This is a genomic window from candidate division KSB1 bacterium, from assembly GCA_034521575.1.
Lineage (GTDB): Bacteria > Zhuqueibacterota > Zhuqueibacteria > Residuimicrobiales > Krinioviventaceae > JAXHMJ01.
In genome coordinates this window covers 1,038,084-1,153,426 of the sequence record JAXHMJ010000002.1, presented here as the reverse complement: position 1 = coordinate 1,153,426, position 115,343 = coordinate 1,038,084, and the positions used below count along the sequence as shown (strand labels likewise).

The 115,343-nt window shown below is 43.8% G+C and carries 110 protein-coding genes, 2 tRNA genes and 6 pseudogenes (2 of these 118 cut by a window edge); 64 read left to right on the top strand and 54 right to left on the bottom strand.

Annotated elements, in window-relative coordinates:
• The 3 genes in view from feoB to U5R06_08240 are tightly spaced (at most 25 nt apart) and all read right to left on the bottom strand, a layout consistent with a single transcriptional unit that may run on beyond the window.
• Window positions 1–1,090, bottom strand: partial view of a ferrous iron transport protein B gene (gene feoB, locus U5R06_08250; protein MDZ7722792.1) — the 5' portion only. 506 nt of this gene lie to the left of the window's left edge; the window shows 1,090 of its 1,596 coding nt (coding positions 1–1,090); its start codon is at window positions 1,088–1,090; its stop codon lies off the left edge, out of view.
• Window positions 1,087–1,305: a FeoA family protein gene (locus U5R06_08245; protein ID MDZ7722791.1), complete on the bottom strand. Its 219-nt coding sequence runs from the start codon at window positions 1,303–1,305 to the stop codon at window positions 1,087–1,089. Before U5R06_08245 ends, feoB begins: the two co-directional genes overlap by 4 nt.
• A gap of 25 nt (window positions 1,306–1,330) precedes the next feature.
• On the bottom strand, window positions 1,331–1,852 hold the full coding sequence (locus U5R06_08240) for a metal-dependent transcriptional regulator (protein MDZ7722790.1): 522 nt from the start codon (window positions 1,850–1,852) through the stop codon (window positions 1,331–1,333).
• Between the two features lie 357 nt (window positions 1,853–2,209).
• On the opposite strand from U5R06_08240, the gene U5R06_08235 reads away from it, so the two are divergent.
• Entirely contained in the window at window positions 2,210–2,509 is a 300-nt protein-coding gene (locus U5R06_08235) for a hypothetical protein (protein MDZ7722789.1), read from the top strand.
• Window positions 2,510–3,006: 497 nt separating this feature from the next.
• Here the strand turns inward: U5R06_08235 and U5R06_08230 are convergent.
• From U5R06_08230 to U5R06_08215, 4 genes and pseudogenes are all read right to left on the bottom strand, one after another.
• Window positions 3,007–3,449, bottom strand: a pseudogene (locus U5R06_08230) (GNAT family N-acetyltransferase).
• Window positions 3,450–3,878: 429 nt separating this feature from the next.
• On the bottom strand, window positions 3,879–4,358 hold the full coding sequence (locus U5R06_08225; GenBank protein ID MDZ7722788.1) for a hypothetical protein: 480 nt from the start codon (window positions 4,356–4,358) through the stop codon (window positions 3,879–3,881).
• Between the two features lie 349 nt (window positions 4,359–4,707).
• Window positions 4,708–5,085, bottom strand: a complete 378-nt coding sequence (locus tag U5R06_08220) for a hypothetical protein (GenBank protein ID MDZ7722787.1) — start codon at window positions 5,083–5,085, stop codon at window positions 4,708–4,710.
• A gap of 271 nt (window positions 5,086–5,356) precedes the next feature.
• On the bottom strand, window positions 5,357–6,178 hold the full coding sequence (locus U5R06_08215; GenBank protein ID MDZ7722786.1) for a hypothetical protein: 822 nt from the start codon (window positions 6,176–6,178) through the stop codon (window positions 5,357–5,359).
• A 101-nt stretch (window positions 6,179–6,279) separates the two neighbouring features.
• Between U5R06_08215 and U5R06_08210 the strand changes: the two genes are divergently transcribed.
• Complete coding sequence (locus tag U5R06_08210) at window positions 6,280–6,402, top strand: hypothetical protein (protein MDZ7722785.1); 123 nt, start codon at window positions 6,280–6,282, stop codon at window positions 6,400–6,402.
• A gap of 101 nt (window positions 6,403–6,503) precedes the next feature.
• Here the strand turns inward: U5R06_08210 and U5R06_08205 are convergent, their stop codons facing one another.
• The 4 genes from U5R06_08205 to U5R06_08190 form a co-directional block, all read right to left on the bottom strand.
• Entirely contained in the window at window positions 6,504–8,192 is a 1,689-nt protein-coding gene (locus tag U5R06_08205; GenBank protein MDZ7722784.1) for an AMP-binding protein, read from the bottom strand.
• A gap of 115 nt (window positions 8,193–8,307) precedes the next feature.
• Window positions 8,308–9,555, bottom strand: a complete 1,248-nt coding sequence (locus U5R06_08200) for a hypothetical protein (protein ID MDZ7722783.1) — start codon at window positions 9,553–9,555, stop codon at window positions 8,308–8,310.
• Window positions 9,552–9,674, bottom strand: coding sequence for a hypothetical protein (locus tag U5R06_08195; protein MDZ7722782.1), 123 nt, complete (start codon window positions 9,672–9,674; stop codon window positions 9,552–9,554). The genes U5R06_08200 and U5R06_08195 overlap by 4 nt, the downstream gene beginning before the upstream one ends.
• The gene (locus U5R06_08190) at window positions 9,658–11,100 is read right to left on the bottom strand and encodes a hypothetical protein (GenBank protein ID MDZ7722781.1); all 1,443 of its coding nucleotides are present in this window, start codon (window positions 11,098–11,100) and stop codon (window positions 9,658–9,660) included. Before U5R06_08190 ends, U5R06_08195 begins: the two co-directional genes overlap by 17 nt.
• A 475-nt stretch (window positions 11,101–11,575) precedes the next feature.
• On the opposite strand from U5R06_08190, the gene ffh reads away from it, so the two are divergent.
• The 6 genes and pseudogenes from ffh (at window position 11,576) to U5R06_08160 (ending at window position 16,980) form a co-directional block, all read left to right on the top strand.
• Window positions 11,576–12,898, top strand: a complete 1,323-nt coding sequence (gene ffh / locus U5R06_08185; GenBank protein ID MDZ7722780.1) for a signal recognition particle protein — start codon at window positions 11,576–11,578, stop codon at window positions 12,896–12,898.
• 30 nt (window positions 12,899–12,928) lie between these two features.
• Window positions 12,929–13,378, top strand: coding sequence for a 30S ribosomal protein S16 (gene rpsP, locus U5R06_08180; GenBank protein ID MDZ7722779.1), 450 nt, complete (start codon window positions 12,929–12,931; stop codon window positions 13,376–13,378).
• A 157-nt stretch (window positions 13,379–13,535) separates the two neighbouring features.
• Window positions 13,536–14,066 carry a ribosome maturation factor RimM gene (gene rimM, locus U5R06_08175; protein ID MDZ7722778.1) on the top strand — a complete coding sequence of 177 codons (531 nt, stop codon included), beginning with the start codon at window positions 13,536–13,538 and terminating at the stop codon, window positions 14,064–14,066.
• Between the two features lie 15 nt (window positions 14,067–14,081).
• The gene (trmD, locus tag U5R06_08170; protein ID MDZ7722777.1) at window positions 14,082–14,789 is read left to right on the top strand and encodes a tRNA (guanosine(37)-N1)-methyltransferase TrmD; all 708 of its coding nucleotides are present in this window, start codon (window positions 14,082–14,084) and stop codon (window positions 14,787–14,789) included.
• A gap of 10 nt (window positions 14,790–14,799) precedes the next feature.
• Window positions 14,800–15,145 (top strand): annotated as a pseudogene (gene rplS / locus U5R06_08165) (50S ribosomal protein L19).
• Window positions 15,146–15,309: 164 nt separating this feature from the next.
• Complete coding sequence (locus tag U5R06_08160; protein MDZ7722776.1) at window positions 15,310–16,980, top strand: AMP-binding protein; 1,671 nt, start codon at window positions 15,310–15,312, stop codon at window positions 16,978–16,980.
• Between the two features lie 61 nt (window positions 16,981–17,041).
• Here the strand turns inward: U5R06_08160 and U5R06_08155 are convergent, their stop codons facing one another.
• Complete coding sequence (locus U5R06_08155) at window positions 17,042–17,473, bottom strand: hypothetical protein (GenBank protein MDZ7722775.1); 432 nt, start codon at window positions 17,471–17,473, stop codon at window positions 17,042–17,044.
• Window positions 17,474–17,662: 189 nt separating this feature from the next.
• Between U5R06_08155 and U5R06_08150 the strand changes: the two genes are divergently transcribed.
• From U5R06_08150 to U5R06_08105, 10 genes are all read left to right on the top strand, one after another.
• The gene (locus tag U5R06_08150; GenBank protein MDZ7722774.1) at window positions 17,663–18,073 is read left to right on the top strand and encodes a helix-turn-helix transcriptional regulator; all 411 of its coding nucleotides are present in this window, start codon (window positions 17,663–17,665) and stop codon (window positions 18,071–18,073) included.
• A complete protein-coding gene (locus U5R06_08145; protein ID MDZ7722773.1) occupies window positions 18,066–18,383 on the top strand; it encodes a NifB/NifX family molybdenum-iron cluster-binding protein in 318 nt (105 codons plus the stop codon). The genes U5R06_08150 and U5R06_08145 overlap by 8 nt, the downstream gene beginning before the upstream one ends.
• A gap of 28 nt (window positions 18,384–18,411) precedes the next feature.
• Window positions 18,412–19,257: an ATP-binding protein gene (locus U5R06_08140; GenBank protein ID MDZ7722772.1), complete on the top strand. Its 846-nt coding sequence runs from the start codon at window positions 18,412–18,414 to the stop codon at window positions 19,255–19,257.
• A gap of 2 nt (window positions 19,258–19,259) precedes the next feature.
• A complete protein-coding gene (locus U5R06_08135) occupies window positions 19,260–20,126 on the top strand; it encodes an ATP-binding protein (protein ID MDZ7722771.1) in 867 nt (288 codons plus the stop codon).
• A 20-nt stretch (window positions 20,127–20,146) separates the two neighbouring features.
• Window positions 20,147–20,977 carry an Mrp/NBP35 family ATP-binding protein gene (locus tag U5R06_08130; protein MDZ7722770.1) on the top strand — a complete coding sequence of 277 codons (831 nt, stop codon included), beginning with the start codon at window positions 20,147–20,149 and terminating at the stop codon, window positions 20,975–20,977.
• Complete coding sequence (locus U5R06_08125; protein ID MDZ7722769.1) at window positions 20,974–21,330, top strand: NifB/NifX family molybdenum-iron cluster-binding protein; 357 nt, start codon at window positions 20,974–20,976, stop codon at window positions 21,328–21,330. Before U5R06_08130 ends, U5R06_08125 begins: the two co-directional genes overlap by 4 nt.
• A 76-nt stretch (window positions 21,331–21,406) precedes the next feature.
• Window positions 21,407–22,123 carry a hypothetical protein gene (locus U5R06_08120; GenBank protein ID MDZ7722768.1) on the top strand — a complete coding sequence of 239 codons (717 nt, stop codon included), beginning with the start codon at window positions 21,407–21,409 and terminating at the stop codon, window positions 22,121–22,123.
• Entirely contained in the window at window positions 22,120–22,854 is a 735-nt protein-coding gene (locus U5R06_08115; GenBank protein MDZ7722767.1) for a DUF5050 domain-containing protein, read from the top strand. The genes U5R06_08120 and U5R06_08115 overlap by 4 nt, the downstream gene beginning before the upstream one ends.
• 177 nt (window positions 22,855–23,031) lie before the next feature.
• Window positions 23,032–24,651, top strand: a complete 1,620-nt coding sequence (locus tag U5R06_08110) for a hypothetical protein (protein ID MDZ7722766.1) — start codon at window positions 23,032–23,034, stop codon at window positions 24,649–24,651.
• Between the two features lie 69 nt (window positions 24,652–24,720).
• Entirely contained in the window at window positions 24,721–25,395 is a 675-nt protein-coding gene (locus tag U5R06_08105) for a class I SAM-dependent methyltransferase (GenBank protein ID MDZ7722765.1), read from the top strand.
• Between the two features lie 72 nt (window positions 25,396–25,467).
• Here U5R06_08105 and U5R06_08100 read toward each other — a convergent pair whose 3' ends face one another.
• From U5R06_08100 to U5R06_08090, 3 genes are all read right to left on the bottom strand, one after another.
• Window positions 25,468–26,004, bottom strand: a complete 537-nt coding sequence (locus tag U5R06_08100) for an HD domain-containing protein (protein MDZ7722764.1) — start codon at window positions 26,002–26,004, stop codon at window positions 25,468–25,470.
• Between the two features lie 322 nt (window positions 26,005–26,326).
• Window positions 26,327–27,652, bottom strand: coding sequence for a BamA/TamA family outer membrane protein (locus U5R06_08095; GenBank protein ID MDZ7722763.1), 1,326 nt, complete (start codon window positions 27,650–27,652; stop codon window positions 26,327–26,329).
• Window positions 27,653–27,673: 21 nt separating this feature from the next.
• On the bottom strand, window positions 27,674–28,894 hold the full coding sequence (locus U5R06_08090; protein MDZ7722762.1) for a lysophospholipid acyltransferase family protein: 1,221 nt from the start codon (window positions 28,892–28,894) through the stop codon (window positions 27,674–27,676).
• Window positions 28,895–29,026: 132 nt separating this feature from the next.
• Between U5R06_08090 and U5R06_08085 the strand changes: the two genes are divergently transcribed.
• From U5R06_08085 to radC, 10 genes are all read left to right on the top strand, one after another.
• On the top strand, window positions 29,027–30,448 hold the full coding sequence (locus U5R06_08085; GenBank protein MDZ7722761.1) for a sodium:glutamate symporter: 1,422 nt from the start codon (window positions 29,027–29,029) through the stop codon (window positions 30,446–30,448).
• Between the two features lie 20 nt (window positions 30,449–30,468).
• Complete coding sequence (locus tag U5R06_08080) at window positions 30,469–32,061, top strand: transglutaminase domain-containing protein (GenBank protein MDZ7722760.1); 1,593 nt, start codon at window positions 30,469–30,471, stop codon at window positions 32,059–32,061.
• Between the two features lie 38 nt (window positions 32,062–32,099).
• Window positions 32,100–32,282, top strand: a complete 183-nt coding sequence (locus tag U5R06_08075) for a hypothetical protein (GenBank protein ID MDZ7722759.1) — start codon at window positions 32,100–32,102, stop codon at window positions 32,280–32,282.
• Window positions 32,283–32,448: 166 nt separating this feature from the next.
• The gene (locus tag U5R06_08070; GenBank protein MDZ7722758.1) at window positions 32,449–33,057 is read left to right on the top strand and encodes a YigZ family protein; all 609 of its coding nucleotides are present in this window, start codon (window positions 32,449–32,451) and stop codon (window positions 33,055–33,057) included.
• A gap of 8 nt (window positions 33,058–33,065) precedes the next feature.
• On the top strand, window positions 33,066–34,298 hold the full coding sequence (locus tag U5R06_08065; GenBank protein MDZ7722757.1) for a hemolysin family protein: 1,233 nt from the start codon (window positions 33,066–33,068) through the stop codon (window positions 34,296–34,298).
• A 28-nt stretch (window positions 34,299–34,326) separates the two neighbouring features.
• Window positions 34,327–34,977, top strand: a complete 651-nt coding sequence (locus tag U5R06_08060) for a CAP domain-containing protein (GenBank protein ID MDZ7722756.1) — start codon at window positions 34,327–34,329, stop codon at window positions 34,975–34,977.
• Between the two features lie 38 nt (window positions 34,978–35,015).
• A complete protein-coding gene (locus U5R06_08055) occupies window positions 35,016–36,599 on the top strand; it encodes a M1 family metallopeptidase (GenBank protein ID MDZ7722755.1) in 1,584 nt (527 codons plus the stop codon).
• Between the two features lie 79 nt (window positions 36,600–36,678).
• Window positions 36,679–37,587 (top strand): hypothetical protein, encoded by a 909-nt coding sequence (locus U5R06_08050; GenBank protein ID MDZ7722754.1) that lies wholly within the window; start codon window positions 36,679–36,681, stop codon window positions 37,585–37,587.
• The gene (locus U5R06_08045; protein MDZ7722753.1) at window positions 37,541–37,993 is read left to right on the top strand and encodes a FlgD immunoglobulin-like domain containing protein; all 453 of its coding nucleotides are present in this window, start codon (window positions 37,541–37,543) and stop codon (window positions 37,991–37,993) included. The genes U5R06_08050 and U5R06_08045 overlap by 47 nt, the downstream gene beginning before the upstream one ends.
• Window positions 37,994–38,025: 32 nt before the next feature.
• On the top strand, window positions 38,026–38,727 hold the full coding sequence (gene radC / locus U5R06_08040) for a DNA repair protein RadC (GenBank protein ID MDZ7722752.1): 702 nt from the start codon (window positions 38,026–38,028) through the stop codon (window positions 38,725–38,727).
• 23 nt (window positions 38,728–38,750) lie between these two features.
• Here the strand turns inward: radC and U5R06_08035 are convergent.
• The 5 genes and pseudogenes from U5R06_08035 to U5R06_08015 form a co-directional block, all read right to left on the bottom strand.
• Window positions 38,751–39,986: pseudogene (locus tag U5R06_08035) on the bottom strand (glutamate-5-semialdehyde dehydrogenase).
• A gap of 37 nt (window positions 39,987–40,023) precedes the next feature.
• Window positions 40,024–41,173: pseudogene (proB, locus tag U5R06_08030) on the bottom strand (glutamate 5-kinase).
• Between the two features lie 136 nt (window positions 41,174–41,309).
• A complete protein-coding gene (locus U5R06_08025; protein ID MDZ7722751.1) occupies window positions 41,310–41,699 on the bottom strand; it encodes a response regulator in 390 nt (129 codons plus the stop codon).
• 9 nt (window positions 41,700–41,708) lie between these two features.
• A complete protein-coding gene (locus U5R06_08020; protein MDZ7722750.1) occupies window positions 41,709–42,947 on the bottom strand; it encodes a HAMP domain-containing sensor histidine kinase in 1,239 nt (412 codons plus the stop codon).
• A 102-nt stretch (window positions 42,948–43,049) separates the two neighbouring features.
• A pseudogene (locus U5R06_08015) lies at window positions 43,050–44,454 on the bottom strand (SLC13 family permease).
• A 281-nt stretch (window positions 44,455–44,735) separates the two neighbouring features.
• On the opposite strand from U5R06_08015, the gene U5R06_08010 reads away from it, so the two are divergent.
• The 16 genes from U5R06_08010 to U5R06_07935 all read left to right on the top strand — a co-directional run bounded on the left by U5R06_08010 (window position 44,736) and on the right by U5R06_07935 (window position 57,607).
• Window positions 44,736–45,035: a bifunctional diaminohydroxyphosphoribosylaminopyrimidine deaminase/5-amino-6-(5-phosphoribosylamino)uracil reductase RibD gene (locus U5R06_08010; protein MDZ7722749.1), complete on the top strand. Its 300-nt coding sequence runs from the start codon at window positions 44,736–44,738 to the stop codon at window positions 45,033–45,035.
• A 72-nt stretch (window positions 45,036–45,107) separates the two neighbouring features.
• The gene (gene ribD, locus U5R06_08005; protein ID MDZ7722748.1) at window positions 45,108–45,869 is read left to right on the top strand and encodes a bifunctional diaminohydroxyphosphoribosylaminopyrimidine deaminase/5-amino-6-(5-phosphoribosylamino)uracil reductase RibD; all 762 of its coding nucleotides are present in this window, start codon (window positions 45,108–45,110) and stop codon (window positions 45,867–45,869) included.
• A 2-nt stretch (window positions 45,870–45,871) separates the two neighbouring features.
• Window positions 45,872–46,504 (top strand): riboflavin synthase, encoded by a 633-nt coding sequence (locus U5R06_08000; protein MDZ7722747.1) that lies wholly within the window; start codon window positions 45,872–45,874, stop codon window positions 46,502–46,504.
• Window positions 46,505–46,507: 3 nt separating this feature from the next.
• A complete protein-coding gene (locus U5R06_07995; protein MDZ7722746.1) occupies window positions 46,508–47,764 on the top strand; it encodes a bifunctional 3,4-dihydroxy-2-butanone-4-phosphate synthase/GTP cyclohydrolase II in 1,257 nt (418 codons plus the stop codon).
• On the top strand, window positions 47,757–48,224 hold the full coding sequence (gene ribE / locus U5R06_07990; GenBank protein ID MDZ7722745.1) for a 6,7-dimethyl-8-ribityllumazine synthase: 468 nt from the start codon (window positions 47,757–47,759) through the stop codon (window positions 48,222–48,224). Before U5R06_07995 ends, ribE begins: the two co-directional genes overlap by 8 nt.
• Before the next feature lie 8 nt (window positions 48,225–48,232).
• Window positions 48,233–48,523 carry a hypothetical protein gene (locus U5R06_07985; GenBank protein MDZ7722744.1) on the top strand — a complete coding sequence of 97 codons (291 nt, stop codon included), beginning with the start codon at window positions 48,233–48,235 and terminating at the stop codon, window positions 48,521–48,523.
• A 137-nt stretch (window positions 48,524–48,660) separates the two neighbouring features.
• Entirely contained in the window at window positions 48,661–50,430 is a 1,770-nt protein-coding gene (locus tag U5R06_07980; GenBank protein MDZ7722743.1) for a two-component regulator propeller domain-containing protein, read from the top strand.
• Window positions 50,431–50,518: 88 nt separating this feature from the next.
• Window positions 50,519–50,821, top strand: coding sequence for an AAA family ATPase (locus tag U5R06_07975; protein ID MDZ7722742.1), 303 nt, complete (start codon window positions 50,519–50,521; stop codon window positions 50,819–50,821).
• Window positions 50,811–52,238 carry a DNA repair protein RecN gene (gene recN, locus U5R06_07970; protein ID MDZ7722741.1) on the top strand — a complete coding sequence of 476 codons (1,428 nt, stop codon included), beginning with the start codon at window positions 50,811–50,813 and terminating at the stop codon, window positions 52,236–52,238. Before U5R06_07975 ends, recN begins: the two co-directional genes overlap by 11 nt.
• 31 nt (window positions 52,239–52,269) lie before the next feature.
• A complete protein-coding gene (locus U5R06_07965; protein ID MDZ7722740.1) occupies window positions 52,270–53,220 on the top strand; it encodes a tetratricopeptide repeat protein in 951 nt (316 codons plus the stop codon).
• A gap of 20 nt (window positions 53,221–53,240) precedes the next feature.
• Window positions 53,241–54,224 (top strand): PHP domain-containing protein, encoded by a 984-nt coding sequence (locus U5R06_07960; protein ID MDZ7722739.1) that lies wholly within the window; start codon window positions 53,241–53,243, stop codon window positions 54,222–54,224.
• A 42-nt stretch (window positions 54,225–54,266) separates the two neighbouring features.
• Window positions 54,267–54,407, top strand: a complete 141-nt coding sequence (locus U5R06_07955; protein MDZ7722738.1) for a hypothetical protein — start codon at window positions 54,267–54,269, stop codon at window positions 54,405–54,407.
• On the top strand, window positions 54,391–55,527 hold the full coding sequence (gene dnaE / locus U5R06_07950; GenBank protein ID MDZ7722737.1) for a DNA polymerase III subunit alpha: 1,137 nt from the start codon (window positions 54,391–54,393) through the stop codon (window positions 55,525–55,527). The genes U5R06_07955 and dnaE overlap by 17 nt, the downstream gene beginning before the upstream one ends.
• Window positions 55,528–55,549: 22 nt before the next feature.
• Complete coding sequence (locus tag U5R06_07945; protein ID MDZ7722736.1) at window positions 55,550–56,674, top strand: OB-fold nucleic acid binding domain-containing protein; 1,125 nt, start codon at window positions 55,550–55,552, stop codon at window positions 56,672–56,674.
• 71 nt (window positions 56,675–56,745) lie between these two features.
• Window positions 56,746–57,333 (top strand): Yip1 family protein, encoded by a 588-nt coding sequence (locus U5R06_07940; protein ID MDZ7722735.1) that lies wholly within the window; start codon window positions 56,746–56,748, stop codon window positions 57,331–57,333.
• Between the two features lie 79 nt (window positions 57,334–57,412).
• Window positions 57,413–57,607 (top strand): hypothetical protein, encoded by a 195-nt coding sequence (locus tag U5R06_07935; GenBank protein MDZ7722734.1) that lies wholly within the window; start codon window positions 57,413–57,415, stop codon window positions 57,605–57,607.
• Window positions 57,608–57,643: 36 nt separating this feature from the next.
• Here U5R06_07935 and U5R06_07930 read toward each other — a convergent pair whose 3' ends face one another.
• The 18 genes from U5R06_07930 to U5R06_07845 all read right to left on the bottom strand — a co-directional run bounded on the left by U5R06_07930 (window position 57,644) and on the right by U5R06_07845 (window position 74,176).
• Entirely contained in the window at window positions 57,644–57,973 is a 330-nt protein-coding gene (locus U5R06_07930; protein ID MDZ7722733.1) for a hypothetical protein, read from the bottom strand.
• Window positions 57,942–58,553 carry a S1 RNA-binding domain-containing protein gene (locus U5R06_07925; protein ID MDZ7722732.1) on the bottom strand — a complete coding sequence of 204 codons (612 nt, stop codon included), beginning with the start codon at window positions 58,551–58,553 and terminating at the stop codon, window positions 57,942–57,944. The genes U5R06_07930 and U5R06_07925 overlap by 32 nt, the downstream gene beginning before the upstream one ends.
• 11 nt (window positions 58,554–58,564) lie before the next feature.
• Window positions 58,565–59,626: a S1 RNA-binding domain-containing protein gene (locus U5R06_07920; GenBank protein MDZ7722731.1), complete on the bottom strand. Its 1,062-nt coding sequence runs from the start codon at window positions 59,624–59,626 to the stop codon at window positions 58,565–58,567.
• Window positions 59,627–59,633: 7 nt separating this feature from the next.
• Window positions 59,634–60,494, bottom strand: coding sequence for a 4-hydroxy-3-methylbut-2-enyl diphosphate reductase (locus U5R06_07915; protein ID MDZ7722730.1), 861 nt, complete (start codon window positions 60,492–60,494; stop codon window positions 59,634–59,636).
• Window positions 60,491–61,174: a (d)CMP kinase gene (cmk, locus tag U5R06_07910; GenBank protein ID MDZ7722729.1), complete on the bottom strand. Its 684-nt coding sequence runs from the start codon at window positions 61,172–61,174 to the stop codon at window positions 60,491–60,493. Before cmk ends, U5R06_07915 begins: the two co-directional genes overlap by 4 nt.
• Window positions 61,171–61,908 (bottom strand): pseudouridine synthase, encoded by a 738-nt coding sequence (locus U5R06_07905; GenBank protein ID MDZ7722728.1) that lies wholly within the window; start codon window positions 61,906–61,908, stop codon window positions 61,171–61,173. Before U5R06_07905 ends, cmk begins: the two co-directional genes overlap by 4 nt.
• The gene (gene scpB / locus U5R06_07900; protein ID MDZ7722727.1) at window positions 61,865–62,509 is read right to left on the bottom strand and encodes an SMC-Scp complex subunit ScpB; all 645 of its coding nucleotides are present in this window, start codon (window positions 62,507–62,509) and stop codon (window positions 61,865–61,867) included. The genes U5R06_07905 and scpB overlap by 44 nt, the downstream gene beginning before the upstream one ends.
• Window positions 62,496–63,224: a segregation/condensation protein A gene (locus U5R06_07895; protein ID MDZ7722726.1), complete on the bottom strand. Its 729-nt coding sequence runs from the start codon at window positions 63,222–63,224 to the stop codon at window positions 62,496–62,498. Before U5R06_07895 ends, scpB begins: the two co-directional genes overlap by 14 nt.
• A gap of 169 nt (window positions 63,225–63,393) precedes the next feature.
• On the bottom strand, window positions 63,394–63,660 hold the full coding sequence (locus U5R06_07890; protein ID MDZ7722725.1) for a hypothetical protein: 267 nt from the start codon (window positions 63,658–63,660) through the stop codon (window positions 63,394–63,396).
• Window positions 63,661–63,781: 121 nt separating this feature from the next.
• Complete coding sequence (locus tag U5R06_07885; protein ID MDZ7722724.1) at window positions 63,782–64,648, bottom strand: acetyl-CoA carboxylase carboxyltransferase subunit alpha; 867 nt, start codon at window positions 64,646–64,648, stop codon at window positions 63,782–63,784.
• 11 nt (window positions 64,649–64,659) lie between these two features.
• Window positions 64,660–66,723, bottom strand: a complete 2,064-nt coding sequence (locus U5R06_07880; GenBank protein MDZ7722723.1) for a glycosyltransferase — start codon at window positions 66,721–66,723, stop codon at window positions 64,660–64,662.
• Window positions 66,724–66,917: 194 nt separating this feature from the next.
• Window positions 66,918–66,989: transfer RNA gene (locus tag U5R06_07875), tRNA-Glu, on the bottom strand.
• Window positions 66,990–67,004: 15 nt separating this feature from the next.
• A tRNA-His gene (locus U5R06_07870) sits at window positions 67,005–67,078 on the bottom strand.
• Window positions 67,079–67,196: 118 nt separating this feature from the next.
• A complete protein-coding gene (locus tag U5R06_07865) occupies window positions 67,197–67,829 on the bottom strand; it encodes a TrkA family potassium uptake protein (protein ID MDZ7722722.1) in 633 nt (210 codons plus the stop codon).
• Entirely contained in the window at window positions 67,778–68,242 is a 465-nt protein-coding gene (locus U5R06_07860; protein ID MDZ7722721.1) for a potassium channel family protein, read from the bottom strand. Before U5R06_07860 ends, U5R06_07865 begins: the two co-directional genes overlap by 52 nt.
• A gap of 25 nt (window positions 68,243–68,267) precedes the next feature.
• Entirely contained in the window at window positions 68,268–71,459 is a 3,192-nt protein-coding gene (gene carB / locus U5R06_07855; protein MDZ7722720.1) for a carbamoyl-phosphate synthase (glutamine-hydrolyzing) large subunit, read from the bottom strand.
• Window positions 71,456–72,529: a glutamine-hydrolyzing carbamoyl-phosphate synthase small subunit gene (gene carA, locus U5R06_07850; GenBank protein ID MDZ7722719.1), complete on the bottom strand. Its 1,074-nt coding sequence runs from the start codon at window positions 72,527–72,529 to the stop codon at window positions 71,456–71,458. The genes carB and carA overlap by 4 nt, the downstream gene beginning before the upstream one ends.
• Window positions 72,530–73,111: 582 nt before the next feature.
• Window positions 73,112–74,176, bottom strand: a complete 1,065-nt coding sequence (locus U5R06_07845; GenBank protein ID MDZ7722718.1) for a transposase — start codon at window positions 74,174–74,176, stop codon at window positions 73,112–73,114.
• A 355-nt stretch (window positions 74,177–74,531) separates the two neighbouring features.
• On the opposite strand from U5R06_07845, the gene U5R06_07840 reads away from it, so the two are divergent.
• The 3 genes from U5R06_07840 to U5R06_07830 all read left to right on the top strand — a co-directional run bounded on the left by U5R06_07840 (window position 74,532) and on the right by U5R06_07830 (window position 79,616).
• Window positions 74,532–74,897 (top strand): response regulator, encoded by a 366-nt coding sequence (locus tag U5R06_07840; GenBank protein ID MDZ7722717.1) that lies wholly within the window; start codon window positions 74,532–74,534, stop codon window positions 74,895–74,897.
• 101 nt (window positions 74,898–74,998) lie between these two features.
• Window positions 74,999–78,235 (top strand): response regulator, encoded by a 3,237-nt coding sequence (locus U5R06_07835; GenBank protein ID MDZ7722716.1) that lies wholly within the window; start codon window positions 74,999–75,001, stop codon window positions 78,233–78,235.
• A gap of 25 nt (window positions 78,236–78,260) precedes the next feature.
• On the top strand, window positions 78,261–79,616 hold the full coding sequence (locus U5R06_07830) for a sigma-54 dependent transcriptional regulator (protein ID MDZ7722715.1): 1,356 nt from the start codon (window positions 78,261–78,263) through the stop codon (window positions 79,614–79,616).
• Between the two features lie 189 nt (window positions 79,617–79,805).
• Here U5R06_07830 and U5R06_07825 read toward each other — a convergent pair whose 3' ends face one another.
• Window positions 79,806–80,423, bottom strand: a complete 618-nt coding sequence (locus U5R06_07825; GenBank protein ID MDZ7722714.1) for a GntR family transcriptional regulator — start codon at window positions 80,421–80,423, stop codon at window positions 79,806–79,808.
• A gap of 441 nt (window positions 80,424–80,864) precedes the next feature.
• Here U5R06_07825 and U5R06_07820 point away from each other — a divergent pair, with 441 nt between their 5' ends.
• From U5R06_07820 to U5R06_07800, 5 genes are all read left to right on the top strand, one after another.
• Entirely contained in the window at window positions 80,865–80,942 is a 78-nt protein-coding gene (locus U5R06_07820; protein MDZ7722713.1) for a hypothetical protein, read from the top strand.
• A 282-nt stretch (window positions 80,943–81,224) separates the two neighbouring features.
• Window positions 81,225–82,208, top strand: coding sequence for an MlaD family protein (locus U5R06_07815; protein MDZ7722712.1), 984 nt, complete (start codon window positions 81,225–81,227; stop codon window positions 82,206–82,208).
• 1 nt (window position 82,209) lies between these two features.
• On the top strand, window positions 82,210–82,842 hold the full coding sequence (locus tag U5R06_07810) for an ABC-type transport auxiliary lipoprotein family protein (protein MDZ7722711.1): 633 nt from the start codon (window positions 82,210–82,212) through the stop codon (window positions 82,840–82,842).
• Window positions 82,817–83,923 (top strand): MlaE family lipid ABC transporter permease subunit, encoded by a 1,107-nt coding sequence (locus U5R06_07805; GenBank protein ID MDZ7722710.1) that lies wholly within the window; start codon window positions 82,817–82,819, stop codon window positions 83,921–83,923. The genes U5R06_07810 and U5R06_07805 overlap by 26 nt, the downstream gene beginning before the upstream one ends.
• Before the next feature lie 125 nt (window positions 83,924–84,048).
• A complete protein-coding gene (locus U5R06_07800) occupies window positions 84,049–84,708 on the top strand; it encodes an ATP-binding cassette domain-containing protein (protein ID MDZ7722709.1) in 660 nt (219 codons plus the stop codon).
• 23 nt (window positions 84,709–84,731) lie between these two features.
• On the opposite strand, the gene U5R06_07795 is transcribed toward U5R06_07800, so the two are convergent.
• The gene (locus tag U5R06_07795; GenBank protein MDZ7722708.1) at window positions 84,732–85,805 is read right to left on the bottom strand and encodes an alpha/beta hydrolase; all 1,074 of its coding nucleotides are present in this window, start codon (window positions 85,803–85,805) and stop codon (window positions 84,732–84,734) included.
• Window positions 85,806–85,964: 159 nt separating this feature from the next.
• Between U5R06_07795 and U5R06_07790 the strand changes: the two genes are divergently transcribed.
• From U5R06_07790 to U5R06_07780, 3 genes are all read left to right on the top strand, one after another.
• A complete protein-coding gene (locus U5R06_07790; GenBank protein ID MDZ7722707.1) occupies window positions 85,965–86,270 on the top strand; it encodes a hypothetical protein in 306 nt (101 codons plus the stop codon).
• 262 nt (window positions 86,271–86,532) lie between these two features.
• Complete coding sequence (locus tag U5R06_07785; protein ID MDZ7722706.1) at window positions 86,533–87,846, top strand: alkaline phosphatase; 1,314 nt, start codon at window positions 86,533–86,535, stop codon at window positions 87,844–87,846.
• A 49-nt stretch (window positions 87,847–87,895) separates the two neighbouring features.
• Window positions 87,896–88,528: a thiamine diphosphokinase gene (locus U5R06_07780; protein ID MDZ7722705.1), complete on the top strand. Its 633-nt coding sequence runs from the start codon at window positions 87,896–87,898 to the stop codon at window positions 88,526–88,528.
• A gap of 57 nt (window positions 88,529–88,585) precedes the next feature.
• Here U5R06_07780 and U5R06_07775 read toward each other — a convergent pair whose 3' ends face one another.
• The 14 genes from U5R06_07775 to U5R06_07710 form a co-directional block, all read right to left on the bottom strand.
• Entirely contained in the window at window positions 88,586–89,431 is an 846-nt protein-coding gene (locus tag U5R06_07775; GenBank protein ID MDZ7722704.1) for a T9SS type A sorting domain-containing protein, read from the bottom strand.
• 92 nt (window positions 89,432–89,523) lie between these two features.
• A complete protein-coding gene (locus tag U5R06_07770; protein MDZ7722703.1) occupies window positions 89,524–90,603 on the bottom strand; it encodes a hypothetical protein in 1,080 nt (359 codons plus the stop codon).
• A complete protein-coding gene (locus U5R06_07765; protein ID MDZ7722702.1) occupies window positions 90,600–91,796 on the bottom strand; it encodes a hypothetical protein in 1,197 nt (398 codons plus the stop codon). Before U5R06_07765 ends, U5R06_07770 begins: the two co-directional genes overlap by 4 nt.
• A complete protein-coding gene (locus U5R06_07760) occupies window positions 91,693–92,685 on the bottom strand; it encodes a hypothetical protein (protein MDZ7722701.1) in 993 nt (330 codons plus the stop codon). Before U5R06_07760 ends, U5R06_07765 begins: the two co-directional genes overlap by 104 nt.
• Entirely contained in the window at window positions 92,669–92,815 is a 147-nt protein-coding gene (locus tag U5R06_07755) for a hypothetical protein (protein MDZ7722700.1), read from the bottom strand. Before U5R06_07755 ends, U5R06_07760 begins: the two co-directional genes overlap by 17 nt.
• Window positions 92,816–92,847: 32 nt before the next feature.
• Window positions 92,848–94,272, bottom strand: coding sequence for a hypothetical protein (locus U5R06_07750; protein ID MDZ7722699.1), 1,425 nt, complete (start codon window positions 94,270–94,272; stop codon window positions 92,848–92,850).
• On the bottom strand, window positions 94,269–95,411 hold the full coding sequence (locus U5R06_07745) for a hypothetical protein (GenBank protein ID MDZ7722698.1): 1,143 nt from the start codon (window positions 95,409–95,411) through the stop codon (window positions 94,269–94,271). Before U5R06_07745 ends, U5R06_07750 begins: the two co-directional genes overlap by 4 nt.
• A 25-nt stretch (window positions 95,412–95,436) precedes the next feature.
• Entirely contained in the window at window positions 95,437–96,243 is an 807-nt protein-coding gene (locus tag U5R06_07740) for a hypothetical protein (GenBank protein ID MDZ7722697.1), read from the bottom strand.
• Between the two features lie 43 nt (window positions 96,244–96,286).
• Window positions 96,287–96,634 (bottom strand): SGNH/GDSL hydrolase family protein, encoded by a 348-nt coding sequence (locus U5R06_07735; protein ID MDZ7722696.1) that lies wholly within the window; start codon window positions 96,632–96,634, stop codon window positions 96,287–96,289.
• A 245-nt stretch (window positions 96,635–96,879) separates the two neighbouring features.
• Window positions 96,880–97,410, bottom strand: coding sequence for a hypothetical protein (locus tag U5R06_07730; GenBank protein ID MDZ7722695.1), 531 nt, complete (start codon window positions 97,408–97,410; stop codon window positions 96,880–96,882).
• 44 nt (window positions 97,411–97,454) lie between these two features.
• Window positions 97,455–97,781, bottom strand: coding sequence for a DUF3467 domain-containing protein (locus tag U5R06_07725; GenBank protein MDZ7722694.1), 327 nt, complete (start codon window positions 97,779–97,781; stop codon window positions 97,455–97,457).
• 100 nt (window positions 97,782–97,881) lie between these two features.
• Window positions 97,882–98,772 carry a DMT family transporter gene (locus U5R06_07720; protein ID MDZ7722693.1) on the bottom strand — a complete coding sequence of 297 codons (891 nt, stop codon included), beginning with the start codon at window positions 98,770–98,772 and terminating at the stop codon, window positions 97,882–97,884.
• Window positions 98,773–99,051: 279 nt separating this feature from the next.
• A complete protein-coding gene (locus U5R06_07715; GenBank protein ID MDZ7722692.1) occupies window positions 99,052–100,170 on the bottom strand; it encodes a GEVED domain-containing protein in 1,119 nt (372 codons plus the stop codon).
• 25 nt (window positions 100,171–100,195) lie between these two features.
• Entirely contained in the window at window positions 100,196–101,539 is a 1,344-nt protein-coding gene (locus U5R06_07710) for a GEVED domain-containing protein (GenBank protein MDZ7722691.1), read from the bottom strand.
• A gap of 312 nt (window positions 101,540–101,851) precedes the next feature.
• Here U5R06_07710 and U5R06_07705 point away from each other — a divergent pair.
• The 9 genes and pseudogenes from U5R06_07705 to purE all read left to right on the top strand — a co-directional run.
• Window positions 101,852–104,567: pseudogene (locus U5R06_07705) on the top strand (valine--tRNA ligase).
• Window positions 104,568–104,660: 93 nt separating this feature from the next.
• A complete protein-coding gene (locus U5R06_07700; protein ID MDZ7722690.1) occupies window positions 104,661–106,001 on the top strand; it encodes a DUF4139 domain-containing protein in 1,341 nt (446 codons plus the stop codon).
• 12 nt (window positions 106,002–106,013) lie between these two features.
• A complete protein-coding gene (gene recG, locus U5R06_07695) occupies window positions 106,014–108,110 on the top strand; it encodes an ATP-dependent DNA helicase RecG (protein MDZ7722689.1) in 2,097 nt (698 codons plus the stop codon).
• 150 nt (window positions 108,111–108,260) lie between these two features.
• Complete coding sequence (locus tag U5R06_07690; protein MDZ7722688.1) at window positions 108,261–109,043, top strand: class I SAM-dependent methyltransferase; 783 nt, start codon at window positions 108,261–108,263, stop codon at window positions 109,041–109,043.
• Window positions 109,040–110,161 carry a glycosyltransferase family 4 protein gene (locus tag U5R06_07685; GenBank protein ID MDZ7722687.1) on the top strand — a complete coding sequence of 374 codons (1,122 nt, stop codon included), beginning with the start codon at window positions 109,040–109,042 and terminating at the stop codon, window positions 110,159–110,161. Before U5R06_07690 ends, U5R06_07685 begins: the two co-directional genes overlap by 4 nt.
• Window positions 110,162–110,170: 9 nt before the next feature.
• On the top strand, window positions 110,171–112,816 hold the full coding sequence (locus U5R06_07680) for a DUF2723 domain-containing protein (protein MDZ7722686.1): 2,646 nt from the start codon (window positions 110,171–110,173) through the stop codon (window positions 112,814–112,816).
• Window positions 112,817–112,851: 35 nt separating this feature from the next.
• Window positions 112,852–113,859, top strand: a complete 1,008-nt coding sequence (locus U5R06_07675) for a lysylphosphatidylglycerol synthase transmembrane domain-containing protein (protein ID MDZ7722685.1) — start codon at window positions 112,852–112,854, stop codon at window positions 113,857–113,859.
• A gap of 61 nt (window positions 113,860–113,920) precedes the next feature.
• On the top strand, window positions 113,921–114,952 hold the full coding sequence (locus tag U5R06_07670; GenBank protein MDZ7722684.1) for a DUF4837 family protein: 1,032 nt from the start codon (window positions 113,921–113,923) through the stop codon (window positions 114,950–114,952).
• Window positions 114,953–115,017: 65 nt separating this feature from the next.
• Window positions 115,018–115,343 carry the 5' portion of a 5-(carboxyamino)imidazole ribonucleotide mutase gene (gene purE / locus U5R06_07665; GenBank protein MDZ7722683.1) on the top strand. The gene runs 133 nt beyond the window's last position, so only the first 326 of its 459 coding nucleotides appear in the window; it begins with the start codon at window positions 115,018–115,020; its stop codon lies beyond the right edge, outside the window.

The window sequence follows — 115,343 nt, the reverse complement described above, 5'->3', positions numbered from 1 at the left end:
GGAGTACAATAGCGATGCCCCCGACAATTCCCTGCAGGGCTCCCTGAACAATTTTGGCCCAAAATACATGCTCTGCAAACCGGGACACAATGAGATCAACACCGGCAGTCAATGCCTCCAGCAAGGGTTCTTCGACCAGGCCGCCGAACTTGAATACAAAAATAAAAAACAGCGCCAATATCCCCAACATGATCAATAGCCCCCAAACCGGATGCAAGAGCAGGGAATCGATCCGGTCAAACCAGCGTTTGACCGGAGATTTTACATCTGCCACTTTCTCAAACAGCAGCAAAGCTCCGGAGTGGCGCTCATTGGCAATCACCTGATCCGCCGGCACGCCATGTTCTGATTCCAATTGATCTTGTAAAATCGAAACTTTATGGTTGAGCGGCTGATCAGCGCTGATTTGATCTTTAAAATAGGGATCGTTTTCCAGGAGTTTAATCGAATACAGACGCGGCCGGGATTTTATGGCTGCGCTCATGTGTTCTGTCAGTTGACTTTCCAGAGATTTGATTTTTTCTTCAACATGCCGGGCCATGGGAACCGACTTGCCCCGGCAGGGAGCCTGAAAACAGGAAAACGCTGCATCAAAAAGCTCGTCCAGGCCTGTGCCCTGGGTGCTGATGGCGGGGATCACCGGGATTTGCAGAATGGACTCGAGTTTTTCCGTGTCGATTTCTATGCCTTTGCGGCTGGCTTCGTCCATCATATTCAGACAGAGGATCATGGGGATTCGTAATTCCAAAAGCTGGAGGGTAAGTTCGAGACTGCGTGCCAGCTGCGAGGCATCAATTATATTGATGATCACATCATTGCGTTCATTTAAAAGGAATTTTTTTGCTTCCTCAGCCGCGGCGTCCATGGACGTGATTGAGTATATTCCGGGAATATCCACAAGATTACAAATGCGGTTATTGATAGTAACGTGGCTTTTGGTGTATTCAACCGTTGCGCCGGGGAAATTGGTGGCCACTGAACGATAGCCGGCCACTTTGTTAAAAAGAGTGCTTTTACCGCAATTGGGCTGTCCAACCAGTAAGAATTGAGGGTGCGGGTGCAGGTTTTGCCTGGAATGCTGTTGGGTCATGTTTGATCTACAAGTTCTACAATGATGTGAGACGCCATTCGGCGTCCGAGTGCGATTGTGGAATGGCGCATTGACAAAAGTACAGGACCGCCAAAGGGACCGCCCTGTTTTACAGTGGCTTGTATCCCGATATAAATACCCAGCTGATCAAGTCTCTGTCTTATATGCCAACCTCCGATAATGCTTCTTACTTTGATCGTTTGGTTGGGCTCCACTTTATCAAGAGTAAAGTTGTCAGTCTTATGACAATGAGCGTGTTGGTGTTTTCCGTGCTTTCGATTCATAAATTTCAATTTGTGGACATTGTTCACAGGTGTTTACGCCTTTATTATAAATACTGCAGTCATGATAAACTTTGAGAATTTTATCCCAGGGTTGATTGCACTGGTCAATGAACTGCAGGAACTGATTGATTTTGTTCAGCGTTTTACTGCTGATAACATGCTCAAGTTCACACGCGTCATGATCGGCGGTTTCTTCATCAAGATCGAGAACTTTGACGAGCATGTTCTTGATCGTTTGATGCCGTGTTTCCAAATGCTCCGCCAGTTGGCGTCCCAGGGGCGTCAGGTGAATGTGACCATACTGTTTTCTGTGAACCAGATCTTTTTTCTGCAGCTGATTTAAAACCAGAGAAACGCTTGATTTGGTCACTCCACGGCGACTTGCGATATCGGTCACGCGTACAATGTGCTTATCTTGTTCCAGTGAAAAGATAACTTCTATATATTCCTGAGTGGTTGTATCAAAATCAGAGTTCATAACTGGTAAAAGTTTGGTTCATAAAACAAATAAATATATAAAAATTATAATTGAAAGTCAAGATGCATTTTTAGAGAGCCGGAGATAGTTTTGTCTTGTATTTTTTAACCAGGAGTCTTACGTTTAAGGTTGGCATAAAATGTGGCTTTAAACACGATCCTGCAAAACCGGAGCCTGAGTGCGGACCTTTATTCGGAAGTGGAAAATTTCAATTATATTGTTGCCATTATCGCTTTATTATTGTATCAATCATGGTAAATACACCTTGTTGGATAATGCCGATCTTGTGATTCATGAGGCCGGACATGTGTTTTTTTATTTTTTGGGCAATTTATTTTTATGGCCGGCGGCACGTTGATGCAGATATTGCTGCCCTCTTTAATCGTTTGGTATTTTTTAAAATCGGGTTATCTGACCGGCACACAGGTTTCTCTTTTCTGGCTTGGGCATAATTTCCTCAATATCAGCGTGTACGCCGGAGATGCAGAGACTTGGGCTTTGCGATTACTGGGCAACGGCACGCATGATTGGTATTATATGCTTTCCCGATTGGGCATCCTGGATTACTCGGAAGCTGTTGGCGCTTTTTTCTTTTTAATTGCTTTGATTGTTTTCTTTTTATCTGTTGGTGCGCCCGCATTTTGGCGATCAACTTGAATTGAATCATCCCATTTCTCGTTTTGGTAATCTTGTATGGCAATCCACCTGTCGTTATTCTTTTTTGTCACGTAATTTGGAAATCTCAATGGGCTTTTCTGGTATTGTAAATAAATAATCCGATGAGTATTATTTGAAGCTGAATCTACCATGTGTCCAAGTATTTGTTTGAGAACTACAACCTACAATCTTGTTTTTTATTTCTGCTACAACAAAACATTGTTCTTGCATCTTTTCTTTCCACTTACCAATGTCCACTTTTCATGACGACCAATCGTCAACCTCTACTTGGGAATAATCCCTTATATTGATGTTTTGAATCGTATCAAAAAATAGTTGCGTTATCTGACTAACATCTCCTTCTACTGCCTGTCTTATCTTAATGCTATTCATTTGAATATTCTGTTCGGCTTTTTTTACTTTTTCTTGTTTAAAAAAATCGTTGTACAGTTCCCAGCCATGATACTATTCCCAGTTTAAGAAGCAAGCATTTACAATTATTTTTTCAGATAAACCATGTCAATAAGTTGTATTCCGTCTTCAAACATTGGGTGGTCGTAATTGTCAGTATAAAAATTCTTTAATCGATGTGATATTTCAAATCTGCAATTTTCATGAAACGACAAAATTGCCGGGGTATCGCCTGTTCCGACCAGCATTATTTTATAGTCATTTTTGTAAAAATCAGAAATATATTTTATCAACGCTTTGCCGTATCCTCTGCCCTGATATTTCTCATATGTTGCAATGTTTTTCAATTCGCAGGTTTCTTTGTCTATCGCTGCAACAACAGAAACAGTCTTCAAATCATCATCAAATAGTGCAAACAAAACATATCACCACTTTCCAAATATCTATCAATCATATTCTCTGACTCGTCTGCTAACAGCAATAAATCAAGGTATTGCTTTTTGTTCTTGGTGATTTTCTCTACTCTCATTTTATCATTAATGCTCGTCAGAAATTATTCATCTGTATTTGTAGTCACATATTAAACAATTGTCTCTATGAACACTCAACCCTGAGCCACAATTCGGATAAGTCCACTTTTTCTCTTCTGATTTTAGAAAATTATCCAACCCATTCTCTTTAATGAAAGCAAGATTCTCAAACATGCTCATACCGTATTTCGTACTATAGCGATTATCAAGTGTTTTTAATCTTCGACAGGGATATTTCGAACACTCATAACAGAATCCAGATTCTGTCTTGGCTAAATGCTCACAAGTAACCACAGAGCAGCTCTTGCAACCATCAGACTTGTTTATATCATTATTGCCCAAACAACCACTACAGGGTTTTCTTTTTCGAAGATACCCTATGCAAAGTCCACAATTCATTCCACAAGGAGCAATCATTCTTTGATATTTTATACTTCCTGACATATTTTCATTACCATTTCAAGTGGGACCGATGTCCTTTCAGACACTTTCTCAACTGTCATTCCTTGATTATAAAACCGTTTAACAAAGCACGGAATTGTCTCACCAATCTCTACTAAATTATTTTCAGGGTCATAAAATCTAATCGTTTTTTGCCCCCACCTTTCCTCAATTGTCTCATGTAAATATCTCAAGTCATGTTTTATGAGTTTCGCCACGACTTTTTCGTAATCGTCTGTCTCAAAACAAATTTCAAGATTTTTATTTCCTGACTGGTCGTAGGTTTTCCCGAGCTGTTTGGCTATTGGATAATCTTCTTCAAGTTTCCATAGCGATATTCCATTTTTGAATCCAACACAATTCCCGAAATCAATATCAATTTCTTGCTGTAATATCTCCTGATAAAAAGCTTTCATTTTATCAAAGTTTTGGGTCATTATTACGGTTGAATGAAATTTTATATTCATATTTTTAGTTTTCGTAGGTTGTTAAACATTTCTTACAAGTCACTGAATACTTGACGTTTTCCACATTCTTATCAACAGTTGTAAATAATGGCGAATCATCATTTGGGCAACACAACATGTTTTTTATCGTTTCAAGTTCTCCGTTTGATTTAGTCAATCCGTTTTCTGTTTGATATTTTAGTCTAAACGAACCTTGGTTTCTACATTTGCACACGAAATCAAATTGAAAGTCTTGATAGGTTGTATAGCACAAATAACCTACAGTTTTATTACACTTATCGCAATACATCCAACTTTCATTGTTTTTAAGAATCCGTCCGTTTTGTATTTCTTTAATCAGTTCGCCCATTTATCCGACAAATTTTGCTCCTGCAATTCCAATTCCAGCCCCAAGAATCAATGAAAAAACAATCATTGGAATTATCGCTTTTTTATCTCTGGGGTAAACAATTACCATTATCGGAATAGATGTCAAAAGAGCAATCACAATTCCAGTTATCCACGGAGCAATACTCCAATTCACAAATGGTATAATCAGTCCAAGCGCAAAATAATGTAAAAAAGCTGAAATCGAATCTCGCTTATTCAGTTTTTGAATCATCATCGGGATTATGTCAATCAATCCTGCTAAAAGTCCAATTATTATCGCTATAAAAAAACATTCATTTCGTTTATTGTTTAGTAGTACTGTTTTTTCTAATGCACGGTAACGTCTGTGTATATTCACTGTTGTTATACCGAGCACGCAGCTGGTATATATACTTTGGTTGCAAGTGCAGAACTTTATGACATTGAACCCTTTACGTATCTCAAAGATATTTTGTCGCGCATTTCTGATCATCCCTACAAAAAACTTTACCAATTGTTGCCAAAAAACTGGACGAAAAATAACAATACCTCATTGGTAATGACCTAAATTGCAAGATGTACTTCCCCGAATGGATACGCCAATAGGGAGGGCTAACAATAACTGTTGATATATTTCTTGTCTTCTATTATTAATCCTCATCCAAATATTCACCATACTCTTTTTCAAAAGTGTCTTCCCATCCGAGTTCCCCATCAGACAATGCATCCATAATTCTTCCAGAAGGCATAGATATCTCCATTGCTTCCATGGGAAGAAAACCTTCGACTTTTCCTTTCTTCAATCTGCCAATAGCGATCTGACAGATCAAATATTCAGTATATTCTTTTGGGAAAAAATCTCTTGCTTTCTTTATATGAGGTATTGCACTTTTATCCTGTTGTTTCACCATGCAATCCAAAACATGGAAAAAATCGACATTCCTGTATTTCCAGTCCATTTTTGTTGGATCAAAATCTTCATTGGGCATTTCTGACATATAATCATCTAATAACCTTTTTAGGAAAACGCTCGATTCCTCACACCGTGTCTCACCAATAACACTCAATGCGTTTAGCGACACTAAACCAGTAGACGAGCCTGTATCTATTGGATGGAGTATCCTGTTTTCAATTCTTTTTATCACGTCAAATATACAATCAGTACCAAATTTCAAAAGTGCGTTATATGCACTGTCTCCCAATTGCGAATCCTCTAATAGATCTGCCAAGGGTATAATTGCTCTTTTATCACCTATCTCACCTAAAACATAAGCAGCTATATCTCCACTTACCCACGTATCTTTAGATTTCAACAATTCTATCAATGATGGAACTGCAAATGTACCCATATTAATCAATGTTGTCTTTATTTCATCTTTTGTCTTTTCATCTATTTCTTTTTTCTTGTCAAATACCTTTAGGCGGTTTATTATATTGCAAAGTTTGGCATCAATTTGTCGTTCATCAACCATAATATTCCTCTTCTTTTTATAAAGTCTGCGTGCAATGTCATTTGCTATAGTCTACAACTTTCCTTCTTGTGTTTATATTGTTTCCCGTGAGTGGATAACCCGTGCGTATACAGTTTATTATGAACATCCCCAAAAAACTAATTAAAATTAAAGTCATTAAAATTTCCGGCGGCGGAATTGCCCGGGATATCACCTTCCGCGATGTCACAGCAGCCGGCATTTAGCGTGAGGACGGCCGGCTGGGCAAAGGGCGGGCTTTTTTTCTACGTATAAATGTCGACTGGCTCTACGTATAAATATTGTTTTTATACGTATGAATATCATCTTACTCTACGTATAGATATCGCTTGATCTTTTTGGTCGGTGTCTTTTCAAAGGGTTCCTGCTGCTCAATGATTTTGCTGATTCGTGAAAATGGAGACACATTCGCATTAACTTTCTTTTTTAATTCAGTCAGTTTTTCCTGGATTTGTTCAGATAACCGAGTATCGCTCTGTTTGTTCACAGCAAGTTCTTTGTCCAGTTCCTCATAATCAAGGTGCACCCGGGCGCAAAGATTTCCTTCTTTTTCATAGACCAGAGATTCCATGACATAATCGGCTTTGTTCAAAATGGTTTCTATTTCTTCCGGATAAATATTCTCACCGTTCGATCCCACAATCACGTTTTTCAGGCGGCCTTTGATATACAAATAGCCGTCTTTGTCCAGTATACCCAGATCACCGGTTCTGAACCAGCTATTGACAAACACCTCTTTGGTGCGTTCCGGATCGCGGAAATACCCCTGCATGACATTATCACCCTGAACCCAGATTTCACCCTCTCCGGTTTTGGGGTCGGGTTCATGGATTTTAATTTTCACACCGGGTATCGCCGGACCGGTGGATCTGAATTTTGTCTCGGCCACGCTTGTGCCGGCAATGAGCGGTGAAGTTTCCGTCAATCCATATCCGATGGCATAAGGGAATCCGCCCTCACGCAGGAATAATTCAACATCTGAGGATAATAAAGCCCCGCCAATACCATAGAACTTTAACTCTCCTCCGAATGTTTTCATTATTTTTTTTGCCGCCAGTTTGTGCAATTTTTTACGCAAGACCGGATTGTTATACATTTTGCGCATAAGAGCATTTTTTGTCAACTGCGGGTGCACGCGTGCTTTGTAAATTTTTTCCATAATTAAAGGGACGGTCAGCATCATGGTCGGTTTTACTTTTTGCATGGCCGGTATCAACACACGCGGCACCGGAGGTTTGTCAAGATAGTAAATATGCGCGCCGCCTACCATGGGAATGATAAAGCCGATTGTGTTCTCGTATGAATGGGAAAGCGGCAGGATCGAGAGTAATCTGTCGTTTTCTGTGACAGGTTGAAATTTTAGAGTTGAGATTGCATCAAAAACAATGTTTTTATGCGTCAGTACAACGCCCTTGGAATGACCGGTCGTTCCCGATGTGTAGATAATTGAAGCGGTCTGGTCTTCTTCTACAATCGTTTGGCCTTTTTGTATCCGTTTGAGAGCGGATTCTCGAAGTTTATTGTATTCCCGCCGTCCGTCCTGAATAAATTTACGCAGTTTGTCGGACCGGCTTTCCGGATGAATGATGCTGAAATCATCAATAATAAAAACTGTTTTCAAGCTTTCAATTTTGGCATCTTCCAGTTTGAGTAATTGTTTTTCGGATATAAATATAACTTTGGCTTCCGAGTGTCTCAGAATGTGATGAACTTCATTGGCGTGAAAGTCGGGCAAAATTGGTACCGCGACTGCTCCCATTGTAGTGACTGCAAAGTAAGCCACGCCCCAGTTGGGCATATTCTCGGACAGGATAGCGATTCGATCCTGGGCAAAAACTCCCTGATTGCGGAGAATTTCTGACAAGGTTGTGACTTGTTTTCCGAGTTCCTTGTAGGTTATGGGGTCACCATCTACGAAGGACAGGGCGGGATGGTTTGGATACGTTTCTACGCTGTTTTCAAGAACATGCTTTAGGGTTAATTTGGGTAGGGACATGAGGATACCTTTCAGTTAGTTAACCCCCTAATAAATAAAAAATAATTGAAAAAACAAAGAAAATTTCCAAAAGCGCTGATTTTTATTCAATAAATAAAAGATTGTTATAAACTCCTTAAAAATACAATCCAAATTCTGTCGAGATAATCAAACCCTTGTTGGTTGACGGCAGAAAAAAACCGCGGTTCATGAGCCCGAGGTCCCAGGTAAAAGATCCCAGTTGTATTCCCAGCCCCAAGGAAAGCCCATGTTTCATTTGCCCGCCCAGGAGTAACCCCATCCGAAGCGGGATGTAAGGTACACGCTGCCATTCCGCGCCGAAACTGATGCGGGGAACGGGAGATACGAAAACATCTTTTTTGAATGCCTGGTTATACTCTGCCGCCAATAGAAAATTACCAATCTGTTTGGCGGCGCTGACATTCAGTTCGAGCGGTAACCGGGTTGTAAAGGCGGGGGTGCTGGACTTCCAGGTGGAATCCTGGATGATATCCTGTTGATCCGTATCCTGGAAATCAAGGACAGCCAATGAATCTCCTCTCATATAGCCTTGGATTTCTTTTGTGTGTTTATCCCATTTGAAACGGCTGGATAGATGTTTGATTGTCATGCTCAGTTGGAGATCGTCTTTTAGTACAGCGGCGGCTCCCACTGTAATGTCCCAGCTTCCGGTGCTTTGGGAATGGATGACACTGTATTCGCCGTCAAGATCAAACCCAAAATCCCGTGTGACGAGCTGAAGATCGGCACGGTTCACGCTCGTGTAATACTGGGTTGTGAAAAGATTCAGGCTCGCCCCTAACGAAAACGCTTTGGCAAAGTCCACAGGAACAGAATGCCCGTACGATATTCTGACATGTCCCATACCGAAAAGTTTGCCGTCTGTTTTATCCAGCGAATACCGTCGGTTTCTTTCGTTCCCTGTCAGCGCCAGGTCAAAGAGTTCTTTATCGATATTCACATAGCCGCCAAACTGTCCTCCAAGGGTGATGGCTATGTTGTTATAGGATAAACACAGCGTTCTAACATGGCCGCCAAAGTCGGCTTTGAAACCGTCTTCCGGAATGGAATTTAATATTTGTTCTACATCGCCGACATCCAGCACGCTACCATTGTATTTGTTATACATGGCCTGTGTAAAGGTATTGTTACTGAGATGCATTCCAGCTCCAAGCAGTGTCAGCATGTATCTGGGATTGTCAGGTAATCCCAGATTGGCCGGATTGCTGTCTGCAGCATGCACCCCTCTTGCTATCGCGCTATATGCGTTTCCCATCCCCACGCCGCGCGCCGGATATTGCGCATGGGACAGGCAGGCAGCGCTGATGACGACAAATGTGATGAATATGAACCCCGGTTTCATGTGTTATCCTGATTTTGCGTATTAATAGTGGCTTCCACCCGGGATTGAATATTGATATAATCTCCGGGCTGAACGCGGACCATCCCGTCCGTGTCCGGGAATCTAAAGATGGTTCCCATATAAACCACAGGCGAGGTAAGTAGCAAGAGATCGTCTTTTGAAAGATTCAATTCCATTATACGGGTTTCCGGTGCAATGACAATTGCAGGATCTCGGTCGCTTGAAAGCCGGGGAGCCGGCAGCTTCAGGATCGCTACCACATCGGAAGGATGAGTATCTGTATGACAAGGTGCTGTCAGATCGTCTGTTTGAGAAAATGAGTTCAATTTCTGTTCCAATCGGAAAATGGTTTTCCACCTGTACGATGAATGCCGCATGTTTGAGATTATTATCTATAGCGTCTGAGAGATCGTTTTCGATTTCAAGTGTGTCCACATCTGTCCTGTTTTCGAGGTCAGAGGGGATTTCAAATGCAATATCCGTATCTATTAATAATTTTCCGTAATAGAGGTCTGAATAATTGATCTCGGTCACGGTTCCTGCATAGGGTGTGCCGATCAATATTTTACCCGATAACTGCATAGAGTCCGGGTAAGTGTTGAGCAGGGTTTCAATGTTTTCAATCGGAAATGAATTCCATCCTGGATGTTCGCATCTGAGCTCAATGCGCATGCTGTCTGCTATGGTTTTTCTGCGAAAAGCATACAAAAATCCTTGAATCGTAACGGGCACATTCTCGATCGGATTGTAGAGATGAACGGTGCCCGTTGTCTGCGCAATTTGGATCCCGTCCAGCTCTTCAGGTAAATTCATTTTGTAATTCGGGGATGTCATTGGAAGCGTAAATGAATTAAATCGTCCGCGAAAATAGTCAAGAACAAGATTTGTAAGTTTAATGCGAGTCGCTATGGTTTTATTGGTGATGAGATTATCTTTAAAAGTCAGGGTGGTTCTGTAATAAACCGTATTTTTTTGTCCCATAATACCAGGAGTAAACGTGGCTCCGTTTAAACTGATTCTTTCAATGACGCGATCTGTAGCGGAACGGGACGGGACTGTGGTTTCTAAGGTAAATGATTCATTCTCAGACGCAAGTTTTAACGAGGGGAATTCTATCAATACATTGATCTCGGATTGTGTGTTGTTTTCGAATTCGAGCTGTAATACACCGGTGCGGAAGGTTGCGGTTTCAACGAGAATATGGTCGGTCAGCAATATCGAATCCTGGAATGTGATTTCTGACAAGGGTGCAGGAGGAGGAACAAGACTGTTAGATTTTTCCCGATCTTCCAGTGCGAGGCGTTCTCCAACAGCTACTGTATCCAGTTTTTGTTGTGCGTTAAGATATACGTGATTTCCTTGAGTAATATAAAGGTTGTTGTTGTCCTGTGCGATTTCCTTCATTTCATAGGTTTTAGTACTCAAAGGGATAATCAGGTCCACAGTCCATGAAGGTGCCTGAGGGCGCTCCAAAGAACAATAAATAAAGAATAGAGAGAGCAAAAGGGGCGGCAGGAGAAAACCGTATTTAAAATATTTGATCATCAGAGTATCTCCTGAAATATTGTTTGATCTAAAGTCGAATTCAAGAGAGCGCATGAAGAGACATTGTAGAGGAGATTAGACTTTATCATATATACTAACAATTACTATGAATGCGGATCATTCCTGGCAAGATAATCCCGTTTCTGCTGATCCATCTGACTGATCTTGCAATCGTCCTGGCACTTACGCATTGTACACGGTCTGTTGTTACCGGGCAGTCTGCTGTTGCTATTCGGTGGTACCCTCATTTACCTGACCCGGGTAAACCGGAACCAATAAGCTTTAAATCTTTGCCCCAATGTGCAAGTTAATTTTCAAGACACCCATTAAAAGGAGTAAGGGGCAGCATTGGAATTCTGTCCTTTTTTTACTGTTGATGTCAAAAAGCACCCGTTTTACGGGAAAAATATCTTGCAATAAGATAAAATTTTCATTAAATTAATCGACTTTTTCGTTTCATTTTTTGCAAGAGAGGATTATGTTTCAGGAACTTGGCGACAAACTTGACAATGTATTCCGCAAGCTAAAGGGTCACGGCAAGCTTACGGAAAAGAATATATCCGACACCATGCGCGAGGTGCGTCGTGTGTTGCTTGAAGCTGATGTGAATTTCAAAGTCGCCAAACAGTTTATCAATAACGTGCGTGAGCGTGCCCTGGGTCAGGATGTTCTGAAAAGCATAACGCCTGCTCAGATGGTGATCAAGATTATAAATGATGAACTCACTGCGTTAATGGGTGAGAAATCAGAACCGTTGCAACTGGGCAGTCGTATTCCGGCATGTATTATGTTATGTGGGCTGCAGGGATCGGGAAAAACAACCCTTGCTGGTAAATTGGCAAATCACTTGCGAAAAAAGAATCGGAATCCGCTTTTGGTCGCGGCTGATATTTACCGTCCTGCGGCAGTGGATCAATTAAAGATTATCGGCGAGCAGCTGAATATACCTGTTTACTCTGAGGATATCAAAGATGCTGTTAAAATCAGCACTCATGCTGCCGGTTATGCGCGCAAAAACATGCTGGATACCTTGATACTGGATACTGCCGGCCGGCTGCATATTGATGACAATATGATGCAGGAACTGGAAGCTTTAAAAAAGGCCGTCAAACCGGAAGAGATTTTGTTTGTGGCCGATGCCATGACCGGTCAGGATGCCGTAAACACCGCCAATCAGTTTTTGGAGCGTCTTGATTTTACCGGTGTTGTGTTGACAAAACTGGACGGTGATGCACGCGGTGGCGCTGCCTTGTCTATTCGAGCCGTGACTGAAATACCCATCAAGTTTGTCAGTGTCGGCGAAAAACTGAATCAATTGGAACCCTTTTATCCGGAACGTATGGCGTCACGAATTCTGGGTATGGGCGATGTGGTCAGTCTGGTTGAAAAGGCTCAGGACACCATCGATACACAGGAAGCCGAAAAATTGGAAAAGAAACTGCGCAAACAGCAGTTTACTTTGGAAGATTTTTATGATCAGCTTCAACAGATCAAAAAGATGGGTCCGCTGCAGGATATTCTGGCTATGATGCCGGGAGCCAATAACAAGGCCATGAAAAATTTGAATGTAGATGATAAAGCGCTGGTGCATATCGAGGCCATTATTAATTCGATGACACCGAAAGAAAGGCACTCTCCGAATATATTAAATGGAAGCCGCAGAAAACGTATTGCTGTGGGAAGCGGGACTTCCGTTCAGCAGGTGAATCGTCTGCTGAATCAGTTTGACATGATGAAAAAAATGATGAAGCAAATGAATAAAAGTGGCGGCAAAATGAGAATGCCGCTCGGTTTTTAAATAGAAAAAGGAGGATTCATTGTCTGTTAAATTACGACTTCTCCGTATGGGTCGAAAAAAGTACCGTTTTTCAGAATTGTAGCGGTTGACTCTCGTACCCGTCGAGATGGAAAATTTATCGAAAAACTGGGAACCTATAATCCGCGTACAGAGCCAGCGCAGATTGAGCTGGACAAAGATGCTGCAATGAAATGGCTGATGCAGGGCGCTGAACCTTCAGATACGGTTCGCTCTATTTTGAGCAGACATGGTGTCATGCTTGAGTTTGATCTGCGCAAACGTGGGTTGAGTGACGAGGATATCGCAAAAGAACTTGAAAGCTACCAGTCGCGTCTGCAGCAGGAAAACAAAAAGCGCGAAGCCGAGCTGGCTCAGAAGCAGCGCGAAGAAGAAAAGCGCAAACGCGATCAGGAAACCAAGGCCAAAAAAGAACAGGAAAAAGCAGAGGCAGAGGCTGGTAGAAGCGCAAAAACAGGCTGAACCCGAAGAGGCTGAAGTCGGCGAGACCGCTGAAGCAAGCGAGGCCCCTGAGGAAACCAAAGCAGCTGACCAGCCGGATGCAGAAGAATCAGGTTCTGAGGATTCTGAAAAAGAAAAAGAGCCGGAAAACAAGTGATCTTGATCATTCGTAAGTTTTATGTCGGAAGAACCGGAAAATAAATCCAAGTTTCTTATCGTCGGGAAAATCGTTAAACCGCACGGTATACGCGGCGGGCTCAAAGTTTTTCCCATAACAGAAGATCGGGATCGGTTCAAACAATTGGAATCGATATATCTCGGTGATGAGAACCTGCCGGAAACAAGCTATACAGTTGAGCAGGTGAGTTATACACCCAAACATCTGGTTGTCTATTTAAAAGGCATCAACAATCGAAATGATGCAGAGGCATTGAAAGATGCCTATCTTTATGTGAGTGAAGAACAAGCACTTGAGTTGCCGGAAGGATCATTTTATTATTATGAACTTGTCGGGATGAGTGTTCAGGACCAGGATGGAAAGATATTAGGTCTTGTCAATGATGTTGTCGATTATCCGGCACATCGAATGTTTGTTGTGGATATAGATGGCCGTGATGTACTGATTCCGGATGTACAGGATATTGTAAAAAAAATAGATGCTCAAAAAAGAATGATTAGCATTCATGTTATTGAGGGTCTGTTGGAATAACAAAGCAGTTTAATTGTGAATATTCATCTGATCACAGCGTTTCCGAAAACTTTTGACGGTTTTCTCAACAGCAGTATTCCAAGTCGTGCTTTGAAACAAGACTGCGTCAGAGTATATCGTCATGATATCCGGGAATATGCCGTCGGCAGACACAAACAGATTGATGATTATCCGTATGGCGGTGGAGCGGGAATGATCCTAAAGCCCGAACCTGTTTATGACTGTGTGAAACATATTCACAATAAATTTGCCTTGAACGACACAAAGCTGACGTTTCTAACTCCCGCCGGCAAAAGATATACCCAGAGCAAAGCGGTTGAATTGTCGTTGCGTCAAAATCTGGTTCTTTTGTGCGGACATTATAAGGGAATAGATCAACGTGTTCTTGACGAGGTTGTAGATGAAGAGTTGTCGATCGGAGATTTTGTGCTGACCGGCGGAGAAACCGCTGCCATGTGCGTGTTGGATTCCGTTATCCGACTGATACCCGGTGTGCTGGGTGATATAGATTCAGCGTTTAACGACTCGTTTCAAACCGGATTGCTTGACCATCCGCATTATACGCGTCCTGTTGAATTTAAACAAAAAAAAGTGCCGTCCGTCCTTTTATCCGGTCATCATGCTGAAATAGAGAAATGGCGGCAAAAAGAAGCATTGCGGATTACCAAAGAAAAACGTTACGATCTTTATAAATCAGAACAAAATAAAAACTCTTCAGATTGAGGAGGTTATCATGAATAAACTCGATGCAGTCGCAGCAACACAATTGAGGGATGATGTCCCGAATTTTCATGCCGGAGATACTCTGAATGTGCATGTCAAGGTTAAAGAAGGTGACAAGGAACGTATTCAGGTATTTCGAAGGTGTCGTCCTGCAGCGCTCCGGAAGCGGTGCCAACGAAACCTTTACGGTCCGTAAGATTTCAAACGGTGTGGGAGTGGAGCGTATTTTCCCTCTGCATTCGCCGACCATTGCCAAAATTGAAAGACTGCGTGAAGGTAAAGTGAGACAGGCAAAACTTTATTACTTGCGCAATTTGCGAGGCAAAGCCGCACGAATCAATGAAAAACGAAGATGATACTGTCATCACGGGTTACAAGCCGGTAATTTTAATTACCGGCTTTTTTTAAGTTCACACTCTGAAAATATCAATTTTAAATGAATACCATTCAAAATAAATTGCTATTTTTTTAAATAAAGTTTATATTAGTGTTAAACTTTAATTTAAATATGAGGTGTGAAATGGCGGACTATAAGAACAAGACAATTGTTGATTTGCTAAATGACAGGATCCCCAGAAATCCTGATCAGAGTGCTCTGTCGTTTGTCGGGGAAGATCCTTTGTCATACTCTGAATTGGATAACGGAATTGCTGCCCTGGCGCAGTTCCTAAACTCCGAGGGGATTAAACCGGGGGATCGGGTGGCGTTGTTGAGTGAAAACAGCCCCTACTGGGGAATGTGTTATTTGTCAGTGGTCTCAATCGGTGCTGTTATTGTGCCTATTCTTCCTGATTTTCACAAATCCGAGGTGCATCATATTCTCCGGAATTCTGAAGCCAGGATAATGTTCATTTCTTCAAAGCTGTTTCACAAGATCGAAGATGCTGATTTCAAGTCCGTTAAACGTATTGTTGTTGTCGATGATGAATCTTTAGAACATACTAAAATAAAAACATTAAAATTATCCGAACTCAACACCTCTGAAAATACCCAAAAGGGAAACAAGCTGCGCCAGAATACAAAAATTCATCCCGATGATCTCATGGAAATCCTTTATACCTCCGGCACCACCGGCCATTCCAAAGGTGTCATGCTCACGCATAAAAATATTGTTTCAAATATTTTTGCGGGTTTGAACGCCTTGCCCATTACGGAAAAGGACACGCTGTTGTCCATTCTGCCACTCGCTCATTCCTACGAATGCTCGATGGGGTTTCTTGCGGCATTTTATGGCGGTGCCACTATTTACTATATCCAAGGACCCCCCACAGGACCCATCGTTTTATCAGCTGTTGCTCAAGTCAATCCCACTATTATATTGTCTGTACCTCTGATTATGGACAAAATATATAAAAAGAAAGTGCTGCCGCAAATCAATGCCAAAGCCTATTCAAAAATGATGTATAGAATGAAGGCGACCCGTGGACTTGTTGCAAAGATTGCCGGAAAAAAACTCAAAGAATCCTTTGGTGGTAATTTGCGCGTGATGGTCTTCGGAGGTGCAGCTATGCCTCCTGAAGTGGAAGATTTTCTTATTGAAGCTGACTTTTCTTTTATTTGCGGCTACGGTCTCTCTGAAACGGCTCCTTTGCTCACTGTCAGTCCAGAAGGACAACATAAACGCCGATCCGCAGGAAAAATTGTCATGGACGTGACCTGTAGAATCGATGATCCCGATCCGGATACAGGCGTCGGAGAAATCGTTGTTCAGGGTCCGAATATTATGAAAGGCTATTACAAAAACGAAGAAGAAACACAAAAAACGTTTTCTAAAGACGGATGGTTGATTACAGGAGACCGCGGATATCTTGATTCTGATAATTATTTATTTATCAAGGGCCGATCAAAAAATCTCATCGTAGGACCGAGCGGCGAAAATATATATCCTGAAGAAATTGAATATCATTTATCTCAGAATCCATTTGTACTTGAACCTCTGGTTTATGAAAAAGACGGCCGTATCGTTGCCCGTGTTTTTCTTGATTATGATTCGATCGACCAGGAATTGCACACATCGAATATGGAACAATCAGAAGCTTCCAAGCGCATCCAGTCGCTTCTGGAAGACCTGAGACAAGAAGTGAATGGCAAAGTCGCGGCTTATTCACGTATTCATCGCATTATCGAACAGCAGGAAGAGTTTATAAAAACACCCACCAAAAAGATTAAACGATATTTGTACAGGGAATAAAAAATGGAAATGAATCCCCAGGAGTTCACATGAACTCTTGGGGAACATTTCAGAGGGATGATTATGCGGAAAGCTCCCGATTCTGCACCAAAGTTCTGTTTCCGTCCTCAAATGTAACCATTATTTTTGTGGGATTCAAAATTTCGACCACCACGCCCTCGCCGAACGTTTCATGGTTGACAACGTCATAGACATTGTAGATTTCGTTCATAGCATAGTCTTTGACATGTTCTGTATCCGCTTTTCCCATCATTCTCGACCATCGACGCTGCTCCTTGGTTTTTTTAGGCTTTTTGGGAGTGGCTGTTTTCTTTGCTTTTTTAGGTTCTGTGTTCGGGTCTTTATAACGATGCGAACTGTTACAGCTTTTACAAAGTACTTTGTTTACTTTGTCATCTTTAACGGATTCGACTACGTGAACCGTCGGGCCTTTGCATTTATTGCACAATGCTTCGATTTCATCCCCGGCGTCATATTGCTTTTTCTTTGCCATATAGCATATCCTCTTTTATCTGAGCTCTATACGCTCTTTAATGTATATATAAATTTACAAAAAATATTGAATAAATCAAGAATTAAGTCCAATATACAGACTCTTTTATAAAGTTGATAAAAAGAGTTGACTTTTTAAAATTAATATATTATATTTATATGTAATAAACATATAGATGTGAGAAAAAATATGAATCAAGATTGTAATTGTCCCAAACGCAGACAGGCGCGCTGGCTTGAGGCGTCGATTTTGTACTTGTTGTGGGAAAAACCGGCACACGGGTACGAGCTTATGGCAGCTTTGCCTCATCTGGGCTTTATGGATCAAGATGCCGATGCCGGCGCGGTTTATAGAACGCTGCGCCATCTTGAGAAATTCGGATATGTTATTTCAGAATGGGATACCTCGGGCGCCGGACCTGCAAAACGTTTGTACAAATTAACAAAAAGTGGAAATGAGCATTTGCATGTCTGGCGAGCCATTATTCAAAAACGGCTCAAAAGTCTGGAAGCATTTGCAGAAAAGTTAAACCAGCTAAAGGGAGAACATGATGAAAATAGCGATACCATGCCAAAACAGGCAAAGGGATACGTTGATTGATCCGAGATTCGGACGCGCAAAATATTTCATGATATTTGATTCAGAGTCCGGGGATATTACTTTTCTCGATAATGAACAGAACTTACAGTCTCCTTCTGGAGCCGGGATACAGTCTGCTCAGACAATAGTTAATGCCGGGGTAGATTCTCTGTTGACCGGTCATTGTGGACCCAAGGCGTTTCGTGCTTTGAATGCTGCCGGTGTGTCTGTTTATACCCATGTACAGGGAGATGTGACCGATGCCATTGAAGCTTTTCAAACCGGTAAATTACAGAAAGCTGATCAAGCGGATGTAGAGGGTCACTGGTAGAGATTGTTAATAAAAACAGGTATCAAGAATGTTCAAGAAGATTGCAGTTGCCAGCGGTAAAGGTGGAACCGGAAAAACTTTTGTAGCAACAAATTTAGCTGTGTCTTTATCCAGACAGCACATCAAGACCCGATTGCTGGATTGTGATGTAGAAGCACCCAACAGCAATTTATTTATCCACGCAGAGTGGACAAACAGTGAACCGGTCAACATATTAGTTCCCCAGGTGGATCAGGATAAATGCAATTTGTGCGGGAATTGTCACAAGGTTTGTGAATTTAATGCGATTGGTGTCTTTGGCTCAAGCGTGCTGGTTTTTAATGAATTGTGTCATGGATGCGGCGGCTGTAGGTTGGCTTGTCCTGAGAATGCAATTCGGGAAGTAGATTATCCGACCGGAGTATGCCATTATGGGTTTGCGAAAGATCTGAATATTGTCAGCGGTGAATTGAATATCGGAGAGGCCAAAGCGCCACCTGTGATTGCTGCTGTAAAGAAACACATCGCTGCGGATGAGATAGCGATCATCGATGCACCGCCCGGCACGTCATGTCCGGTTGTCGAAACAGTTCGGGATGTTGATTATGTTATATTGGTGACCGAACCAACTCCTTTCGGGTATAATGATTTAAAGTTGTCTGTGAATCTTTTGCGCAAATTAGAAAAACGTTTCGGTGTCATCATCAATCGTTCCACTTTGGGAGATGACAGGGTGGAGGAATTTTGCCTTGAACATGAAATAGATATATTGGCGAAAATTCCCTATAGCCGTACTATTGCTCAGGCTTATGCAACCGGAAAACTGGTGATAGAGATGGATGAATTTAAAAATACATTTACAGATATTTATCAAGCAATTGAAACTCGGATTTAATCATGAAAGAACTTGTCATTATAAGCGGTAAGGGCGGTACCGGAAAAACCACTGTCACCGGTTCTTTTGCAGCGCTGGCAGAGAATGCAGTTTTAGCAGATGCAGATGTGGATGCCGCAAATCTACATGTGCTAATGCGTCCTGTCGTTCAGGAAAAGCATACTTTTTCCGGTGGAAAACAGGCGTGGATTGATCCGCAACTCTGCAACCCATGCGGACGTTGCACTGAGGTCTGTCGGTTTGATGCAATTACCGGGGATTTTCAGGTGGATCCTGTTGCCTGCGAAGGCTGCGGTGTCTGTGTCTGGAATTGTCCGCTCCAGGCTATACAGTTCAATTCCCGGGAAAATGGAGAATGGTATTTTTCTAAAACGCGTTTTGGTCCTGCTGTACATGCAAAATTGGGAATTGCTGAGGAGAATTCCGGGAAACTGGTAACGCTTGTACGACAAAAGGCTAAAATGATTGCAGAGGAAAACAAACATGATCTGTTGATAGTTGACGGCCCTCCGGGCACGGGATGTCCGGTTATCGCAGCCATAGGCGGAGCCTCTTATCTGCTAATTGTCACAGAACCGACACTTTCGGCCATTCACGATATGAAGCGGGTGATTGGCATGGCTGAGCATTTTGATGTCCCGACGGGAATCTGCATCAATAAATATGATTTGCAGGAGGAGCTTACAAAAAGCATCAGAAATTTCTGCGAGCAAAAAGAAATCCCGATATTGGGAACCATTCCATTCGATCCGGGTATAGTTCATGCTCAAGTCAATGCACAGACTCCTGTTGAAATTGGAAATTCAGAACTGGAGACTGTATTTAGATCTTTGTGGAAAAATACAATTAAGGAATTAAACGCTGTTTAATATTTGTCAGGAGATGATTAATGAATCAGAATGAAAATCTGGATCAAGCACTGGAACAGATTGATCTTGAAAAAAATTTAAATCGTATCAAGTATAAAATTCTTGTTCTCTCCGGAAAGGGAGGAGTGGGCAAGAGCACTGTATCAGCGAATCTCGCACTGTCCCTAGCGTTGAACGGCAATAAAGTGGGACTGCTTGATGTGGATTTCCATGGCCCAAGCATTCCCCGATTAATGGGACTGGAAGGGCGTCAGGTGGACATGAAAAATGATAAACTGGTACCGGTTAATTTTTCGGAAAATCTCAAAGTCTTATCTTTGGGCATGCTCGTGCAGAGCCGGGATGCTGTGATCTGGCGCGGTCCTATGAAGATGGGTGCGATTAAGCAAATGCTCAAAGATGTGGAATGGGGTGATCTGGATTATCTGATTTTTGATTCGCCTCCCGGAACCGGTGATGAGCCTTTATCCGTTGTTCAGCTGGTGAAAAATGCCACCGGCGCTGTTGTTGTGACCACACCCCAGGCTCTTTCCACATCCGATGTGCGTCGATCGATCCAATTTTGCGAAAAACTCAACTTGCCGGTCCTCGGTGTTATTGAAAATATGAGCGGTTTTGTCTGTCCATCCTGCGGCGCCACTCATGATATTTTCAAAACCGGAGGCGGTGAGAGTATGTCCAGGGAAATGAATGTCGCCTTTTTGGGGAAAATACCGATTGAGCCGCAAATTGTGCAGGCCAGTGATGAGGGCAAGCCCTATGTCTATCATTACGGCAAATCTGAAACGGCTCAATCATTTCTATCTATTGTTGAACAACTTGTTGAAAAGATTAAAGGAGCCAAGACATGAATCAGAAAAAATTAGTCAAATACGCGGTGCCTGTGGTAAGCGGTAAATTGAGTATGCATTTCGGGCATTGCGAACAGTTTGCTGTGATTGAATATGATATGACTGAAAAAAAGATCGTTTCCCGCAACGACCACACCCCACCGCCGCATGAGCCGGGAGTTTTGCCGCGTTGGCTGCACGAACTGGGCGCTGATGTGATTATTGCCGGTGGAATGGGGAATCGGGCGCAAATGCTGTTTGAACAGAATGGCATCAAAGTTGTAACGGGTGCTATGGCTACCGACCCGGAACAACTGGTCCGGGATTTTGCAGGCGGTGTTCTTGAAACGGGTGAAAACATGTGCAGTCATTAAAGATTCAATGAGGTTTTTTATGAAAAAGTTTTATTTCAGCTTTGTGATAATAGTTTTAATATGCGGAGTTTCACTTATGCATGCTTCTTCTAACAAAACGGGTGTTTTCGAAAAAAACACAGATGTCGGTAATGTCAAGCATCCGGGGCAGGTCTCCTATCGTGCCAATACACAGGAATACACCCTCTCCGGAGCCGGTACCAATATGTGGTTTGGGCAGGATGAATTTCACTATCTTTACAAGCAATTGAGTGGTGATTTTATTCTTCGGGCAAATGTCAAATTTTTGGGAAAGGGTGTTAATGCGCATCGTAAACTGGGATGGATTGTCCGAAATACTCTATCATCCCAGTCAGCACATGTCAATGCCTGTGTTCACGGTGACGGACTGACCTCTCTGCAGTACCGCGATACGCGAGGGGCGGACACCGAAGAAGTTCAGTCCGATATCCAGGCACCGGATGTAGTCCAGCTCGAACGCCGCGGCGATATGTTTATCATGTCTACAGCTGAGTTTGGACAGCCGTTTGTATCTGTGCGGAAAAAATCGAGTCTGAATGACAATGTATTGGCCGGATTGTACGTCTGTTCACATGATTCCGATGTGGTAGAATCCGCTTTGTTTCAAAATGTTCGGATTATCCAGCCGGCAGACCCGATTTTACACCTTATCAGGATTATATCGGCAGCCATATTGAAATTCTTAACGTCAAAACCGGATTGCGTAAAATATTGCACAGCGAGCCGCGTTCACTGCAGGCCCCGAATTGGCACCCGCTTGGTACCCGGTTGATCTATAACAGTGAAGGACTGCTTTATAATTTTGACCTGCTGACCTATTGTACGGATAGACTGGAAACCGCATTTGCCACGAACAATAATAACGACCATGTGCTCTCGTTTGACGGTAAAAAACTGGGGATCAGTCATCACAGTGACGAACATGATGGACAGTCCATTATATACACCCTGCCTGCCTCGGGCGGAACACCGAAACAGATCACAGAGAAAGGCCCCTCGTATCTACACGGATGGTCGCCGGATGAAAAATATCTGATCTATACGGCGGAACGCAATGGACAGTATGATATTTACAGAATTTCTGTGGATACCAAACAGGAAGAGCAATTAACTGATACACCAACTCTGGATGATGGCTCCGAGTTTACACCAAATGGTGATTATATATACTTTAATTCCAACCGCACCGGCACCATGCAGATTTGGCGAATGCGCCCAGATGGAAGTGAAGAAGAACAGATCACCTTTGACGAGTACAATGATTGGTTTCCACATATCTCACCAGACGGAAAATATATTATTTTTCTTTCTTATAGGCCTGAAATCGAATCGGGAGACCATCCTTTTTACAAACACGTCTATTTGCGTATGATGTCTGTTAACCGGAAAGAACCAAACATTGTTGCTTATGTCTATGGCGGTCAGGGAACGATGAATGTACCGAGCTGGTCTCCGGATGGTAACTATGTGGCTTTTATCAGTAATACCAAACTGTTTAAATAAAGATAGCACTCTATGCACAAATTATTTTGAATATCATTATTTTCTTACTTGATTTACACAATTTACTGGTTTATATTTCTTTGGGTTTATTGGAAATATAAACCAGTTTTTTATAGGCCTGTGAATGGGTGCTGATACCATTTGAATTTATAAAAGCCGGAAAGAGACAAGCAAGACATGATCTGTAGAGTGAAATCCTTTTTACCGCTTTTATTGCTGTTTGTCAGTTTTGCGGTGTATATTGGACAGTATGTTAATGAATTTTATGTGCCGGACAGTGATTTTTTTGATTATCGTGAAAAAGCCATAGCGATGCGTAATCTTGAAAATCCGGGAATATCCAAACGCCCGCCCTTGTATTCAGCCTTGATTGCGCTTACTTCAACCCCTGTTAAAGGCCGGAATCGGGAATTATACGCCACTGAAACGATCAATCTAATCTGTGCGGCAATCAGTTTTGTGTTTCTTTATTCTATCGGTCGGCATTTTATTGGCCGCTGGGCTTTTTTGTTGGTCTGGGCATGGGCTCTGCACCCGTCGACAATCCGGATGATCATCAAGCCCAAAGCAGAGCTATTGCTTCTGGCCCTGGGTTTTTGGGCGTTTTGGCTGTTTATACGGCGAAAGCGCTGGGCGTATCTTGTCGGTTTTGCAAGTACAACGGTTCGATACGAAGGGGCATGCACCGTTGCCGGAATCGGCGGGAGCGAGTTTTTTACCCGGCGAAACAGGATAAAAACCGTTTCGTTATCATTATTGTCATTGGCATTTTTGATCGCCTGGACATTCTTGTCCTCCAGTCAGGGCGATGGACAAAGCTACACAGATTTTTATTCAAAAGGCTCAATCACTCTGGCCTATCTGCCTATTTTGCTGCAGGGAACTTTTGAATTTCTGCCGAATTCTGTTTATTTAATTCCGGCGCTCGGCGGCGTTGTCCTCATGCTGTATGGAATTGTTGTGTTTATGCGAAAAATGCCGCGGGAGACTTTGTATCTTGTTATGTATTATCTTGCGTTTGCGGTAATCCATATGGTATGGTTTACAAAGAATAAAGATTACCTGGTAATCATAACCTGGGATACAATTTTTCTGATTTTACTTGGCGGATATTCTTTGGCGACACAATCTGCTATCAAACAATGGATCTTGAAATTTTTGCAGAAAAATAAATTAATCATTCCATTGGTGCTTTTGGTTACGGCGGAAATAATCCTGCTCGTCCGTTTCCAGAGCGCCGGTTTTCGATTTTCCTGGACCGCATTCGTTCTGTTTAACTCGGCTCTGGCCGGATTTGCATTGCTTGAAATGCGCCGCTGTAACCTGATGTTTGCGCTCGTATTTTTACTTTTTTCCCTGCCTGTTTCAATGGGAATGCTGAGAAATCACAGTGATCAGTTTTACCAGATTCATTATGCCAAAGCGGAATACAGACTTGCGGCTGAATGGTTTGCAGATCAACCGAAAAATACCAGAATGGTTATCTCTCAGCCCTATATTGCACAATATTATTCAGGACGGGACAGCAGCACTTTCCTGAATTTGACGCAATTGCCCAACACCAAACCGGATTCTCTGCGTAAATGGCTGACAGCGCGTGATGTCACGCATGTGGCCTGGCTTTACGACAATCGTATCTATGAATCCGATTATTCGTGGTATCAATGGAAACTGGAAACAAGGGGATGGAAGACGATTTCTTTTCTGGAAACGCCCGAAGAGCATCCGGGATTCGAATTTGTCAGCAAGCTGGGTGCCGGAAATCGCTACGCCTTGATTTATAAGGTGAAACCCTAAAGATTGTGATGTATAAAAGAACCCGGAGACATGAAAAACATTGGAACAGAATAGATTGGTAACTGGATTATGCCCAAAGTTGATTTTGATGAATATGCTGAACAGTATGACAATGTATTACAGCAAAACATTGGCAAGCTGGGAAAGAATATTTCCTACTATGCAGAGCACAAGGTAATAACGCTTCAACGCTATTTAAAAAAGCAGCCGGCACGGATTCTTGAATTTGGTTGTGGAACCGGCCGGAATATACCATTTATAAAGTTAGCATTTCCTGATGCTTGCGTATGGGGCTGTGATGTCTCCAGAGAAAGTCTGGAAACTGCCAGGACAAATAATCCGTCTGTTTCATTTTTTCATGTGGATGAAAAGCCTGATCCATTACCGGCTATGGATATGGTGTTTGTTTCCTGTGTTTTTCATCACATACCTGTGGATCAACGCGATCACTGGATGCAGTATATCGGTATTATTTTGGCACTGCAGGGTTATTTGTTTATTTTTGAACACAACCCTTATAATCCATTGACACAACATGCGGTCAATACGTGTCCGTTTGATAAAGATGCGGTGTTGCTGCGTCCTGCAGAGTTTAAAAGTCTGCTTTCCGGCGCTTTATTGAAGCATTTGAGAACAGATTATATCCTTTTTTTCCCGGCAGGTCTTCGCCGATTCAATATATTTGAAAAATACCTGACCCGTGTCCCTTTTGGCGGTCAGTATATGGTCATGGCGCGAAAATGAACTCGAATGTTTTCAAGATCTTGAACCGGGTTTCAAGATCAAGAGTCTGTAAAATATTCATCCTGAGCGAGGTTATGAGACATTAAAATCCTGTATCCATGTTTCAAAAAGATAGGTTTTACCAAATTTTACAAGTTTTTTGCGCACGGTATCCAGAGAGCGCTGTTGATCCGGCTCACTTTTATTAAAAAATAAATCCGAAATACAGATTATTTTTTCTTCATCAGAAAGGGGGACCATATCGCGTGCAGGCAGCGGCAGCCGGCCTTTGATAATATCTTCACGCGTTAAACCGACTCCGATATGCCGCTCGCAAACCAGTGCGTGTCGGCGATAGCCTTCATGCTCCAAAATTTCCCGGCCAATTATACCATGTTTTAGATAATGTTCGCTGCCATGACATCCGATCGGAGGGGCAAAGGTACGGAAAACGCCAATATCATGTAGTAGTGATGCTTCCTTTATAAAGGAAATATCCAGGTCAGGTTTTCCGGAATGTTCAGCAATGTCTATGGCTTTTTCCTGCACAGCAATACTGTGAGGTAGTAATATATCAAAAGCTTCCTGATGATCGGTGTAATACTTTTCGAGCAGTTTTTTTGCGTTCATAAAACAACCGTGTGCTTACATACTTTTGAACAAGGTGCTGGCCATTAAAAATATCCATGCAAAGGTCATGAACCAGAACGCATGCATTGACAGAATAGGCAACGTACTGTAATGTCCGATAATGCCCAAGAGTCCTAATATTCCAGATACATTCCACCAAAATTTTCTGGGTGCGTTTATTCGCATGTTAACCTCTCTTGTGATTACTAAAAACCGTTTGCATGTCGATATACAGAGCTATTGATACTCTGTATTTGTAACATCAACAAACAAACGGTTTAAATTAGTCCAACCTATAAATGATCGGGAGAAATACTGGATTTTAAAACAGATAGTTCAACGCGATATATAATCCTGAATCTCCGTCCTGTTCATCAAATGCTTGTCCGTATTCCACAGAAAGCACAAAATTCCAGTTCATAGCGATTTTTAAACCCAATCCTGCAGAATGGTGCAATGATTCCGAGCCGGGATCGAAATATGGATCTGATTGTTCATCAGACTGTGCAGGGGAGATGTTAATTTCATCAGTGACCCGTCCGGTGTCGAAAAAGCTGTTGAGGCCGAGGTAAAAGTTTTGATTGCCGATGTTGAAACGCCAGACGATCCAGCGTAATTCAAAATTTCCATACACAAAGCCGTCACCAACGATTCGGTTTCTGTTTACACCACGGATTGATCTCTGTCCGCCCAGGCCTTCATTCCATGCGCCTGTATAGACCGACGTAATCATGAGCGGTTGAAAATAAAAGGGAGAATGACCGCTTAACGTGGTTTGATATCCAAAACGTCCCGCAAATGTCAGGGATTTTGTAATTGAATGATACTGACGGTGTGTGAGGCTGAATTTGATAAAAGATTCATCGCTCAAAAAGGAGGGAGAGCCCACGAGCACCGCTTCCGTCCAGAGCCCTTTTGAAGGATTCTGAACAGTGTTGCGTGTATCATAAACCAGTCCTGCTTTTACACTTGCAATGGTTCCACCATTCTTTTCATCCTCCGGTATCAGTCCCCAGTTCAGGTATTTTTCGTACAAGCCGGGTTGTTCATCAACAGAGGGTAGCTTGTCTTCTTTATCCAGTCCTTTGTTCAGTTTTTCAATGTCTACAGGGGCAATGTCAAAGTTTCGGACCGCGGCTCCGGCAATCCAGCGAAAATTTTCTCCACTGATACCACCCTGAAAGTCAGCTTTAGCTCTGAACAAATTGCGCTGGTACTTGTAGACCATGCGTGATTTATAATCATCAGATGTGTCATCTTCCCAATCGGGATGATAGACGGATTCATAGCCGTTGAATCCAAAAAAATCATAGGCTTCATCCGGCAAATAGCTAAGATCTGCAGTCAAACGGATGTTTGGAATCAGGTATTGGGTATCATAGTAGGCGCGAAAGATGCCGCTGCCTTTGGTAAAACGCGATACTTCCAGGTATAAAGAATGGTCATAATTTGGATAATTAGAACCGTCCCCGTAATTGAAAAGATTAACAATGGCGCCGTATTCAAATCCAAGATCCGAATTATAAGCGATGGCCGGCAACAGCCCGACATTCCACCCGGTTTTAACAATATCTTCCGAATCCTGGTTCTGTCCCCACACAGAAAGCGCGCACGAAAAGATGCACAACAGCAATACACGTTTTTTCATAAGATTTTCCTTTGATTGGTTTTATTCCAGTTCTGTTCGTTCCGGTGCAATTTTTTGCACGGCGAGCATATACTTGTAACCTGATGTGTTTGGATGTTCAAAATCAAATTTATACAGGGTGTTTTTGTGATAAAATTCAAATCGGTTTGAAAGCAGTACCTGAACTCCCGTCATGTCCTCGATATATAGAATCTGGGGATCACCGTTTGGAGACTGGATTTCAAAACGATCCACGTACATCGCAAGCGTACCGGTCATATGGCCTTTTAAATTTTGAAATTTGAAACCGGTTTTAACGGTGACATTGTGATCCTCGAAAATAGGTTGATTCTTGTCCTCCTTTTGTTTGTTCTTGACAAGAGTTTCAAGATAACTGCTTTGCCAGGTTGTCCAGTCATAAATACGCCGTCTGGGTTGTTTCGCATTATTAACAGGTACCAGTTCTCCGGTCTCTGTATATTCATTTTGAAAGCCGCAGGCTTTACAGGAGAGTAAACTCTTGTGCGATTCCAAAGTAATTAGCTGCTTGCATACCGGGCAGATAAACAGAACCCGCTCCAGGTATTCAGGCTGATTTTTAGATTTGAATTTAACCCCGTATTGAGTCTGATATTCATAATCATCGTGCCACAGAGCGTTTTGAAGTTTTTTATGAATCTCTTCAGCCGAAACAAACTTTAACTCTTCCTTGTCAAATAGCTGACTGTATTCTATAAGCATACGACCGCGGTGGGGAGATCGACTCCAGCGCGGCCTTGTCAAGTAGCCGCCACGAGTCAAGGCCACAATGACTGGAATTTTGAGGCTTTTGATGAGCTTGCTGGTGGAATAAAAGATTTCATGAGTTTGACCGTCCCATGTGGCACGGCCTTCCGGAAATACGCAAATCACACGTCCGTCTTTGGCCAAACGCATCATCTGTCTCACGGTGGAAGAATCTGATCTGGCTTTTGTTTTTGGAATGACCGCCGCCATTTTGATAAAGAGCCATCTGGCAATAGAATTTCGAAGATTTGCATCGGACATGACAAAATGGATGCGCTGTTTGATAAAACTGTTCACCATGGGCGGATCCCAAAATGTCACGTGATTGCCTACCAGTATAAACGGCGGCTTTATTTGTTTGAAAAGGGCTTTATTTTTGGCTTTGATATGATAGGATAGTCTTAGACCTTGTGCGATCGTTGCATAGGCTATAAACCATAGGATCGGATTGAATTTCTTTAATGTTTTCTTTTGCATTTTTTGCCCTTTTCTTTTTGATGCCTATGAATTAAATTCAAATTTAAAAACTTGTTTCTAATTATCAAGTTAATTATTTTCTTTTGTTAGAAACTCTAAAAAACTACCCATACAAACTAACAGGACGGCCCTATGAATTTTTCATGGCATGTGTTTATCAATTTAGGGGTAATTTCGTGTTCGTTATTGCTTGCGACAGTCATCAGATCAAAAGTAAAGTTTTTTCAGAGATATCTGATCCCCAACGCATTGACAGCCGGATTTATTCTGCTTCCGCTCTATAATTTTATTTTTCCGCTGGTTGGGCTCACATCAATTCAACTGGGGCAATTAACTTATCATTTTTTGGGATTATCCTTTATTGCGCTGACTCTGCGGCAGGGGCCGAAAGGTAAAAAACAGAGCAAAAATGCGTTTCCCACAGCGGTTGCCATTATTTCTCAGATGGCGCTGCAGGCATTTGTGGGCTTGACCCTGACTTTGGTTTTTATTGCCACATTCATGCCTGATTTGTTTCATTCATTCGGGTTTATGCTGCCGCTCGGTTTTTCACAAGGCCCCGGACAGGCATATTCCATCGGTGAGGCCTGGAGTATCTACGGGGTGGAAAATGGAGGCAGTATCGGTTTGACGTTTGCCGCGATTGGGTTTGTGTTCTGCAGTTTCGGAGGAATCTTTTTAATTCAGCATGCCCTCAAAAAAGGCTGGGTTTCAGAACAGGAACTGGAGTCCATTGACACCCATTATACCCGCACCGGGGTGCGTCCGCGCGATAGTAAATTGGAAGTGGGCGCTGAATTGAAAACAGACACAGAAGCCATTGATTCGTTTTCGCTGCATATTGCCCTGGTTTTAACAGCCTATTTTATGTCCTGGTTGCTTTTAACCGGAATCGGCGAGCTTTTGGCGCTTGCCGGTCCCATGGGAGTGGAATTGGCCACAAATCTATGGGGTATTAATTTTATCTTTGCCGCTTTTATGGGGCTGACGCTGCGCGCTTTGTTGGTTAAATGCAAGGTTGATTACATCGCAGATAACAAGACGTTGACGCGTATAACCGGTCTGAGTGTCGATATTATGGTGGCAAGCGCTGTTGCTGCAATTTCGCTGGTGGCGGTGTGGCAGTATTGGCTCCCGATTATTATCCTGGCCGTGGTCGGCGCGGTGATGACCTTTTATGCTACAATCTGGTTCTGCTCACGCCTTTTTTATGATCATCGTTTTTTGCGAACATTATTGATCTTTGGTGTATCGACCGGAACATTATCAACAGGACTGGCGCTGCTGCGCGCTGTTGATCCGGAATTTGAATCGCCTGTGGCAAAAGATTATGCCTATGCGTCCGGTCTTACGTTTTTTCTAATGATACCGCTTATTCTCGTCATCAATTTACCCCTGCAAACCTACAAGACCGGCGATCCGCTTTACATGCTGATTGCTATTGGAATTTCGTTTCTTTATCTCGTATTTGTTACGGTGTCCTATGGGTTCATTGCCAGAAAACGGGCATTGGGCCAACACAAACACTTGTGGTTCAGACATCAGGGAGACTAAAATTTATCAGGGAGATTATTATGCTTCGATATTATCAATTTATTTTGCTAACTCTTGTTTTTATCGCCGGAAATGTCCGTGGTGTTCCCGGAGATATTGTCACAGGCTTTAAAGCACCCTATTCCCACTCTACCGGAATGACATTTGATGGAAAATGTTTGTGGATTGCGGATTATGAAGAAAAAAAACTGCTGCGTGTTGATCAAAACGGCAAAGTCGTTGATTCTATAAACTCACCCGGCTACTGGCCGACCGGACTTGCCTGGGACGGCGAATTTTTGTGGAACGCAGATGATGCTCAGAACAAAATTTATAAAATCAATCCCCAGGATGGTACTGTCATGTTCCGAATTGATGCTCCGTGCAGCAATCCGTTCGGACTGGCATGGGATGGTGAAACACTCTGGGTGGCGGACCGTCGCGATTCAGAAATACATAAAATGGATTTATCCGATGGAACCGCAATCAAAACGATCAAGGCGCCTGCCGGAAATACCCAGGGCCTGACCTTTGACGGTCAGTATCTGTGGTGCAGCGACCGGGGTGAGGACGAATTGTACATGATTGACCCGGAATCCGGATGTGTACTTGTAATCGGTCAAACCCCCGGGCCCTACAGCAGTGGTCTTGCCTGGGACGGCAGTTTTTTATGGAATGTCGATTTTGAAACGGACAGCTTGTACCAGTGCGTCCGCAGGGACAAGGAATTGTACAAACTTTCGGAATGCCGGTATACCGAGGTGACTTTGAAACATCATGCCTTTCCCCGTGGTCAGGGGAGTCTTCAACAACTCAATGTATACGTTGCGATTCCGGAGGAACGTCCGTATCAGAAAATTGAATCTATACAATTTTCACCTGAGGACTATAAAGGTCTGAAGGATCGCTGGGATCAGGAATTTGCAGCTTTCTCCTATCATGATAAATCCGGTCCTGTGCCGATTGAAACAGAGATGAGTGTAAGGGCAAAGCTCTATGCTGTCGATTATTTCATTTTTCCCGATCATGTGGGCGGTCTTGAAGATATTCCGAGTGACATTGCCGAATCCTACACCGCTGACGGCAGCAAGTACCGTATCAATGATTCGTTTATTCAAGCAAAACTCAAAGAAATCTTAAATGATGAACAACGACCGTATTATATGGCTCAGCGTATATATGATTATGTCCGCAATACATTGGAATACAAACTGGAGGGTGGGTGGAATGTCGCCCCGTTTGTCCTGCAACGCGGCACCGGGTCTTGTTCGGAATATACATTCAGTTTTATTGCATTATGCCGGGCTGCGGGAATTCCGGCCCGTTATGTAGGCGCTGCTGTTGTGCGGGGCGATGATGCGAGTATCGATGAATATTTTCATCGGTGGCCCGAGGTCTATTTGCCCGGATATGGCTGGATCCCAATGGATCCACAGGCCGGTGATAAGCAAACTCCGAGAGAGGTAGCTATGGGAATTGGACATCTTCCGAATCGTTTTCTGATAACCACTCAGGGAGGCGGGGATTCTGAAATACTGGGTTGGTATTACAATTCGAATGAATCCTTTATAACTGATCCCGGTATGGAACTTGAGGTCTGGACCGTCGGTGGATGGAATCCGGTTGCACGTTAATCCAGGACCGCCTCTGTTTATTAACGATGATTGTTTATGTGGAAAATAGCGCTACCTTTTTTGGGTGGAATCATGCTTTGCCCGGTGAACGGCGGGTTGCAGATATGCCGCCGTCACCGGGATTCGAACGTGTTGTGCTGTCTTGCTCAAAGTTTTATGCCGGCGCGGCAGATACAACAATTAAAGGATCCGAACAAGCCCGGACTGTCTCTATGATTTGAATTTATAAAGGCAGAGAATCTGGTGACACCGGAATGGATTTTTTCACGGACCGAGCAGAAGCGATTTGAAGGAGGCTGTTCACATTCATGTGGCGTCTCTCCAATTTGTTAATTTTGGTGATGAATGGATTATTGATTTTAAATAAATGGATAATTATATTGAGTTATGCAAAATGATCTGTACAAAACGATCGCTAAAGAAAGCCAAATAGATCTCCGGGTTAAAGGGTCTCACTTTATCGGACGCGCCTTTCCGGTGACTGACAGAAAAAAGGTCAAAGAAATCATAGTTGGCGTCTCTGAACAGCATTATGATGCAACACATAATTGTTATGCGTATTGTGTGGAAAATGGCAAGGTTGAACGATTCAATGATGATGGCGAACCGTCTGGAACTGCCGGCAAACCCATCCTCCAGGCTATTAAAGGAAATGATCTGTTAAATATTCTTGTTATTGTTACCCGATATTTTGGAGGTACAAAACTGGGAACCGGAGGTCTCGTTCGTGCGTATGGTCAAGCGGCAGGAGATGCTGTAAACGAGGCAAAGATTATTAAAAAGTATCGCACACGGCTGTTGGGTATTGAATGTCCATACGATCTGACCAACACATTAATGAAAAGCATAGAAAAATATGATGCCAAAGTTGTGCATTCTCAATTTGATGATCATATGGCGTATCAATTAAAAGTGCGTTCAAGCCGGATGGATGATTTTATTGATTATATTGTGGAAGAGTCCTCCGGGCGTATAACACCGATTGTATTGAAATAGGGAATTCAGTGTATCTTTTTTTATTTATTCTTACATTATTGCTCAGTGCGATATTTTCAGGGTCCGAGACCGCCTATATCTCTTCCAATCGAATTAAACTGCGTTTGAGGACCCATCAGGAACCGGAAAAGCAATTTTCAAATTTTCTGGTACAAAGCGACCAAACATTTTTAACGACCACCCTGGTGGGAAATAATATTGTCATGGTGGCTTGTTCGTCCCTTGCGATTGTGGTTTTCTCTGCTTTTTTTAATGAATCCGTACTGGTGCTGGTTACATCTGCATTCCTGCTGATTTTTGGGGAAATTATTCCAAAGTCTATTGCTACATTGATCCCAAACCGTATATCAGTTTCTTCGCCTTCGTTGCTTATGATGTTTTATTTTCTTTTTTATCCCCTGATATACATTTCGGAATTGTTTTCAAAACAGCTGCTTAAACTATTCAAAAGCCATGAAGATAATATCAATTCTGTTTTTTCAAAAACCAAACTGCCCATGCTCGTACGCGAATATGCACATCGCGAGTTGATTGATAAAACGGGGCGTCTGATGCTGCATCGCGCCATCAATATTGCCGATAAACGTGTCCATGATGTGCGCATCCCCCGCACAGAAATGGTCTCCTGCGAAATCAACACAGACCGGGAAGAGATTGTAAAGTTGTTCCACAACAGTGGATTTTCCCGGCTCCCGATTTACAGAGAACATGTTGACCAGATTGAAGGCTTTCTCTATGTTTTGGATTTTTTAACGGAACCGATTACTGATGTGCTGCCTCTTCGTTCACCATTGATGTTTCCCGCACACATGCGTGCGCTTGATGCATTAAAGGAATTCAAGCAAAATTGCAAAAGTATAGCTATTGTGGTAGATGAGCATGGCGGTACTGATGGTTTAATTACCCTCGAAGACATTGTTGAAGAATTATTCGGAAGCATTATAGATGAATATGATGTTTCAGAGGTTCTGATCAAATCTGTTGATGAAAAATCTATTGTTGCCGACGGCAGAGCTGAGATTGATCACCTGCGTGAACAGTACAACCTTGACTTGCCGGAAGGTGATTATGTCACCATTTCAGGGTTGGTCGAAAATAAATTGGGACGTGTCCCTGAGCGCGGCGATTATGTCCAATTGGATGATATTAAAATTATGGTCCTGGACAGCAGCAAAACAAAGATCAATAAAGTGAGAATCGATCAGAACGTGCAGGCTGTTAAGGAGAATCAAACTGATTAAACAGATTTTTACAGTGTTGACTTTACTCTTGATCAGTGCAAATGGCAGAGTGCAACAACCCGGCGCCTGGTCATATACGGATTATAATGATTACACTTTTAAAGATTTTAAGGATTATCCTGCTGCTTCGAAACGGATACAGCCGGATTCAATCGATTACAAATTGCTGCATGCTGCCGTTTTTTATGCCACCAACGCGCAAAGATACAAAAAGCATTTGCCGCCTTTTCAGCATTCTCCGGCACTGGAGTATGCGGCCCGGGCTTATAGCCTGGATATGGTGATATATGATTTTTTTTCGCACAAAAGTCCGGTGACCGGAAAAACGAATCTGGCGGATCGGTTGTCTCAGGTAGGCCTGAACATGGGATACCGCGCTGAAAATATTGCGATCGCATTTGCACTTGAATACAAGTCCGGGCGACCGGTTTACACCCCTGCCCAAAATGGCGGATACTTTAGCTATACTCATCGGGGGCCGGCGCTGGAGTACAGAACCTATCTTGACGTTGCAGAAACTGTGGTTCGTCAGTGGATGAATTCACCCGGACATCGACGAAATATATTAAATAGCAATCTAAAATATCTGGGGATAGGCGCCGCTTTTTATCGCCAGCATGATTTTTATAATATGGGCGCTTTTAAAATAACGCAGAATTTTTCCAGTGAGGACATGTGATCATTTTCGGTGCGCATTCAAAAACTATTGCGATTTTTATGGCAGCGTTGATAGTATTGAGCTTTTCCAGCATCGCTCTTACTCAAAATATTCAAAAAGCCGAATCCTGGCTGCGCGCTGAAGCCGAACGCAAAGAACAAAGGGCAAAGCGCCTGCTCACAGGCGCTGGAACTATTACAGATAATCAAGAAAAATATGATGTTCATTACTATGCTTTGAAACTTGATCTGGATGTCGCGGAAGAGTATCTTGCAGGGGAAATGACCGTAAAGGCATGGGCTCTGGATTCCCTGCACCACATTGAACTGAATCTACTGGACGAAATGAGGGTGGATTCAGTTTTAGATCGCGGAAAACGACTCAGCTTCGGACATGTTGATGATTTGATACATGTGAATTTATCCGCACCTGTTTCCCCGGACAGTAGCTTTTCTCTCAGCGTCTATTACAGCGGTTATCCGGAGAACGGCACGAGAATGCATTTCGGCTTTGATACTTATCAGAATAAACCGATGATATGGTCTCTGAGTGAACCTTTTGGCGCAAGAACCTGGTGGCCCTGCAAGGATTACCCAAAGGACAAGGCAGATTCAGTAAATATTTATATTACAGTTCCACAGGATTTAATCGTCGCGTCTAACGGGCGCCTGGTCAAGACCACACCTTTGGGTGAAAAGCGTACTTTTCACTGGCATGAACAGTATCCCATTGCAACTTATCTGGTTTCAGTTGCCATCCATCCCTATATCAATTATCAGGATTGGTATATTACCGCTTCCGGAGATTCAATTTTATTGGATTATTACGTATTTGCTGAGCATCTGAGCGCGTTAAAAAATAATTATGCCAAAACACCGGAAATGATGTCCGTATTCTCTGAACGTTTCGGCGAATATCCATTCCCTGAAGAAAAATACGGGCATGCTGAATTCCTGTGGGGCGGCGGCATGGAACACCAGACCATCAGCAGTCTCGGATATTGGGGCGAAATTCTGATCGCTCATGAACTGGCGCATCAATGGTGGGGGAACATGGTCACCTGTGAGAATTTTCATCATATCTGGCTGAATGAAGGCTTTGCGACGTATGCAGAAGCTCTGTGGAAAGAATACCTGGGCGGAGCGGATGCTATGCGCCAATGGATGAATTACAAGCGATACCTGGGAGAGGGTACGGTGTTTGTTGAAGATCCGCTTCAGGATGATATTTTTCATTATGAACTGACTTATATGAAAGCAGGATGGGTGCTTCATATGCTGCGGCATGTGGTCGGGGAGACCGTGTTTTTCGAACTACTCCACGAGTATAGAGAACGATTTTATTTCAAGACCGCAGTGACCAAGGATTTTCAGACAGTGTGTGAAGCCGTGAGCGGGATGGACCTGGAGCCGTTTTTTCAGCAGTGGATTTATGAATCCGGCTATCCGTTCTACCGTTACACGTGGAAGACGGAAAAAACATCGAGTGGAAACTATCTTTTATCGATCATGATCCATCAGGTTCAGGATGATGTTGTCTATCAGATGCCGATTGATATGCAATTACAATTTACAGCCGGGGATTCAACGATCGTGCTTCAGAATAGCAAGCGTTCGCAGGCTGTTCGAGCTCACTGTATCTGAACCTCCCGCAGACGTTAATCTGGATCCTGATCACTGGATTTTACGCCGGCAGCAGGAACTGAGTGTAAATGCGATCCGATTGCAACAGATTAAACTTTTGGATGAACGGGACAACAATCTGGTCAATCTTTTACCCGGACAATCAGCTCAATGCCGCTTCCATCTGCATAATGACGGTATCGATCTTGGAGAAACATACGGTATTTTGCGCACGGACAATCCGTTTGTAAGAGTTCTGACGGATTCAGTTCACTTTGGCAATGCTGCAGCACAGGATACACTGCCGTTGCAGTCGCGGCCCTTTGACATACAGGTTTCACCGACCGCCCGTCCCGGCCGAGTCGATTGTGAGCTCTGGCTCTATAATGAGAACAATATTCCGCTGTTTCCGGTTCACACAAGCTTTTATGTCGGGCCTTCCCAGGTCATTCTTATCAATGATGCAGTTGAAGCAGATGCCGGTGATTATTTCAGGCATCTGTTCGAATCACGTTATCTTTCATATTCTGTTTGGACTAATAAAGTCCGCGGTTTAATACCAGCTAAAGCAGTAGATGCGCCGCTCTGGATTTGGTACAGCGGGGACGATGCGCAATTTAGCCTGACCGCCGAGGAACAAAATGCATTGATGTCCATAGTTAACAGCGATAATCATCTCATTCTTATCGGCTCTAATGTGGGGTATGATCTGATCGAACAGGGTACAGCCCTGGATTCATTGTTTTACCATCATGTGCTGCATGCCCGTTATGAATCCAGATCTGCGGTCTCTTCAATGATTTCCGGGAATTTTTACTATCCGTATTGGCGTGATTTGACATTGAGCTTGACTCATCAGGATACTCTTGAGCAGATACATATTGGAAACGTTATAGAATCCATTGATCCGGCACAGGACTGTTTTTTGTATCCGCTGGACAATGGCGCAGCAGGTATTTTCTATGATGATAAAAAGAGCAGGCCGAAAGCAGATTTATTTATCTTTTAACCCGGTAAACTTTTGTGATGCCTCAGGAAAGAGCCGCTTCAGCTGGTTTGACCGTATTAATTCCTGGTTTCAGCTTGACTCGGACACAGACGTTGCCGGTGTAAAACAGCAGCCCGAAACATATTTTACAGTGCGAAATGTTCCAAATCCGTTCAATCCGGAAACTAAAATTGATATTCAGCTGCCCGCCCCGGGACACGTGGAGATTGATGTTTATAATTCACGGGGGCAACATGTGCGCCCTCTCTATTCGGGGCGCATGGATAGGGGGATTCACAGGATCAAGTGGGATGGCAGAGACAGACGGGGGTTGGATATGTCCAGCGGTGTTTATTTGCTGTCTATTGCTTTGGAAACCGATAACCGGGTTTTACAAAAGACACTGAAAATGATAAAATTAAAATAAATTTCTGCGTATTGATTAAAAAAGGGGGTGCCATGACTAGAGATTACAAAACCATTAAATCCTGGCCTGAACATGAACGACCTCGGGAACGGCTTTTAAAATATGGACCGGATACTCTATCCGAAGCCGAGCTGTTGGCGATTATACTGCGTACCGGCAATGGCCGGGCATCTGCAATGGGCCTTGCGCGTCAACTCCTCAATGAATTTGACGGCTTGCGCGGTCTGGATACCCAGCCTGCCGAAGCTTTATGCAAAGTGAACGGCATTGGAATTGCAAAAGCAGCGCAGCTAAAGTCTGCTCTTGAATTATCCAAACGTCTGGTGCAGCAGCAATGGGGAACGCAAAACCGCCGAATTCATTCTTCCGAAGATGTATATCAGTGTGTCAATCTCCGGATGCGTGATTTAAATCGTGAGGAATTTCGGGTGCTGTTTCTGACCTCGCGCAATGAATTGATCGCCGAGAAAACACTATTCGAAGGCAGCTTGTCCGAAAGTGTGGTGTCTCCGCGCGAAGTCATCTTGAAAACAGTGCAGTTATCTGCTGCCCGCATTATACTGCTGCACAACCATCCCAGCGGTCATCCCGATCCGTCAGATGCGGATAAAAAAGTGACCCATAAACTGGTGACAGCATGCCGATATGCTGAAATTGAAGTTTTGGATCATATTATCATCGGCAAGGATTCTTTTTTCAGTTTCGCGGATCACGGTCTTTTAAGGTCTGGTTGACCCAGAGTAAGCTGTATCAGTCTTTAATGCCGTATCTGTCCATCTCCGTTGACGATGAATTTTTGGGTCGTCAGGGATTCGAGTCCCATGGGCCCATAGGCCTGAAGCTTTGTGGTAGAGATGCCGATTTCTGCTCCAAGACCGAGTTCACCGCCGTCGGAAAAACGCGAAGATGCATTTACCAGCACAACCGAGGAATTAACACGCCTGAGGAATTCTTTGGCGTTTGAATAATCGTTTGTGACAATAACGTCGGTGTGATCAGATCCGTACTTTGCGATATGATCAATGGCGTCATCGAGACTGTCCACCACACGGACGGCGAGAACAAGCGATAAAAACTCGGCAAAATAATCATCCTCCGAGGCTGACTTTACGTCCGGCAATACTTTTCTGGTGTTATTACAGCCGCGCAGTTCCACACCTTTGGCGTTCATTGCTCTTTCAGCATCCGGCAAAAAATCAGCGGCAATGTCCTTGTGCACCAGCAAAGTTTCCAATGCATTGCAAACGCCCGGTCTTGATGTTTTGCCATCTATCAAAAGATCGACCGCTTGAGCAACATTCGCCGATGAATCGACGTACTAATGACATACGCCCTTGAACGTCTTGATAACCGGGATGCGGCTGTTCTCGGTGACAAACCGGATCAACCCTTCACCGCCGCGCGGGATGATAATGTCGATATAATCTGATAATTTGAGCATTTCCTGAACAGCTTTCCGGTTGGGGGTCGGGACCAGGGTGACCATAGCCCTGGGAAGACCGGCCTGTTCCAGGCCGGTATGCAACGCAGCTGCTATGGCCTGATTGCTGTGAAATGCCTCGGAGCCGCCTCTTAGAAATACACTGTTTCCGGCCTTGAAACATAGTGCTGCTGCATCGGACGTCACATTGGGACGGGATTCGTATATCATACCAATGACGCCGAGCGGTATACGTTTCTGTGAGACTTGTAATCCATTGGGACGTCTCCAGGTTTTTGTGATTTCACCCACCGGGTCCGGCAATTGAGCAATTTCACGCACGGCTGCGGCCATTTTTGATAATCCCGCATGTGATATCACCAGGCGGTCGATCATGGCGGCGCTTAAACCATTGGCTTTTGCATTTTCAACATCCTTGGTGTTTTCAGATACGATAAATTGGGCTTGATCTATCAGAGAATTGGCCATTTTATGCAATACATCATTTTTAACATGTGTAGATAATTGTGCAGTAATTTTACATGCACTCCGGCATTGATCGGCCAAAGCCATCAATTGTTTGGATAAATCAGACATAATCCTCTCCTTTTTATATTTTATCTTTCAAGGACTTTGGGCTGGAAAACAGCACCAGGTCATCTCGGTGAACAGCGACATTCGTATAACTGTACCCCAATATTTTTTCAATTGCATGACTTTTCTTGCCAATAATTTTCAAAAGATCAGAAGCGTCATATTGACTGATGCCCTTGGCGATTCTCAGTATAGTTCCGGAGGACCTACGAAAGATAATGGCGACGGCATCACCCCGAGTGAACTGCCCCTTGATTTCTACAATTCCGGATGGCAAAAGTGAGGCGCCTTTAAAAGCAATGGCTTTGGCCGCTCCCTGGTCTATCCAGATTTCACCGGCACCGGGAAGTGCATGCAGCATCCAGTGCTTTTTGGCTTTGATCGGAGTGTCATGTTTTTTAAATATCGTGCCGCATATTTCACCCTCTAATAATCTTGTCAGGCACTCGGGGCGCGTCCCGTTGAGAATAACGGTATTGATTCCGCGCGCCGTTGCTTTCTCTGCTGCTTCAATTTTTGTAAACATACCGCCTGTGGCATTTGGATCATTCGCTTTTCCGGCCAGATTGTATATGGAGCTGTCAATGTTTTCAACCACGGGAATAAAGCCGGCTGAATGGTTTTGTCTTGGATCTGATTGATACAAGCCGTTAATATCAGAGCAAATAATCAAAAGGTCCGCATCCGCAAGCACGGCAACATGAGCGGCGAGGTTATCATTGTCTCCTACCTTGAGCTCATCAATGATGACTGTATCGTTCTCATTCACGATGGGGAGTGTGTCCAGTTCAAGCAGTTTGAGAATGGTATTTTTGGCATTTACAAACCGTTGTCGATCATTTATCCCCTGATACGTTAATAAAAGCTGGGCGCAGGGAAAATCAAATAATTGTTTCCAATGATCCATTAATAGCGGTTGTCCGATGGCTGCGACAGCCTGTTTTTCCGAAATATTGAGTTGATGTTTGGAATACTTTGCATTTATTTGCGTCAATCCGGCTGCAACCGCTCCGGAACTGACCAGTATGATTTGCCGGCCCGACTTTCTGCAGGCGCTGATAAACCGGGCTATCCCGGACGTATACAGAGCGCTGATCGTATTGCCTGGGGCCACAAAGTGCACTTCCGACTTTGATCACAGCCCGTTGCCACTGTGGAGTTTTTATTTTTACCTGCTTGGCCATTAATCATTCCGGTTTGAATAGAGGTTGTTTGGATTGTGTAGCGTCTCAAATACGGTTTTTTCATCCAAATAGGGGGTGTACTGTAAATAATCGAGCCCTGAATCAAAAATAAACTCTGTCAGCAATGTCTTGATCGTGTCGACGAGTTCTTTACCATCCCAGGGCTTTTCGATGTATCTGTCAATATGTGCCTGATTAATGGCGCGTATGGCAATCCCTGGTGGGTGGCAAGGCCCGTGAGTAGTATGGTTTTGATTTTCGAAAAGCGTTCATCCTCCTTTAATTCAATCAAAAAATCAATTCCATTCTGATCCGGCATAATGTGGTCGCAAATCACAATGGCGATATATCGTCCGGCTGATTCCAGCTCTTCAAGCACCTGGCAGGCTTCTGAGGCTGATCCGCAGAATGAGAGGTTGAGGTCTGACTGGAATAGGGTCAGATCGCGCTGCAGGGTATAAAGCACATTTTCCTGGTCATCAATACAGACTATGTTTAATCGTTCCATACATACACCTCACAGTGCTATTTTAACAGAAAACGTTGTTTTGCCGGGTTTGCTGTCTACACGGATGGTACCGTTGCAGTAGCTCAGTAATTTTTCAACGATGGACAGTCCCAGACCCAAACCAAATGACAGTCCATCAACTTTGGTGGTCACATGCGGCTCAAATATATGAGGGATCAGTTCCTTCGGTATCCCAGGGCCATTATCCGTAATCTCGATAAACGCATTTGAATCTCGCTTAAAAGAGTGGATGTATATTTCAGGCTTTACTGTTTCTGCATGACTCAAACTCTGACACGCGTTGGTCAAGAGGTTGGTCCAGACCTGTACCAGTTCAGATGGATTGGCCTGAATCTCAATATCGGTTTCGATATCAATATGCAGATCGATATGTTTGCACTGGGGATAAATTAAAGTCAGCGCCTCGTTTATCGTCTCGCGGATACTTACCTTGTTTAATTTTTTTCTCGGTTCAGAGCCTAATGAACGCATAGATTTAATCACTTGCGATGCTTGATTGGCGGAGACGCTCATATCATGCAGAGTTGTGGCCAATTGCCATTTAAAATACAGGTTTTTTATGGTATTGGGTGTAATGTGCTCATTATCGGATTCATCGATTTTTATATTCATTTCTGACAAGTGTTGAATACTCTGGCGGTCATAGTCCGTATTTTTTTCGAGTTGCTTATACAACTGCCGGGTGTCGCGCGTGGAGAGGGCGCGACCGTTCTCCAGTGCATTGTATAAAAGATTTTTTTCCCGCTCGCCTTCAACGGTAACAATGTCCTGAAATTTGCTGCACAGCCACTTTGTATTTCTGGACAACACCGAGAGGGCATTATTTAATTCATGGGCGATTCCGGAAGCCATTTGTCCCAGAGAAGCCAGTTTTTCATGCATGATGAGCTGGTTCAAAGTCTCATGTTTGTCCAGAGCAGCTTGCTGCAGGTTGAGCGTTCTGCTGAATAATTCATGCACCACTACAGGCATAAAATCCTGATAGAACTGATGCACAAGTTTGTCCTGATCGATAGAGTCAAAGGTGAGAAATCTCAATACCGATGGTTTACGTGCAAGGACTGTGGCGCCGCTCTTGAACGTACTGGAAAAAAAGCTATGCACGCCAACAAACATATCAGGCTCGACGGTAAACAAGCGAATCCGCTCTCCTGCCAGCTCATGATATCCATCCAGCTGACCGGATTCCAGCAGATAAAGCCGATCGTTAAATTTATCCTGTCGCATAATCAGGTCATGAGTGTTAAAGGCAACGCGGCTGCCTGGATCGGAAAAATAATGGTCTCGTATGTATTAGAGATCATCAGGGTATGTTGCTTGTTTTTCGGTTCATACAAAGTGTACCGCTTTCAGGATAACCATCAATACGGCCAGTCCTATCAATCCCATGATACCGATCAACAGTGCGGGTTTGGCCATGTGTTCGGTCCGAATGATTCCGGTGGCATGCGCCATCGCGTTCGGAGGTGTGCTGATGGGCAGGGCCATAGCCAGTGAAGCTGCGAGTGTGACGGTAAGGATCAGCAGCTTGGAACCGTAAACAGCGACTGAGGACAGATTTGCTCCCATGGCTGCAATAATCGGCAGCATCAGGTTGGCTGTGGCTGTTCTGGACATGAAATTAGCCAGAGTAAAGGTGATCATTGTCGCGATACCAATAATCAGTAGCGGAGATAGGGTGTCAAACGGGATGCTGTCGATTATATGAAGAGCCAGTCCGGTTTCTTCCATGGCATTACCCAGTGCGATACCGCCGGCCAGCAGCCATAATATATCCCAGTTCAGGCTTTTCATATCCTTGGCTGATACAATGTTGGTCATGGAAAAGACGACGATTGGGATCATGGCCACCGTGTACGAATTAATGCCATGCATAAAATCGGTCAACCATTAGAAAAATGGTAATACCAAAGGTGATATAGATGGTAATGGCACGCCAACCTTTTAAAAAATGTCCTTTAATATCAAGATTCACCGCTTCCACGCGGGATGGATAGAATCGCCATATTAAAAACCAGCAAAACAGAAGATTGACCAGTACAAATGGAATACCGAATGTCATCCACTGAGCAAAAGACACAGAGTCTGCGCCTGTGAGATATTTTAATGCAATAGCGTTTGGAGGTGTCCCGATTGGCGTCCCAATTCCTCCCAAATTTGCAGAAAAGGGGATTGCCAGTACAAATCCGATTTTGCCGGGATCATCATGCGGAAACAGCTTTAAAATCGGCATGAGAATGGTAAGCATCATAGCTGCTGTGGCGGTGTTGCTCATAAACATTGAAAAGACTGCTGTCGTAAACATGAGTCCGAACATGATATACTTGGGTTGCGTTCCAAAGGGCTTTAGCAAAACTCTGGCCAGGTTGGTGTCGAGTCTGTATTTGGCAGCCGCTGCCGCCAGGTAAAATCCACCCAAAAAGAGGAAAATAACCGGAGAGGCGAAGGATGCCATGATTTTCCGGTAATCAAGGGCGTTGTCCGGTGCGATCGCAGATCGTAATCCCAGAAAAGCAGTGTCGGACAGCATGAGAAGTAAAAGGACAATAATAAGTATTGAAGTGGCGTAGATTGGCACAAGCTCTGTTACCCACAGAAACAGGGCGCAGAGAAAAATTGCAACAAGCCGGTGTTCAACGACTGTCAACCCCTCAATTCCAAGCCATTCTGACGGCAACAACAGAATCAAAAGCGGAACACCAAATGATAAAATAAATTTAAATCGTTTTTTCATAAAAAATTCAGTTGTAAAATTTACCCCAAGATAATAAAATTCACTGTGAAAACAAAGAAAGCTCATAAGAAATTAAATGTAAAGGCAATTAACTTTGCCGATCGGACAGAACCGAATGAGTATTCAGTTTCATTGTGTATTATTTGAAATTTATCTTGCATCAATATAGTATTATATTTATATTTTTCGAGCTAAATGATGTTGTGTAGCGCGGCATACAGACTTTTCTGCACTCTATGTTTCGCTTTAACTGATATGATCATTAAACAGGTAACATACCCTTGTCTTCAAAACAAACAAAAAATGATTCTGGATCTGATCAGGATTTTATAAAGAGGGCATTGAACTTGGCTGAGCGCGGACGTCTGCGGGTCAGTCCAAATCCAATGGTGGGCGCAGTTGTCGTAAAAGACGGAAATATTGTAGGAGAGGGGTATCATCAACTTTTCGGACAGGCGCATGCTGAGGTGAATGCTTTAGAACATGCCGCAGACGATGCTCTTGGCGCTACCTTGTATGTGACTCTTGAACCTTGTTCGAGGACCGGAAAGACAGGGCCTTGCACGGCACGTATTGTATGAAGCGGGTATCAGCCGTGTCGTGGTAGGCATGATAGACCCAAACCCGCAGGAATCCGGACGCGGTATAGAATTTTGAGATCCAAGGGGATTAGCGTTGATGTTGGGATTCTCGAAGAAAAATGTCAGGAATTGAATAAAGGATACGTAAAGTTCATCCAAACCAGCCTGCCGTTCATCACCTTGAAAATTGCTCAGACCCTGGATGGGCGAATTGCAACAAGTACGGGCCATTCCAAGTGGGTGACCTCGGAAGAAGCACGCAAAGCCGGACATCGATTGCGTGCCAGGCACGATGCGGTACTGGTCGGGATCGGGACTGTCCTCAATGATGATCCGCATCTGACTCTGCATGAAACAAAAGGGGTGCTGCCCAGACGGATTGTCCTGGATAGTAAGTTAAGAGTGCCTCTCGACTCCAATGTCATCGCAGATGATTTGGCGAGCAGGACCATTATTGTGACCTCAAGTCAAGCCTCCAAAGAGAAAGTACAGCGCATTGTGGAGCGTGGCTCAACAGTGCTGGTTCTGAATGCAGATGATAACGGCCATATACCCCAGCAAGTACTCTGGAAGGAACTGGGTGAACTTGGCATCACATCCGTTTTGGTTGAAGGGGGAAGCGGAGTGCATACGGAATGCCTGCGTACCGGCAATGTGGATGAGGTTATTATTTTTATTGCCCCCAAGCTTTTGGGCGCCGGTCTTGATTCCGTAGGGGACCTGGGAATAAGAAATATGAATCAGGCGTTGGAGTTAAAAAATTTAAAAATCAAACGCTTATCCTCTGATATTATGATTTCAGCGAGATATGATACTCAAAAAAATGAAAATTGATCATGTTCACAGGCCTGATTGAAAAAGTCGGTATATTGCAGGCGTTGGTAATAAAGGGGGATGCCGCACATCTCTCCATAACGTCGGAACATTTTTTGGCCGACACCCAAATTGGAGACAGCATTGCAGTGGACGGTATCTGTTTGACAGTCATCCGACGCTCGGATGATGCATTTACAGTAGATGCGGTGCAAGAAACTCTAAACCGAACTACGTTGGGAACAAAATCACCTGGAGAACGTGTTAACCTGGAAAAGGCGCTTATGCTCAACCAGCGCCTTGGAGGACATATTGTTCAAGGGCATGTTGACGGAGTGGGCAAAATTCTGAGAAGAATGCCTCTTCAGCAAGGTATGAGCTTTGAGATCAATATACCGGATACATTGAATGAATTTGTTGTGGAAAAAGGATCAATTGCCATTGACGGGATCAGTCTGACGGTTGCAGCTGTTAATACGAACCGAGTTACAATAGCAGTTGTTCCACACACGCTGAATTCCACTACGCTCGCGTCGAAAAAAACAGGAGATTTTGTGAATCTGGAAACGGACATTTTGGCGAAATATGTTCATAAAATGGTTGCACCCGCGGGCAGGGAATTGACTAAAAAAAAATTAGAAGAATTGGGATTTTAATACATGAAATCGAAATTTAATACCATTGATGAGGCTGTTGATGCTCTGACACGGGGTGAAATTATCATTGTTGTAGATGATGAAGAGCGGGAGAATGAAGGTGATTTTATCCTGCTGGCAGAAAAAGCCACTCCTGAAAAGATAAATTTTCTCGCACAAAAAGGCAGGGGACTTGTCTGTGTGGCCATGTCACGCGATAAATTAAATGATCTCGAACTGTATCCCATGGTCCAGCATAATACGGCTCACATGGCAACAAAATTTACCGTTTCCGTTGACGCCCGGTACGGAATCACCACAGGAATCTCCGCGCATGACCGCGCGAAAACCATACAAGATCTGGTAGACCCTGATTCTACTCCTCAATCTTTTGCAAAACCCGGTCATATTTTTCCTATTTCTGCCGAAGAGGGCGGTGTTCTCAAGCGTGCAGGACATACTGAATCCGTCGTGGACCTGGCCAGATTATCCGGCGCTCGGCCGGCCGGTGTGCTTTGTGAAATACTGAATGAAGATGGCACCATGGCCAGAGTGCCGGAGTTGCTGCAGCTGGCTGATGAATTTGACATGAAGATCATCACAGTCCGGGATTTGATCGAATACCGACACAAAACTGAAAATCTGATCCACTGTGTGGCGTCTGCAAATTTACCGACAAAGTACGGGTATTATCAGCTCAGAATTTACTCCAATGCCCTGGATAATAAAGAGCATCTGGCCATTATTAAAGGAGATGTTGATACGGATGAACCCGTGTTGGTTCGTGTGCACTCTGAATGTATAACAGGTGATCTTTTGGGTTCATTGCGCTGTGACTGCGGCGATCAGCTCACACAGGCGCTCAAAACCATTGAAAAAGCGGGACGGGGTGTGGTACTGTATATGCGCCAGGAAGGCCGGGGAATCGGACTGGTCAACAAGATAAAAGCGTATCATTTGCAGGATAACGGCAAAGATACAGTAGAAGCCAATGAAGAGCTGGGATTTGCAGCTGATCTCAGAAACTATGGCTTGGGAGCGCAGATACTGAGTGAGCTGGGAATCCGGAAAATTAGGCTGCTTACCAACAATCCGAGAAAAATAGTCGGACTTACGGGGTATGGATTGGAAATTGTGGAACGATTGCCTATTGAAATTCTGCCTAATGTTGTTAATGAAAATTATCTTCGTACGAAACGTGACAAACTGGGTCATATGATATTACTCAGTGATCAATCAAATAGCGCATGCCAAACAAAAAAGGATGAACACAATGCCTAAAATATATGAAGGACAACTTGATGCGAGAAACAAGACGTTCGGAATCGTGGTCAGCCGCTTTAACGAGCTGATCTGCAGTAAACTGCTTGACGGCGCGTTTGACTGCTTGACTCGGCATGCTGCAGATATGGACAAGGTGGATGTGGTCTGGGTGCCTGGAGCGTTTGAAATTCCTATTGCGGCCCAAAAAATGGCGCAAAGCGGAAAATACAGCGCCGTTATTTGTCTGGGAGCTGTGATTCGCGGCGATACTCCGCATTTCGAGTATATTGCCGCCGAGGTGACCAAAGGCATTGCACAGGCTTCACTAGAAGCGGGATGTCCGGTGTCTTATGGAGTCATCACCCCGGATACTCTTGAACAGGCCATTGAACGGGCCGGTACAAAATCCGGAAATAAAGGCTGGGATGCCGCCCTCGGCGCAATAGAAATGGCCGATCTGTTTTCATCTCTTGAATAGGATTCCCCATGATTTTTCAGAAAATACGATACGGTCTGTTTTTTCTCTTACTTGTCACGCTGAATATTGCCGGATCTGAGAATATACGCAGCTGGAAAACCATCACCAATTTGACTGATATTGAGGAAATGGTTCTTGTCGGTGATGAAATTTGGTGTGCCACCAACGGCGGGGTTTTGACTCTGGATACCCGGACAAAAGAATTTAATTCTATTACCAATACGGAAGGTTTAGAAGGTATCAATATAACCTGTATTGAATACGATGCAAGAGGTTATATTTGGAACTGCATTAAGTAATGGATTCATTCAGGTTTACAATACCGGGACAAAAACCTGGCAGTTTTATCGCGGTTTTGAGAATCAATCGACCATACAAGATATTCATATTAATGATGAATTTGTGCTAATCGGATTTGATAAACGGACTTGCACAATTGCGTCTTGACGCAATCAACAGGTGGGAGCTTTACTGGATCGCTGAGATCGGAAAAGTTGACCATGTTTTTAATGATGGTGAACACATTTGGCTTGCCCAGGACGGCAAAGTCCTCCAAAACGAGACAAACTATCCGAATCTGCAGATTCCGGCGAGCTGGAAATCATATTCCAGCGATGATCATTTCAATTCTGCATCTGTTCTGACCTTTTTTGAATTAAATTCCAATATTTATGCAGGCGCAACAAACGGACTCTACCAGTTCCAGACTGATCAGTGGGTGCGGCTGGGTTTTAATGATGAATCTGTAAATTCCATAACGATGTGGAATGACAGATTAAGCTTGATTACCCGTAATGGTATTTATGCTCAAAATAAAGCCGGGGAATGGCAAACCATTTCAAACGAGATTCATAACGCGAACGATTTGATATCTGATGCACAGAATGAGTTGTGGGCAAGTCAGCCCGGTTACGGATTGATTAATTTTTCCGGCAGTATAGGTTCTCTTTCTGTAGAGAATTGTTTTCCGAACGGTCCCGGTACCAACAGTTTTTCCGATATGGTCATCGATCAGGATGGTCATCTGTGGACAACCTCTGCCGGAAACGGCATTAATTTTTACAATGGCTCCACATGGAAATCGTTCAAGCGGAAGAATGGCCTGCCCTCTGATGATTTTCGCGCCATCGAGGTGGATGAAAACAATCGTATCTGGGCTGGGTCCTGGGGCGGAGGAGTGGTTCGCTTTATAAAGGTCAATGATGATTCTGTCACGTTTGATGTAATGCGTTCCATGGATGGAAACCTGGCCGGAATCAGTTCTGATCCAAATTATATTGTCGTTCGGGATATTCTATGTGACCCTGATAATAATTTATGGTTTTCGAACTATCTTGCAGCTGATAGAAAAGTGCTGGCAGTACGCGATCCGGAAGGAAACTGGCAGCACTGGAGCACTGCGGATGGTATCCGTTCGAGTGAAGTGTCCAGGCTGACGGTTGACAACAGCGACAGGATCTGGATTGCTACGGATGTCTCAGGATTGTCTGTACTTGACTATGGAGAGTCGTTACTTGATAAATCGGATGATGATTTGAGCGGTTATTTGAATACAGCGGAGGGACTGGAAAGTGACCGTGTTAATGCGGTGGCCTATGATTTGGACGGTACCATGTGGATTGGTACATTGGAGGGACTCAATTACTGGTTCGCCGGCAGTGTGAGTACCAACTATAATGTTATTAATGATGTAATCAATGCAATCCTTATCGATCCGCGTAATAATAAATGGTTTGGCACCCAGGGCGGTCTTTCTGTTATGCAATTTGATGGTGTAAGCTGGGATCACTATTCCACCAATGACAGTCCGCTTGTGTCAAATAATATCACATGTTTTGCGTTGGATAAAAGCTCCGGTGACCTCTATATTGGAACAACAAATGGGCTTTCTGTTCTGAGGACTCCGTTTACACAACCTGAAGAAACTCTTGACAAGGTCATGGGATATCCGAATCCGTTCGTTCTTGACCAGAACGGTGCGTTATTTTATATGAATAAACTGGCGATCAATTCCGCCATCAAAATCTTTACGTCAGAAGGTCGGCTTGTCCGCACAATCCCCGAGGATCAAGTCCCTGGTGCACAAGCTGTTTGGGACGGAAAAAATAATAATGGAGAGACTGTGCAAAGCGGTGTGTATGTATACCTGATCACTGCAGAAGACGGTGAACGCACCGTCGGAAAAGTCGCAGTTATCAACCCCTGATTCTGAAAATTCTACCTTCGGGGGAAATATCACTTGCAAAATATCCTTTTTTGTTGTTACTTTTAGATGAACAATATTCTGCGATGCTATGCTAAAAAGTCTTTATATCAAAAATTACGTCCTGATTAATGAACTTTCCATAGAGTTCGGAGAGGGACTGAATATTATAACAGGTGAAACCGGAGCCGGTAAATCAATCCTGGTGGGCGCCGTAGGTGCGATACTTGGCGATACCCTGGACAAGGAAAGTGTGCGTCAGAATGCCGACAAGGCTGTTTTCGAAGCGGAATTTCTGCTGCAGCGACCCGATTTTTTAAAACCATTCTTTAAAGAAAACGAGCCTGGATTCGATAGGGGCTGCTCTTTTACTGCGCCGCGAATTGAACCGTAACGGCAGAACGCGAAGCTTTATCAATGATTCGCCGGTACCGCTCAAAGTTCTTTCCAGCCTGGGTGATTTGCTGGTTGATGTGCATGGTCAGCACGAACATCAGCTTTTATTGCGGCCGCGTGAACATGTGTTTTATCTGGATGCCTATGCAAAAAACGAGGATTTGCGCCAGTCTGTTGCCCTGGCCTATCGGCGTTTAAAGGCTTTGCAAAAAGAACTGGATTCCGTGATTGCACATCAACAGGAACTTGAACAATCCAGAGACTATATCGAGTTTCAGCTAAAAGAAATCTCCAAAGTGGCCCCCATGCCGGATGAGGATAGTGAACTAGAAAAACAAGAACGCATATTATCCAATTCACAGTATTTATATGAAAAGGTGAATGCAATCTATAACGATTTTTATGAGAAAAATGGCGCTGTTGTGGAAGTCATCAAAGGTGCAGAAAATTCTCTGAAAAATTGTTCGGATATTGATTCAAAGCTTTTTCAACTGGTGGAGGAGTGCGAATCCGCGAGAATTGCTGTCCAGGATGTGGCGGAATCATTGCGTGAATATACTTCTAAAATCACCTTTGATTCCAGTGCACTGGAACGCATTCAAACGCGGCTTGCCGCTTTAAACGGACTCAAGAAAAAATACGCGCCAACGATACAGGAAATACTGGATAAAAAACAATTGTTTGAAAACGAGCTCGGCCGGATTGACAATGTCGATGAGACAATCAAATCCCTTGAGAATAAAATGGGTACAGTTAGAGACTCGTTGACGGATTTTGCTTTGAAATTGTCTGAAAAGAGAAATTCATCAGCAGAATATCTGGCGCAAAATGTGAATAAAGAATTGTTAAAACTTGGGATGGAAAAAGCGAGTTTTTCTGTTGATAATAAACAGACAGACACAGATTCTGAATTATATGTCCAGGACGGGACGAGAAAACTCAGAGTGACAGAGAATGGTATAGATCATATAGAATTTCTTATATCCTCAAATCCCGGCGAGCCTCCCCGGCCCCTGGCAAAGATCGCTTCGGGCGGTGAAATTTCCCGGGTGATGTTGGCCTTAAAGTCTTTACTGGCAGAGGCTGATAATGTCCCGGTTCTCATTTTTGATGAAATTGATGCAGGCGTTTCGGGTCGAATTGCTCAGTCTGTCGGCGTCAGCCTCAGAAAACTGGCCCAAAGCCACCAAATATTATGTATCACTCATTTACCTCAAATTGCCAGTATGGCGCACACTCATTTTGTCGTTGAAAAATATGAAACGGATGGAACCACGAATACTCAGATACAACTGCTCGACTATGAACAGAGAATTGAAAATATTGCAAGGTTGATGGGCGGCAAAATCCTGGACGATTCATTCAGGAACTCGGCTGCTGCATTGATTCAGCAAGCAGAAGAAATCAGTGATTAAATTGTTATTTAACCGTAATCGCGAGGACTATATGAATTTTAAAATGTTTTTACTCTTTGGCTTGGCAGGATTTACATTGCTCCTTTTTCAATGCGCCTCGCAACAATCCTCCCGGGATTCAATGACGGAAGATGACGAGCAGTTTCGGCAGGAACTTTTGGCAATGCTGGAAGATGCAGAAGATTCTCCGGATACCGCTGAATCAGAACAAACGGATGATGAGATTCTGACCATTCTTAATGAAGATCCTGATCAGGTCGAGACCTCGGATAACGCCGGGGATACCCGGGATTCAGCGCAAAATGAAAACGATGATTGGTGGTCGGAAACAGATGATATATGGGCCGACACTGAAGAAGAAACAAGTGATACCCGGCAGAGTGAACAATCTGCGCTTGAATTTCAAGATGAATTCACCGTCAGTGAAGGAAGCGCCGATGTGGGGGATATCCCCACGACATTAAATAAAATGGAAATGTCACTCGACCAAAAATCAAAGAAATTGGATAGTCTGCGTCAGGTATTGGAAGATAGAGGGGAACGGCTCGATCAATTGGAGAATAAAATGCGTTCTGCCAAATCAGGCGGAAGCGTGTCTGGCGGGACGAGCGGTTCTTCCGGATTTTCGAATGCCTACCGGCAGGCTCGCTCTCAGTTTGAACAAAAGAACTATCAGGCCTGTATTCAGAGTATGCAGACATTGCTGCAAAACTATCCGTCCAGCAATATGGCGGATAATTGCCAATACTGGATAGCTGAATCCTATTTTGGTCTGGGGCAGTATGAAAAGGCAGTCATTGAATTTCAAAAGGTTTTTGCATACGAACCCACAGACAAGCATGATGATGCACAGCTCATGATTGCATTGTCCTACAGGCGCATGGGGCAAACTGAACAGGCTCAGCAGGCGTTTCAATCCTTTTTGGATTCTTATCCGGATAGCGAGTATATTGGATTGGTTCGTAAATATATGAATCTGTAAACAGTGACGGGATAGCAGATATGTCCGATTTTATTCATTTGCACAATCATACACATTACAGTTTGCTGGATGGTGCCTGCCGTATACCTGATATGGTGGAGCGAACAAAAGAATTGGGTATGTCGGCTCTTGCGATCACCGATCATGGAAATATGTTCGGCGCTATCGAATTTTATCAGACATGCCTTAAAAATGATATCAAGCCGATTATCGGTTCGGAAGTATATGTGGCTCCGGACGGCCGTTTTGATAAGGAAGGGGCCAAAAAGAATCGGCCCACGGCTTACCATCTGGTTCTGCTGGCTAAAAATATGCACGGTTACCGGAATTTAATGAAGCTTGTGTCTTTCGGTTATCTGCAAGGATTTTACTACAAGCCGCGCATAGATATGGAATTGCTGGAGCAATACCATGAAGGTCTGATTGCAATGAGCGCTTGTCTCAAGGGAGAAGTGTCCCAACGTTACCTGAAAAACGGCTTGCAGGATGGTATCAATGCTGCTGAACAATATCGTTCATTATTTGGTAAGGATTATTATCTGGAAGTTCAAAAGCACGGCATCCAGGAGGAAGATACCGTAAGAGAGGGCATTTTTCAGATTAGTGAGCAAACAGGAATCAAAGTCCTCGCAACCAATGATATCCATTATCTGAAAAAAGATCATTGGGAAGCTCATGACGCGTTGTTGTGTTTGCAAACCGGCAAAGACATAGAAGATACAAACCGGATGCGTTACAATACTCATGAGTTGTACTTTAAAACCGCTGATGAAATGGCCGCCCTGTTTTCCGATCACCCTGAAGCATTGACCAATACACTCGAGGTCACTGAAAAATGCAATCTGGAAATGAATTTTAAGGAATATCATCTGCCGGAATTTGAAATTCCCAATGAAAGCGATGCCAAAGACCTGAAAGCGTATCTAAAGAAACTTGCTTATAATGGGCTTGAAAAAAGATATGAGAATGTGACGCCAAAGTTGAAAGAAACGTCTCGATTTTGAACTCAAAATCATAAACGATATGGGCTATGCGGGAATTCTCTCATCACTCAGGACTTTATCAATTGGGCGAAAGAACAGGATATACCGGTTGGACCAGGACGCGGTTCGGCAGCCGGAAGTCTTGTTTCTTACAGTTTATATATAACGGATCTTGATCCCATTGGTTATGGACTTTTTTTCTGAGCGTTTTCTTAATCCGGAACGTGTCAGTATGCCGGATATTGATATTGACTTTTGTTATGAACGGCGCGAAGAGGTCATTGATTATGTAAAAGACAAGTACGGCGAAAACAGCGTCTGTCAAATTATTACGTTTGGGACTATGGCCGCCCGTGCGGTTGTGCGCGATGTGGGTCGCGTTCTCAAAATGAGTTACGGGGATGTAGACAAGATCGCCAAACTTATCCCCACACAATCCAAAAACCTGCAGCAGGCTCTCGATACAGTCTCTGAATTGTCCGAGCTTGCCAAACAGGATGAAACACACAGGCGCCTTGTTGAATATAGTACAGTTTTGGAAGGTCTGGCCAGACACTCATCGACACACGCAGCCGGTGTTGTGATTGCTCCGGGAGAGTTGACGGATTATATCCCGCTTTACAAAACCAAAGAAGGCGATATTACCACCCAGTATGAAATGAAGGTTCTGGATGAGTGCGGTATGCTCAAAATGGATTTTCTCGGTCTGCGGACATTGACGGTTCTTCATAAAGCCATCGCGGCTATACGTTCCCGTGGTGATGATATTGATCTTCAAAATATACCGCTTGACGATCCCAGAGTATATGAACTGTTCTGTGAGGGACAAACAGTTGGCATTTTTCAGTTTGAGAGTTCCGGTATGCAGGAATACATGCGAAAACTAAAACCCAACTGTGTTAACGATTTGATTGCTATGAATGCGCTTTATCGTCCCGGTCCCATGAGCAATATTGATTCCTATATCAATCGAAAGTACGGCAGGGAAGATATTGATTATCTGCATCCATTGCTGGAGCCGATCTTAAAAGACACCTATGGTATTATTGTTTATCAGGAACAAGTTATGCGAGTTGCCAGTGAGCTTGCAGGTTACTCTCTGGGTGATGCGGATATGCTCAGGCGTGTCATGGGAAAAAAGAAAATAAAGGAAATGCAAAAGCACCGCATTCAGTTTATTAAAGGGTGCAAAAATCTGCATAATATTCCCGAGCAAAAAGCGGTTGAAATATTCACCTATATGGAAAAGTTTGCCAGTTATGGCTTTAATGAGGCGCATGCCGCATGTTATTCAATTGTAGCTTATGCAGACGGCATATCTTAAAGCACACTATCCGGCTGAATTTATGGCTGCTACCATCAGTTCAGAAATGGGGAATACCGATCGAGTGACCATCTTAATTGAGGAATCGCGGCGAATGGGACTCAATGTCCTTTTGCCGGATGTAAATGAAAGCTATACCGACTTTGTGGTGACCGACTCTGGTCTTCGATTTGGGCTGGGAGCTGTGAAAAATGTTGGCTATGGTACTATTGACAGTATTGTGAATGCAAGAAAAGAAGGAGGGCGTTTCGAAACATTGTTTGATCTGGCCAAACGAATGAATGGCAACGGACTTAATAGAAAAGTGTTGGAAAGTTTAACAGAGGCCGGCGCTTTGGATAGTTTGGCTGGTAATCGTGCTGAAAAGCATTCTGCTGTTGAAGCTGCGCTCGGTTTTGCCTCCAAGCTCAGGAACGGACAAAAAGACCGGGCACAAGGCTCCCTCTTTGATATGAGTGATGAAGCATTGGAAGTATCCGAACCCGAGCTGGAATCGAAAAAAGACTGGACGGACAATGAAAAACTTGAGCGGGAAAAAAATGTTCTCGGCTTTTATCTGTCCGGTCATCCGCTTGATGAATTCCGTGAACAAATTGATGCTTTTTCAACCGTGAAACTGGACCAGGCTTTTAATCTGCGCGAGAAAACCTCAGTCAGAATATGCGGAATGATCACACATTTAAAAAACCATATTGATTCTAAAAACAGACGCATGGCTTTTTTTAGCGTACAGGATCTGACTGGTTCTATGGAAGGTCTTGCATTTGCAGATACCTACAGCAGCTATCAAGAGTACCTGCAGGAAGACAAGGTTATTGTGATTACCGGAAAAATCAACAAGAAAGAAAATTCAGATGCCAAAATCATTGTGGATTCTGTGACCTCTCTTGATGAGGCAAGAGAACGGTTCACGAAGAATCTTTGTCTGAATGTGAATACCACTGATATGACCGAACACCATGTGGATCAACTGTTGGATGTGTTTGAAAAAAATAGCGGCAACGTGCCGGTGTATTTTAATATCAAGGTGCCGGAGACAGGCGCGTTTCTGGTCCGGTCCAGAGTCTATCAGATTAATCCGAATTTAGAAATATTAACTCAATTACGAAATATTGTAGGACGCGAGAACGTCTGGATTGGCAGTTAGACTAACATCGCAGCCATAACAATTCAATTTACACAAGTCAAAGTAGATATTGAACTTTTGGAGGATTCATTATGGAACATGTCATTGAGCTTATCAAAGATTTACTGATTTCACCCGTCAACGCCTGGCGACATATTAAGGAACTCGAGCTTTCAAAAATCGATTTGTTCAAGAAATACTTGCTGTATCTGGCTGCAATACCTGCAGTATCAGGATTCCTTGGAAGTTCTATTGTCGGTCAAAATGTTCCATTTCTCGGCCATTACCGGGTTCCGTTTTTCGCGGGACTGGTTTGGGCTATTTTGCTGTATGTGTTTCTCCTGGCCGGCATTTATCTGATTGCTTTTTTAACCAGCGCAATCTCGCCCAAATTGACCGGAGTTAAAAATGAAAATGCAGCTTTAAAGCTCATTGTTTTCAGTTTTATTCCTTATTTTATTCTTTCTGTTTTTTCAATCGTACCGGCATTAAGCGGTCTACAGATTCTTTCTTTATATTCGATCTATCTTTTGTATATTGGATTGCCGATACTGCTGGAAAATTCTGAAGAAAAATCATTGACGTTTACGGTGGTCATTTCGCTGATTAGTATTGTTGTACTGGCGATTGTCTATGCAATTGCGGGATCCGTGATCCCGCAGAATCTTCCGCCGGTATGATCGCCAGGCTGGATGCATGAAACATCTGAGCCTTCTTTTATTCTCAGCGTTTATTTTGGTTACCGGGTTGTCTCTGGTATTGAAACGGCTGGTCAAGCGTCATCTTGATGAAAAGTATGCTATATTCAGCCATTTATTTGTTGGCTTGATTGCTGTTTATTATTTGACAGATCTGCTGTTGGGGGAGTACAGCCAGCGAGCAACGTTTGCAGTTTTCTGGATGGGGATTATTGTTTCACAGGCGGGATTTTGGATAAAAGCAAAAATGAAATAAAAAAGCCGGATTTTATAATCCGGCTTTTTTTTATCGCTATTTTTCTTCTTCCTTTTCCTGATCAGGCTGCTCATCTGAATCGGAGGCTTTGGGTTTTTCCTCTTCTTCAGGTTCAGGGGTTGATTCCGCTTCTTCGGAAGTAAAAGTCTCTTCTTTCTTTTCGGACGGCTTTGCCTCTTCTGGCGAAGCTTCAGTTTTTGAATCTGAGCTTTTCTCCGAGACTTGATCAGACGGTTTCTCGGAAAGAACGATTTTTTTGTTCTCTTTATTGAATTCAATGACTGTCAGGTCAATGATATTATCGATCTGATAGTGATCAGCCGGTTTATCAATATTATCCTTGGCCAGCTGAGAAAATGGGTACAAACCCATCAACGCCGTCAGGAAGCTCTGCGAGCAGGCCTTTCTCTATCAGTCTGACAACTTTACCTTTGACCTGTGTGCCAACCTGGTATCTATCTTCAAATTGATCCCAGGGATTATCCTGTGTTTGTTTATAACCCAGGGAAATCCTTCTGTTGTCACGGTCCACGTTGAGAACGATAACTTTTATCTCATCGCCTTTTTTAACAACTTCTCCGGGGTGGCGAATCTTTTTGGTCCACGACAAGTCGGATATATGCACCAGACCATCAATGCCTTCTTCCAGTTCAACAAAGGCGCCAAAATTGGTCAGATTGCGTACAATCCCTTTATGACGCGAGCCGACCGGATAACGTTCTGCCAGAGACTCCCAGGGATCGGGTTCAAGCTGTTTCAGACCGAGCGAAATTTTTCGCTCTTCTTTTTGAATGCTGAGAACTTTGGCATCAACCATTTCACCCACTGCCAAAACCTTGGATGGATGTTTGATGTGCTGAGTCCATGACATCTCGGAAATATGGATCAGACCCTCAACGCCTTTTTCCAGTTCAACAAAAGCGCCGTAATCTGAAAGACTGACCACTTTACCTCTGACTATGGAACCGACAGGATATTTTTCTCAACATCCTCCCATGGATGCGGCTGCAGCTGTTTGAGACCCAGGGAAATCCGGTCTTTCTTTTCATTGAAATCGAGGATGACCACTTTGATCTTTTCATCAAGAGCGACAACTTCCGAAGGATGCGACACACGTCCCCATGACAGGTCGGTGATGTGAAGCAGTCCGTCAACACCGCCAAGATCGATAAACACACCAAAATCGGTAATGTTTTTAACCGTACCTTCTAAAATTTGTCCGCGCTCAAGATTCGCAAGGATTTTTTCGCGCAGTCCTTTCATTTCCTCTTCAACGAGTACCCGGTGCGAGACAACGATGTTTTTGCGCAAATGATTAACCTTTACAATCTTAAACTCCATCTCCTGGCCGATAAGAGAGTCAAAGTCGCGAATGGGTCGTACATCAATTTGTGAACCCGGCAGGAATGCATCCACACCACCAAGATCCACGACGATACCGCCCTTGATTCGCCGCATGCACTTGCCTTTGAGAATTTGGTCATTCTCATAAGACTTGATCACCTGTTCCCAGGTGCGCATAAAGTCAGCTTTCTTTTTTGAAAGAACAAGGTGACCATCTGCGTCTTCAATTTCATCGATCAAAACATCAACACCATCTCCGATTTTTAACTCTTCGGGATCATCGAATTCTTCAATAGGAACACTGCCTTCGGACTTGAAACCAATGTCTACTGAAACTTCTTTGTCGCCGATGGCCAGAACTTTGCCTTGAACGACTTCGCCCTGTTTAAAATCGATCAGCGTGTCTTCATACAGTTTTGAAAACTCGTTAAATTCACTGTCTGAATATTCCTTTTCAAGCTCATCCAGTTTTTCTTTGTCGTGGTAGACATCACCCGGATTGGCCTGTTCAGCTACAGATTCATCTGATGATAATGTCTCCGGTGCGTAATCGGAGTTTGTGGCTGTTGCACTTGAAGCAGATTGAGCCGTTTCAGACTCAGCCATGGTCTGATCTGCCTGATCATTATCATTATCTGCGTTTTCAAGTGGTTTAGGGTTCAGTGTTTCTTCCATGTTGGTATTATTCCTCCTTTTTAAGTCCCAATTGGGATACTTTGTTTTGTAGTTCAAGCAGTTGCCAGACAGGAGTGGAAGCGCTCCCTGTAAGGCCTACTGTGCTGCTGTTCTCAAGCCAAATTTCATCAATCTCCTCGAACCTTTCAATCCAATAGGTTCGTGGATTGATTTGCCGGGCCCTGTTATAAAGCACCCGGGTATTTGAGCTGTTTTTGCCACCGACCAGCAGCAAAACATCAACAGTGGCGGCAAACTGATGAATAGTTTCATGTCGCTTTCGAACCTGGGTACACGTGGTGTCTTTGTACTCTGTGTTCGGGAATTTCGATAATACGGCTTCCTTTAGCTCGAGAAAACGGGCTTGTGAAAATGTGGTCTGAGACAGCAAAAAATAGTGTTCCGACTCTGGAATACTCTCTATATCCGATTCATTCTTGATAATTGTAGCGTTGCCGTCACAATAGCCGTTTAGACCCTCAACTTCAGGATGATTTTCCTTGCCCGTTATGATGATATGGTATCCTTTGTCATAATATGACTGGATTCGCTTCTGTATCGCGGTTACTTTTGGGCATGTCCCGTCTATAATATCAGCACATTTTTTCAGTTTTGTGCGTAAATCGGAAGAAATGCCGTGCGACCGAATAAAAACAGAATTTGTTTGGATTAAATTCCGGTTATCGTTTACCTGGTCCTGTTCTACTGTACTCAGCCCTTTTTGTTCGAGCCGTTTGACTTCTACAGAGTTGTGAATGATCGGGCCTATTGCTGTTAACCGTTCTGAATCCAAATGCTTTTCAACCATCTCAATGGCCCGTTCAACACCTGGACAAGGGCCTGCATGCGGATCAATAATAATATTCAACTGACGTTTGCTCCAAGAGCTTTTGCTTTATCAACAATCCAGTTTACCTGATCATCCAAAGACATATTGGATGTATCGAGGATAATAGAATCATCGGCTTGACGCAATGGACTGTGCTTTCTTGTGCTGTCCATTTTGTCACGTTCTCTAATTTCGGAAATTAATTTGTCAAGATCAACCTTTATTCCGGATTCCAGCAATTGTTTGTATCGGCGCTCAGCTCTGGCCTGAATTGAAGCCGTCATATAGATTTTAAGATCAGCATCGGGGAATACCACCGTTCCCATATCACGGCCCTCGGCTACAATGCCGCTGTATTTGCCGATCTCTTTTTGCTTTTCGGCCAAAATGGAGCGCACACCTTTATTGGCAGCCACGCTGGAAATGGTTTTTGAAATTTTGGGCTCCCGGATTTCAGAGGTCACATCTTTACCATCCAGCAAGATTTGATTTTGACCGTTCTGAGAAATCAGCTCGATCTCTGCTTTTTCCGCAATCTCTTGAACCTGTCTGTCGGATTGCGGGTTGATATTCAATTCCAGCACTTTCAGGGTAACCGCTCGGTACATGGAACCGGAATCGAGATAAGTATAACCCAGCTCGGAAGCAACACGCTTTGAGGTTGAGCTTTTTCCTGAACCGGCCGGCCCGTCAATGGTGATGATTTTTTTTGTGTTCACGTGCAAGTCTGTTGTTTCAGTTCTCGAATTTCATTGGCATTTAAATATCGCCATTCACCGCGCTTGACGCCTGAAAGTTTCAAGGGTCCGTAAGTAATGCGTTTCAGCGATTTCACTGAATAACCGAGTGTCTCAAACATTCGTCTGATTTGTCGGTTTTTTCCTTCTTTAAGTACAATCTCGACCCGATCCGGTTCATCGGTGTACCATCTGGCTTTTGCCGGCGCTGTTTTGCCGTCTTCAAGTTCAATCCCTTTCACAATGGGAAGAAAATCAGCTCTATCCAGTGGCTTGTCCAGTTTGACTCGATATATTTTGGAGAACTTGTATCTCGGATGCATAAGACGATTGGCCATTTCTCCGTCGTTGGTGAGGAGGAGCAATCCCTCGCTCTGTGCATCCAGTCGACCGACCGGGAATATACGCTGCTTAATATCGACAAGGTCGATTACACTTTTTCTTCCGCGCTCATCCTTGTTTGTTGTGATATATCCGCGTGGTTTGTTAAGCAAAATATAGATATCGAGATTCGGCAGTAAAGCCTTTTTATCATTGACATAAACACTGTCTTTTTCTTCATTAACTTGTACAGATAAATCGCTGACAGGTTTCCCGTTAATTTTAACTTGCCCGGATGTGATCAGCGCTTCTACTGACCTTCGGCTGCCGAATCCGCACGCTGCCAGATATTTATTGATTCTCATCATTCTGAGCCGCGCTTTCAACTTTATCATCCGGGTCCTCGGAAGATTCTTCCGCGTCATTGGAGATTCCTTCGGGCAATTCCTGCAAGAGTTTGCCGCCTTCTCCTTCTGCCAAGAGTTCTTCTATCTCTTTGGGGCGGGGGAGATCGGAAATATCATTTATATCGAAATACTGCAAGAATTCAGTCGTGGTTTTGAATAGCAGAGCGCGTCCCTGGCCTTCATCCCGTCCTGCAATTGTGATGAGTTTGAGGTCCAGAAGCTTTTTCATGACGCCATCTGAATTGACACCACGGATCGCCGAAACTTCTACCCGGCTGATAGGCTGTTTAAATGCGACGATAGCCAGGGCCTCAAGCGCTGCCCGTGATAAACGGGAACTGGCTTTGGTTTCCAGCATATTACCCACCCATTGTGCATACTCTGCTCGGGTCGCGAATTGATAACCGCCTGCAATTTTCTTTAATACAATGCCCCGGTTTTCACAGTCTGTTTTGATCTGTTCCAGAGCTTGTTCGATATTATCTGCAGATGCTTCTTTGACAATTGCAGAGAGTTGTTTTAAGGAAATGGGGGAATCCGAAGCAAAAATAAGCGCTTCGAGAATATGTGCAAGTTTAGTTGTATCCATTTACGTATACGAGTTGTATTTCTCCGAAAACCTCATTCTGGGTAGCCTGGATGTGTTTTTGACGAATTAGTTCCAGAATGGCAATAAATGTAACAATCCAGACGATTTTGTCATCCGATTCTTTGAATAATGATGAAAACAGCATGGTTGTATTTTTCTCGAGTTCACTCATGATATGGGCAATCCGTTCCTCGAGGTTTACAGATAACTCCTGAACCCGGTGAAAGGTTACTTTTTCACGACGCTGAGAAAGTCTTTTAAATGCTGATATAAGATCATATAGCGAAACTTTGGAAATATTATCAATTTCTTCCTGAATATTTCCCTGTTCAAACTTGAAATGACCGCGAGGATGATAATGGCGAGCTGTTTTTTCTTGTTCAGCCAGATCATTCGCGACTTTTTTGAATCTCTTATAGTCCAAAAGGCGGTAGACCAGCTCCTGACGGGGGTCTTCGACTTCTTCAAGGTCGTCTTCCACTTCAGGACGGGGCAAGAGCATCTGTGCTTTGATGCGCATCAGGGTTGATGCCATATAAATAAAATCACCCGCAGCCTCAATATCAAGCATTTTTATGATATCAATGTATTCCAGATATTGATGTGTTATCGTGGATATCGGGATATCATAAATGTCCACTTCATTTTTTTTAATGAGAAAAAGTAAAAGATCCAGCGGACCTTCAAAAGATTCAAGTTTGACTTTATATGGCATTTCGTTGCTTAAACAGGTTGATTGCAAAGGAAAAGCCGCACAATGGCGGCTTTGAGTAACAAGTAATAAAGGTAGTTAAATAATAAAACTATTGCAAGTCCTTTTTTCCCTAATCGAGGCAAACGAAATCATATTTATTGCCGGGCTGTCCGGTTGATTCTGACTGCGGTCATGACTCCTGGTTTAGCGGGAATTTATCTGCCTCGTAGATCAGCATATTGGGAATGTCATCTTGTACATGATAGATCAAGCCAACAAAAGCGTCTGACTTTACACCGCATTCCGTGTTTTGACAGGTTCCGCTGGCGTCAACAGGCATACCGCATGTCGGGCAGTGCCGGCTGCGGCATATCAAGGTATCCTGATCCTGGTTGTACTCCAAATCGCCTTTGCATGAAGGACATGCCAGGATATTCAACAATTCTTCACTTACCATTGATGTATCCTCATTTTGTGGATTATAATTTATTCTTTATAAACGCCATAGTTGGCATATTTGTCGATTCGTGAATTTACAAGTTGTGAGGGCGGTATATTTTTACAACTCGCGCATTTGGTCAAACTAGTGCTTTTTTTAAGAGATTGGCGGTTTGATCAAAATTGCAATGTGCGCCGCCAACCGGTTCTTTCACAATCCGGTCAACCAGTTTCAGGTTGAGCATATCCTTGGCCGTAATTTTCATGGCCTCAGCGGCCTGTTCATTTTTGGATTGATCTCTGAACAGGATGGCAGCGCATCCCTCCGGTGTGATAACAGAGTACCAGGTATTTTCCAGCATAATCACGCGATCGCCCACACCGATTCCAATAGCGCCGCCGCTCGCCCCTTCACCGATAATGACGGAAATAATGGGAACAGGAAGCTGTGACATCTCAAACATGTTTCGGGCAATGGCCTCGCCCTGACCGCGCTCCTCTGCGCCGATTCCCGGATAAGCGCCGGGAGTATCAATGAAGGTAATGATCGGTCTATGAAATTTACCGGCCAGCTTCATAATACGCAGAGCCTTTCGGTACCCCTCCGGGTGAGGCATGCCGAAATTTCGTTCGATCTTTTCCTTGGTATCGCGTCCTTTTTGATGGCCGATAACGGCGATCGGCATACCATCCAGTTTTGCAATTCCGCCGAGAATGGCCGGATCATCCGCAAAGTTGCGGTCACCATGCAGCTCCATAAAATCGGTAAATATTCGTTTGACATAATCCAGCGTGTAAGGCCGTTCCGGGTGCCGTGCCAGTTGAACGCGCTGCCAGCGATTCAGTTTCGAATATGTATCTTTACGCAATTTCCGGGCTTTTGCTTCAAGCCGTTCAATTTCTCTGTGAATTTCAATATCTTCATTCAAAGAGAATTCACGCAATTCAGCTATTCGCTTTTCTATTTCTACAATTGGTTTTTCAAAATCAAGTATTACTTTGGGCATAAAACACCATTTTAGTTTTTGTGAATCATTGATTTGAGTAACAGCTCTATGTCCAGAACAGGGCTGTAATTCCTCAGATAATACAAGTGATAACGCGTGCGGTCTTTTGCTGTTAATTGTTTTTGTTTGTGAATTTGCTCCAGTCCCGCCAGTCCAGGTTTTATTGTCTGGGCGATAGAAGATTGAGTGACGGGTCTGAAAAGGTCGCGTCCAACCATTGACAGGCCGCCGGTCAGTATGGTTTTATAAAGCTGTAAATTTAAAAAAATATTATTTGTATAAAAAAGAACATCACGTTTTCGGTTATTATTCAAATAAATACTCTGTTCTTTGGCTGTTTTACCCAATAAAAAGCGCTGAATGAGATAGAGGGGGGTCGTGACAACCATGCCCGTCAGAGCTATAAAAATGTCGAACACTCTTTTGGCAAAAGGATTCAGGCCAGAATGTAATTTATATTCAAGATCAATAAACGGCACTTTATCAATATAGTCGAGCGTGGCTTTGCCGATGACCACATCCAGATTGTTGGGAACCATCTTGAAATTGATTTGCAAGTTTTTCGAAGCGGCCATGGCTTTGAGCATTTTATCATAGGGAACGCGTTCCGTGGTAAAGATTACTTCATGCACGGATTCCCGTTCAATAATCTGAGGCAATTGATCAATCAAGCCAATCACCGGGATATCATCAATTTCGGACTCGAATTCTTTGCCTGTGAGCACGATGCCTTTTACTGCGTAGATACCATTGACCACAGTTCGAAGGCGGTTTACCAAATTGCGGGTACTGCTTTTATCACCGACCACCAGGGTTTGTCTGCTCAACAATGAATTTTTTAAAGATTTAGGAATCCAGCTGAAACCCCGCTGGGTTAAAAAGGTGATCAGGAACCGCCAGCCGGGCATCAGAATTAAATTCAGCAAGCCGGCCCACAGCACAACAGCTCTGGAAAATCCATATTGTTTGAAAAAGAAAGTGAGCGCACTGTTAATCATCCATCCCAGAATAACGGCTGAAACTGTTTTCCCAATTGATAATTTGTTTTTGGAATACAATCCCAGGCCGGAAAAACTCAGCAGCCAGATGGTTGAATACACAATATGTACCAGGATAAAGGGTTGCCAGGGAAATTCTGGATTGAATCGAATAAAAACAGCAATGCCTAGCGATACTGTGTACATAACAAAGTCAATGCCGGGCCATATGCATTTTTGCGCAAACGTCGAGACATAAGAGAAAAAAGAACTGATATATATCGCAGCAATGAGCAACCAGGAAGGTAAAAGAGCGCTGGTTTTATGAAAATGACGTTTGACAAACAATCGCATGGCCTCATAAAACAACCGGCGTTGCTGAAACGGGCTTTTCTTGGAACTTTCTCCCTTGAAATGGATGATCTGAGTAGAGGGAACATAATAGATCGAGTGACCGGCCTGGTTGATTCGATAACACCAGTCCAGATCTTCTCCGTACATAAAAAAGGATTCATCCAGACCGCCGACCTCTTGTATAACACGGCGTCTGACCAGCATAAATGAGCCGGATATAGCTTCGACCCTGGACGTTTGCTCCGGATCCAGATAGGTCAGATTATAGCGTCCAAACAGTTTGCTTTTAGGGAACAAGGCGGCCAATCCGATGATTTTTGTGAATGCAACCCACGGAGTGGGGTAACTGCGGCGACAGGCCAGTTGCAAAGAGCCGTCGGGATTCAGAATTTTGCATCCGACACATCCAGCGTCCGATTGATTTTCAAAGAACTTGAGCAATGTTGTAAAAGTGTCTTCCTGAACAATCGTATCCGGATTGATCAGGCAAATATATTCGCCGCTGCTTTCCCGGATCGCTTGATTGTTGGCTTTGGCAAAACCGACATTATCCGAGTTGCCGATAATTTTTACAGATGGAAACTCTTTTTCTACAAACGGCACGGTGCCATCAGAAGAGGCATTGTCAACGATGAGAATCTCATAGGCCAATGAGTGCGCCGCTTTCTGTATGGATCGGATCGCCTGTTCCAGGAATGCCCGGACATTATAGCTGACTATGACAATACTGAGCTTTTTATCCATAATAATCAGAATTGTAATTTAAAAAAAAGAAAGTTTAGAATCAATAAAATTATGAATGTGCTTCATTTTCGATGCTGGTATAAAATATAATTTACAAAAAATATCCGACTTTGCAATGAAAATACTGTAGGAAAACAAGCGTAGGGGGATTCTGAAGCAAAAAAAGCCGATATGCGATTATATCGGCTTTTCGGCATCCCGTAGGGGAGTCGAACCCCTGTTGCAGGAATGAAAATCCTGAGTCCTAACCACTAGACGAACGGGACATTATGTTTTTTACGGGTGAGCGACGGGATTTGAACCCGCGACCGCCAGGGCCACAACCTGGAGCTCTAGCCTACTGAGCTACGCCCACCGTATTTGCAGAACATATTCATGTACTGCAAAGTCTTTTAATATAATAACTATTTAAATTAATGTCAATATATTTTTGACTGTATACTATTTTCTTTACAAAAACAAACAGCGCTCGGTTATTTAAGTATTTTCCGCATTAATTCCAATTGTTCATCATTGCCAATGGCCAGAAAAATATCGCCGCTTTTGATAACTGTATATCCGGGGGGATTGATAAGCATGTTTCCGTCGCGCTCAATGCCGATGACCAGTCCGCCTTTGGTTTTTGCTTTGAGAGATGATTCATTCAAGCGTTTGTCAATCAATTGACTGCTTTTCTGTACTTTTAATTTTTGTACCTGTAATCCGTATTCTTTTTCAACGGAAAACATATCTTCAAATTCAATGATCTCCGGCTGAATAATGTGAGCGGCCATTCTGCGGGCTCCCATCTCAAAGGGAGATACGATCTGGTCCGCTCCGGCGCGTTCAAGTTTTTTGGTTGAAGATTCGCCGCTGCTCCTGGCAATGATTTCCAGGTTTTCATTCAAGTTGCGCGCAGAGAGTACAAGATAGACATTCGCTGTATCATTGGAAATAGCGCTCATGAGCGTTTTGGCCTGTTTGATGCCGGCTTTGATCAGGATATCGTCTTCAGAAGCATCTCCAACTGCAGCGAGGTAGTCCTGCTGGATGGCTTCATCAATTCTTTCCGGATCTACATCAATAACAATAAAGGTCTTGCCGGCCTGATAGAGGTGGCGACAAATTTTCCTTCCAATTTTACCAAAGCCGCAGACAATGATATGTTTCTCAAGATGGGTGATTTCTTTGCCATTTTGCGTCCCCTGAGTAGTTTGAATAATTGGCCTTCTGTCAGAAATGCAGCAATGGTACCAATTGCATATCCGCCGATGCTGATCGCTCCTATGACCAAAAATATTGTAAATATGCGGCCGGAATCACTGAGAATATGTACTTCCTTGAATCCGACAGTGGCCAGTGTAATGACTGTCATATAAAGTGAATCTAAAAACCCCCATTGTTCTAAAAATATATAACCAAAAGTCCCGACAAGTATAAGCGTAATGACCAACCCTGCAGCATAGAAAAGTCGATGCAGCGCGGTGGGCTGGCTGTTCAGATAATAAATATCATCCAGTTTCTGTGATCTAAAATTCAAGGGCAACACAATCAGAATTTATGGTTTATTGGTATTCTTCCCAACTCTTTATTTTAAGTTGCTTTATTGATTTTCGGGATATGGATTCAATAAATCGTCTTGCCAGTTTCAGATTTGTGAACAAGGGGATTGCATAGTCTACAGCTTTTCGCCGGATTGTATAGTCGTTTGTCAATTCCTCTTCTTGAAAATTTTTCGGAATGTTGATCACAAGGTCGATTTTTTCGTTCTCCAGATATTCGATCACATTTGGTTTTTTATCAGACAAGGGCCAGTGCAGTTTAGTAACACATATGCCATTCGCCTGCATAAAATCTGCAGTGCCTTCAGTGGCGTAAAAATTGATGCCCATTTTCTGCATCAGAGACGAACTGTTTAGAAATTCTGCTTTTGATTCAATGGGGCCGGTGGAAAGAAGTACATTTTTGATCGGCAGTTTGTATCCGACAGATAACAGCGCTTTTAAAAATGCTTCTTCAAAGTCGTCACCCAGACAGGCCACCTCTCCGGTCGATGCCATCTCAACACCGAGAGTGGGGTCCGCGCCAACAAGTCGGGTGAATGAAAATTGAGGCGCCTTGACTCCAACATATTCAAGGTCAAAAACAGACCGGTCGATTTTCGGGACATGATGTCCCATGATGACCCGTGTTGCAATATCAATGAAATTTACTTTAAAGATTTTGGATACGAACGGAAAACTGCGTGAAGTTCTCACATTACATTCGATCACTTTGACTTCATTGTCTTTGGCAACGAATTGCATATTAAAGGGGCCGTTGATTTGCAAGGTTTGAGCAATCTTGCGGGCGATCTTTTTGATGCGTCTTGTGGTCTCAAGATAGGTGCGTTGTGGAGGAAGCACCAACGTCGCATCCCCTGAGTGAACTCCAGCATTCTCCACATGCTCACTGATAGCGTATACCAGGAGTTCACCTTCCTGGGCAACTGCATCAATTTCAATCTCTTTGGCGTTCTCTATAAACTTTGAAATGACCACCGGGTGTTCACTGGAAATATCTGATGCCTTGTTGAGAAATTTTTTCAATTCATTGTCGTTGGATGCCACGCTCATTGCCGCACCGCTGAGTACATAGGAGGGACGAACCAATACCGGATAGTTGACGGAGCGCGCGAATTCAATGGCTCCGTCAATAGACTGGAGTTCATTCCATTCCGGTTGATCAATTTTCAATTCGTCCAGCATATGCGAAAATTTGTGGCGGCTTTCGGCATTATCAATGTTCTTGGCCGATGTGCCGAGTACATTGACAGCCGCCTGATCCAGTTGAACAGCCAGATTGTTCGGAATTTGTCCGCCCATGGACAGGATAATACCGACCGCGTTTTCCTTCTCATAGATATCAAGTACGGTTTCAAAGGTGAGTTCGTCGAAATAGAGTTTGTCGCATTCATCATAGTCCGTACTCACTGTTTCCGGATTATAATTGACCATGATGGTTTTGTAGTTCAGTTTTTTCAGGGTCATGACTGAATTTACACAGCACCAGTCAAATTCTACCGAGCTGCCGATCCGATAAGCGCCGCCGCCAAGAACCATGACGGAGTTGCGTTCTGTAAAATTTAGATCATTTTCCGAGGCATTATAGGTCAGGTATAAATAATTCGTTTGTGCCGGATATTCAGCAGCCAGTGTGTCAATCTGCTTGACATAAGAAATGATATTGTATGCTTTGCGGAGATCCCTGACATCCAATTCCGTGGTCTCCAGAGCGCCTGCGATCTGCTTATCGCAAAATCCATGCTGCTTGGCTTCCAGTAAAAGATCCTGCGGGCAGCGCTGTTCTCCCACTTTTAACAGCTGTTGTTCAATATTGACCAGGTTTTGAAATTTATACAGGAACCACTTGTCGATATAAGATAAATGATGAATGTCATCAACGGAATATCCAGATTTTATGGCCTCTGCAATGGCAAAAACCCGCATATCTGTGGGCTCGGCAAGTTCTTTTTCGATATCATCGATCTTGATCTTTTCGTTTTGCAGCAAACCGTTTGCGCCGATTTCCAACATTCGTAATCCTTTTTGCAGGGCTTCCTCGAATTTGCGTCCGATTGCCATAATCTCGCCAACGGATTTCATGCCTGAGCCGAGACGGTTGGAAACCTGCCGGAACTTTTTCAGATCCCAGCGTGGAATTTTAACCACAATATAGTCCAGGGCCGGTTCATAACTGGCTTTTGTGATTTTGGTGATTGAATTGGGAATATCAATCAGCGCATAGCCAAGCGATAATTTTGCCGCAACTGCTGCCAGGGGATATCCTGTCGCTTTGGACGCCAGAGCTGAACTTCGAGATAATCGCGCGTTGATCTCAATAACCCGGTAATCTTCTGATTTGGCATCAAGCGCATACTGTATATTACATTCCCCCACAACACCAAGATGCCGAACCGTACGGATGGCAATTTCACGCAGCTTGTGATATTCACTGTTGGTCAACGTCTGGCTCGGCGCAACGACAATACTTTCGCCCGTATGGATCCCCATCGGATCCAGATTTTCCATATTGCAAACCGAGATGCAATTGTCGTATTGGTCCCGGACAATTTCGTACTCGACTTCTTTCCAGCCCAACAAATATTCTTCAATCAGGATCTGATCTGTATAGGACAACGCCATCTGCGCCCGCTCACGAACGTGTTCTTCGTCATGGCAGAGGCCTGAACCGAGTCCGCCCAGAGCAAATGCGATTCTGAGCATGATCGGGAATCCGATTTCACGCGCCCGCGCCAGCGCTTCTTCAACGTTGGATACCGCAAAACTTCTTGGTGTTTTTACATCAATTTCGTTCAGCTTTTGAATAAAAAGATCGCGGTCTTCTGTATTGTTGATCGTCTCTACCGGAGTGCCCAGTACTTTGACGCCATAACGGGCCAGAATGCCGTCTTTTTCGAGCTGGACGCCGCAATTTAAAGCAGTTTGTCCACCAAATGACAGCAAAATTCCATCGGGTTTTTCTTTTTCAATGACCTGTTCTACAAAATGCGGCGTAACCGGTAAAAAATAAACCTGATCTGCAAGATGATCCGATGTCTGGATGGTGGCGATATTGGGATTGACCAGAATGGTATACACCCCTTCTTCCTTTAAGGCCTTTATAGCCTGGCTTCCGGAATAATCGAATTCACCTGCTTCTCCGATTTTTAATGCAGAACTGCCAAGAATGATTATTTTATTGGGTTTTTCTATCATAGAAGCATCCTTTTGAAATCGTCAAATAAAATAGCCGTATCCAGTGGACCCGGAGCAGCCTCGGGATGAAACTGCACACTTTTGAAGGGTTTGGTTGTATGTCTGATACCTTCATTGGTGTTGTCATTTGCGTTTGTAAACCACGGTTCCCATCCCGGAGGAAGAGTCCTGCCGTCCACAGCAAATCCATGGTTCTGTGACGTAATATAACAGCGTTTGGTCCCGACTTCCACGCAGGGTTGGTTCTGGCTGCGGTGACCAAATTTCAGCTTATAGGTGTCACCCCCGGCTGCCAGAGCAAGAATTTGATTTCCCATACATATTCCAAAGATCGGTTTGCTGCGTTTGATAACCTTTTGCACGATTTCGATCGTTTGTTTACACATTTTGGGATCGCCGGGGCCATTGGAGATCATCACGCCGTCATACTCTTCCTGACTGAAATCATATGTATGCGGGACGCGTTTTACTGTCAAATCCCGTCTGACCAGCGACCGGACAATATTATCTTTTGCTCCGCAGTCGATCAAAATCACCTTTTTCTCGCCGCTGCCGTATTCTTTGGGTTCTTTTAAGGTGACCCGCTCAACAAGATCAATTTTGTTTGGATCGTAAAAATCAGGTTGCTCGGATACGTTGAGGATGCGTCCAAGCATTGTGCCTTCTTCGCGAAGGCGCTTGGTCAGCATCCGTGTATCAATCCCGGACAGTCCCGGCACATTATGATCGGTCAACCAGTCGGAGAGACTTTGGGCTGCGTTCCAATGATTATAGTGCATCGAGTACTCTGAGATCACGAGACCGGATATTTGTATTCGATCCGATTCAAAATGCTTTGTTAACTGATCCGCTTGGTCTGCAGGAGGGACGCCATAGTTTCCAATCAGCGGATAGGTTAATACCAGTATCTGGCCTGCATACGACGGATCTGTCAGGCTTTCGGGATAGCCCACCATGCTTGTGTTGAAAACGACTTCACCTGCAATACTCAAAGGTGCGCCAAACGAAAGTCCTGTGAATACAGAGCCGTCTTCAAGCTCCAGCCGTGCTTTAATTTTACGTTTGTCCATTTGTCTTCAAAAGTTAGGAGTGCTTGGGTAATTAAAACCTAAATTGATCGATTTATAAGGGCACCAAATAAAACCGGCGCAAAATGTTGCCGGTGCCGTCTTTTTCTATTTGTTTTCATCTGAAATAACTTCTTATTACGCAATCAACCTTGCTTTTTGAACTCGATTTTTCATTAAAGTCAGAGAATTATCAGTGTAACGGCATACTTCTCCCATTGTTTTAGCTCTTTAATACGATTAATTTTTATTATGTTTTACGTCACAAATGCGGGTTCATACTCCTCAATGAATGACCATAATTTTAAAATCTTCAGGGAATCATAGACTGTCTGTGTTACCCTTAGTATAATTTTTCCGCCTGTTGTCACAATTTTGGCTGCAAAATCAATCATGATCCGACGAAAGGTATTGGGGTAAGCGGTAACTGGTACTGCTTCACAGGGGATGTCCCTTTTATATGCTTCAAAAAGAAAATGGCTGATGATCATCAAATAGTAAAAAACTCTATTCATACCGAAACGCTTAAATGGTAACTGTTCTCTTCCAGCAAATTCTTTCTGTGATCGGTGTACTAATTCAGCTCTACCTCTGACTGTGGTTTAACTCGATAATCTTTTCGGCCTTGAGATAATTGCCACTACCAGCATTGATTAGTTTTTCATCCAGCTCACTGTTTCGGCCTATATTGGTATAGATTACTGAATCCGGTTGTGCAAAATCAAATAAGAGTTGACCATTTTCCTCAGCTTTCTGAGAGGTAAAAATACAACGGCGAAATGTCTTCCATGATTTGAGGCGATTAGCAAATTCGACAAAAGTCCATGTCTGTCTATAAGAACGAAAAGCATCATAACTAAGATTGTTAACATATTGTTTAATATCGTTATATATTTTCCCGGCACAAACATAATGAATACCAAGGCGTTGTTCAAAGAACCGAAAGTTCTGGTCATCCATAAAACCACTGTCTGTTAGCAGAATGATTGGAACATCTTTATAGCGACGTCGAATAGCTTTGACCAGACGCCCCACTGACTTTATAAAGTCGCTGCCATGATTACAATGAACATCTCCGGCTCGGAACAGCGCATCAACAACATAAGGCCCCCAACTAATTTGCATAGGCTGGAATCCTTTTTTATTTTTATAGGTCACATTTGAGCCTTCACGCTTTTTAGCGCCGTCATTGTCGAAAACTACGCTGTCACCAAAAAGAATAACTTCTTTGGGTTGTTCAATAATAAGTCGCCAAATAAACATCTCCAACAAAAGAGACCGAAATATCATTTGCCCAACAAAACTGAACTTGCGAAACATCCTTTTGATTTGATGGGATGTTGCCATTTGTTCCGGGCGATTTTCGAGCACGGCAGCATAGGCTTCATCGTTTTTTCGACGATCAAAAGAACAGATTGACATATCCGTACCATCAATAAACCAAGCAAAAAGCTGTTTGACAAACTGACGGTATCCCAGTCCTTTAGAAGAGCCTTTTAAAAAGCTAAAAACGTTTTCAAATAGAGAATAGAATCGAATTTGGTCAATATATCTAAGAAAAAACAACAGACCACCACGACCGCTAATTTTATCTTTTGTGATCTCAATTTTTGATATTTTAGGTTGCGTTGTATCGGTTTTTTTCTGCATATTATGGCTACCTTTTGGGTTTTGTTGTTATTCTTTTTATTGGTTACACAACTAAAATAATAACAAACTATTATAAACCCAAAAGGTTTTTTATTTTTTTAAAAACCGCTCAATTTAGGTAAAAGTTAAATGAGTATAAGATAGTTATAATATTATAAAATCACAAAAACTATTTCATCGACAATCAAAATATTTGCCTGGCAAAAACAATTTTTATGGAACAGAAATTGCAGTCATAAATTCCTCGATTAAACGGAGATAAATCTCTGAATATCTTGTTTGTATTTGAATTATTTCTTGTTATATTCTTGATGCAACAGTTTGGAAAGCATTTGTTTTGTTATGAGGTTGGTTGATGGGAAAGATTCTAGTGATTGATGATGAGGAGAACATCCGAGAAATTCTCAAAGAGATGCTGGAAATTGATGGTCATTTTGTTTACGTCGCAAGGAATGGAAAAGAAGGTGTAGCAGCCACAAAACAAGATAAATTTGATCTTGTCATCACGGATATTTTTATGCCGGAAGAAGATGGGATAGAAATTATCATGAAAATGAAGATGAATATCCCTGATATCAAGATTATTGCTATATCGGGAGGCGGTTATTTCGATGCCGCCAGCTCTCTGAAAACCGCTCAACTTTTGGGAGCAAAATATACAATTAGCAAACCGTTTGATATGAGAGAATTGCTGACCAAAGTGAATAGTCTGATTTATTAGCGCAGTTGCAGCTACATGAAGGAGAGTCGACTCTATTCGGGTCAGAGTGAAATGTTTTATATGCAAAGTCAAGGCAATGGTAAAAAACAAGTGAGGGTGCTGTGAATATTTGTGATTATATCCTCCGATTTAAAAATCTGTCCTATGTTCGAACTGATAGCAAACTGAAAATTAGAGAAGTGTCTCTGACAAGTGAGACATTTCGCCCCACTCGGGATGAATTGATGGGTCAAAAAGTGGACACTTTTTTACCGGAAGTGAACCAATCAACCTCTATCTTGAACGAATTACTGGACGGCCAGCAACAACGCTTCGATATGGAGTTTATCACACTTGAAGCATCCAATGATAAGAATTCTATTTTTAATGTCACGTTGCTGCCTTTTACAGATAAAGAAGAAAATATCAGCGGTATTTTGGTCATTCTGGAAAACGTGACGAAATACGCCAAGGTCTACAAAACTCTGAATAAATACAAGCACGAACTTGATGATTCTCAACAGTTGCTGAACCAGAAAACCAGTCAGCTGAAAGAACAGCTTGTAAGATACGAAAAGGTTCAAAAGAATCTCAAAGTGCGTTCTGATGTTCTAAATATTATCCACGAGACAGTGCCTTCCTGTATCATGTTTAAGGATTTTGACAACCGCGTTATTCAGGCGAATGAGCATTTTTGTGATTTGATCGGTTTTAACGCAAATGATGTGATCGGCGCCAAAGAGGAAAAGCTCTTTAAGCGATTAAGTGTCAAGAAACTGGATGACACTGTTATGTCCAGACGCGGAAAACCGGGAAAAGGTCAGGTCGAAAAGATCAGAACCAAAAAAGGGATACGCTGGATTCGCTCGGATAAAGTGACTTATAAGAATGAAGAAGGCAGCGTTTCCGGGATCATTGAATTCATTGAAGACATCACAGAAGAACGCGGTATCTGGGAAAAACTGGCTTATGAAAAGTCTCTTTTGAAAACGTTGTTGAGAAATGTTCCGGATACGATTTATTTCAAGGATGCCAAGTCCCGCTTTATCCGCATCAATCAGGCACAGGCAGAAGTGATGGGAATTGATGATCCGGAAGAAGCGGTAGGTAAAACCGATTTTGATTTCCTGAGCCAGGACATGGCCCAGGAAGCGTATAATGATGAACAGGAAATCATCCGTACCGGAAAGCCTTTAATTGGAAAAATTGAAAAGATCAAGCGCCCCGACGGCTGGTCCCGCTGGGTAACCGCTACCAAAGTGCCTTTTAAAGATGAAAACGGAAAGATCATCGGTATGGTCGGGGTCTCACGCGATATTACCGAGTTAAAGAAAACACGTGAAGAACTCGAAAAGCAGAACGAAGAACTGGAAGAAGCTAAAAAACTGGCCGAAGACGCCACTCGAGCCCGTTCCGAATTTTTAGCCAATATGAGCCATGAAATCCGTACACCTATGAATGGTGTGCTGGGTATGACAAATCTGCTGCTGCAAACAGAATTGAACAATGAGCAGCGGGAATACGCTGAAGTTATTAAAAACAGCGGTGATTCCCTTTTGGTTGTGATCAATGACATCCTGGATTTTTCAAAAATAGAATCGGGCAAGGTTGAACTGGAGCATGAAGAATTTAATTTGAGAAAGGCCATTGAGGAATGTCTGGAATTGCATGCCAGTAACGCGGCCAAGAAAAAACTCGAATTGAGTTACTTTATTGAAGGGCCGGCCCCCACCGAACTCATTTCCGACAAGACACGTATGATCCAGATTTTGAATAACCTGATCAACAATGCAATAAAATTTACGGATGAAGGCGAAGTGATCGTTACTGTCAGCAGTACCGAGGTCAAACCCGGTCTCTTTAACGTTTTAATCAAAATTAAAGATACGGGGATGGGTATTTCTGAAGATGGAAGACGCGCTCTGTTTAAATCTTTCAGTCAGGTTGACGCCAGCATCACCCGTAGATTTGGCGGTACCGGATTGGGGCTTGCTATCAGTAAGCGGTTGTCAGAACTGATGGGCGGTTCCATGGGCGTGGACAGTGTTCTCGGTGAAGGTTCTACATTTTATTTTACCATTCAGGCTGAAGGCAAATATCACAAGCCTGATGATACAGCAGTTTATGCCCACTCTGAATTGACAGGCAAACGTGTGTTGATTGTGGATGATAATGATACAAATCGACGTATACTCGCTCTGCAGGCCATGTCCTGGGGGATGACGCCCACGGACACGGATTCCGGTGAAGAGGCCATCAAGCTGTTAAAAGAAGGCAATGAATATGACATTGCCATTTTGGATATGATGATGCCCGAAATGGACGGACTAACCCTGGCCATGAAAATGGATGACATTGTGGATAAAGTCCCCAAAGTTCTCCTCACCTCAATCGGCACCAATGAGAATCCACAACGGGTAAAAGATGCCAATATCGATGTGCATCTTCCCAAACCAGTCAAGCAGTCTCAATTGTATGAAGTCATACTTGATCTGTTCACAAAAGTCAAACATCCGAAAAAGCCGGTCGGGCCGAAAAAATTTACACTCGATTCGGAAATGGCGGACAGATTTCCATTCGATATTTTAATTGCAGAAGACAATAAGGTAAATCAGAAATTTACATTACGAGTTTTGCAAAAACTCGGCTATCAGGCTCAAGTCGTAGACAATGGTGAAGAAGCTGTAGACGCTGTAGAAAAGAAACATTTTGATATCATTTTCATGGATATCCAGATGCCGGGTATGGACGGGGTTCAGGCAACCAAAGAACTCATCAAAAGGTACGGAGATGAACGGCCTCGGATTATTGCTTTAACTGCACACGCCATGGCAGGAGATCGTGAAAAGTATCTGCACGAAGGTATGGATGACTATATTAGTAAACCTGTACAACTGGAAGAACTTGTAAAGGTGATTCAAAGATCTGTCACCACAGATACTGAACTTGTCCGGGAAGAAGATGAACCGGAAGTTCAGGTTGAGGAAGATACCTTTGACAGTTCCAATCTCCAGGATATTGTCGATATCGATATCCTCAAAGACAATATCGGATTGGATGATCCGGATTTTATGAACGATATGATCACTGTTTTTATTGAAGAAACCGAAAAATTGGTGGCCGAGTTGGAAAAATCTTTGGAAAATTCCAATGATGAAGCCATTACCAGAGTGGCTCATACCTTGAAATCGAGTAGCGCTACTGTTGGCGCCATGGAATTGTCGGAAAAATCAAAAACTCTGGAAATGGCCGCAAAAGATAAACAACGAGAAGATTATGAGAATCTCGGAACTGATGTCAAAAATGAAAGCACCAGGGTAATCAAAGCTCTGAATCTTATGCTCCAGGAGAACGAGTAACGTTTGGATACCGGGAAATTAGTCGATGGCTAAAAAAGACAAAAACAAGAAAAAGATTCTGGTAGTTGATGATTCTGTTTTTACATTAAAATTACTTGAACGAAAGATCAAGGAAAAGCCTAATTTTCATGTCCTCACATCCTCCAGTGCGGATGAGGCAATTAAAAGCTTGAACAACAATCAAATTGACCTTGTAATAACAGATAAGGTGATGCCTTCAATTGACGGGATTAACCTGACCCGTCATATCAAGGAAAATTTTAAAAATATTGGTATTATCATGGTTACCGGGTATGCTTCTGTAGGAGACGCTGTAAAAGCGGTGAAAACCGGCGCTGAAGAATACCTTGAAAAGCCGATTGGCGACGAAGCCTTGTTTGCCGCCATTGACAGTGTTCTGGAAAAAGTGGAACGGCGGAAACTTTTATCAGCGACCCAACAATACGTTGAAGCCAATAATCTCGGTATCATTGGTGAATCGGAGCCTATGAAACGGGTGCTCTCGGACATTGCCAAGGCTGCTACGATTCCGGCTACCGTACTCATTACCGGAGAAAGTGGAACCGGTAAAGAGCTGGTTGCTCAGGCAATACATCGTTCCAGTCCACGTTCCGCCAAACCGTTTGTTGCTGTTAACTGCTCAGCGATACCCGAATCTCTGATGGAGAGTGAATTGTTTGGAAATGAAAAAGGGGCCTATACCGGAGCACATCAGAGTCGGGAAGGATTTTTTCAAAAAGCTGACAAAGGCACTATCTTTCTGGATGAGATTGCAACCACCAGTTTTCCGACTCAATCCAAGTTATTGCGCGTTTTGCAGGAAAAAGAGATTATCAAAGTCGGGTCGAGTCAACCTCAGAAAATAGATGTCAAAATTGTCGCCGCGACCAACCGGGAACTGTGGAACATGATGCAGAACGGCCAATTTCGCGAGGATCTGTACTATCGGCTTAATGTATTAACTATCAATCTGCCGCCGCTTTCTGAACGCAGTGATGATATTTTCCTGTTATTCAACTATTTTACAGAGAAATATTCTAAAGAGTTGGACAGAAAACCGCCCAAGTTTTCGGATGAGGTTTATAAAGTATTCCAGTCTTACAGCTGGCCGGGAAACGTGAGAGAACTTGAAAATCTGGTTCAGCGCCTGGTGGTTATGAAGGATTTACGCAAAATCAACGTTCCTGATCTGCCAGAACATATGCGTTACTCGGTACGGCATTCTGGAAGTTCTCTGCAAAGTCTTGCCGAGATAGAAGCTGAGCACATCGAGCGTGTTCTGCAGCATACAGAGGGGAATAAATCAAAAGCAGCGGAAATACTTGGGATTGATCGTAAGACCCTTCGGGATAAGATAAAAAAGTATAAAATAGTATCCTGAGTTTAATTATTTTTTAGGGTTAATGGGTTTCCGTTTCGGCTTTTCCGGCAATAGGTTCTTGTCTTTTATCAGGCAGAATAATAGCCAGAATGATATATAATGCAATCCCGATGAACAAATCTGTAATTACTGCAAATAAAATATCGGAAGCTTTTATCTGTCAGTCGGCGAGATTATCAATAATAAGAGTTAATGCTTTAATTTATCAATTGCTTTTTCGATATGAATACGCATGGCAGATTCTGCAGCCTGGTCATCCCTGTTTTCGATGGCAGATATGATTCGCAAATGCTCTGATAATGTTTCCTCGGGCGAACGTACCAAGCCGATTTGCGAATGCAGGACATGTATGTTGTTCAACAAACGCATTCTTTGAATGACATCATTTTCACATAGATTGATAATACAACTATGAAATTCGCGGTCCGCTTGTTCGTAGAATGCCTGATCTATATCATGCTGATACTGAAAAGGCTCGAATATTTTGTGCAGTTTTTGAATGTCCTCACTGGCGGCGTGTTCAGCCACCAGACGTGCAGCCAAACCTTCAAACACAGCACGGCACTGTAAAATGTCTATAATCTCCTTGGGGGTTATTTTTTTAACAAACATGCCGCGGCGTGGAATACTTTCAACCAGCAGTTCGTTTTCAAGTCGGGCCAGGGCTTTTAAAAGAGGAGAGCGGCTGACTCCCAGTTCGGCAGCCAGTTTTTCCTGAAGGATTTTTTGCCCCGGAAGCAGTTCTCGATCCAGAATTTTACGTTTGAGACGTGAATAGACATGATCTGTCAACTCTGTGTGTGTCAAATCCATTTCCTGACCCTGGTTTTTACTGGGATGATCAAACAGTGCAAAATATGTTACATGTGTATTAATCTGCATAATATTTATATTGATGCAAATTACTTGCCAGAACATAATAGATTTTTTAAAAAATGATATTATAAAACAATGCTTTAGCTAAAAATATTTTACGAAACCGCTCGTAATATAACAAGCTGTATACTTTGTGTTATAGTCCAAGTTTTTTTTGTGGCATGAGGTAAATACTTTTGTTTTTCTGAAATTAATTTTATATTATTATGGAAAAGGAGAGAAAATGCGATACAGACAACCTGGGAAAACAGGATTGAATGTCTCTGAAATCGGCTTTGGTGCCTGGGCAATAGGAGAGAGCGGCTGGGGCAGACAATCCGAGAGTGATTCTATAGCTGCTCTCAATCGAGCCCTTGATCTGGGTGTAAATTTATTGATACGGCCCAGAAATACGGAGACGGTAAAAGTGAACGCGTCATTGCAAAAGCATTCAGGCGAGCGCCTGCGTAAAACAGTAGAACATGTCAATGATTTGAAAACGGATATCGAGCCGACGGGCTGGGACCTTCCGGCCCTTGCCTTGAAATTTCCTCTAATGCATCCAGCGGTGGGTACGGTTATACCCGGAATGCGAAAAGAGTGGCAGGCTGAAGCCAATACATACGTCTCAGATCTCGGTGATCCGGATGACTCTGTGATGGAAATATGCCGAAAGCATGCCTGGAGGCGCGGAGTCTGGTATTCAAAATAATCAATGGTATAATACTTGAATTATAAAACAGGTTTTTGATTATGGTTACTCGTGCACAACGTGTCCGATTGGGCATTTTTATAGTGGTAGCTATTGTGGCTCTGGTGGTTTCGATCGGAGTGATTGTGGCGCCCATGTTTCTTGAAAATTGGGATGTTTATTATATCGGTTTTCGCAATGTCTCTGTATCCGGATTGCAGCAAGGCAGTGCGGTCAAGTACCAGGGATTACAGGTAGGGTATGTCAGCGATATTTCTATTGATCCCCAGGATATCCAGCGAGTCATTGTTGAAGTGAGTCTGGAAGAAGGCACTCCGATCAAAATGGATACCGAGGCGAAAATTGCCATGTTGGGCATAACCGGTCTCAAAATAATCGAGTTGAAAAGCGGTAGCAATAAAGCGGAATTCTTGTCGCCCGGCTCGTTTATAGATGCCGGAAAATCTGTTACTGAAGAGATCAGCGGGCATGCTGAATCTCTGGCTGCAAAATCCGAGATTATTCTTAATAATTTGGCAGAATTTACAAGTGAGGATAATTTGAATCGTTTTATACAATTTGCCGATCAGTCTAATAAAACCATGCGTGAAATTGAAGCCCTGGTTCAAAACAACAGGCAGAACGTGGGCTTAACTTTGGATAATGCATCCAACTTTGCCCGGCGATTGGATTCACTCACAAACAGTGCCAATAGAATTTTACTGAATGTAGAAGAGTTTACCGGTTCTGATACATTGAAACAGATTGCGACCAATTTGGCTGATGTGACAAGCGCGCTCAAAGAAGCGGAACTTGTTCAACTGTTTCTGGAAATCAATACCACTCTGGAAAGAACCAATAATATGCTGCGCGATGTGGAGATCAGTTTTGCAAAAAGTCGTACGGATCTGGTGTATACCATTGAACGTCTGAAAGAAACCTCGGACAATCTGACCCAGTTTTCACGGATGATCAGCGAAGATCCATCCATCCTTATATTCGGTGCTGAACCAGAAAATGCGCCTGATTTTAATTTGGAGAAATAATATGAAATTTCACTTATTTTACGCCTTTGTGATCGTATCATTGATGATGCTGGCGGGCTGCAGTCATAAACAACCTGCCAGAAAATATTTTATTTTTGAATTCACAAATCAGGATTATCCCGCTGTAGAACAGGCTGATACCACGTTTGATGTGATTGTTGATGTCCTGGATTTTAGAGTTGCCCGTGCCTTTGATCAAACCCGAATGGTGGTCCGCACACAATCAAATGAACTGAATTATTATTATTATCATCATTGGGCTGTTCGTCCTTCTTATGCAATCCCTGCTCTGGTGTATGATTATTTTGAATACAAGAATGTGTTCCGGCGGATCAACCGGGGAATCAGTTATAATCCGGATTATATCATTATTGGCGAGGTCAAGAGTATAGAACGAATTCAAACCAAGGCTGGAGATCTTGCTCATATCCATATTCTTTTTGAATTTCAACAGGCTGATAACAAAATTGCTCTGATAAAGCATGAAGCAACTTTAATTGATAAATTTGATGACCCCAGCATGAATGGATTTGTAAAGACATTGAACCATAGTCTCGTTTTTACGCTGGAACAGTTTAAAAATAAAATTACAAATTATTTGGATAAACATGCAGATTATAGTCAGGCAAAATAAAGTGTTTCTATCCGGAAGCGCCACCCTTGAAAGCACCGGAGGATTATATAAACGGTTGCTCTCAATCGTGGATTCGGGAGATTATACGGAATACCAAATTGATTTGAGCGATTTATCCCGCATCGACAGCAGCGGTGTTGTTCTGCTGGATGAAATTCTGGACCATGCCTCACAAAAAGAGGTCAAGGTTGAACTGATCCATGTTCCGGAAAAAATAACCAAAGCCCTAAATACGTTTAGCTCCCGTTCAATAGCGCCGCAATCCGTACAAAAAAAGACGGGATGGCTTGAACGGATGGGAGAAAAGGCTCATGCTTATTGGCAATTACAAAAGAATGCGATTTTTTTAGCGGCGGATTCTTTTTATTTTTCTTTTCTTGGCCTATTCTCCCGTAAAGGTGCAAAAAAAGGAGAATTCATCAACCAAAGCATTTTAATAGGAATGAATGCGTTCCCTATTGTTGCCCTGATCTCGTTTCTGATTGGGTTTATTCTATCTCTGCAATCCGCAGCCCAATTGCGGCACTTCGGCGCCAGTATTTACATAGCGGATTTGGTTTCGATCTCAATGACCCGGGAGATGGGGCCGATTATGACAGCCATTTTATTCGCCGGTAGAAGCGGTTCTTCAATTGCCTCCGAGATTGCGACCATGGTCGTAACTGAAGAAACAGATGCGTTAAAAGCCATGGGACTCAATCCGATCCGATACACATTGGTTCCCAAAATCCATGCGATTACTCTCATGATGCCTTTACTGACCATTCTTTCAATGATCCTGGGGATTTTGGGTGCGTTTGTGATCGGTGTGACGTATCTTGATGTGGGCGTGTCCCCCTTTTATAATCAAGTTATTCAGGCGCTTGTTCTTAAAGATATATTAACAGGTCTTGTCAAAAGTATCATATTTGCCTGGATCATTGTCATGGTCGGTGCATTTTATGGGTTCCGGGTTAGAGGCGGCGCTGCTGATGTGGGACGCATGACCACTGCATCTGTAGTTGCGTCAATATTTTTGGTCATATTGGCTGATAGTATCCTTGGTTTATTATTTTATTTTAACATAAAAAGTGGATTTTAATGAAAAAGCAAGCCTGGTAGAATTATGAATCAAAATGACCTGGTCATAAATGTAAAATCAATTTCCAGCGGATTTAATGACTCTTTGATACTTGATGACGTTTCGATGATTGCGAAAAGCACGAGATTACTGTTATCATTGGCTCCAGTGGATGCGGTAAAACCACACTGCTCAAACATTTAATCAGGCTTTACCTGCCCTGGTCCGGGTCAATTCAAATTTTTGGCCGTGAAATCACGGATATGGATGAACCTGAATTTAATGAGCTCCTTTTGAGTATAGGGGTGTTATTCCAGAATGGCGCTTTGCTAAACTCAATAAACGTCGCGGAAAATGTGGCTATCCCCCTTGAGCAGCATACGAATTTACCTTATCGTATCATTGAACGTTTAATTAGAGTCAAACTCAATTTGGTCGAGCTCAATCATGCTTTTCTGAAACTGCCCTCAGAGTTGTCCGGCGGGATGCGAAAACGTGCTGCTCTGGCAAGAGCCATCGCACTTGATCCCGCCTTGCTGTTATGCGATGAACCCTCGGCCGGCCTGGATCCCGTAACGCTGGAAGCTTTGGATCAGCTTGTATTAAAAATGCGTGATGAACTGGGAATGTCAATCGTTATTGTAACCCATGACCTCGCCAGCATCTATCGTATAGCCGACAGGGTTTTATTTCTGGATGACGGAAAGGTTTTGTTTGAAGGCACATTAAAAGAAACACTTGATTGCGGAATCGATAAAGTGAATGCGTTTTTTAAAAAGGGCGCCGGACTTGTTTCTCACAGATAAACAGGATCAGAGATTTGCCAATATCAGCTTTCGAGCTGTTCTTTAAACCGTTCTTCGGGGGAAAGGGCGGGCTTTCCTGCTTTGATTTTTTCTTCTTGCCGGATCGGAATACTTTTGTAAAGATTTGCTTCTCTCTTTAATATGTGCTCCCTGAATTTTTGCAAATAGCTTGATATTGTCAGCTGCCAGGAGGACATGTCTTTGACCAAAAAATCAAATAATGCCTGTCCGCATTGTGGGGTCTGTAAATATCCAAAAACAGAGTGTGGATTGGTTTTGTCTTCCCATGTATAATTATTGTTTACTAAATAATCCTGGGGTTTTACATTCTTTGAGTTGGGATAAAAATCATCCTCCAGGTCGTAATTGATGGTTATGATATCTCGTATATCGGAAAGGTTGTACCAGTTTTTAATGTTTTCGGGTGTTTTAAGTTTCTGCTTTACAGGATTTTGTCCCGATAATTTACCCATAACTGTGGATTGTCCAAGAGGGGAGCCCAGGGTCACCAAAGTGTCAATTTGAATGTCGTTCTGGAGCAAAGAACTCAAAACATCATATATGATAATCGAGCCCATCGAATGTGCAATGATCATGATCTTTTGGGATTTGTGCCGATGCAAGGTTTCAATCACTCGCTCGGTAATCGCTTGCCTTACATTTCGACTTTGAGCTTCATGATAGCCGGTTCCATTATTCAGGTAAACATCCAGATCCCGAAAATGATGGCGGATAAATTTTTCGGATAAATCTTCCAGATTATGATAGATACTGTCCGAATGCATTAAAAAATCGGCAAGTTTTTCTATGCCATTGCGTGTCAGACGTCGCAAGGTACTGCCGCTGGGTTCAGATGGCGGAGTGAGATATTTAAATGGAAAGCTCAGATATCGCGGATCTTTTTCATCTGTTATAACAGGATCCAGGGGAAAGGGATACAAAAGATCTGCCCAATAGATGAGTTCAAGTCGAAACGGAAAGTTTTTCAAACCTGCATTGCGTAGCGCCTGGTGCAAACTGATATCCCACCAGGCATACAGGCTTTCTACAGTCACCTTGTTCTTTAATCCATGAATTCCTATTACTATATTTTTCATGACTTGTTTGTTTAAATTAATAATACATTAAAAATAGCAATTTATTTTATCATTTTAAAGCTGAAAATGAGAAATTTTGAAACCTTTTGGTCAAGTATCGTACACTGGTATGAAAATTAACCATACTGCAAAGACAAATAATAAAAACTGGAGGATGTCATGAACATTCAAAAAATGCTTGGCTGGGTCGCTATTCTGTCATTGGTAATTGTTTTTGGTGCATTTGCAAAAGCTTCTCCAAAAGCAGACGTTTCTCAACTTGATGCAAAGGATCAGAAACTCGTTCAGCAGCTTGACAATGAAAAGGCTGATAAACGGATACAGGCTGCACAAAAACTGGCAGAGCGCAACTGTTTAAAAGCTGAAGATGCTTTGCTGACTATGTTGCAGGAAGATTCTGCTTATCAGGCCCGAATCGTTGCTGCCATGTCGCTGATGAAATTGAACAGCGAAAAAAGCGCTTGACGCCATCAAAGAGCAGGCAGAGAAAGATCCGAATCAAATTGCTCGCAATGCACTCAACGGTATGGTGAAACAGTTACAAAACAATTCATAAAGCTGTAAAGCCGTATTCTGCATGCACGCAGAATACGGCTTTTTCCTTCCCACTCTTTCCTTTTATCTAACAGTATTTGCATCCTAAAAAAACTTTTCTTACATTACTCTTTTCTTTTGGAAGATTAATCTGATAGTTACCTGTTTTAGTTAAAAAAAGAAAGGACGTATTATGAGAGCCAATGTATTTCTTTTGTCATTGATGCTTTTATTGTCGGTACTGTTTGCCTGTTCGAGCGATACACCCGAAAACATCATTATCGTGATTGGTGATGGTGCCGGGTTTTACCAAATGCAGGCCGCGAGCAGCTATATCTACGGAGAAACAGACAGTTTGATCAGTCAATCATTTCCTGTGCAGTTGGCTTGTACGACATATCCAGCCACGGGCCATGGATATGATTCTGAAATGGCATGGTCTGAATTCGATTATGTTATGAAGAAATGCACGGATTCAGCTGCTTCTGGAACAGCATTGGCTTGTGGTGTCAAAACTAACAATGGCGCAATTGGTGTGGACCAGGAAAAAAATGTTCTGATTAACCTCATGGAACAAGCTGAACAGTTGGGAAAAATGACGGGTATTGTGACATCCGTGCCGATTACGCATGCAACGCCGGCTGCCTTTGTTGCACATAATGACAGCAGGCATAATTACCATGAAATCGCCAGGGAAATGATTCTTGAGAGCGCTGTTGATGTAATCATGGGCGCAGGTCATCCTTTTTTTGATAATAATGGCAATCGCCTAAATGAGCCGGATTACCAATACCTATCGGAATCTCTCTGGAACACTGTTAATTCTGATTCCGCCGATGAAAGCAGTCCCCACAAATGGGGCTTGGTACAGGATCGCGATGCTTTCAAGAAATTAATGAACGGTGCCACGCCTGAACGTGTATTGGGACTGGCTCCTGTGGCATCATCACTGCAAGTCAGCCGTGATGGCGGTGAAGAACAAAAGGAGCCTTTCGGCGTACCTCTGATTTCAACGGTGCCCACACTTGAAGAGATGACCCGGGGAGCTATCAATGTGCTCGATGATGATCCTGATGGATTTGTGCTTATGGTTGAAGCAGGGGCTATTGATTGGGCATGTCATGGAAATAACGGCCCCCGAATGATCGAAGAATTTGTACAAATGGAAGAGACCGTTAATGCTATAGTCGATTGGATCGAATCGGAAAGCAGCTGGAAAAATACCCTGCTCGTGGTGACGGCTGATCATGAGACAGGATATTTGACAGGTCCTGGTTCCGGTGAGGATGACCCCGTATGGACTCCTATTGTAAATAATGGCAAAAACAAAATGCCGGGTATGGAATGGCACTCAGGCAGCCATACCAACTCGCTTGTTCCACTGCAGGCAATCGGGAAAGGTGCTGATAATTTTAAACTCGTAGCTGTTAAAAAGGATTCGGTTCGTGGTTCTTATCTGGATAATACGGATATTGGCATTATTCTCAAATCTCTGGCAACCAATTAAGTCTGCAACCGAGACAGCAGATGTTGCCTGCTCCGGAAAGGTACATTGAATGAATCGATACGTCATTTTTGCCAATGGAGATTATGACCCACCGCTCAAAGATCACATCGATGTCTGTGATCATCTGGTTGCTGTTGATGGAGGGGCGGAGTATGCCATCCGTGACGGCTTCCAGCCGGAAATGGTAATAGGAGATTTCGATTCCCTGGTCCCGGATATCCTGAAACAGTTTTCGCAGAATCAGATTATTCGCTATCCGGCGGACAAAGACAAGACAGATCTTGAACTTGCTGCTGACTATTGTGTTGAGCACTCGGCAACTGATATCCGAATTCTACATGCTTGTGGCGGCAGGATGGATCAGTTTCTGGGTAATTTTTTGCTGTTCGTCCAGCCAAAATACAGTCATTTGAATGTAGAGTTTTACTGCAAAAATCAAATGATAACTATTTTACATCCCCACGTCAAAAAAGAGTTTGTCGGACGCCGGGGAGACGGTTTCTCGATTGTGCCGTTAGCAGATGAGGTGAATATAGATTATCTGAATGGTACAAAATGGGAGTTAAAGGAAGAAACGATCAGAATGGGACAGAGTTTGAGCCTGAGTAATGAATTTATTCAAATATCGGTCAAATTATTGACCCGATTGGGGGTTTGCCTGGTGGTTCATATCAAAAATTGAATATTCATTTTTATGACTCAAAAAGGCCATCCAGGTAGATGGCCTTTTTATTTGCCTTTACTTGAGTAAAACCATTTTCTTGATTGCTTGATAATCATTGGACTGAAAGCGATAGTAATAAACGCCTGAAGCAACCTGCATATTCTGGTTGTTTTTACCATTCCATGAAAGTTCATAATATCCGGGCGCCAACTTGCTGTTGACCAGAGTTCTGACCAATTGACCCCGGATGTTGTAAATAGAAATACGAGTGTCGGATTTCTCCGGAAGCTGGAATCTGATATTCGTCTCCGGATTAAAGGGGTTGGGAAAGTTTTGCAGCAGTTTATATTCTTCCGGGAATTCGGCTTTAACCCTAATGGCTTCACTTTGATTGCTATAGCCGCTGATGCTCTGATCCTCGAGTTTATAATAGAATGTATGTCCGCCGGCTGCGGTCGAGTCTGTAAAAGTATAGTGCCCTTTGGGCGATGCGGGAATCAACCGCGGATTCACTTTTTCAAACGGGCCTGCCTCACTGTTGCTCCTCAGCACATTAAATCCGGCGTTATTCACCTCATTTGCGGTTTCCCAGACCAACTGAATACCTTCAAACGGCAGACTCTGAGCTTCAAATGCTGATAATTCCACTTTGGTCACTACCGTGTTCCATGTCAGACTGTCTGATGATATTCCATCCGTAACGATGACTTTGATGATATGGTCGCCGCGTGCATATTTTGTACTATAAAACGAAAATCTGTTCGTATTGACCGGCTCAGGAACGCCATCGACCGACCACTGATAGTTCAATTGCGATGCGCCCTGATCTGTAACACGAATCGAGAATTCAATGATTTCCGGCTTTCGGATTTCCGCCAAATCAGTCGGATAAAACGAATAAATCTTTATTTGGGATATCACGTTAATCGTGACCGAATCGATATCAAATCCCTTTAAATAACCGGACTTGTTGTCTTCTACCTGGAATTTGACGGTCCAGGTTCCTTTCTGATCTACCCGGGTGTCCGACTGAATGTATTGGAATCTGCATCAAATTCGGAATTAGAGGGTTGATTGAGAACGGAAAATGTGAGCGGGTCCTGATCGCCGTCCTCTGCATGTAGTGGAATGATTACGGGTTCACCATAATTAACCGTCACTTGCGAGGGCATATCAGTAAACTCGGGAAAGGCATTGTCAACACCGGTGGCATAATAACGTACAAAATTGGGCTCTAGGCCGACTTTGGTCGCCAATAATGAATTTACATCAAGATAACCGATTGTCCAGCGTGTGGATGCCAGGCCGCTGCTGTCGCTTGTTGTTGTTTGATTTTCTGTATAGCCGGATTCCGTTTCCGGGGCAAAATATACGGTTTCTCCGTGAACCGGATTGCCATATTGATCGGTGATTTGTACGACCAACGGATAGACCAGCTCTCTGCCGCGAGTCATACTCTGTTCATCACCGGCATATTTTCTTAGATAAAAGGCTTGATCACTTTTTCCGGTGACATTAAACTGAACATTCTCATCAGGTAGATCAGGTGATGTCGCTTCGAAAATATACTCACCTGTTTTATGCCCCATTAGTATCGTCGCAGCGGCTAAACCCTGCTCATTGGTAGTCAAAGTGCTGGGTTGCAGCACCGCGGCGAGATTTTCCGGGCCGGGTTCTTCAATTAGACTGAATTCAACTTTCACTCCGCCGACAGGGTTGCCGTTCGGGTCCTGTGACTGAACGATCACCACATCATTAAAAGTTTTACCGACCGTTGCCGTTTGTTTGGCATGACTGGCGGCCAGCAGCTGCGAAGCAGCGCCGGCGCGCGCAAATGCGATAAAAATAATCGTGTCGGAATTTCCTGACAATCTGGCTTCAATTTGATGCGAACCGCTGAGCTTGTCAAATCCGATTTGGATGCCGGCATAGCCGTTATAGTCGGTTAAAATGGGAGTATCATCAAGCAGACGCACATCGCTGTCTCCCAGGGGTGTAAATGATACCGGTGTGTTTCGTACCGGAATGCTGTCGCTGTCAATAACCTGGACCACGAGCTGCGAGGACAAGTTTTGTCCGACCGCACCGGTCAAGCTGTCACCGGAAATTTTACGCAGTGAATAGGGGGGATCGCTGATCTGGATTTCCCCAAAAACGGAACCTGGATATCAGCGTAATCAGGATGATCAATAGTGGCATAGATCAAATAGTTTTCATCCTCTTCCGGTCCCATGACAAGATGCACCGCTGCAATACCGCTGGAATCGGCCATTTCATAATAAAGTTTTTGCCGGTTTTCGACAAAGTACCCGTTGCCGGTTTTGAGTTCAAACTTGATGTTGGTATGCGGCACGGGATTATCATTTTTGTCTTTAGCCATCACGGCAAGAGAGTCTTTCAGAACGGCGCCCTTGTTGCCGACAAACTGATTGCTTTCATTAACCAGAGCCAATTGAGACGCTTGACCGGGTTTGACCGGAATGGCAATGGTGTCCAGTTTCAGCGATGGATAATCCGGAACAAATGCAGTGATTTTTAAGGAGCCAACAATCGAGGCTTTCACTTTGCCCATTGTTTTTCCCTTATCATTCGTAGATTCTTCGGGTTGATTAAAACTTGCGCCCTCGCTAACAGCAATCAGTTCGATGTCTTTACCCGGAATGGGGTTGCCGAATGAATCTACCAGAGTCACATGGATCTGTGCGGAGGTACTCTCATCAGATTTTAACTGTCCGGAAAAAGTGATCGAACAGGAATCTGCTGACGGTGAGGTGGGTAGCACATTAACGAAAACTGAATCGGGTGACCCGGGTATTGATCCTCCGTTTAATTCGAGGATATTCAGTTCATCCGTTTTGTGACCGACAAACCAGGTTTCTCTCGCTTCACCCTGCGTCGTTTTTTTTGTACTGAAACTGTAATTTGAAGATTGCAGATATCCGTCGCCTTCCAGAATTGAAAACTGGATACGATGTCCGTCAATACGGTTTCCGCCTGTCAACGCATCATAAGCCGCGGCCCGCACCGTAAGCGGCTGACCCGCCACCACAGTATGCTGCCTGTCCGATACCAATTCCATTCGCTTTGCCTGTGTTGGAATACCCCAGACAAACAGATTGATGGGCGAGGGGTCTAACGGCGCGTTGTTTGCATCATAAGAGCGGATTTTAATTTGGTTGTCTTCAAGAATCGGCATAAATCCGGCGTTTGCATAACCGTTGGCATCGGTACGGATCGTGATTTCGGTGATACAGCTTGCCGTCAACCACAAATACCGCGTGTTCATCGTCACTGTTGTAATGGGTTACACTGAGGTGTACCGGATGATTGGCAATGGGGTTTTGTGCAGTATCCGTCACGCGTAGCGTAATTGGAATACTCTGACCGGCTGTCAATGTATCTCCCGGCGTATTGATAAGCGAAATATATTTGGGAGCGCCGGTGACCGTAACAGCATTAAAGCGTACGGGAGAATTGTTGAGGGGTACAGAATTGAGCGCAGCGCTCGCTTCCAGAATATGTTCCGAAGGCGTGTTACCCAGTCGCCATGTCACTTGCGCTATACCATCATCATTGGTTTGCTTGACAATAGACTGTTTGTTGTCCACACTGCTGCTGCCCTGAAGAATTGCAAAGTTTACATCATAGTTGATGACAGGATTGTTGTAGGTGTCAACGATTTTGACCTCGGGCTGGAATATCTTCTGAGTTTGGCCTATGGGCTGCTGCCAACTGCTGTCCCCAACCGCGTAAATGCGATTCGGCTGGCCGGATTCTGCTGTGGCCACAAATTCCACGGGTGATATATCGGGAATATTGGGGACACTCACCTGTACGCTATCCGAATATAAAGCAGCATGGGTTCCGAGATTTAACCAGGTCCATGCGGCTCCTGCTGAATTGGTGACTTTGGTGATTTGAGGCATTCCTTCCAGAGAACCATTGGAACCGGTGACTGTGAACAACACTTCTGTATTGGGCACAGGATTATTATATTTATCCAATATAGCCACTGCAAATGAATCCGGCGCGATGGTCATCACAGGCGCTGACTGAATCGGATCATCTCCGTGCAGTTTGATCAGGGATGCCGGTGCTTCCGGTTTTACTGTACCGCGGAATTCGACAGGGCTGCCGTTCAACGGTTGGTTGTTTTCCTTAACGACCTGCGGCATGAATGATATTGCGTGTTTCCGTGCTTTCACCCATATAATAGTCCACAACCGCGCTGCCTGAAACGCTGTCAGATACGATGGTGCGAACGGTTGAATTGTTGGAAAAATGTCCGTTGCCCTGTACCCACACTAAAGGTCACCTTTTGTCCCGGTCTTGGATTTTCAAATTGATCCAAAATTTGAAACCCGCAATTGAATGGGACCCTGTCCGGCCCTGGCCTCAAAGCCGGTGGGACTGTCTGCTATTATTCTGTATGGAGCGGCAGGATTCGCCTGTGCTCTAAATTCCACGGCTTGTACATTGCTGTATCCTTTAACATAAATAATCGCAGTCTGAATGCCTGACTCTGTGCCCAGTGTAAACTGGGCGGAAGCAATGCCATTTGCATCCGTTTGCCGTATCACAGAATCTGAACCGTAAAACTTTCCGTTACCCCGATCGGATTTGAATACCACGTCTGTGCCGGCTCCAATCGGATTGCCAAAAGCATTTAATATTTTTACATTAAAGGGTTTGGCCAGCAATGATCCGACAGTTTCCGCCTGTAGCGGGGCGTCGCCGGACATTTTTACGATTCGATGCGGGATCGGCTGAGTGACGTTGAGATTAAAAATTCGATATCCCTGCTCAATCTTCGGATCACCGTCAACCCGGATCTGGTGATTGCCGACAATGGTCCCGGCTGTGTACAGCAATTCCACACGACCGGTTTCATCCGTGGTCAAAACAGTGTCTGCATCGACCGTTGAAGTGCCTACTTTTTGTTCAAAGTTACCGTCTCCGTTGACCACATAAAATTCAAGGTTGTGCTCCGGAATGCCATTGTTGTATTGATCGACAATTCGGGCAATTAGAGGTTCGTGAAAGGTGTGCCCGGCGCCAATTGTCTGCGCTTCACCGGATTCTTTGACAATCTGATAAGGGGCATCCGGCAGCGCTGTCGCGTTAAAAATGATGGGGGCGTTATCCAGCGGTACGCTTGGGGCAACCTGTACTTTATGAATGTTGGTGCCTGCTGTATCGCCAAGTGTTGTTCTGACCGTGGCGATACCATTTGCGTTGGTTGTATCTACGCGCACAGGGTATTCGCCGTCAATGGTGCCGTTGCCGGAAATGAGTTCAAACGGCACCGGAAAATTCTCAACCGGATTGCCATTCTCATCAGTGATCTTGATGGACAAGGATTCAGGCAGCGCCTCGGTTACCCGCGCGGTTTGATTGTTCCCGCCAAGTTCCTCTATGGCCACAGGAATTCCTTCACCCGCAACAGCGCGGAATTCAAGAGATGGTATATTCGGAAAGTCCGGAAGAAAGGCCTGTACAATACTTTCTTCCCGATATCCGAGTTTAAACAGCACTTCGGCATTGCCGTCCTGATCAGAATAAACATCAATCTGCTGACGGTTATTAAATGTCCCGTCCCCTTCCTGGACCGTAAATCTTACTTTAACACCTGAACATTGATTGCCGTATTTATCCTCTAATGACACTGAAAACGGCTCGGAAAGCAGTTCACCTGCTTTTCCGGTTATGGTCGATGCTGAGGTCCGGGCCATCTGGTTGGGATCGCCTGCATTTACCGTCAATGTAAACACCTGTCGGTTGTTATTCGGACAAGCGGTGCATAAGCTTCAATTTCTACAGTCTCTGCCTGGTTGCCAAAAGTGACCTGAGTCGATGCAAAACCGGATATATTGGTGATATTGGAAAATTCCTGATTGCTGCCGCCGGCGCCGGTCGGGGTATAGCCGGAATTGGATGTAAAGAGTACTTTGTCGTACCAGGTGTTGGCTTCACGGTTTTTAATGGCGAAATCAAGAAAGCCGTTTTCAAGAACCCAGCTTTGATCCCAACGGTACCATTTCCAGTCCTCTGTTACTTTGAAATTCCATCTTGCGGCTTCCGACGTGTCTCCGACGGCGATATATCCCGAGTTTGCAATGGGGCTTTGAGCAGCAACGCGCAGCCAAAGCGCATAGGCATCGGTTTTGGGGATGAAAATGCGATAATACGCTTTACCCCGGTTATTGGCATTGCTGATATTGGGCACGAGAATATACTTTCCATTGGAAGCCGTTGATGAACTGGAACTACTCATCGGCTGTTCGAGAATGCCGGATTCCGCCTCATACCAAATGTTGCCGTCAAAAATATCACCAATCGAGTCTGTGCTTAAAAATGCACTGCCTGAAATTACATTAAACTGGACAGGTACATTGGCAATTCCTTGTCCGTTGACATCAGTGATCTGAACAGCCAGGGGAATGGCAAGCTTTTCATCGACCTGGCCGGTTTCATTGTTTCCCGTATGAATATTCATAGTATAAGCGTTGAGAGGTGGCACAGCCACACAAAAGCTGGAAATGTCATTGTTTTGACCACCGTAAAGCATAACGCCGGAGAAAAGACGCTGTGCATTTCCCTGCAAATTGTTCACATCATTGACCTGACCAATCCAGGTGTTTTCCAGATACACATTGAACACATTGCCCAACGAAATATCATAAGAAAATTGAACCTTTAGTTCATCCCCCTGAGTGGGAGAAGGAGCGTCTTTATAAAAATCGTCAGAGTCTAATACCCCGGCTTGCGCCTGTCCGTTCTGAATGATCTCAAGATAAATTCTGCGGTTTCGAACCCGGACCAGATATCCGTCCGCTTCGCTGTAAACGGGATTGTTCAGGAGCATTGCAATACCGCTTGAGTTGATACCGTCATTGTCCACTAAATTTGACCAGGTGAAAGAGGCATCAACCGATGAGGCATTCGGACTGTAGGCAGTGGAGGTGTAAACCGCCAGGTCTGTCCAGCCGGGCGCCGGATTGAGAGTTCACCAGATTGGAATCCACAACCTCATACTGAGGCGAGGCGGACCAGTCCGGTAAATCAGGGTCTCCAAAATCGGTACAATACTCAATTCCTGCAACACTGGTCTCTACAAATATGCTCTCGGATAACGGCCCGACATTGCCTGACGCATCCCATGCGCGAATTGCAAAGAAATAAGACTGATCCGGCAGCAGATTTGTAACATCTGTTTTTTGAACAGAACCCGGCGCCCCGGGTTTCCCGACAGAGACCAGTTTTCCCTGCTTGAAATTGGAAGCATTCAGATTGAATGTTGCATAACGCAATTCGTAAATGTTCGCAGAGCGGGCGGCGCCGTCATCGCTGGGTGCAAACCATTCCAGTCGAATGCTTTGTGAATTAATCGAATAGCCTTGCTTCCATGCGATCCGGGACGGCGGATTATCGTCAGGATTCGTTTCGTCAATTAAATCCGAAATGGCCTGTTCATAACGCAGGGCCATGTTTTGATATCCGGTATTGTTTGGGTGCACACCGTCAGTTAATTGACTGAGAGTAACTGCAGAGTACATGTCAACAACTGTAATATTGTCACTGGGCGGATTGTCAAAAAACATTTTTTCAAGTTCAGCATTGTACTCACGAATCTTGGGTTCCGCTTCCCCTTCAACAATTTTGGGGATGATTTTACATACAAGAATATAACGGACACTCTGATGCTGAGCTATGTTCTGCAGCAAAGTCTGCATTTTCCCGGCCATTGTAGCTGGATTGGTATAGGGCCCCGGAGCATCATTTTCCCGTGTTATTGGTTCCCAGCATAACCAGGACAATGTCCGGGAAATAGGTGTTGAGCTGTCCGGTAATATTGAGCGAACCTCCGGGCAAGAATTGATCGATTTTGGCGCCACTCTGATAAAAACCGTTATAGGGCGCACCGTTGGGGCCGACAAACTCGATATCGTATCCGGAATTACTCAGGTTGTTGTATAATATGTCTCGATATCCGTTGCCCGAGCTGCTGCCTTCACCGGCAGTGATCGAATTACCCACCGGCATTATTTTCCACGTCTTGGAATATGCAAAAGCAGGTAAAATCAGGATAATGACCAGAATGAATATTCTTTTATAACTCTGCAAAGAATCCTCCAATAACTGAAAAAAGTTTTGTAAACCTTTTTATTCGGGATTGAAAATGCAACAATTATACCGAATGTGATTAAAAGATGGTACAAAACTTAGATTGTCAAAAAATTATAAATCAAGTAATATCAATAATATAAAAAATATCGCAATGAATTCCGAAGGTTTTTTAAAGCACAGGCTGTTTATAAAGTCTGGCAAAGTGTTCCAATTGAATACATCTGATTCAACATAAACAGATTCTAGAAACAAACATGTAGGGATGTTGACAATATAGGCCCGCTGTAATTATTGGTTTGTCCGATCTGATCGTGCAGCATCAGATAGAGAAAACGATATTCAGCTGTAAAAGCGATGCGGCGATGCAGGTTTAGATATAAACCCGCTCCCATTTGGTAACCGGGGCCGGCCGCTATTAAATTTCCAGAGTCTTTTCTGTGTAAAACAGTCGAAAGACCATAGCTTACATACGGGCTTGCCGGACTTTCCGCAATCACCAGACTCATAGCATCCAATGCCAGATAATGCAAATTGACCTTTGAGGATGGATGCTTGTCTGTTCCGGCCTGATTCCAGTTAAAGTAACCCACACGCAATGCATGATTGTTCAATATCTTTAGAGTTGCTGATAAAAGCGGCAAAGTCGATGCATTTTCAATATTGCGTAATGGCTCCGATTGATAATCATCAAGACTCATGGGTTTCCAGACAACATAGCCAACACCAATATGGGAATAGAAATGCTCTTTGGCCTGTATCAGCTGGCTGGCCATGAGTACCATGAATACTAATGTGAGTTTTCTCATGTTAACGGATATTATTCTTTCGATTCTTTGTGATTTTCCGGAGGCTGAAATCCTATTGGATGATTCCTGGCCGAGTCAGGTATGTTGGATATTTCGCCGAACTGGTTTTCATATTTTTCGATATTGTTTTTCATTGCTTCCAGAAACGATTTTGCATGTTGTGGTGTCATGATCACTCGCGCAAAAACTTTAGTCTTGGGAGAACCCGGAAGAATTCGGGTAAAGTCAATAATAAATTCAGCCGGAGAATGGGTAATTAAGGCCAAATTCGAGTAAATTCCTTCTGCTTCTTTTTCACCCAACTGTATATCAATTTGTTTCTTTTGATTTTGATCCATGCTGAACCTCCTGTTGATTTGAATCCATAGTATAAAAATATATAATTGAAACTACAATAAAAATATTACGAAAAACGTAAAGTGTTTAAATGCATGATCTTCAGCGCATAAAGATCAATGCGATACCCGCTATGGCCAGCACCGTGCCGATTATCGCGCGCGTCGACGGAATTCTCCGAAACAAGATGATCTCCACGGGTATCACAAGGACCGGAACTGTGCTCAGCAGGGTGGAGGCAATACCTGCCGCGGTAAACTTTACTGCAACAATAGACAGCCATACCCCAAGAAACGGCCCGAAAACGGTCCCAATGATAATGGCGCCCATAACCCGACTGTTATTAAATGCCAGAAAAGCCGGTTTTGCCTGCCTCGTGAACAAAGCCATAATCCATAATGCTATACTGGCAGGCGCCATTCTGAGCAACGTGGCCGAGATCGTATCAATATTGTTTTCCAGTCCGATCTTGGCAAAAATAACACCCAATCCCTGGCCTATGGCGGCGATGATCCCATAAATAATTCCGGCCGTCTTGTGTTTGGGAAATTGCAGCTCCGGTCCGCGTTCGGATACAACCCAAACAATGGATGTGATGGTTAATGTGATTCCAAGCAATGCATAGATCCCCAGTTTTTCTCCAAGAAACACCCACGCGATGATTGTTGTCAATGGCGGCGCGAGAGCGAGAACCAGCGTTGCGAGTCTGGGCCCAATGCTCAGGATGGCGAAAAACAAGGCCCCGTCACCGATTGCCAACCCAATGATCCCACTGATGCCCAGCCAAAAGGAAGCGTGCCGAGTGACATGCACGGGATAAAAGTATCCCCGCTGAATATACAAAAGCAAACCCAGCAACAGACAGGCGAAAAAGACCCGAAGAACATTAATGGGAAAGGCACCTATTTTTTTACCTGCAAAATCAAACAGATAGGCAGTACTTCCCCAGAAAAAGGCAGCTGTAAGAGCTGATATTTCTCCAATAAAAGGCATGGCACTCTTTTATTCAAGGGTTATGGGTTCAGAACATTAAGCGATAAATGTACAAAATCATATCCCCATTTCAAAATGAAAACTGATTATATACTTTTGATAAACAGTCAGAGCGATTTTTTACCCATTATCTTTTGTTTGTCCGTGAAAACCGGAGGAACAGGCTATAACGAACTATTCCTCCGGTTTCACACACCCGGTGCGGCATCGTTTTCCCCTATGGATTTCATCCCCGGTACGCAAATTCAAGGCGCCAGCCGGGAGGCTTGTTGAATAATATTATTTCATATACAACATACGGCCTGTTTTATCATAGTCGCCGCATTGGAATTGATAGATGTAAATGCCTGTCGGTACGAATCGGCCTCTATCATTTTCTGCATTCCATTTCAGCTTGTACGATCCTTTTGATTGATGCGAGTCAACCAGAGTCCTGACGAGTTCGCCTTTTATATTATAGATACGTAATTTGACATGCCCTGCAGAGGCCAGTACATATTCAAACCAGGTATTTGAATTAAAGGGATTCGGATAATTATCCACGAATTTATAATTTTCCGGTATCTCTTCAATTCCCGTGTTCCATGCAGCGCAAACCGGACCGTAGAGGGTGCTTTTACCGTTCAGATCGAGCGCCTCAAGTTTGTAAAAATAGTTTTTATTTTTCAGGATATCATAATCCGTAAAAGTAAAAGACTGCGGGTTTGGCTCCAGGCACAACAAGAGCGACTTGTTGATTTGGTTATATTGACCTGCTTCTTCAACGCTTCGCAGCACATTGAACCCTACAAGGTTCTGCAGGTTTTCATAGTTCCAGAATAAGCGGATGCCTTTTTCCGATTGTTCCGCCTCGAATGAGGTTAATTGGCTAGAGACCGGCGGTGTATCATCCAGAGTGGCGTAATAATCTTCGACCTCGCCGTATCCCGCGCCAAATCCGGAAGATAAAAGTCCACCACCTTCAGTATAGGTGTCCAGCCTGAATCGGATAAAGGTGTAATCTCCGCCAACAATATCGGGAACGGTAAATGTATAGTAGCGGGTCAATGTGGCGGCAGTTTTTGCCAAACTCAAGTCGCCGGGTTGCGTTTTGCCCAGACCATTCTGGAACAGATCGTTATTGATAATAATCTCATTGTCAAAGTTTCCAAAAATACCGTCTGCGGAGAAATCAAACCATCCGGCTAATAAAGCTGAATAGCCGCTGCCCAGATTGACCGTGACTTTGATCTGATAGGTATAATTACTGACAAAAATATTATCTGTTTTTTCCACCCAGATTCCGTCATTGTTATAATCATGGTAAAAGGTGATGCCGTCTTCATCATTCGTATCATCATTATTGTCGTCTGCATCGGCAGCCAAACTACCGGTGTATACGCCCTCTGTGTCTACCATGTCTCCCAAATAGGCTCGGGTTGCGTCAACCGCCTCTCCCGGCTTCCGGCCACCATACATTCATAATGTTATCACTAAAAGCATCGCCGTAATCCACATATTGCAATGACAGGATTTCAATCCGGTAATCTTCTACTTCGCCGTCTGCAGCTGAACCATTTGCCGTTAATCCGGTTTCTGTGCTGTATCGAAAGCGGGCATACGTGACTCCAGTCACTGCATCCGCCGGTGGGGTAAAGGTTAAACTGTGTGTGCCGGTTGACAGGGTTACATCCGAGAGAAATTGCTCACCTGTATCAAAATTTCCATTGCCGTTAAAATCCATCCAGGCGCTCAGGTATCCTGTATTCTTCACAGTAACGTAAAGTATTGCCTCATAATCGGGTGAAACAGCTGATTTGAATTGAATGCCGTCTTCATCATCATGGTAATTATTGTCATCACCCCTGGCTTTGCCGTCAGGTTGACCGTCATTTTCAGCGTCCACACTACTGCCCAGAGTGGGATTGTTTTCTGTTAAAATCAAGTGACTGGCTCCATTATCAGTGCTCAGCGTATGAAAAGGGCTGGGCAGATCACCATAATCTGTGAGTGTCACCGGAGGAATGGGAATGTCTTCCTCATCGTCTTTGGAAGGAGAATTGTGCGCGCTGTTTACCTGCAGTGTTATGGCGCCGGAATAATTGCTTATGGGAATGCTCATTTCATACACCATCGCCCATTCCCACTCGTTCACACTGTCCCAGTGCGGATAACCCAGTTCATATGGAGCCGTCAAGCTGTTCGGACTCGCCGGATCATAGGGGGATTTCCAATCATTGCTGGTCCCGGTGAATGTGCTCACCCATGGACTGTTATTCATATTCCACTGCATCGAGCTGGCAGATACGAGTCCGGGTGGTAGGGTTCCGCCTCCCAGACTGCCGTCATGATAGTCAGACAGCCAGTCCGCTTCAGAGGGGCTTTTATCACCATCTGCATCATAAAGATAGCCCTGTTTCCAGGTGTAGGAAACGCCGTCTGCTGTGAACGTAAAGTTCAAATGATCGGATTGAATCAGCTTTTCAGCCTGGTGGGGAGGAGTCCAGCCCACGCTGTTTGCATATGCGGTTTGCCCATCGTCTATCACATTGTCATTTACGGAGGGACTTACAATTACAGCAATATACAAAACATCCTGCTCAAGGTAGTAATACATTGTACCGCGGCCTGTGCCATTTTCAGCCAAAAATTGGTATTGACTTTGATCGTTATCTCCGTAAAACAAACCGTTTACCGTCGGAGCGGCCGAAAGTGTGGTGCTGAACAGAAAAAAAGCAGTTAGAACATAGAATACTACCCATAACCCTGAATACGCTCTACACCTCATGATGTTAACCCCTTTCATTGGATGGATGCAAAAATGTTACGTAAATACAAGATTTACATTGGTTTCATGTAAATACAAGATAATACCTCCTGTTTCAGTTGAATGGAATATGGGGGATGTATCGGATCTGGATCTGGTCTTCGGTATGATAGAAATGTAACAAAGACACCTTGCTAAAAATTTCAAAAAATTAAAAATAATTGCAAATTTTTCAGCTTGAGCTTTCTTTATTTCTTGATGGAATCTATTGATTCTTCACCGCTTTTTTAGTAAATTACCAGTTAAAAACCAACTAGTGGAAAGAGGGAATGTATGGATAAAGTTTACGAACCGAAGAACGTTGAAAACAAGTGGTATCAATACTGGGAAAAAAACAAGTTTTTTCACGCTGATTCGGATACGGAAAAACCAACATTTACCATCGTCATACCGCCTCCGAATGTGACAGGTATGCTGACCATGGGACACGTTTTGAACAATACCGTCCAGGACCTGTTGATTCGCTGGAAAAAGATGCAGGGGTATGAGACCTTGTGGATGCCCGGTACGGACCATGCCGGTATTGCCACGCAAAACAAAGTGGAAGCTGCCTTACAGCAGCAAGACAAAACCCGATATGATCTGGGCCGTGAAAAATTCCTCGAGCGGGTGTGGGAATGGAAAGAAAAATATGGCGGCATCATTTTGCAGCAGCTTCGAAAACTCGGCGCTTCCTGTGACTGGGATCGCGAATGTTTTACCAGTGGATGAAGATCTTTCCAATGCTGTACGTGAAGTCTTTGTCAGTTTGTACGAAAAGGGATTGATATACCGGGGACGCCGACTCATCAACTGGTGCCCTTATTGCCATACTGCATTGGCTGATGAAGAGGTGGATAACAAGGAGGAAACCGGGGGATTCTGGGAACTCACTTATCCATTATCCGATGGTTCCGGTGAGATTGTCGTGGCAACCACCCGGCCGGAAACCATGCTGGGTGATACTGCGGTTGCCGTACATCCGGAAGATGAACGTTATACTGACTTTATCGGGAAAACCGTCAAGCTGCCATTGATAAATAGAGATATCCCCATCATTGCCGATGAACACGCCGATCCTGAACTGGGCAGCGGCGCGGTTAAGATCACTCCGGCACATGATTTTAATGATTTTCAGGTGGGCCAGCGGCACAACCTCAAACAAGTATCGGTAATTGCACCGGACGGCAGCATGAACGAGAATGCCGGAGCGTATGAAGGAATGGACCGGTTCAAAGCCCGAAAACAAATATTAAAAGATCTTGCAGAACTGGGATTGGTGAAAAGTGAACAGAAAAAAGTGATTTCCGTACCGCGCTGTTATCGATCTAATGATATTGTCGAACCCTATCTGTCCGACCAGTGGTTTGTAAAAATGAAACCTCTGGCTGAACCGGCTATCAAGGTTGTGCGCGAGGGTAACATTCGTTTTTATCCTAAACACTGGGAAGAAACCTATTTTCACTGGATGGAAAATATCCGCGACTGGTGTATCAGCCGTCAGATATGGTGGGGACACCGCATTCCGGTCTGGTACTGCGAAAAAGGCCATCATACGGTTTCCAGGGAAACCCCGGACAAATGCGCTGAATGCGGCAGTACAGAACTGCGTCAGGATGAAGATGTTCTCGATACCTGGTTTTCATCTTGGCTGTGGCCGTTCAGCACCCTGGGCTGGCCGGAAGATACTCGGGATCTATACACTTTTTTCCCAACAGATACACTGGCTACCGGTCCGGATATTATTTTTTTCTGGGTTGCCCGTATGATCATGGCTTCTCTGGAATTTATGGATGATATTCCGTTCACTGATGTTTATTTCAACGGAATGATACGCGATTTGCAGGGCAAAAAAATGTCAAAGTCACTCGGAAACTCTCCGGATCCCCTGTGGCTGATCGACGGTGCGGAACCGGAACAGATGCAGCATTTTATTCCGGAAAATCCGACTTTTAAAGACGGAGTCCCGGCCTATGGCGCTGATGCAGTGCGTATGACCATGCTGTATTCAACGCCTCTGGGTGGAGATGTGCACTTTGATCATACTTTAGTGGAACTGGGTCAGCGGTTCTGCAACAAACTTTGGAACGCCGTCCGTTTTGTGTTGATGAATCTGGATGCGTCGCAGGAATTGCTAACTCTGGAATCTATCTCTCAGGATGAATTTGATTTATCGGATCGCTGGATTCTGAGCCGGCTGAACAAGACCATCAAAGATGTGGATCGGTCTATGAAAGAGTTCAGGCTGAACGATGCCGCACATGACTTGTACAGCTTTGTCTGGAGCGAGTTTTGTGACTGGTATGTGGAATGGGTAAAATTGCGCTTTTATGATGATTCGGATGTGCGCAAACAGCAAATCGGCCGGTCTGTTGCGTTTTTTGTCATGGAGAGCAGTATTAAGCTATTGCATCCCATGATGCCGTTTATCACAGAAGAAATCTGGCAGGCATTTCCCGGCAATGAACATGCAGTCGATGAGAAACGCTCCATTATGCACGAGAGCTACCCGGTAGTCGATAATGATTGGATCAACCCGTCTGCTGAAGAAACCTTTTCATTGCTGCAGCAGACAATCGGTGCGGTCCGCAATATTCGCGGAGAAATGAATATACCACCGGGCAAACAGGCTGAACTTGTCATGAATATCACTGATCCTGCAAAACAGCGGATTATTGAGGATAATGAAATTGCTGTCAAACGTCTTTCACGTCTGGAGAGCCTATCCTTTGGATCAGAGCGGCCCGAGCTCTCGGCAACTGCAGTGGTGCAGGGTATGGAAATGTATATGCCCCTAACTGATTTGATTGATGTCAAGATGGAAAAAGAACGCCTTGGAAAAGAAATGACACGTCTTGAAAAACAGCTGGAAGGTTTGAATAAAAAATTGAATAATGAAAAATTTATTTCCCGGGCTCCCAAAGATGTGGTTGAAAAAGAACGCCAGAAAAAAGCCGATTGGGAAATGAATCTTGATAAACTGGAAAAGAATCTGCAGATGCTGTCCTGATAAAAGACGGGTTTATCAAATAAAACCAGGAACTTGAATTGCAAATTCGCGTTTTATTGATTTGAGTAAACTTTAATAAACGGGTGGTGTGCTATGAGATTCTTTCAGATTATTTTGATCAGCCTGATGGTTTGCGTTGTTTCGTTATCGGCTTCGGATATCGCCGTAACAATCTATAACGGAAACATGTCGTTGGTACGTGATGTTCGGGAAAACAAATTTGAAATGGGACGACAAGTGTTCGAGTTCACTGATGTGGCAGCCTCTATTGATCCCACATCAGTGCATTTCAAGTCTCTGACCGCCCCCGGTCAGGTGCATATTTTGGAACAAAATTTTGAATATGATCTCGTGGGTATGGACCGGTTGTTGGAAACCTATCTGGACCAGACGGTGCAATTGGTAACGCGTCAGGAAAATTTTCTTCAGGGCAAGCTTGCAAGTTCCAATAATGGTTATATTGTTCTCATGACTCAAAACGGCAAAGTCAGAGCAATTGCCAAAGACGTCATTGAGCATGTTGAATTTCCCGAACTGCCCGCTGGTCTGAAAACCCGTCCGACGCTGGTTTGGCTGCTGGATGCCGACAAAGCGGGAACTCATAAAACCGAGATCAGTTACCTTACCGGGGATATGAGCTGGGATGCGCAGTATGTGGGAGTGGTTAATGAGGATGATGATCGGCTCGAGCTTTCCGCCTGGGTTTCTATACATAATACCAGCGGCGCCACCTATAAAGATGCTGTAATAAAGCTGGTTGCAGGAGATCTGAATAAAGCATCTGAAGAGAAAAGAGTACAGCGGCTGGACAGAGCTATGGTTGCCGCAGAAGCCCCGCAGCAGTTTCAGCAGGAAGAATTGTTTGAATATCATCTCTACCGTCTGCAGCGTCCGGCTACGCTCAAAGACCGACAAGTCAAACAAATTTCTCTTTTTTCTCCCCAAACCGCACCGGCGGAAAAACGCTTTATCTATGACGGCCAAAAACAAAAAGTCAGAGTTGATCTTGAGTTTATGAACAGCGAAGAAAACGGGCTCGGCATGCCGCTGCCCAAAGGCAAGGTGCGGGTTTACAAAGAATCAAAAGACGGAGCACAGGAGTTTATCGGAGAAGATCGAATCGATCATACCCCCAAGGATGAGCGGGTGCGTCTGACCCTGGGAAATGCCTTTGATGTGGTTGGCGAACGCACAGTAAAATCACGGGAGCGGGTAACCAGTAACACTCGTCAGGAGACTGTTGAAATATCTTTACGCAACCACAAACAAAACGATATAACCGTTACGGTTGTCGAGCATTTTTGGGGTGATTGGGAGTTTGTTGGCAGCACACCCAAAATATCACGCAGGACCGCCACTCTCTGTGAGTTTGCTGTCGATGTAGCGGCAGATCAAGAAAAAACATTTACGTACACGGTTCTATATCGGCAATAATACGGATATTTTATGGCATTTCCCTACAGCTTACATCAGCCCATTGAATCATTGCGCAGCATTGGTCCCAAACGGGCTGTTGTTCTGCAGGAAAATGGAATACGGACGATCGAGGATTTGCTGTATTATTTCCCAAGACGCTATCTGGACCGGTCTACGGTAACACCGATTGCCAGATTGCGTGAGGGAGAGGAAGTGACTGTTGCCGGCCGTATCATCCAAAAGGATTTTGTCAAAGGCCGTAAAAACCGGTTCGTCCTTGTGCTCAAAGATGATACGTCGCTGTTAACCTGTGTGTGGTTTTCACGTTTATCCTACTGGCAAAAAATATTTACGATTGGTGAATGGCTTGCCGTGAGCGGCAAAGTCAAACGCTTTAACGGCTATCAGATGACCCATCCCGATTTTGACCGGCTGGGGGGTGATCGTGAGGGCAATATCAATACCGGTAAAATCATTCCGGTATACCCATCAACGGAATCTCTTACCAAGGTCAATCTGGACAGCCGGGGGCTGCGCCGGCTGATCAATGCTGTGATCACGGGCTCCTTTCTTGAAAATATAAAGGATCCTCTGCCCGCCGCCATGATCGAACGTCAGGATCTGATGCCGCTCGCTGCTGCCCTGGGGCAGATTCATTTTCCCGATAATTTCGATACTTTATCCCGTTCCCGAGACCGTCTTGTTTTTAGTGAACTTTTTTATCTTGAACTCATGCTGGCCGCCCGTAAAAAAAGCATGACGCGCAGTGAAATTGGAATCGCGTTTAAAGCGAAACAGGATAAAACCCGTGAACTGCTCGATATGCTGCCGTTTAAACTCACAGATGCTCAGGAACGCGTTGTCGCGGAAATTACGGCAGATATGGAAAATGAGTATTCCATGAACCGCCTTTTGCAGGGTGATGTGGGTTCCGGAAAAACCATTGTCGCCCTGCTATCCATGCTAATTGCAGTAGAAAACGGCTATCAGGCCGCGCTGATGGCGCCCACGGAAATACTGGCCGAACAACACTTTTTAACGATACATTCGCTGCTGGAACGTATCGATGTCCATGTGGTGCTTATTGTCGGCGGGCAGCCTGCAGCAACGCGAAGACAGATTTTGGAAAATATAGAAAGCGGTTTTGCACAAATTGTGGTCGGTACGCATGCTGTGATTCAGGATCAGGTTGAATTTCGCAATCTGGGATTCGTCGTAATCGATGAACAGCACAGATTCGGTGTTATGCAGCGGGCCCGGCTGCGGCAAAAAGGCTTTTCGCCTGATGTTCTGGTTATGACCGCAACGCCCATTCCTCGCACCCTGTCCATGACGGTTTACGGCGACCTCGATGTTTCTGTCCTCGACAAGCTGCCCGGCGGCAGAAAACCCGTTCGTACCACCTGGCGGCTGGAAAACAAGCGTCCGCAAATATACAGGTTTGTGCGCGATCAGCTCGCAGCCGGCGCTCAGGTCTATGTTGTTTTTCCTTTGGTCGAAGAATCAGAAAAACTGGATCTCAAAGCGGCGGTTGATAGTTATGAAATCATGAAAACCAGGTTTTTTCAGAATTTTAGAATCGGACTTTTGCATGGTCGCATGAGCAGTGATGAAAAAGAGCATACCATGAATCGTTTCAAAGCCGAAGATATAGACCTATTGGTCAGTACTACGGTCATTGAGGTTGGTGTTGATGTGCCGAATGCGACCATTATGGTGATTGAACATGCGGAACGCTTTGGCTTGACCCAGTTGCACCAGCTGCGGGGACGCGTTGGACGCGGGGTAAAGCAGTCGTTTTGTATTCTGATCGCTTATGATCCTCTGAGCGATGAGGCGCTGACACGGTTAAATGCAATGGCCGAAACAACGGATGGTTTTGTGATTGCCGAACGCGATCTGAAACTGCGCGGACCGGGCGATTATTTTGGTGTGCGCCAGCATGGATTGCCGAATTTGTTGATCGCCGATATACTGAACGATCAGGATATTCTGGTTCGTGCCAGAAAAGAGGCGTTTGAATTTATGCAAAACGAACCAAAAGCAGATGAGTGGATTGAGAATCCCGGCGGCGATTACCTGATGCGTCGGTTTAAGGAACGCTCTGACTTTGCTTTGGTCAGCTGAAATCTGTCAGAGTTTTATGATGAAATGAATACTACCATTATTTGATAGACATTTATGACATTTAACTTGTTTTTCTTGCCAGACTCTTTTATTTTAATATTTGCGGTTATTTAAAAGTCGAGGCGATGGAAAACTCAAACAGGAACTTGAATGCCGAAACAGGAACAGCATAATCAAAAAGTGTGGGAGGACTTTTGGGATCCGGAGACGATTGATGAGGTTTATTCCAATTCTGCACGAATCATTGGACAGGTTCAGTCTCTTACAGAACTTGACGGAAAACGGGTTATTGAAATCGGCGCCGGCTCCGGTCGAGACGGGTTCAAGCTCGTTGATCTGGGTGCAACCGTTATTCTGCTCGACTATGCGGACAACTCCCTCAAGGTGATGAAACATTTGGCGCACAAAATGGAAAAGCCGGTCTTTCTGGTAAAAGGAGATGCGTTTCATCTTCCGTTTAAAGATGACTGTATGGATGTGGTCTATCATCAGGGCTTGCTGGAACATTTTAGCAATCCGGAAGAGATTATAAAGGAAAATTACAGAATTACCGCCCGTGGCGGCTATACGCTCGCGGACGTACCACAAACATTTCATTTGTATACACTGATCAAGCATCTTTTAATATGGATGAATAAATGGTTCGCCGGATGGGAAACCGAGTTTACGATTGGTCAACTCGCAGCTATGTTCCGTCAACAGGGTTTTCATATTTATCACCGTTACGGCAGCTGGATGCGTCCGGGGCTGTTTTATCGCGCTCTCCGCAAAGCATTGTTAAAGCTAAGAATCAATATAGCCCCTTATCCGAAAATCCCGTTGATCTCGGCCGCCGCTGAAGCATTTGCCAAATGGTTCAAGACCTTTTCACTGTCCTTTTATACGTTCATGGATATCGGTGTGATCGGTATAAAAGATGAAAGGGAACAGTGAATACAAAGCAGTATAACATATTGATCATCAATTGGCAGGATATCACACATCCGCTGGGTGGAGGCGCCGAAGTTCATGCTCACGAAATTTTTCGGCGTGTAGCGGCCAAAGGACACCATGTCACTTTTCTGTGTTGTCGATATGGAGGCGCTGCCACATCGGAATGGATTGACGGCATGCGCGTGATTCGCTGCGGTTCCCGCAATACGTTTAATTTTTTGGTGCCGTTTGTTTATCAAAAACTGAACCGCACGTATAATTTTGATATTGTCTTTGATGATATCAACAAGATACCGTTTTTTACACCGCTCTTTGTCAAAAAACCGCTGATTGCTATTGTGCATCATTTTTTCGGAAAAAGCATTTTCATGCAGGCGTCTTATCTGCAGGCGCAATATGTTTGTCAGAGTGAACGCCTGGTCCCGTTTTTTTATCGAAACACGCCGTTTGCAGTGGTGTCAGACAGTACACGCAAAGAACTGCGGGACAAGGGTATTTCGACTGATATCTATGCTCTGCCGAATGCCGTGGATGTACAAAAATATTCCTGGCTGCACCAAAAAGAGGACAAACCTCTGATCGGGTATCTGGGGCGGTTGAAAAAGTATAAAAAAATCGATCATTTGATAAAGGCTTTGCCGGAAATATTTTCACATAGACCGGATGCCTGGTGTGTGATCATCGGAGACGGAGATTACAAGGCGTCGCTGATAAAGTTAGTGGACAGGCTTGAACTTCGGGATCGTGTACATTTTACCGGTCATGTCACACATAAAGAAAAAGTGCAGTGGCTTAACCGACTATGGGTGGCGGTAAATCCTTCTCCCAAAGAAGGATGGGGACTCACGGTCATCGAGGCCAACGCCTGCGGCGTCCCGGTTATTGCATCTGATTCACCGGGATTGCGGGATTCGGTGGTGCATGAAAAAACCGGCTATCTTTATCCGTACGGCGATTTGAGCAAAATGAAGGATTATCTAAATATGCTATTGGATGATGCAGAATTGAGAAATAAATTAGCGGTGCAGTCGAGACGCTGGGCGGAATCTTTTCAATGGGATGCCTCGGCAGATCATGCACTCGACATTATTGAGAAAATTACAAAAAAACAGCACTGAGGAGAAAAAATGCAGAATGAAAAAAACATTATCAGGCTTTTTGGCGGCTTGACCTTTGTCAGCTCGTTGATTGTTTACCTGATCACAATCGCCCCGACAACTTCATTCTGGGATTGCGGTGAGTTTATCACATGCTCCTATATTCTTGGAGTTCCGCATCCCCCGGGTGCGCCGTTTTACCTGTTGATCGGACGGATTTTTACTCTTTTACCTATCGCCGGCAATATTGCATTACGCGTCAATATTGTTTCAGCACTGTCTTCAGCTTTGACGGTTATGCTTGCATTCCTGATTATTGTGCGACTGATCAAACAATGGCGCGGTGCATCAAAATCTTTTTACGATACCCTGATTCTGCTCGCCAGCGGTCTGGTTGGATCACTCGCCTTTGCCTTTAGCGATACATTCTGGTTCAGTGCCGTGGAAGCAGAGGTATATGCCATTTCGATGATGTTTACGGCTATGATTGTCTGGTGCATTTTGGTGTGGCTGGAAAAAGCCGATGAGCCCGGAAATGAACGTTATCTGCTGCTGATCGCCTATTTTGTCGGACTGGCTATCGGTGTTCACTTGCTGATGATTCTGGCACTGCCGGCTATTTTTATGATTATTTATTTCAAAATTCTGGACCAACGCGGCGAGATCATTACCTGGAAAAATCTATTGTACTTTGTTTTGATCACCGGCGGGGTCTTTGCTGTGATTTACCCGGGTGTCGTTCAGTTTGTTCCGAGAATCGCTGGATCTGTCGGCATGTGGTTTCTCCTGATTGTAATTCTTGCCGTGTTGGGAGGGGTCTTGTATGGTATTTCACAGAAAAAACGCATTTTTACATTGGCGTTTATGGCTTTGTTGCTCGTCTTAACCGGTTATTCAACATATACTATGATTTACATCCGTTCCAATGCAGATCCGGCCGTGGATGAGAATAATCCGGAGACGATGGAAAAAATGGTCAAATATCTGAATCGAGAGCAGTACGGCAGTTGGGGCACATTCCCGAGACGTTTTCCGGACCTGCCGCCTGAATGGCAGTTCGAACGGCAATATCCGAACCAGGATTATAAAACGTTTCGCTGGGACGAACAGATGGATTTCTTTTGGAATTATCAGATTAAAAAAATGTATTTCCGTTATTTTGGCTGGCAGTTTATCGGAAAAGGAACAACGATCGGCCAGGATGGGTTTATTGCCGAAAATTTATCGTTCAATGGTTTGTTTGCCCTTCCGTTTCTCCTGGGCGTTCTCGGAATGGTTCACCATTTCTCCAGGCATTGGAGACACGCGCTGTTTATTCTGGCGTTGTTTTTCCTGACCGGTCTCGCGATTATTATTTATCTGAACCAGCCTGATCCACAGCCCAGAGAACGGGATTATGTCTATGTCGGGTCATTCTTTGCATTCAGTATATGGATCGGAATGGGGGTGACAGCGGTTCTTGAATGGTTACAGGAACGGGTTGAAAAAATAAAACTGAGAATGGTTTATGCAGGTGTGGCTATTTTGCTCGCCTTGGTTATGGCGCCAGGTATACTGTTTGCGCACAATTTTCAGGACCATGACCGTAGCGGTAATTTTGTCGCTTATGATTATTCTTATAATATCCTTGAAACCTGTGAAAAAGATGGTATTGTGTTCACAAATGGCGATAATGATACCTTTCCACTTTGGTATTTGCAATATGTAGAGAATATTCGACCGGATGTGCGGGTGGTTAATCTGAGTCTGTTGAACACAGACTGGTATATCAAACAACTTAAACATGAGGAGCCCAAAGTTCCCATTTCGATTCCAGACCATCGCATTGATGATATCAATATCCAGAGATGGGAAAAAAGCACCATCGCCATCCCGGTCACGGAACAGGGCAAAGAGGATGCTCTAAATGATATGCAGGATTCAACTCTTTTTCTGCAAAGTTCCGAGTATCAGGATTCAAAAATGCGTGTTACAGTCGAACCCACAATCATGGGCCAGGCGCTGCGAGTGCAGGATTATATGATTCTGAACATTATTCTGGCCAACAGGTGGGAGAAACCGATCTATTTCGCGGTAACCGTGTCGGATCAGAACAAAATCAATCTTGATAACTATCTGCGAATGGACGGACTTTGTTTTAAACTGGTACCCTACCAGGTTGAACATGTGTATGGTGAAAAGCTGGAAAAGAACCTGGATAAATTCAAATATCGTAATCTTGATAATCCGGATGTATATTTTAACAAGAGTATCATCGGCTTGCTGCAGAATTATCGTGCCGCCTATCTGCGTCTGGTGTGGGAATACAGGCGCCAGGGAGATGATAAAGCTGTGGTCCGGGCACTTGATAAAATGCAGGAACGTATTCCCTTTAAAGTGATCCCGCCGCCGGATCCCAGATTGATGGTACAGGTCGCCAATATGTATCAGTATGCTGATGCAAATGAAAAAAGCCTGGACCTTGTTGAATATGCTTACGAAATGAATCCTTCGGATAGCTATATCGCCGGAACCTACATAAACATGCTTGAACAGCAGGGCAAGTATGAACAAGCTCTTGAGGCTATGAACAAGTGGCAGGGAACAAATCCGGATGATCAGAATGCACAGCGCAAGATGCAGCAGCTTGAAGAAAAAATTAAAAATGATACCAGTTTGATTGACTCTCTGGAATAACAGAAAATCCTCCCCTCTGATTCAGAGGGGAGGGCATGTCTGAAAGGAATTGGAATATCTTGGAATCCAAAGCACGACCGAAACGAAATTTGCTCATAACCATTCTAAAGTTTACGATCAGTGCCGCACTTGTTGCTATTATCCTTAACCGCATTGGCCTGGATTCAATCTTGTTCAGGTTAAGACATGCAAATTGGTGGTATGTCCTGATTGGTATTGTGTGTTTTGCAGTGAGCAATATAATGGGTTCATTTCAGTGGTTTCTCCTGCTGCGTTCACAGGATATTGCGGTTCGGTTTAGACAGGTCCTGTCATACTATCATGTCGGCCTTTTTTTTAATAATTTTTTACTCGGTTATGTCGGCGGTGATGCCTTTCGCATCTATGATATTACAAAAACATCCGGCAATTCAACAGCCGCTCTTTCTACTGTAATATTTGACAGATTTATCGGCTTTTTGTCTCTTACTTCGATGGCTTTGATTGTTGCGCTCATCGGTATTCAGCTTTTAACGGTTGTGAATACTGTTTATTTTATTGCCATTATTATGGCAGCCTGGCTGTTAGGCCTGTATCTTTTATTCAATGAAAAGGCTGCCCGTTTTTTAATAAAACATGTGAAACACTTTATACCGTCTGTCGTGTTTAATAAAACACGCGATGTTTACAAAGCGATTAATTATTTTCGTCATAAAAAAGGTCTGATGACCAAGGTTTTGGTGGTTTCCCTCTGTGTGCAGGCGCTGCGTGTAATTGTCCATTTTTGGGCTGCCCGCGCTGTGGGGGTAGAAACCAATGTTATGTTCTTTTTTATGTTTGTTCCCATTATCGCGATGGCTGCCAGTCTCCCCATTTCTATGGGGGGGATCGGGGTTCGGGAACAGAGCGGTGTATCTATGTTTGCCAGTATTGGTGTCGCCGCTTCACAGGTGGTATCATTCGAATTTCTTGCTTATCTTGTTGCAATTATTGCCACAGTACCCGGCGGCATCCTGTTTGCATTTCGAAAGGAAACGTGCAAAGGGTTTTCCGCAAAATCCTGAAAGAAATGCAGGGTTTTATCCGTTTTATAGGATAGAACATTAAATGACAATGGAGGTAAATATGAGGCTAAAACGAACAGCTGTTTTGCTGCTCACCGTGTTGATGATTATCGGCTTGTATTCTTCGTGCGGAGAAAAACGCCCATCGCTCGGCAATATAAACAAGGTTATTGTGGTGGCGGATTCCACTCTGTGGCTAAAGGTGCAGGATGAGGTTCGTGATGTTCTGGCGCGTAAAATATTTACTCCGCAACCTGAAGCTGTTTTTTCCTTTTTGCAGAGAAATCCTGATCAACTGGGACGCCTCTCCCGGGTTCCGAACATCTTACTGCTTGGCACTCTTGACGCAGAAGGAGAGGTGAAAGAATATGTTGATAATCTGCTGTCAGAAAGTTCGCGCGAGCAGGTAATTCAGAATAACGCCTTTTTATTTAACAAACGGGATGCCTGGTCCACCAATCAAATGCTTGTTGTGGCTGTTTCCAATAATGTTGAGGATTTGCAACAGGATTTACAGGCCAACAGTGATCAATTATTTGATATATTCAATGATTTTGTCAATGAACGGGTTAAAACCAACTTGTTCCGTCACATGGAGAAAAAAGAACTTTCAGAACGCTTTATGAAAGAACATGGCTGGAGTCTACGGGTTCAGCCGGACTTTTTTATAGTCGTGGATTCTCTCAAAGAACGGCTGACCCTGCTTGAACGACTGGACCCGCAGCGCTGGATTTCTGTTTACTACGAACCCAGTGAAGATCCCTATGAATTGAGCAAATCCTGGATGTTGCAGCGCCGGGCTGATATTTCTGATCCCTATTACGATGGTGATTATGTGACGGATAAAATAGACCTCACGGTGCGCGAAGTCGATTTTTGTGGTTTTCCGGCTATTCAATTGACCGGTGTTTGGCAAAATGACAAAAAAACGAGACCGGCAGGCGGCCCTTTTAAAAGTTATGGGTTTTATGATCCTGATGCTCAGCGCCTTTATCTTGTGGATATGGCGGTCTTTGCGCCGGGCGACAAAAAATTGCCCTACCTGCGCCAGTTGGATGTGATGGCCAGGACATTCAAAACGCAAACTAAATAAACAGTAAAGGGTGTCCGGAAGACCGGATACTGCTTTGTGAACGTTTAAATACAATGGAGGCGTGGATGCCAAAAGTTGCCATTATTATGGGTAGTACTTCGGATGAAAAAATTATGCAGCATGCTCACGAATATCTTGCCTATTTTGATATCGAGTTTGATACCTTTGTGATGTCCGCTCATAGAACGCCGGATGATACGGCGGAATTTGCAAAAAACGCCGCGAAAAACGGTTACGCTCTGATTATTGCCGGCGCCGGAATGGCTGCACATTTGCCGGGGGTCATTGCAAGTCATACCACTGTGCCGGTTATAGGCGTTCCGCTCGGTGGATCCGCCCTGAATGGACTGGATGCGCTTTACAGCATTGTACAGATGCCCCGCGGTATTCC

Bases quoted from the DNA above. Each gene is read 5' to 3' on its own strand.
- U5R06_08240 (MDZ7722790.1), bottom strand. From the start codon at position 1,852: ATGAACTCTGATTTTGATACAACCACTCAGGAATATATAGAAGTTATC.
- U5R06_08235 (MDZ7722789.1), top strand. From the start codon at position 2,210: ATGCAGATATTGCTGCCCTCTTTAATCGTTTGGTATTTTTTAAAATCG.
- U5R06_08225 (MDZ7722788.1), bottom strand. From the start codon at position 4,358: ATGAATATAAAATTTCATTCAACCGTAATAATGACCCAAAACTTTGAT.
- U5R06_08215 (MDZ7722786.1), bottom strand. From the start codon at position 6,178: ATGGTTGATGAACGACAAATTGATGCCAAACTTTGCAATATAATAAAC.
- U5R06_08205 (MDZ7722784.1), bottom strand. From the start codon at position 8,192: ATGTCCCTACCCAAATTAACCCTAAAGCATGTTCTTGAAAACAGCGTA.
- U5R06_08200 (MDZ7722783.1), bottom strand. From the start codon at position 9,555: ATGAAACCGGGGTTCATATTCATCACATTTGTCGTCATCAGCGCTGCC.
- U5R06_08195 (MDZ7722782.1), bottom strand. From the start codon at position 9,674: ATGGGAACCATCTTTAGATTCCCGGACACGGACGGGATGGTCCGCGTT.
- U5R06_08190 (MDZ7722781.1), bottom strand. From the start codon at position 11,100: ATGATCAAATATTTTAAATACGGTTTTCTCCTGCCGCCCCTTTTGCTC.
- rimM (MDZ7722778.1), top strand. From the start codon at position 13,536: ATGTCGGAAGAACCGGAAAATAAATCCAAGTTTCTTATCGTCGGGAAA.
- U5R06_08160 (MDZ7722776.1), top strand. From the start codon at position 15,310: ATGGCGGACTATAAGAACAAGACAATTGTTGATTTGCTAAATGACAGG.
- U5R06_08155 (MDZ7722775.1), bottom strand. From the start codon at position 17,473: ATGGCAAAGAAAAAGCAATATGACGCCGGGGATGAAATCGAAGCATTG.
- U5R06_08150 (MDZ7722774.1), top strand. From the start codon at position 17,663: ATGAATCAAGATTGTAATTGTCCCAAACGCAGACAGGCGCGCTGGCTT.
- U5R06_08140 (MDZ7722772.1), top strand. From the start codon at position 18,412: ATGTTCAAGAAGATTGCAGTTGCCAGCGGTAAAGGTGGAACCGGAAAA.
- U5R06_08135 (MDZ7722771.1), top strand. From the start codon at position 19,260: ATGAAAGAACTTGTCATTATAAGCGGTAAGGGCGGTACCGGAAAAACC.
- U5R06_08130 (MDZ7722770.1), top strand. From the start codon at position 20,147: ATGAATCAGAATGAAAATCTGGATCAAGCACTGGAACAGATTGATCTT.
- U5R06_08125 (MDZ7722769.1), top strand. From the start codon at position 20,974: ATGAATCAGAAAAAATTAGTCAAATACGCGGTGCCTGTGGTAAGCGGT.
- U5R06_08120 (MDZ7722768.1), top strand. From the start codon at position 21,407: ATGCATGCTTCTTCTAACAAAACGGGTGTTTTCGAAAAAAACACAGAT.
- U5R06_08110 (MDZ7722766.1), top strand. From the start codon at position 23,032: ATGATCTGTAGAGTGAAATCCTTTTTACCGCTTTTATTGCTGTTTGTC.
- U5R06_08105 (MDZ7722765.1), top strand. From the start codon at position 24,721: ATGCCCAAAGTTGATTTTGATGAATATGCTGAACAGTATGACAATGTA.
- U5R06_08100 (MDZ7722764.1), bottom strand. From the start codon at position 26,004: ATGAACGCAAAAAAACTGCTCGAAAAGTATTACACCGATCATCAGGAA.
- U5R06_08095 (MDZ7722763.1), bottom strand. From the start codon at position 27,652: ATGAAAAAACGTGTATTGCTGTTGTGCATCTTTTCGTGCGCGCTTTCT.
- U5R06_08090 (MDZ7722762.1), bottom strand. From the start codon at position 28,894: ATGCAAAAGAAAACATTAAAGAAATTCAATCCGATCCTATGGTTTATA.
- U5R06_08085 (MDZ7722761.1), top strand. From the start codon at position 29,027: ATGAATTTTTCATGGCATGTGTTTATCAATTTAGGGGTAATTTCGTGT.
- U5R06_08080 (MDZ7722760.1), top strand. From the start codon at position 30,469: ATGCTTCGATATTATCAATTTATTTTGCTAACTCTTGTTTTTATCGCC.
- U5R06_08070 (MDZ7722758.1), top strand. From the start codon at position 32,449: ATGCAAAATGATCTGTACAAAACGATCGCTAAAGAAAGCCAAATAGAT.
- U5R06_08055 (MDZ7722755.1), top strand. From the start codon at position 35,016: ATGGCAGCGTTGATAGTATTGAGCTTTTCCAGCATCGCTCTTACTCAA.
- U5R06_08045 (MDZ7722753.1), top strand. From the start codon at position 37,541: ATGATGATAAAAAGAGCAGGCCGAAAGCAGATTTATTTATCTTTTAAC.
- radC (MDZ7722752.1), top strand. From the start codon at position 38,026: ATGACTAGAGATTACAAAACCATTAAATCCTGGCCTGAACATGAACGA.
- U5R06_08025 (MDZ7722751.1), bottom strand. From the start codon at position 41,699: ATGGAACGATTAAACATAGTCTGTATTGATGACCAGGAAAATGTGCTT.
- U5R06_08020 (MDZ7722750.1), bottom strand. From the start codon at position 42,947: ATGCGACAGGATAAATTTAACGATCGGCTTTATCTGCTGGAATCCGGT.
- U5R06_08000 (MDZ7722747.1), top strand. From the start codon at position 45,872: ATGTTCACAGGCCTGATTGAAAAAGTCGGTATATTGCAGGCGTTGGTA.
- U5R06_07995 (MDZ7722746.1), top strand. From the start codon at position 46,508: ATGAAATCGAAATTTAATACCATTGATGAGGCTGTTGATGCTCTGACA.
- ribE (MDZ7722745.1), top strand. From the start codon at position 47,757: ATGCCTAAAATATATGAAGGACAACTTGATGCGAGAAACAAGACGTTC.
- U5R06_07985 (MDZ7722744.1), top strand. From the start codon at position 48,233: ATGATTTTTCAGAAAATACGATACGGTCTGTTTTTTCTCTTACTTGTC.
- U5R06_07975 (MDZ7722742.1), top strand. From the start codon at position 50,519: ATGCTAAAAAGTCTTTATATCAAAAATTACGTCCTGATTAATGAACTT.
- U5R06_07965 (MDZ7722740.1), top strand. From the start codon at position 52,270: ATGAATTTTAAAATGTTTTTACTCTTTGGCTTGGCAGGATTTACATTG.
- U5R06_07960 (MDZ7722739.1), top strand. From the start codon at position 53,241: ATGTCCGATTTTATTCATTTGCACAATCATACACATTACAGTTTGCTG.
- dnaE (MDZ7722737.1), top strand. From the start codon at position 54,391: ATGGACTTTTTTTCTGAGCGTTTTCTTAATCCGGAACGTGTCAGTATG.
- U5R06_07945 (MDZ7722736.1), top strand. From the start codon at position 55,550: ATGGCTGCTACCATCAGTTCAGAAATGGGGAATACCGATCGAGTGACC.
- U5R06_07940 (MDZ7722735.1), top strand. From the start codon at position 56,746: ATGGAACATGTCATTGAGCTTATCAAAGATTTACTGATTTCACCCGTC.
- U5R06_07920 (MDZ7722731.1), bottom strand. From the start codon at position 59,626: ATGGAAGAAACACTGAACCCTAAACCACTTGAAAACGCAGATAATGAT.
- U5R06_07905 (MDZ7722728.1), bottom strand. From the start codon at position 61,908: ATGATAAAGTTGAAAGCGCGGCTCAGAATGATGAGAATCAATAAATAT.
- scpB (MDZ7722727.1), bottom strand. From the start codon at position 62,509: ATGGATACAACTAAACTTGCACATATTCTCGAAGCGCTTATTTTTGCT.
- U5R06_07895 (MDZ7722726.1), bottom strand. From the start codon at position 63,224: ATGCCATATAAAGTCAAACTTGAATCTTTTGAAGGTCCGCTGGATCTT.
- U5R06_07890 (MDZ7722725.1), bottom strand. From the start codon at position 63,660: ATGGTAAGTGAAGAATTGTTGAATATCCTGGCATGTCCTTCATGCAAA.
- U5R06_07885 (MDZ7722724.1), bottom strand. From the start codon at position 64,648: ATGCCCAAAGTAATACTTGATTTTGAAAAACCAATTGTAGAAATAGAA.
- U5R06_07880 (MDZ7722723.1), bottom strand. From the start codon at position 66,723: ATGGATAAAAAGCTCAGTATTGTCATAGTCAGCTATAATGTCCGGGCA.
- carB (MDZ7722720.1), bottom strand. From the start codon at position 71,459: ATGATAGAAAAACCCAATAAAATAATCATTCTTGGCAGTTCTGCATTA.
- carA (MDZ7722719.1), bottom strand. From the start codon at position 72,529: ATGGACAAACGTAAAATTAAAGCACGGCTGGAGCTTGAAGACGGCTCT.
- U5R06_07845 (MDZ7722718.1), bottom strand. From the start codon at position 74,176: ATGCAGAAAAAAACCGATACAACGCAACCTAAAATATCAAAAATTGAG.
- U5R06_07840 (MDZ7722717.1), top strand. From the start codon at position 74,532: ATGGGAAAGATTCTAGTGATTGATGATGAGGAGAACATCCGAGAAATT.
- U5R06_07830 (MDZ7722715.1), top strand. From the start codon at position 78,261: ATGGCTAAAAAAGACAAAAACAAGAAAAAGATTCTGGTAGTTGATGAT.
- U5R06_07815 (MDZ7722712.1), top strand. From the start codon at position 81,225: ATGGTTACTCGTGCACAACGTGTCCGATTGGGCATTTTTATAGTGGTA.
- U5R06_07810 (MDZ7722711.1), top strand. From the start codon at position 82,210: ATGAAATTTCACTTATTTTACGCCTTTGTGATCGTATCATTGATGATG.
- U5R06_07805 (MDZ7722710.1), top strand. From the start codon at position 82,817: ATGCAGATTATAGTCAGGCAAAATAAAGTGTTTCTATCCGGAAGCGCC.
- U5R06_07795 (MDZ7722708.1), bottom strand. From the start codon at position 85,805: ATGAAAAATATAGTAATAGGAATTCATGGATTAAAGAACAAGGTGACT.
- U5R06_07790 (MDZ7722707.1), top strand. From the start codon at position 85,965: ATGAACATTCAAAAAATGCTTGGCTGGGTCGCTATTCTGTCATTGGTA.
- U5R06_07785 (MDZ7722706.1), top strand. From the start codon at position 86,533: ATGAGAGCCAATGTATTTCTTTTGTCATTGATGCTTTTATTGTCGGTA.
- U5R06_07780 (MDZ7722705.1), top strand. From the start codon at position 87,896: ATGAATCGATACGTCATTTTTGCCAATGGAGATTATGACCCACCGCTC.
- U5R06_07765 (MDZ7722702.1), bottom strand. From the start codon at position 91,796: ATGAACACGCGGTATTTGTGGTTGACGGCAAGCTGTATCACCGAAATC.
- U5R06_07760 (MDZ7722701.1), bottom strand. From the start codon at position 92,685: ATGCCGCAGGTCGTTAAGGAAAACAACCAACCGTTGAACGGCAGCCCT.
- U5R06_07740 (MDZ7722697.1), bottom strand. From the start codon at position 96,243: ATGCAGACTTTGCTGCAGAACATAGCTCAGCATCAGAGTGTCCGTTAT.
- U5R06_07730 (MDZ7722695.1), bottom strand. From the start codon at position 97,410: ATGGCCAGCCAGCTGATACAGGCCAAAGAGCATTTCTATTCCCATATT.
- U5R06_07725 (MDZ7722694.1), bottom strand. From the start codon at position 97,781: ATGGATCAAAATCAAAAGAAACAAATTGATATACAGTTGGGTGAAAAA.
- U5R06_07720 (MDZ7722693.1), bottom strand. From the start codon at position 98,772: ATGCCTTTTATTGGAGAAATATCAGCTCTTACAGCTGCCTTTTTCTGG.
- U5R06_07715 (MDZ7722692.1), bottom strand. From the start codon at position 100,170: ATGGTAGACACAGAGGGCGTATACACCGGTAGTTTGGCTGCCGATGCA.
- U5R06_07710 (MDZ7722691.1), bottom strand. From the start codon at position 101,539: ATGAGGTGTAGAGCGTATTCAGGGTTATGGGTAGTATTCTATGTTCTA.
- U5R06_07700 (MDZ7722690.1), top strand. From the start codon at position 104,661: ATGAGATTCTTTCAGATTATTTTGATCAGCCTGATGGTTTGCGTTGTT.
- recG (MDZ7722689.1), top strand. From the start codon at position 106,014: ATGGCATTTCCCTACAGCTTACATCAGCCCATTGAATCATTGCGCAGC.
- U5R06_07690 (MDZ7722688.1), top strand. From the start codon at position 108,261: ATGCCGAAACAGGAACAGCATAATCAAAAAGTGTGGGAGGACTTTTGG.
- U5R06_07680 (MDZ7722686.1), top strand. From the start codon at position 110,171: ATGCAGAATGAAAAAAACATTATCAGGCTTTTTGGCGGCTTGACCTTT.
- U5R06_07675 (MDZ7722685.1), top strand. From the start codon at position 112,852: ATGTCTGAAAGGAATTGGAATATCTTGGAATCCAAAGCACGACCGAAA.
- U5R06_07670 (MDZ7722684.1), top strand. From the start codon at position 113,921: ATGAGGCTAAAACGAACAGCTGTTTTGCTGCTCACCGTGTTGATGATT.